Source organism: Streptomyces sp. NPDC051214 (genome assembly GCF_040682375.1).
Classification (GTDB): domain Bacteria; phylum Actinomycetota; class Actinomycetes; order Streptomycetales; family Streptomycetaceae; genus Streptomyces.
In genome coordinates this window covers 1-108,787 of sequence record NZ_JBFBAT010000012.1, presented here as the reverse complement: position 1 = coordinate 108,787, position 108,787 = coordinate 1, and the positions used below count along the sequence as shown (strand labels likewise).

Annotated in this window: 112 protein-coding genes, 4 pseudogenes and 1 riboswitch; of the genes and pseudogenes, 48 read left to right on the top strand and 68 right to left on the bottom strand. The window is 68.4% G+C overall.

The features are described 5' to 3' along the window. Positions 1–804: 804 nt before the first annotated feature. Positions 805–993 (bottom strand): hypothetical protein, encoded by a 189-nt coding sequence (locus AB0M70_RS29530; protein WP_365824523.1) that lies wholly within the window; start codon positions 991–993, stop codon positions 805–807. Positions 994–1,641: 648 nt separating this feature from the next. On the opposite strand from AB0M70_RS29530, the pseudogene AB0M70_RS29525 reads away from it, so the two are divergent. From AB0M70_RS29525 to AB0M70_RS29515, 3 genes and pseudogenes are all read left to right on the top strand, one after another. Further along, positions 1,642–1,919: pseudogene (locus AB0M70_RS29525) on the top strand (integrase); the annotation flags it as partial. 1,314 nt (positions 1,920–3,233) lie between these two features. Then, the gene (locus tag AB0M70_RS29520) at positions 3,234–4,133 is read left to right on the top strand and encodes a GNAT family N-acetyltransferase (RefSeq protein ID WP_365824521.1); all 900 of its coding nucleotides are present in this window, start codon (positions 3,234–3,236) and stop codon (positions 4,131–4,133) included. A gap of 605 nt (positions 4,134–4,738) precedes the next feature. Next, a complete protein-coding gene (locus AB0M70_RS29515) occupies positions 4,739–5,110 on the top strand; it encodes a DUF1653 domain-containing protein (protein WP_365824519.1) in 372 nt (123 codons plus the stop codon). Between the two features lie 313 nt (positions 5,111–5,423). Here the strand turns inward: AB0M70_RS29515 and AB0M70_RS29510 are convergent, their stop codons facing one another. The 3 genes from AB0M70_RS29510 to AB0M70_RS29500 all read right to left on the bottom strand — a co-directional run bounded on the left by AB0M70_RS29510 (position 5,424) and on the right by AB0M70_RS29500 (position 7,392). After that, positions 5,424–5,645: a helix-turn-helix transcriptional regulator gene (locus tag AB0M70_RS29510; protein WP_365824517.1), complete on the bottom strand. Its 222-nt coding sequence runs from the start codon at positions 5,643–5,645 to the stop codon at positions 5,424–5,426. Then, positions 5,646–6,281, bottom strand: a complete 636-nt coding sequence (locus AB0M70_RS29505) for a DUF2975 domain-containing protein (RefSeq protein ID WP_365824515.1) — start codon at positions 6,279–6,281, stop codon at positions 5,646–5,648. A gap of 517 nt (positions 6,282–6,798) precedes the next feature. Continuing rightward, positions 6,799–7,392, bottom strand: a complete 594-nt coding sequence (locus AB0M70_RS29500) for a dihydrofolate reductase family protein (protein ID WP_365824513.1) — start codon at positions 7,390–7,392, stop codon at positions 6,799–6,801. A gap of 313 nt (positions 7,393–7,705) precedes the next feature. Here AB0M70_RS29500 and AB0M70_RS29495 point away from each other — a divergent pair, with 313 nt between their 5' ends. Continuing rightward, positions 7,706–8,290, top strand: coding sequence for a TetR family transcriptional regulator (locus tag AB0M70_RS29495; protein ID WP_365824511.1), 585 nt, complete (start codon positions 7,706–7,708; stop codon positions 8,288–8,290). A 449-nt stretch (positions 8,291–8,739) separates the two neighbouring features. Here AB0M70_RS29495 and AB0M70_RS29490 read toward each other — a convergent pair whose 3' ends face one another. From AB0M70_RS29490 to AB0M70_RS29470, 5 genes and pseudogenes are all read right to left on the bottom strand, one after another. After that, complete coding sequence (locus AB0M70_RS29490) at positions 8,740–9,489, bottom strand: ANTAR domain-containing protein (protein ID WP_365824509.1); 750 nt, start codon at positions 9,487–9,489, stop codon at positions 8,740–8,742. Between the two features lie 52 nt (positions 9,490–9,541). Beyond that, complete coding sequence (locus tag AB0M70_RS29485) at positions 9,542–10,189, bottom strand: ANTAR domain-containing protein (protein WP_365824507.1); 648 nt, start codon at positions 10,187–10,189, stop codon at positions 9,542–9,544. Positions 10,190–10,420: 231 nt separating this feature from the next. After that, positions 10,421–10,768: an STAS domain-containing protein gene (locus AB0M70_RS29480; RefSeq protein ID WP_365824505.1), complete on the bottom strand. Its 348-nt coding sequence runs from the start codon at positions 10,766–10,768 to the stop codon at positions 10,421–10,423. Between the two features lie 203 nt (positions 10,769–10,971). Beyond that, positions 10,972–11,298 (bottom strand): STAS domain-containing protein, encoded by a 327-nt coding sequence (locus AB0M70_RS29475; RefSeq protein WP_365824503.1) that lies wholly within the window; start codon positions 11,296–11,298, stop codon positions 10,972–10,974. 469 nt (positions 11,299–11,767) lie between these two features. Next, positions 11,768–13,364: pseudogene (locus AB0M70_RS29470) on the bottom strand (IS1182 family transposase). A gap of 712 nt (positions 13,365–14,076) precedes the next feature. Here AB0M70_RS29470 and AB0M70_RS29465 point away from each other — a divergent pair. Then, positions 14,077–14,484, top strand: coding sequence for an ANTAR domain-containing protein (locus tag AB0M70_RS29465; RefSeq protein WP_365824501.1), 408 nt, complete (start codon positions 14,077–14,079; stop codon positions 14,482–14,484). A 507-nt stretch (positions 14,485–14,991) separates the two neighbouring features. Beyond that, a complete protein-coding gene (locus AB0M70_RS29460) occupies positions 14,992–16,209 on the top strand; it encodes an IS110 family transposase (RefSeq protein ID WP_365824499.1) in 1,218 nt (405 codons plus the stop codon). Positions 16,210–16,713: 504 nt separating this feature from the next. Here AB0M70_RS29460 and corA read toward each other — a convergent pair. The 4 genes from corA to AB0M70_RS29440 form a co-directional block, all read right to left on the bottom strand. Further along, positions 16,714–17,691, bottom strand: coding sequence for a magnesium/cobalt transporter CorA (gene corA, locus AB0M70_RS29455; RefSeq protein ID WP_365824497.1), 978 nt, complete (start codon positions 17,689–17,691; stop codon positions 16,714–16,716). Between the two features lie 352 nt (positions 17,692–18,043). After that, positions 18,044–18,454, bottom strand: a complete 411-nt coding sequence (locus AB0M70_RS29450) for a VOC family protein (protein ID WP_365824495.1) — start codon at positions 18,452–18,454, stop codon at positions 18,044–18,046. A gap of 328 nt (positions 18,455–18,782) precedes the next feature. Then, a complete protein-coding gene (locus tag AB0M70_RS29445) occupies positions 18,783–19,799 on the bottom strand; it encodes a sigma-70 family RNA polymerase sigma factor (protein ID WP_365824493.1) in 1,017 nt (338 codons plus the stop codon). A 19-nt stretch (positions 19,800–19,818) separates the two neighbouring features. Continuing rightward, positions 19,819–20,562, bottom strand: coding sequence for an SDR family oxidoreductase (locus AB0M70_RS29440; RefSeq protein WP_365824491.1), 744 nt, complete (start codon positions 20,560–20,562; stop codon positions 19,819–19,821). Positions 20,563–21,013: 451 nt separating this feature from the next. On the opposite strand from AB0M70_RS29440, the gene AB0M70_RS29435 reads away from it, so the two are divergent. Further along, the gene (locus AB0M70_RS29435; protein WP_365824489.1) at positions 21,014–22,135 is read left to right on the top strand and encodes a hypothetical protein; all 1,122 of its coding nucleotides are present in this window, start codon (positions 21,014–21,016) and stop codon (positions 22,133–22,135) included. A gap of 186 nt (positions 22,136–22,321) precedes the next feature. After that, positions 22,322–22,813 carry a hypothetical protein gene (locus AB0M70_RS29430; RefSeq protein ID WP_365824487.1) on the top strand — a complete coding sequence of 164 codons (492 nt, stop codon included), beginning with the start codon at positions 22,322–22,324 and terminating at the stop codon, positions 22,811–22,813. Between the two features lie 239 nt (positions 22,814–23,052). Here AB0M70_RS29430 and AB0M70_RS29425 read toward each other — a convergent pair whose 3' ends face one another. The 4 genes and pseudogenes from AB0M70_RS29425 to AB0M70_RS29410 form a co-directional block, all read right to left on the bottom strand. Next, entirely contained in the window at positions 23,053–24,063 is a 1,011-nt protein-coding gene (locus tag AB0M70_RS29425) for an aldo/keto reductase (RefSeq protein WP_365824485.1), read from the bottom strand. A gap of 122 nt (positions 24,064–24,185) precedes the next feature. Beyond that, positions 24,186–24,419, bottom strand: a pseudogene (locus AB0M70_RS29420) (hypothetical protein); the annotation flags it as partial. Between the two features lie 130 nt (positions 24,420–24,549). Continuing rightward, complete coding sequence (locus AB0M70_RS29415) at positions 24,550–25,674, bottom strand: acyl-CoA desaturase (RefSeq protein WP_365824483.1); 1,125 nt, start codon at positions 25,672–25,674, stop codon at positions 24,550–24,552. A 7-nt stretch (positions 25,675–25,681) separates the two neighbouring features. Next, positions 25,682–26,737, bottom strand: a complete 1,056-nt coding sequence (locus AB0M70_RS29410) for a ferredoxin reductase (protein WP_365824481.1) — start codon at positions 26,735–26,737, stop codon at positions 25,682–25,684. A gap of 87 nt (positions 26,738–26,824) precedes the next feature. Between AB0M70_RS29410 and AB0M70_RS29405 the strand changes: the two genes are divergently transcribed. Next, the gene (locus tag AB0M70_RS29405; protein WP_365824479.1) at positions 26,825–27,964 is read left to right on the top strand and encodes a helix-turn-helix domain-containing protein; all 1,140 of its coding nucleotides are present in this window, start codon (positions 26,825–26,827) and stop codon (positions 27,962–27,964) included. Between the two features lie 287 nt (positions 27,965–28,251). Next, positions 28,252–28,590, top strand: coding sequence for a thioredoxin domain-containing protein (locus tag AB0M70_RS29400; protein ID WP_365824477.1), 339 nt, complete (start codon positions 28,252–28,254; stop codon positions 28,588–28,590). A 276-nt stretch (positions 28,591–28,866) separates the two neighbouring features. Here the strand turns inward: AB0M70_RS29400 and AB0M70_RS29395 are convergent, their stop codons facing one another. The 3 genes from AB0M70_RS29395 to AB0M70_RS29385 form a co-directional block, all read right to left on the bottom strand. Continuing rightward, the gene (locus AB0M70_RS29395; RefSeq protein WP_365824475.1) at positions 28,867–29,349 is read right to left on the bottom strand and encodes an ATP-binding protein; all 483 of its coding nucleotides are present in this window, start codon (positions 29,347–29,349) and stop codon (positions 28,867–28,869) included. 264 nt (positions 29,350–29,613) lie between these two features. Next, complete coding sequence (locus AB0M70_RS29390) at positions 29,614–30,081, bottom strand: hypothetical protein (RefSeq protein ID WP_365824473.1); 468 nt, start codon at positions 30,079–30,081, stop codon at positions 29,614–29,616. Positions 30,082–30,483: 402 nt separating this feature from the next. Beyond that, positions 30,484–31,074: a TetR/AcrR family transcriptional regulator gene (locus AB0M70_RS29385; protein ID WP_365824471.1), complete on the bottom strand. Its 591-nt coding sequence runs from the start codon at positions 31,072–31,074 to the stop codon at positions 30,484–30,486. A gap of 86 nt (positions 31,075–31,160) precedes the next feature. Between AB0M70_RS29385 and AB0M70_RS29380 the strand changes: the two genes are divergently transcribed. Then, positions 31,161–32,183, top strand: a complete 1,023-nt coding sequence (locus tag AB0M70_RS29380) for a saccharopine dehydrogenase (RefSeq protein WP_365824469.1) — start codon at positions 31,161–31,163, stop codon at positions 32,181–32,183. A 460-nt stretch (positions 32,184–32,643) separates the two neighbouring features. Here the strand turns inward: AB0M70_RS29380 and AB0M70_RS29375 are convergent, their stop codons facing one another. After that, entirely contained in the window at positions 32,644–33,054 is a 411-nt protein-coding gene (locus AB0M70_RS29375) for an ASCH domain-containing protein (protein ID WP_365824467.1), read from the bottom strand. Positions 33,055–33,571: 517 nt separating this feature from the next. Here AB0M70_RS29375 and AB0M70_RS29370 point away from each other — a divergent pair. After that, positions 33,572–33,952: a hypothetical protein gene (locus tag AB0M70_RS29370; protein WP_365824465.1), complete on the top strand. Its 381-nt coding sequence runs from the start codon at positions 33,572–33,574 to the stop codon at positions 33,950–33,952. Positions 33,953–34,068: 116 nt separating this feature from the next. On the opposite strand, the gene AB0M70_RS29365 is transcribed toward AB0M70_RS29370, so the two are convergent. The 3 genes from AB0M70_RS29365 to AB0M70_RS29355 form a co-directional block, all read right to left on the bottom strand. Continuing rightward, entirely contained in the window at positions 34,069–34,845 is a 777-nt protein-coding gene (locus AB0M70_RS29365) for an SDR family oxidoreductase (protein WP_365824463.1), read from the bottom strand. Positions 34,846–34,997: 152 nt separating this feature from the next. Beyond that, entirely contained in the window at positions 34,998–35,756 is a 759-nt protein-coding gene (locus tag AB0M70_RS29360) for a glucose 1-dehydrogenase (protein ID WP_365824461.1), read from the bottom strand. Positions 35,757–35,876: 120 nt separating this feature from the next. Further along, a complete protein-coding gene (locus AB0M70_RS29355) occupies positions 35,877–36,143 on the bottom strand; it encodes an Atu4866 domain-containing protein (protein WP_365824459.1) in 267 nt (88 codons plus the stop codon). A 138-nt stretch (positions 36,144–36,281) separates the two neighbouring features. On the opposite strand from AB0M70_RS29355, the gene AB0M70_RS29350 reads away from it, so the two are divergent. Next, positions 36,282–37,130 (top strand): helix-turn-helix transcriptional regulator, encoded by an 849-nt coding sequence (locus AB0M70_RS29350; RefSeq protein ID WP_365824457.1) that lies wholly within the window; start codon positions 36,282–36,284, stop codon positions 37,128–37,130. Positions 37,131–37,161: 31 nt separating this feature from the next. Here AB0M70_RS29350 and AB0M70_RS29345 read toward each other — a convergent pair whose 3' ends face one another. Both AB0M70_RS29345 and AB0M70_RS29340 read right to left on the bottom strand, forming a co-directional pair. Then, the gene (locus AB0M70_RS29345) at positions 37,162–37,431 is read right to left on the bottom strand and encodes a hypothetical protein (protein WP_365824455.1); all 270 of its coding nucleotides are present in this window, start codon (positions 37,429–37,431) and stop codon (positions 37,162–37,164) included. Positions 37,432–37,551: 120 nt separating this feature from the next. Further along, entirely contained in the window at positions 37,552–38,112 is a 561-nt protein-coding gene (locus tag AB0M70_RS29340) for a CGNR zinc finger domain-containing protein (protein ID WP_365824453.1), read from the bottom strand. A gap of 100 nt (positions 38,113–38,212) precedes the next feature. On the opposite strand from AB0M70_RS29340, the gene AB0M70_RS29335 reads away from it, so the two are divergent. Then, positions 38,213–39,421, top strand: a complete 1,209-nt coding sequence (locus tag AB0M70_RS29335; RefSeq protein ID WP_365824451.1) for an MFS transporter — start codon at positions 38,213–38,215, stop codon at positions 39,419–39,421. Positions 39,422–39,426: 5 nt separating this feature from the next. On the opposite strand, the gene AB0M70_RS29330 is transcribed toward AB0M70_RS29335, so the two are convergent. The 8 genes from AB0M70_RS29330 to AB0M70_RS29295 all read right to left on the bottom strand — a co-directional run bounded on the left by AB0M70_RS29330 (position 39,427) and on the right by AB0M70_RS29295 (position 46,695). After that, complete coding sequence (locus tag AB0M70_RS29330) at positions 39,427–40,575, bottom strand: hypothetical protein (protein WP_365824449.1); 1,149 nt, start codon at positions 40,573–40,575, stop codon at positions 39,427–39,429. A 1,154-nt stretch (positions 40,576–41,729) separates the two neighbouring features. Further along, on the bottom strand, positions 41,730–42,056 hold the full coding sequence (locus AB0M70_RS29325) for a helix-turn-helix transcriptional regulator (RefSeq protein ID WP_365824447.1): 327 nt from the start codon (positions 42,054–42,056) through the stop codon (positions 41,730–41,732). Further along, on the bottom strand, positions 42,053–43,165 hold the full coding sequence (locus tag AB0M70_RS29320; protein WP_365824445.1) for a tyrosine-type recombinase/integrase: 1,113 nt from the start codon (positions 43,163–43,165) through the stop codon (positions 42,053–42,055). Before AB0M70_RS29320 ends, AB0M70_RS29325 begins: the two co-directional genes overlap by 4 nt. A gap of 139 nt (positions 43,166–43,304) precedes the next feature. Next, the gene (locus tag AB0M70_RS29315) at positions 43,305–43,901 is read right to left on the bottom strand and encodes an ATP-dependent DNA ligase (RefSeq protein ID WP_365824443.1); all 597 of its coding nucleotides are present in this window, start codon (positions 43,899–43,901) and stop codon (positions 43,305–43,307) included. A gap of 6 nt (positions 43,902–43,907) precedes the next feature. Beyond that, entirely contained in the window at positions 43,908–44,120 is a 213-nt protein-coding gene (locus tag AB0M70_RS29310) for a hypothetical protein (RefSeq protein ID WP_365824441.1), read from the bottom strand. Between the two features lie 147 nt (positions 44,121–44,267). Beyond that, complete coding sequence (locus tag AB0M70_RS29305; protein ID WP_365824439.1) at positions 44,268–44,561, bottom strand: DUF1330 domain-containing protein; 294 nt, start codon at positions 44,559–44,561, stop codon at positions 44,268–44,270. A 57-nt stretch (positions 44,562–44,618) separates the two neighbouring features. Beyond that, positions 44,619–45,296, bottom strand: a complete 678-nt coding sequence (locus AB0M70_RS29300; RefSeq protein ID WP_365824437.1) for a TetR family transcriptional regulator — start codon at positions 45,294–45,296, stop codon at positions 44,619–44,621. Beyond that, positions 45,178–46,695, bottom strand: coding sequence for an MFS transporter (locus AB0M70_RS29295; protein WP_365824806.1), 1,518 nt, complete (start codon positions 46,693–46,695; stop codon positions 45,178–45,180). Before AB0M70_RS29295 ends, AB0M70_RS29300 begins: the two co-directional genes overlap by 119 nt. Positions 46,696–47,213: 518 nt before the next feature. Further along, positions 47,214–47,339, top strand: a riboswitch (TPP riboswitch). A gap of 47 nt (positions 47,340–47,386) precedes the next feature. On the opposite strand from AB0M70_RS29295, the gene thiM reads away from it, so the two are divergent. From thiM to AB0M70_RS29265, 6 genes are all read left to right on the top strand, one after another. Further along, on the top strand, positions 47,387–48,166 hold the full coding sequence (gene thiM / locus AB0M70_RS29290) for a hydroxyethylthiazole kinase (RefSeq protein WP_365824435.1): 780 nt from the start codon (positions 47,387–47,389) through the stop codon (positions 48,164–48,166). Positions 48,167–48,400: 234 nt separating this feature from the next. Then, positions 48,401–49,039, top strand: coding sequence for a thiamine phosphate synthase (gene thiE, locus AB0M70_RS29285; protein ID WP_365824433.1), 639 nt, complete (start codon positions 48,401–48,403; stop codon positions 49,037–49,039). Beyond that, positions 49,036–49,869, top strand: a complete 834-nt coding sequence (thiD, locus tag AB0M70_RS29280) for a bifunctional hydroxymethylpyrimidine kinase/phosphomethylpyrimidine kinase (RefSeq protein WP_365824430.1) — start codon at positions 49,036–49,038, stop codon at positions 49,867–49,869. The genes thiE and thiD overlap by 4 nt, the downstream gene beginning before the upstream one ends. A gap of 5 nt (positions 49,870–49,874) precedes the next feature. Then, positions 49,875–50,564, top strand: a complete 690-nt coding sequence (gene tenA, locus AB0M70_RS29275) for a thiaminase II (RefSeq protein ID WP_365824428.1) — start codon at positions 49,875–49,877, stop codon at positions 50,562–50,564. Next, a complete protein-coding gene (locus tag AB0M70_RS29270) occupies positions 50,561–51,961 on the top strand; it encodes a cytosine permease (protein WP_365824426.1) in 1,401 nt (466 codons plus the stop codon). Before tenA ends, AB0M70_RS29270 begins: the two co-directional genes overlap by 4 nt. Before the next feature lie 505 nt (positions 51,962–52,466). Continuing rightward, positions 52,467–53,933 carry a cytosine permease gene (locus tag AB0M70_RS29265; protein WP_365824424.1) on the top strand — a complete coding sequence of 489 codons (1,467 nt, stop codon included), beginning with the start codon at positions 52,467–52,469 and terminating at the stop codon, positions 53,931–53,933. A gap of 36 nt (positions 53,934–53,969) precedes the next feature. On the opposite strand, the gene AB0M70_RS29260 is transcribed toward AB0M70_RS29265, so the two are convergent. From AB0M70_RS29260 to AB0M70_RS29240, 5 genes are all read right to left on the bottom strand, one after another. Then, a complete protein-coding gene (locus AB0M70_RS29260; RefSeq protein ID WP_365824422.1) occupies positions 53,970–54,578 on the bottom strand; it encodes an EF-hand domain-containing protein in 609 nt (202 codons plus the stop codon). Positions 54,579–54,637: 59 nt separating this feature from the next. Further along, positions 54,638–55,186 carry an EF-hand domain-containing protein gene (locus AB0M70_RS29255; RefSeq protein WP_365824420.1) on the bottom strand — a complete coding sequence of 183 codons (549 nt, stop codon included), beginning with the start codon at positions 55,184–55,186 and terminating at the stop codon, positions 54,638–54,640. 285 nt (positions 55,187–55,471) lie between these two features. Next, positions 55,472–56,167 (bottom strand): L,D-transpeptidase, encoded by a 696-nt coding sequence (locus AB0M70_RS29250; RefSeq protein ID WP_365824418.1) that lies wholly within the window; start codon positions 56,165–56,167, stop codon positions 55,472–55,474. A 377-nt stretch (positions 56,168–56,544) separates the two neighbouring features. Further along, a complete protein-coding gene (locus tag AB0M70_RS29245) occupies positions 56,545–56,916 on the bottom strand; it encodes a hypothetical protein (RefSeq protein ID WP_365824416.1) in 372 nt (123 codons plus the stop codon). Continuing rightward, on the bottom strand, positions 56,913–57,593 hold the full coding sequence (locus tag AB0M70_RS29240) for a TetR/AcrR family transcriptional regulator (RefSeq protein WP_365824413.1): 681 nt from the start codon (positions 57,591–57,593) through the stop codon (positions 56,913–56,915). The genes AB0M70_RS29245 and AB0M70_RS29240 overlap by 4 nt, the downstream gene beginning before the upstream one ends. A 70-nt stretch (positions 57,594–57,663) precedes the next feature. Here AB0M70_RS29240 and AB0M70_RS29235 point away from each other — a divergent pair, with 70 nt between their 5' ends. Further along, positions 57,664–58,326, top strand: coding sequence for a class I SAM-dependent methyltransferase (locus tag AB0M70_RS29235; protein WP_365824411.1), 663 nt, complete (start codon positions 57,664–57,666; stop codon positions 58,324–58,326). A 52-nt stretch (positions 58,327–58,378) separates the two neighbouring features. Continuing rightward, positions 58,379–58,675 (top strand): barstar family protein, encoded by a 297-nt coding sequence (locus AB0M70_RS29230; RefSeq protein ID WP_365824409.1) that lies wholly within the window; start codon positions 58,379–58,381, stop codon positions 58,673–58,675. Positions 58,676–58,813: 138 nt separating this feature from the next. Here the strand turns inward: AB0M70_RS29230 and AB0M70_RS29225 are convergent, their stop codons facing one another. Continuing rightward, entirely contained in the window at positions 58,814–59,518 is a 705-nt protein-coding gene (locus AB0M70_RS29225) for a DUF4232 domain-containing protein (protein WP_365824407.1), read from the bottom strand. A gap of 313 nt (positions 59,519–59,831) precedes the next feature. On the opposite strand from AB0M70_RS29225, the gene AB0M70_RS29220 reads away from it, so the two are divergent. Further along, positions 59,832–60,260 carry a hypothetical protein gene (locus AB0M70_RS29220; protein WP_365824405.1) on the top strand — a complete coding sequence of 143 codons (429 nt, stop codon included), beginning with the start codon at positions 59,832–59,834 and terminating at the stop codon, positions 60,258–60,260. A gap of 130 nt (positions 60,261–60,390) precedes the next feature. Continuing rightward, complete coding sequence (locus AB0M70_RS29215) at positions 60,391–60,723, top strand: hypothetical protein (RefSeq protein WP_365824403.1); 333 nt, start codon at positions 60,391–60,393, stop codon at positions 60,721–60,723. Positions 60,724–61,103: 380 nt separating this feature from the next. Here the strand turns inward: AB0M70_RS29215 and AB0M70_RS29210 are convergent, their stop codons facing one another. Beyond that, positions 61,104–62,525, bottom strand: coding sequence for an FG-GAP and VCBS repeat-containing protein (locus AB0M70_RS29210; protein WP_365824401.1), 1,422 nt, complete (start codon positions 62,523–62,525; stop codon positions 61,104–61,106). A gap of 387 nt (positions 62,526–62,912) precedes the next feature. Between AB0M70_RS29210 and AB0M70_RS29205 the strand changes: the two genes are divergently transcribed. The 3 genes from AB0M70_RS29205 to AB0M70_RS29195 all read left to right on the top strand — a co-directional run bounded on the left by AB0M70_RS29205 (position 62,913) and on the right by AB0M70_RS29195 (position 65,462). After that, a complete protein-coding gene (locus tag AB0M70_RS29205; protein ID WP_365824399.1) occupies positions 62,913–63,728 on the top strand; it encodes a sulfite exporter TauE/SafE family protein in 816 nt (271 codons plus the stop codon). Between the two features lie 286 nt (positions 63,729–64,014). Beyond that, on the top strand, positions 64,015–64,593 hold the full coding sequence (locus AB0M70_RS29200) for a carboxymuconolactone decarboxylase family protein (protein ID WP_365824397.1): 579 nt from the start codon (positions 64,015–64,017) through the stop codon (positions 64,591–64,593). After that, positions 64,590–65,462 (top strand): RNA polymerase sigma-70 factor, encoded by an 873-nt coding sequence (locus AB0M70_RS29195; protein ID WP_365824395.1) that lies wholly within the window; start codon positions 64,590–64,592, stop codon positions 65,460–65,462. Before AB0M70_RS29200 ends, AB0M70_RS29195 begins: the two co-directional genes overlap by 4 nt. 380 nt (positions 65,463–65,842) lie before the next feature. On the opposite strand, the gene AB0M70_RS29190 is transcribed toward AB0M70_RS29195, so the two are convergent. Continuing rightward, positions 65,843–66,724, bottom strand: a complete 882-nt coding sequence (locus AB0M70_RS29190) for a LysR family transcriptional regulator (protein ID WP_365824393.1) — start codon at positions 66,722–66,724, stop codon at positions 65,843–65,845. 60 nt (positions 66,725–66,784) lie between these two features. Here AB0M70_RS29190 and AB0M70_RS29185 point away from each other — a divergent pair, with 60 nt between their 5' ends. The 5 genes from AB0M70_RS29185 to AB0M70_RS29165 all read left to right on the top strand — a co-directional run bounded on the left by AB0M70_RS29185 (position 66,785) and on the right by AB0M70_RS29165 (position 69,851). Further along, positions 66,785–67,150 (top strand): DoxX family protein, encoded by a 366-nt coding sequence (locus AB0M70_RS29185; RefSeq protein ID WP_365824390.1) that lies wholly within the window; start codon positions 66,785–66,787, stop codon positions 67,148–67,150. A 463-nt stretch (positions 67,151–67,613) separates the two neighbouring features. Beyond that, positions 67,614–68,267, top strand: coding sequence for a hypothetical protein (locus AB0M70_RS29180; protein ID WP_365824388.1), 654 nt, complete (start codon positions 67,614–67,616; stop codon positions 68,265–68,267). An 82-nt stretch (positions 68,268–68,349) separates the two neighbouring features. Next, a complete protein-coding gene (locus tag AB0M70_RS29175) occupies positions 68,350–68,550 on the top strand; it encodes a hypothetical protein (RefSeq protein WP_365824386.1) in 201 nt (66 codons plus the stop codon). After that, entirely contained in the window at positions 68,547–68,774 is a 228-nt protein-coding gene (locus AB0M70_RS29170; RefSeq protein ID WP_365824384.1) for a hypothetical protein, read from the top strand. The genes AB0M70_RS29175 and AB0M70_RS29170 overlap by 4 nt, the downstream gene beginning before the upstream one ends. A 402-nt stretch (positions 68,775–69,176) precedes the next feature. After that, the gene (locus AB0M70_RS29165) at positions 69,177–69,851 is read left to right on the top strand and encodes a hypothetical protein (RefSeq protein WP_365824382.1); all 675 of its coding nucleotides are present in this window, start codon (positions 69,177–69,179) and stop codon (positions 69,849–69,851) included. A gap of 133 nt (positions 69,852–69,984) precedes the next feature. Here AB0M70_RS29165 and AB0M70_RS29160 read toward each other — a convergent pair whose 3' ends face one another. Beyond that, complete coding sequence (locus tag AB0M70_RS29160) at positions 69,985–70,527, bottom strand: EF-hand domain-containing protein (RefSeq protein WP_365824380.1); 543 nt, start codon at positions 70,525–70,527, stop codon at positions 69,985–69,987. A gap of 276 nt (positions 70,528–70,803) precedes the next feature. On the opposite strand from AB0M70_RS29160, the gene AB0M70_RS29155 reads away from it, so the two are divergent. Next, a complete protein-coding gene (locus AB0M70_RS29155) occupies positions 70,804–71,208 on the top strand; it encodes a hypothetical protein (RefSeq protein WP_365824378.1) in 405 nt (134 codons plus the stop codon). Between the two features lie 233 nt (positions 71,209–71,441). On the opposite strand, the gene AB0M70_RS29150 is transcribed toward AB0M70_RS29155, so the two are convergent. The 5 genes from AB0M70_RS29150 to AB0M70_RS29130 form a co-directional block, all read right to left on the bottom strand. Continuing rightward, complete coding sequence (locus tag AB0M70_RS29150) at positions 71,442–71,933, bottom strand: SRPBCC family protein (protein ID WP_365824376.1); 492 nt, start codon at positions 71,931–71,933, stop codon at positions 71,442–71,444. 215 nt (positions 71,934–72,148) lie between these two features. Beyond that, the gene (locus AB0M70_RS29145) at positions 72,149–72,322 is read right to left on the bottom strand and encodes a metalloregulator ArsR/SmtB family transcription factor (RefSeq protein WP_365824374.1); all 174 of its coding nucleotides are present in this window, start codon (positions 72,320–72,322) and stop codon (positions 72,149–72,151) included. Positions 72,323–72,587: 265 nt separating this feature from the next. Further along, the gene (locus AB0M70_RS29140) at positions 72,588–73,139 is read right to left on the bottom strand and encodes a GNAT family N-acetyltransferase (protein WP_365824372.1); all 552 of its coding nucleotides are present in this window, start codon (positions 73,137–73,139) and stop codon (positions 72,588–72,590) included. Between the two features lie 140 nt (positions 73,140–73,279). Further along, entirely contained in the window at positions 73,280–73,894 is a 615-nt protein-coding gene (locus AB0M70_RS29135) for a hypothetical protein (protein WP_365824370.1), read from the bottom strand. 191 nt (positions 73,895–74,085) lie between these two features. Beyond that, positions 74,086–74,532: a DUF1772 domain-containing protein gene (locus AB0M70_RS29130; RefSeq protein WP_365824368.1), complete on the bottom strand. Its 447-nt coding sequence runs from the start codon at positions 74,530–74,532 to the stop codon at positions 74,086–74,088. A gap of 91 nt (positions 74,533–74,623) precedes the next feature. Between AB0M70_RS29130 and AB0M70_RS29125 the strand changes: the two genes are divergently transcribed. Further along, positions 74,624–75,202 (top strand): TetR/AcrR family transcriptional regulator, encoded by a 579-nt coding sequence (locus tag AB0M70_RS29125; protein WP_365824366.1) that lies wholly within the window; start codon positions 74,624–74,626, stop codon positions 75,200–75,202. 12 nt (positions 75,203–75,214) lie between these two features. Here AB0M70_RS29125 and AB0M70_RS29120 read toward each other — a convergent pair whose 3' ends face one another. Further along, positions 75,215–75,622 (bottom strand): VOC family protein, encoded by a 408-nt coding sequence (locus AB0M70_RS29120; protein WP_365824364.1) that lies wholly within the window; start codon positions 75,620–75,622, stop codon positions 75,215–75,217. Between the two features lie 91 nt (positions 75,623–75,713). On the opposite strand from AB0M70_RS29120, the gene AB0M70_RS29115 reads away from it, so the two are divergent. Then, positions 75,714–76,721 carry a WYL domain-containing protein gene (locus AB0M70_RS29115; RefSeq protein ID WP_365824362.1) on the top strand — a complete coding sequence of 336 codons (1,008 nt, stop codon included), beginning with the start codon at positions 75,714–75,716 and terminating at the stop codon, positions 76,719–76,721. 22 nt (positions 76,722–76,743) lie between these two features. Here the strand turns inward: AB0M70_RS29115 and AB0M70_RS29110 are convergent, their stop codons facing one another. Further along, positions 76,744–77,583, bottom strand: coding sequence for an NAD(P)H-binding protein (locus tag AB0M70_RS29110; RefSeq protein WP_365824360.1), 840 nt, complete (start codon positions 77,581–77,583; stop codon positions 76,744–76,746). Positions 77,584–77,701: 118 nt separating this feature from the next. On the opposite strand from AB0M70_RS29110, the gene AB0M70_RS29105 reads away from it, so the two are divergent. Beyond that, positions 77,702–78,073 (top strand): helix-turn-helix domain-containing protein, encoded by a 372-nt coding sequence (locus tag AB0M70_RS29105; protein WP_365824358.1) that lies wholly within the window; start codon positions 77,702–77,704, stop codon positions 78,071–78,073. A 207-nt stretch (positions 78,074–78,280) separates the two neighbouring features. Continuing rightward, positions 78,281–78,724 carry a hypothetical protein gene (locus AB0M70_RS29100; RefSeq protein ID WP_365824356.1) on the top strand — a complete coding sequence of 148 codons (444 nt, stop codon included), beginning with the start codon at positions 78,281–78,283 and terminating at the stop codon, positions 78,722–78,724. A gap of 138 nt (positions 78,725–78,862) precedes the next feature. Here the strand turns inward: AB0M70_RS29100 and AB0M70_RS29095 are convergent, their stop codons facing one another. The 4 genes from AB0M70_RS29095 to AB0M70_RS29080 form a co-directional block, all read right to left on the bottom strand. Then, positions 78,863–79,177: a hypothetical protein gene (locus AB0M70_RS29095; RefSeq protein ID WP_365824804.1), complete on the bottom strand. Its 315-nt coding sequence runs from the start codon at positions 79,175–79,177 to the stop codon at positions 78,863–78,865. Positions 79,178–79,295: 118 nt separating this feature from the next. Continuing rightward, positions 79,296–80,042, bottom strand: a complete 747-nt coding sequence (locus tag AB0M70_RS29090) for an SDR family oxidoreductase (RefSeq protein ID WP_365824354.1) — start codon at positions 80,040–80,042, stop codon at positions 79,296–79,298. Next, positions 80,039–81,031, bottom strand: a complete 993-nt coding sequence (locus AB0M70_RS29085) for an alpha/beta fold hydrolase (protein WP_365824352.1) — start codon at positions 81,029–81,031, stop codon at positions 80,039–80,041. The genes AB0M70_RS29090 and AB0M70_RS29085 overlap by 4 nt, the downstream gene beginning before the upstream one ends. Then, on the bottom strand, positions 81,028–81,948 hold the full coding sequence (locus AB0M70_RS29080; RefSeq protein WP_365824350.1) for a zinc-binding dehydrogenase: 921 nt from the start codon (positions 81,946–81,948) through the stop codon (positions 81,028–81,030). The genes AB0M70_RS29085 and AB0M70_RS29080 overlap by 4 nt, the downstream gene beginning before the upstream one ends. 89 nt (positions 81,949–82,037) lie before the next feature. Here AB0M70_RS29080 and AB0M70_RS29075 point away from each other — a divergent pair. Continuing rightward, positions 82,038–82,979, top strand: a pseudogene (locus AB0M70_RS29075) (LysR family transcriptional regulator). A 102-nt stretch (positions 82,980–83,081) separates the two neighbouring features. Then, positions 83,082–83,660, top strand: a complete 579-nt coding sequence (locus AB0M70_RS29070; protein ID WP_365824348.1) for a hypothetical protein — start codon at positions 83,082–83,084, stop codon at positions 83,658–83,660. 65 nt (positions 83,661–83,725) lie between these two features. Here AB0M70_RS29070 and AB0M70_RS29065 read toward each other — a convergent pair whose 3' ends face one another. Then, positions 83,726–84,859, bottom strand: a complete 1,134-nt coding sequence (locus tag AB0M70_RS29065) for a serine hydrolase domain-containing protein (RefSeq protein WP_365824346.1) — start codon at positions 84,857–84,859, stop codon at positions 83,726–83,728. A 212-nt stretch (positions 84,860–85,071) separates the two neighbouring features. On the opposite strand from AB0M70_RS29065, the gene AB0M70_RS29060 reads away from it, so the two are divergent. After that, positions 85,072–85,506 carry a hypothetical protein gene (locus tag AB0M70_RS29060; protein WP_365824344.1) on the top strand — a complete coding sequence of 145 codons (435 nt, stop codon included), beginning with the start codon at positions 85,072–85,074 and terminating at the stop codon, positions 85,504–85,506. Between the two features lie 82 nt (positions 85,507–85,588). On the opposite strand, the gene AB0M70_RS29055 is transcribed toward AB0M70_RS29060, so the two are convergent. Both AB0M70_RS29055 and AB0M70_RS29050 read right to left on the bottom strand, forming a co-directional pair. Beyond that, a complete protein-coding gene (locus AB0M70_RS29055) occupies positions 85,589–86,542 on the bottom strand; it encodes a hypothetical protein (protein WP_365824342.1) in 954 nt (317 codons plus the stop codon). A gap of 10 nt (positions 86,543–86,552) precedes the next feature. Continuing rightward, positions 86,553–86,948, bottom strand: coding sequence for a hypothetical protein (locus tag AB0M70_RS29050; RefSeq protein ID WP_365824340.1), 396 nt, complete (start codon positions 86,946–86,948; stop codon positions 86,553–86,555). A gap of 81 nt (positions 86,949–87,029) precedes the next feature. Here AB0M70_RS29050 and AB0M70_RS29045 point away from each other — a divergent pair, with 81 nt between their 5' ends. After that, a complete protein-coding gene (locus AB0M70_RS29045; protein WP_365824338.1) occupies positions 87,030–90,803 on the top strand; it encodes a CHAT domain-containing protein in 3,774 nt (1,257 codons plus the stop codon). 228 nt (positions 90,804–91,031) lie between these two features. Here AB0M70_RS29045 and AB0M70_RS29040 read toward each other — a convergent pair whose 3' ends face one another. Beyond that, complete coding sequence (locus AB0M70_RS29040) at positions 91,032–91,721, bottom strand: 2-phosphosulfolactate phosphatase (protein ID WP_365824336.1); 690 nt, start codon at positions 91,719–91,721, stop codon at positions 91,032–91,034. A gap of 192 nt (positions 91,722–91,913) precedes the next feature. Continuing rightward, positions 91,914–92,711 carry a 2OG-Fe dioxygenase family protein gene (locus AB0M70_RS29035; protein ID WP_365824334.1) on the bottom strand — a complete coding sequence of 266 codons (798 nt, stop codon included), beginning with the start codon at positions 92,709–92,711 and terminating at the stop codon, positions 91,914–91,916. Between the two features lie 175 nt (positions 92,712–92,886). Between AB0M70_RS29035 and AB0M70_RS29030 the strand changes: the two genes are divergently transcribed. After that, positions 92,887–94,011 (top strand): TauD/TfdA family dioxygenase, encoded by a 1,125-nt coding sequence (locus tag AB0M70_RS29030; protein ID WP_365824332.1) that lies wholly within the window; start codon positions 92,887–92,889, stop codon positions 94,009–94,011. A 28-nt stretch (positions 94,012–94,039) separates the two neighbouring features. On the opposite strand, the gene AB0M70_RS29025 is transcribed toward AB0M70_RS29030, so the two are convergent. The 3 genes from AB0M70_RS29025 to AB0M70_RS29015 all read right to left on the bottom strand — a co-directional run bounded on the left by AB0M70_RS29025 (position 94,040) and on the right by AB0M70_RS29015 (position 97,261). Further along, on the bottom strand, positions 94,040–94,900 hold the full coding sequence (locus AB0M70_RS29025; protein WP_365824329.1) for a class I SAM-dependent methyltransferase: 861 nt from the start codon (positions 94,898–94,900) through the stop codon (positions 94,040–94,042). A gap of 268 nt (positions 94,901–95,168) precedes the next feature. After that, complete coding sequence (locus AB0M70_RS29020; RefSeq protein ID WP_365824327.1) at positions 95,169–95,981, bottom strand: phosphotransferase; 813 nt, start codon at positions 95,979–95,981, stop codon at positions 95,169–95,171. A 257-nt stretch (positions 95,982–96,238) separates the two neighbouring features. After that, positions 96,239–97,261 (bottom strand): cation diffusion facilitator family transporter, encoded by a 1,023-nt coding sequence (locus AB0M70_RS29015; protein WP_365824325.1) that lies wholly within the window; start codon positions 97,259–97,261, stop codon positions 96,239–96,241. Between the two features lie 293 nt (positions 97,262–97,554). Here AB0M70_RS29015 and AB0M70_RS29010 point away from each other — a divergent pair, with 293 nt between their 5' ends. Further along, positions 97,555–97,980 carry a DUF3592 domain-containing protein gene (locus AB0M70_RS29010; RefSeq protein WP_365824323.1) on the top strand — a complete coding sequence of 142 codons (426 nt, stop codon included), beginning with the start codon at positions 97,555–97,557 and terminating at the stop codon, positions 97,978–97,980. A gap of 156 nt (positions 97,981–98,136) precedes the next feature. Here the strand turns inward: AB0M70_RS29010 and AB0M70_RS29005 are convergent, their stop codons facing one another. Both AB0M70_RS29005 and AB0M70_RS29000 read right to left on the bottom strand, forming a co-directional pair. Then, entirely contained in the window at positions 98,137–98,760 is a 624-nt protein-coding gene (locus AB0M70_RS29005) for a hypothetical protein (protein WP_365824321.1), read from the bottom strand. A gap of 196 nt (positions 98,761–98,956) precedes the next feature. Further along, positions 98,957–99,535: an XRE family transcriptional regulator gene (locus AB0M70_RS29000; RefSeq protein ID WP_365824802.1), complete on the bottom strand. Its 579-nt coding sequence runs from the start codon at positions 99,533–99,535 to the stop codon at positions 98,957–98,959. 91 nt (positions 99,536–99,626) lie between these two features. On the opposite strand from AB0M70_RS29000, the gene AB0M70_RS28995 reads away from it, so the two are divergent. Next, complete coding sequence (locus AB0M70_RS28995; protein ID WP_365824319.1) at positions 99,627–100,880, top strand: MFS transporter; 1,254 nt, start codon at positions 99,627–99,629, stop codon at positions 100,878–100,880. A 43-nt stretch (positions 100,881–100,923) separates the two neighbouring features. Here AB0M70_RS28995 and AB0M70_RS28990 read toward each other — a convergent pair whose 3' ends face one another. Next, a complete protein-coding gene (locus tag AB0M70_RS28990) occupies positions 100,924–101,598 on the bottom strand; it encodes a LysE family translocator (protein ID WP_365824317.1) in 675 nt (224 codons plus the stop codon). A gap of 376 nt (positions 101,599–101,974) precedes the next feature. Then, on the bottom strand, positions 101,975–102,613 hold the full coding sequence (locus AB0M70_RS28985; protein ID WP_365824315.1) for a TetR/AcrR family transcriptional regulator: 639 nt from the start codon (positions 102,611–102,613) through the stop codon (positions 101,975–101,977). A gap of 156 nt (positions 102,614–102,769) precedes the next feature. Between AB0M70_RS28985 and AB0M70_RS28980 the strand changes: the two genes are divergently transcribed. Beyond that, entirely contained in the window at positions 102,770–103,528 is a 759-nt protein-coding gene (locus tag AB0M70_RS28980) for an SDR family oxidoreductase (protein WP_365824313.1), read from the top strand. A 224-nt stretch (positions 103,529–103,752) separates the two neighbouring features. Here the strand turns inward: AB0M70_RS28980 and AB0M70_RS28975 are convergent, their stop codons facing one another. Then, entirely contained in the window at positions 103,753–104,772 is a 1,020-nt protein-coding gene (locus AB0M70_RS28975) for a zinc-binding dehydrogenase (protein WP_365824311.1), read from the bottom strand. Between the two features lie 61 nt (positions 104,773–104,833). Here AB0M70_RS28975 and AB0M70_RS28970 point away from each other — a divergent pair, with 61 nt between their 5' ends. Both AB0M70_RS28970 and AB0M70_RS28965 read left to right on the top strand, forming a co-directional pair. Beyond that, the gene (locus tag AB0M70_RS28970) at positions 104,834–105,142 is read left to right on the top strand and encodes a metalloregulator ArsR/SmtB family transcription factor (RefSeq protein WP_365824308.1); all 309 of its coding nucleotides are present in this window, start codon (positions 104,834–104,836) and stop codon (positions 105,140–105,142) included. A gap of 68 nt (positions 105,143–105,210) precedes the next feature. Continuing rightward, positions 105,211–105,732, top strand: a complete 522-nt coding sequence (locus tag AB0M70_RS28965) for a hypothetical protein (protein WP_365824306.1) — start codon at positions 105,211–105,213, stop codon at positions 105,730–105,732. A gap of 71 nt (positions 105,733–105,803) precedes the next feature. On the opposite strand, the gene AB0M70_RS28960 is transcribed toward AB0M70_RS28965, so the two are convergent. Next, positions 105,804–107,678 (bottom strand): APC family permease, encoded by a 1,875-nt coding sequence (locus tag AB0M70_RS28960; protein WP_365824304.1) that lies wholly within the window; start codon positions 107,676–107,678, stop codon positions 105,804–105,806. A gap of 231 nt (positions 107,679–107,909) precedes the next feature. Here AB0M70_RS28960 and AB0M70_RS28955 point away from each other — a divergent pair, with 231 nt between their 5' ends. Continuing rightward, complete coding sequence (locus AB0M70_RS28955) at positions 107,910–108,455, top strand: hypothetical protein (RefSeq protein WP_365824302.1); 546 nt, start codon at positions 107,910–107,912, stop codon at positions 108,453–108,455. Positions 108,456–108,787: the final 332 nt, after the last annotated feature.

Below are 108,787 nucleotides of genomic sequence, written 5' to 3'. Positions count from 1 at the left end.
GACCTCGGCCTCTACTGGTGGCAGAGGCTGCTGTCGAGGTGAATGGTGCACTGAGGGCGTCGCCCGTACGTTCCCGGCTGAGGTAGCCGGCCTGGTCGAGGTTGGCGATGACGGCCTGGTCGGTGCGTTCGGTGATGTAATCGGCCGCGGCAATGTCACGGATGCGCGAGGTGGGGTCGCGGGCGACGGCCAAGAGCACGCGGGTGTGGTTGCTGAGGAAGGTCCACGAGGTCGCGTGTTCGTTCTCTTTGCGCCGGCCCCCTTCTTCGCACATCTGGAACACAGGCCCGCGCTCCTGTAGGTTCCAAGCCGCCGGGGGCGGGTGGGTTTGCCTCCCGCGCGCCTGAACGAGCGCCGGTGCGCTGGCCGTGCTGCGCTCCTCACGGCGTGGACGGTGGCCTTGCCCGCGGGGCTGTCTACTGTTTCAGGTAGAGGCTGCCCCCCGCCAACACCTCGCAGGAGGCCTGGCCTTCCGGCTCCCAGACCCCGGGCCAATCACCGGAGTCGGATGACGAAAGACGGCCGGCGCCCTTGAATCCTCCAGCGGACGCAAGGGGGGCCGGCATCCCGTCCTCCCAGCCGGCCCTTGGGGCGACTCCCGCTCGCTCCAAGGCGGGGGAGGACGAAGAGGCGCAGGGGCGCCCTGTGCAAGGGCGCCATGATGTCCCCGCGCCGTGCGGCCACCGCCGCCGATCGCCGACAAACGACGGTGGCCGCGCTCCCGCCGGCCACCTCACTCAGTACCTCACCGAGGGTTTCGCAGGCCTTCCAGCGAAGGTCAGAGACAGTAGGGGGCGGAAGACTCTAAGCCGACGGCCAGCCGACCGCCGCACCTTCCTCGGCGAGGGAGGTGCGCAGAGCCAGCAGACCTGCCAGATCCGCGTCCCGCACGAACCGCTCCATCAAGACGCCGGCCCGCCAATAGCTCACCTCATGGACGGCGTCCACGATCTCCGCGATCACCGCATACTGGTCAACCGATGACGCCTTCATCAGGACACCTCCTCGAGAGAGCAGCAGAACCCGGAAGGACCCCACCCCCACTCTCCTCCATTTGGCAGCCGATTACCGGAATGGGCTGCCCCAGTTCGCCCGTACGCCGCAAGGATCACGAGTAGTGCGAAATGGGCGTCAGCTGGCGGTGGTCCGCGGCTTCTTCGTCCAGCTCGGGGTGTGCCCTTTGTGGGTCAGGCGTCGGGTCATGAGGGCGGTAAAGGATCAGTTCAAGCGGGTTTCGGAAGGCTAGGGAAGGCGTTCGTAGTCTCTCGCGTCCCGGCGGAGCGTTCATGATCCAGCCGATGGAGCGTTCGACTTCCAGCGCCGCGCCAGGACTACGAAGCCGGGGTGCCCTTGGACCGCAGTGACGTCCAGAGGTGGCCTGCGGTCCAGGCCGGGCAGCAGGTCACGGGGGTTGATCTCGTCGTGGACATCCCCTGCCGTTACCGTGGTCATCACGGGCAGACCCAAGGTGTCTACCGAAGTGTCTCTTGCGTCCATTGGTCCCATTCCGGCGTCGTAGCCGCGGCTATCGCGGCCGACGGTGAAAGCTGCCTTCACGGACTGCGAGTCGACGATCCGGGGCACCGGAAACGGGCAGCAGCCCCCGGCCCGTGCGGATGTAGCGGCGAAGCTGGTCGCAACGCGGCGGTGCTCTGGCCGACGAAGGCGGTTGACGCTTCCACCCTCGTGGCCCGCAGCATCACACCGGAAATGATGCGTCCGGGCAGGTCAGAGCACTACACATGTCCCGGTCGGTGCTGCTGCATCGGCGGCTGCTGGCCTTGGACGAGCGGCTGCAGACTGCGGCAGCGAGGCCGGTGATCGTTCCGGAGACGGTGGACTGTGACCACCGCAAGGAGTTCATCTCACACAACTTCCGTGCCTCCTGCCGCTTCTTGGTCATCACGCTGCAACCGACACCGACCCGCTTGCCACCCCCAGCAGGCGCCCGTGCCCCTCTCCAAGCCAGCAGCCCTTCGCGTTGTCATGGGGGAAACCGACGCCGAGGCCAGCCAACAGTTGAACCCCCTGACCGGATGGCGCAAGTGCATCACCGGGCCGCCCCCGGCACTGGCGCACCCGAGCATTTGGCAGCGCCTGTCAGCGTCCGAGTAAGACCGCCACGACGAAGCCCGCGTCGACCATCAAGCTCGCATGTTCACGATCACCTCCTCGTTCGTCGAGAGGACAGCGACCTGCGGCCGCAGACTCGTCCTGCTCAACCGTCACGCGATCAGCGCCCGCCGTGGGTTGATCGTCGTCGGTACCGCAGGCACCGGAAAGGCCGTCGGCATCACCCAGTTGGGGCGCTCCCACGAACTCCCCGGCCGGGCCCGGCACCCACAGGACGGTGTCCTACCGTCCCAGCGCGCCGTGTACTTCCCTCAGCCCTGGGCCGCCAGGAGGCCCCAAGAGGCGGCGCGCAACGCCGTGCAGAACCACTGGTACCCGCTGGGCTCCCAAGGTGCCCGAAGGCCACATGGAGAGCGACGGCTCGCATCTGAGTACGTACCCGCGGCCCTGAGAGCACCGACCGGGCCAGAAGCCCTTACGCGCCTCGCGGGTGATGAGGAAGTCCCGGGCGGATAGGTTCTGCTGAACGACCACCTGCCCGACGTGGAAGACGGCGAGCAGGAGGCGCCAGTTGTCCTCGCGCCAGCCGCCGTGGGGCCAGCCCCACGGCGTGCGCCGCATCTGCGTCACCATCCGCTTCGTCGAAACGCAGCTTCCCCGGTACCGATGGGTCTTCCGCCCGTGCAGCTGCGCGACGCCCCGCGGGTGCGGCGCGCACTTCACAAGGCACACGGACGATTACCGCCCGGCGGGAGATCCCCGCGCGTGCAGAGATGGTCCCTCCTGAGAGCCAGATTCGACCGTCCCAGAGGGAGGCGACATCCAGGCCGCCGAGGCCGGTGTCCCACAAGCCGGTGATCGCCTCCAGCGCCGAAATGCGCTGGAGCGTGCGTGGTCCGGGAGCCCGGTTCAAGATGTGGCGCTCCAACTCGACCACCCACGGGGACGCTTGGTCACATCAGTCGTGGGTCAGGGCGTAAAGAAATCCGTGGACGGGCCCTCAGCAGACCACCTAGTGTGTGGCTCCACGCCCGATGGATGGAAGGAGGCGAGTGCCGTGCGGTTCACACCTTTCCAGCGCTCCCTCATTTCGCTGTCCCGGCGTGGTTCGTGAGTGGTGACCGGGAGCGCTCCAAGCAGCCTGTATCCCGGAGGATCCCATGACCAATGCGGTCATCCGCGCGCTCTCCGCGAGCGACGCACATCTCTTCGACGCACTCCCCGACCCCCTGGCCGCCCGTGAAGGCCATCGGCGTACCCAGTTCCGCCCCGACTGGAAGCGCGTCGCCCTGCGCGACGGAGAGGTCATCGCGCGCGGCGCCTGGTGGGGCGGCCCCAACGACTCGGAGCCCATCAACATCAACTGGTTCGACGTGGCCGAGGGCGAGGAGGAGGCGGGAGCCGCGCTTCTGCGCTCCGCTCCCTGGCAGGTCGAACTCGAGATCAACCTGCCAGGCGGCTGGCGGGAGAAGACCAACCTGCGTGCCAGCGCCGAGTCACGCTTCGCCGCCGCACGAGCCGCAGGGTACGAACTCCTGGTGGAACGCTTCTTGTACCGCTGGACCCCTGAGTGTGGTCTACCCGAGCGGCCCGGACGCCTGCGCTTCAGCGCCGAACCCGACGACACTGTGTTCTTCGACGCGTTGCGCCGTATCCACTCCGTCACCCTGGACGCCCACGCGCTCAGGGCCATCGGAGAAGGCGGCCTCGACCAAGCCGCCCAGCAGGAACTCGACTTCTTCCACTGGTGCCCCTCCCCGCGGGAGTGGTGGCAGATCGCACATACGTCGGAGGGCGATCTCGCCGGCATCCACATCCCAGCCCACAACTCCTCCGGCCCAACCATCGGCTTCATCGGAGTCGTCCCGGAACAGCGCGGTCGGGGATACGCCTACGACCTCCTCGCGGAGTGCACCCACCTACTCGTCCAGCAGGGCGCGGAGTTCGTCACCGCAGCAACGGACCAGGGCAACTTCCCCATGGCCGCCAACTTCGCCAAGGCCGGCTTCCCCGTCGTCAGGGAACGCATCAACTTCCACCCGGCGGGCCAAGTGGCCTAGCAAGGAGTAGCACGCGCTGAGAGGTCCGGTCCGAAGGCAGGTCCGGACCCCTTGGCGACGACATGCGCCGATCAGGCCCGGCGTCCTGGCGGGGCCGGTAGGGCAGCCGCGCGTTTACACAACTCGTGTAGCAGGCCAGGGCGGCCGCCGCTAAGCGGCAGCGCGAGCGATCCTGCACGCGGCCATAAGGGGGGCGCGGTGGGATCAGGCGCGGTTGGTCGGCGGCGTCATCGAGGATCCGGCTTCGTGACTGTGCTCGCCTCGCCCAGCGTGCACCGCTCGGCCGCCTCCAGCCGCAATTGCAGGCGGAGGGCCCGCCGTTCGTTGGTCAGTCCGCCGTGCGCTTACCTCGTGCAGTCGGCATACCGCAGGGATCGTGGGACGTTAGCCCTTACGCCGCCACGCCTTGCCGGGCAACAGAGGGGCTTGACCACTCACTACACGCTCACACGGAATGGTCATCTAGTCACAAACGGCTCTTTGATCATTAATCTGTCGCTACGGTAGCACGCACACCCGTCAGCATGCCTGGCCGGAATCAAGGGTAGCGATAGCCGCACAATAGGAGCGCCGCTCACCGGAGATCAGGAGGTACAAGCGATTTGATGTGGAAGGCAGATATGAACAGCGAAACCTACGCCGACGAGAGTACGGATAATTTTGCTCTCGGCATCTACCGACATTACAAAGGTGGCTACTATCGCGTACTCTATATCGCCCAGCACAGCGAGACCGATGAACGTCTGGTCGTGTATCGCCGACTGAACGAAGAGAGAGGAGATGTCTGGGTACGCCCCCTCGCAATGTTTCGGGAGACCGTGGCGATCGGCTCCCGCCGCACTCAGAGATTCTCTCTCATCGAAGAGGAGGCAGACATCGATGACGCACCTTCCGGTGAGAAAGGGTGGGCAGGCACTACGGGCCCACCACGCCCTCATCGAGTCGGCAGTACCGAAGGACGAGGCCGACTTTGGTGACCAGGTCCCCCCGGATCCAGGCATCGGCGATGGGTGACGCGCTCCTCCCCCGGAACGTTCGTCTACAGCCACCCGCTGGTGCTCTTCGGGACGGAGGCTCTTACTCCCGAATAAGGTCCGATCGAGATCCAGACGCGGCCTTGCGGCTACCCATGCAGGTCAAGGCTTGGGTGTGAGTTGGTCGCACCAAGCCGCCAGGAGTGCTGGGAGGAGGTCTCCTCCCAGCCCATTGTGAGCCCCGAGCCATGCCGCAGAGAAGGGGCCAGGCGGCGTACGCATCCCACGACCGAGCAGCCCTCGCGGGTGCGCTCGTTCAGCGGGGGCGGTAGTCGAGCAGGTCGCCGGGCTGGCAGTTGAGGACCTCGCAGATGCGGGTCAGGGTGGTGAAACGGATGGCCCGCGCCCGGCCGTTCTTCAGGATGGAGAGGTTCGCGTGGGTGACACCCACCCGGTCCGCCAGCTCCGTCAACGTCATCTCGCGTTCTTGGAGCAGCCGGTCGAGATGGACGACGATGGCGTGCTCTTCTTCGGACATTCAGACGGTCCCCTCGAGGTCTTCGCGCATGGTGCAGCCGATCCGCATGACCCGGGCGAAGGAGAGGATGCCGAGGCCGGTGATGATGGCCATGAAGGGAACATCCCACAACACCAGTCCCGACAGCGCCTGCATGCCGCTCTCGGCACTCAGGGAGGCGACCAGCGCCCGGTCCACCACGGACGTGAGGATCGCTGCTAGGACACTGCCGGCCAGCAGCCACCAGCCCAGCCCACGCAGCCGCCCGGCCGTTCGCGCGGTGTACAGGCCCTCGCGCTCAGCCCCCTTGATCAGCCGCAGCACAAGCAGCAACGCGGTGACCGTGACCACCAGGGGCACCAGCCGCGAGATGGTGTCGAGCATGTTCAAGACCATGCCGGCGTCCTGCGCGCAGTACCTGGGGTGAGCGTCCAAGATGAGTTCGGCCCCCGGCGCGGGCTTCAGTCCTGGGGGTGTTTCCCCGCCGCTCCCCGTGGTCGTGGTCGTGTCCGTGGCACACACGGAGGCGTCCCCGATCCCGAGAACGGACACGTTGTCCGCGAAGAGCATGCCGACCAGACCCGCCCCCAGGGGCACCGCCAGGAACGCCACCAGCGCCTTGGCCGTCGTCGACATCGGCTCCAGTGGATTACGCATCGTCGCCATCACAGACCCCCGGCCCTGCTCTATATCGTTTATCGATGTTATCGATAAACGATATAGAGCAGGGCCCGAACGGGCAACTCCCCTCGATACCGGTGGGAGGCCATGCCCGTGCAGACCCGGCACGGGCCGGGGGGGCTGGCGCCGACGGACCGCGACAGCCTGGACCTTGACCCCTCAGCGGCGGCCGAAGACGCCCACGCCCGGTGACCTGCTGCGCCGGCCGTAAGCCACGGCGTCAACACGGACTCTGTCCCTACGCCGGTGCCGGTTGAAGCTGCCGGATGCCCGCGCGGGCCCCCGGCAGCCGGGCCAACTTATGATCAGCCCGAGGCGCAGAGCGAGGAGCGCACGTGACGCCCTGCCCTCATCGCCACCGTCCATGCGTCGGCCACCAGGTCACCGGCGGTCAGTGCACCGGATGGCGCCCCCCCCTCGAGGTGTCGCACTTCCTCGCCGCTTCGTGGGCACTCCCTGCTCCCAGTGAGCGCCCACCATTGCGCGCGGGCCCCTACTTCTTGTCGTAGGTGAGGAAGATGGTCCCGCTGTCCATGATCTTGCTGTCGGCCAAGGTGAAGAACGTCGGGTCGAAGGGCCGCCGGTGCCCGAACAGGGGTGTCCCCGAGCCGATCGCCATCGGTGCCAGCTTGACGATGAGCTGGTCAATCTCCGCGAAGAGCACCCCGGCCAGCTCGCCGCCGCCGCACAGCCAGATGTCCTTGCCGTTCTCCTCCTTGAGCTCACGCACCCTGGCCACGGGGTCGCCACCGACGAGCTCGACGCCCGGGTCGGGGGCCTCGGTGAGGGAGCGGGAGAAGACGAGGTGCCTCAAGTGAGGCCAGGCGTTGGTGATTCCGGCGTCCACGCCGTTCTGATACGTCCTGCGGCCCTCGATGACGGTGTCGAAGCACGCGCCGTCGCCGCTGATCCCCATGGCGTCACGCGCCGGGCCCGGCAGCGTCTCGGGGTACTGGGCGATGAGGTGCTCGACGTAGTCCTGTCCGATCGGCCAGAAGGCGTTCGACCCCGAGGTGGGGTCGGAGCCGTCGGGGCCCGAGATGTATCCGTCGAGGCTGACAGCGATGAAGTAGATGAGCTTTCGCATGGGGGTCTCCTCGTGGTCGGATCCGGGGCGGCGGGCGGCTGCAGCGTGGTGATCTTCGGTGTGGTGCGTAAGGGCGTCTGTCATGGGGCCTTTCAGTGGCGGGAGCCCGGCTTGGGCAGCGGGCGGGGGCGGGGCAGCGAGCGAGGCTTGGACGGCACCGGGAACCGGGCGCTCTGCTGGGGCTTCATCTGGTTTCGCATTTCGCTCCTCTGGAAGCATCTTCGGCACATCGGGTGATGTACTCTGAGTGAAGTGGTTAGAACATAGTACTGCGCCCGCAGTGGTGTCAACGATTTTTCGAAAGGAACTTTGCATGCGTCAGAACCCCGCACGACGGGCCGCCCTCCTCGATGGCGCGATCGAGGTCCTGGCCCGTGAGGGCTCGCGTGGTCTCACCTTGCGTGCCGTCGACGCGCAGGCTGGGGTCCCCAAGGGCACCACCACCAACTACTTCGCCCACCGCGCCGAGTTGCTGGCCCAGGTCATGGCCCGCATTCAGGAGCGCTTGACGCCCGAGGAGTCCCAACTCGCCGACACCATGAGCGAAAAGCCGTCCGTCGAGCTGGTCGCCACCCTCCTCAAGCAGTTGCTGGGGCGCATGCGCGCGGACCGCAGCAGCTGGCTCGCCCTGATGGAACTGCGCCTGGAAGCCACCCGCCGCCCTGAACTGCACGCCGAGCTCACCCGGTTCTTCACCGCCCAGCTCGACGCCAACATCCACTTCCACCTGGACGGCGGCCTGCCGGGTGACCGGACCGGCGTCGTCCTGATGTATCTCGCCATGCTCGGCCTCATCGTGGACGACCTGACCGTGCCGGACCTGCTCGCCCCACACCGCGTCGACGAGCTGATCGACGAACTGGCGCGGCGCGTCGTCGGCCCGGGCGCCGACGGCTGAGGTCAGGCACCCAGGCACAGGGGCTCTCACGCCAGGGAGACGTCGTCCGCGCCGGGATGGGCCCCACCCGCCACACGCTGTTCACCTCCCCCGCGGGGCCACCCTGTGCCATTGAGGTGCTGAAGACTGTGCGGTTACGTCGCCGACGATGTGCTGCTCATCGTGCCCTCGCCCCACTGCCCTGAGGGTGTGCCTGTTCGGGGCGGTCCTCTACACGCACAAGAGCACGTTGGTCAGGGCGCTGACCGATCAGATGGCCACCACCCAGGAGAGCGCACTGGATCTGACCGGCGTGCACTCCCTCGCCAAAGTGCCCTGGAGACGCTGGTGGCCCTCGCCAACAACCTCCAGACACGCAGGCCTAGAAGCACACGGGGCATCGACAACGGCTGAGTGCCTCTGGTGATGCGGGCGTGCCCGTGGGTTGTCGGCAGGCGGGGCGGGGCGTGTTACTCGGTGTCCGAGGGGTGTGCTCGTGGCCGAGCGGGCGGGATTGAGGGGGTGAATTCGCGGTCGATGACATCTCGCGCCACGTTGCTGAGCAAGACCCGGTGATCGCGGGCGTGATGGCGCAGGGCGTCGAAGGCATGGTTGAGGGTGATGTTCTCGCGTGCGGCCAGGAGGCCTTTGGCCTGTTCGATGACGATGCGGCTGTACAGCGCGGTGTGGAGTTGCTCGTTAACGGTGTGCTGATGGGTGATGGTGCGGGCATGCAGCAGGCCGATGGTGGCGGCGCTGGCCAGGGCCTGGGCCAGGGCGAAGTCTTCGGGGTTCAGCGTGCGAGTGCCGGTGTGCAGGAGCAGGAGGCTGCCCAGGACGTCACGGCGCAGCCGCATGGGCACGGCGGTGGCCTGTGTATAGCCGGCTCGCTCAAGGTCGGAGGCGAACTGGGGCCAGCGTAGGGCCGCGTCGTTTCCGCTGTGCAGGGTGGTCGGCCGCTGGGTGGTGACGGCGTCCAGGGCGGGGCCCTGGTGGCAGGCCGTGTTCAGCAGGTCCTGCAGGGCGGGGCTAGGGTCGCAGGGTGCGGGGCTGTGCAGACGGGGTTCGGGGTGGGCCAGGAAGACGGCGGCGGCGGTGATGTCGAGGAGCTCCTGGCAGCGCACGGTCATCTGGTGCAGAAAGTCGATGACGTCGAAGTCCTCGACCAGGGTGTCGGCCAGCTCCAAGAAGGTGCGGGTGATGTGTTGTTCCCTGCTCATGGCAATACTCCTTGGCCTCCCACACGGTCGGTGGTCGGCGGGGTGCGCGGTCTCAGGGGAAGTCTTGGGGCAATTCCTGGGCGATGACGTCGCGGGCGGTCTGCGCCAGGGACTGGCCCGAGGCGTAGGCGCGGGCGCGCAGCCGGTCCAACGCCTCGGGCAGTGGGACGCCCTGGCGGTGGCTGAGGACCCCGGTGGCCTGGTGGAGCTCGGCCCGGTGCAGCTCCACTGCCCCCACGGTGCCCGCGCCATTGCTCGGGCCGGATGCACCCGGCCATCGGGCCAGGACCTCCTCGGCCAGGTGATCGGCGACCAGCCAGCCCTCCGTGAACTGCTGAGAGGTCAGCGAGCCGATCGTGCGCCGGTAGCCGGTCAGCGTGCCCACCTGCGCGGCACCGATACTCACGGGCCACACGAACAAAGCGACGACACCGAGTGCTTCTGCCTCCGCGGCGAACTGCGGCCATTGCTGGACCAGCAGTTGGCTGATGTCGGGGATCTGGAGGGCCCCGGCCGGATCCTCACCGTGCAAAGCGGGGCCCTGCCCCAACAGAAACTGCAGATCCTCCAGCCGTGCACTGGTCTGATCACTGAACCACACCAGTTCCTGATTCACCGTAAGGGCTATCCCGCCCAGCCCCAGACCGTGCGCACAAGTGATCGCCCACTGCCTGCGCTGTTCCTCGTCCGCCCCGGCCATCGCACTCAGCCTGCCCAGGAGATGCCTCACTGAGGAGCCCACAACTCACCGCCTTCCCGGGTGCCCGTCGTGTAGCGCGGCGGATGCTGACCACACCGTTTCAGCCTAGTAGCAGCTGCGGCGCATGGGGGCGAAGAACCTCATTTCCCCACCACGAGATCGGGTGAGGCAGCCTTTCATGAGCGACATCGCGGCGCTGGGTTCCTCTCGACGCACCGTAGATAAGTGCCTTCATCCAGCTGCTGCGGCGCAGGCCGCATCCACCGACGGATAGATCCGCAAAATCTGGTCCGCCCCTGACATCGAGAGCAGACTGAGAAGTTGGGATCGTGGAGCCGCGACATAGAGCCGGGTCGCCCGGTGAAGACGCAGCAGCAAGCTCAGCGCGGAAGAATCCGCGAACGTCACCGCGCCGAGATCCACAACGAGCGTGGAAAATCGTGCAGCCGCAGCCTCGGCCCTCGAACGAAATGGGCCAATGGAGCCAGCGTCCAACTCGCCTTGAGCGGCCAGAATCCAACTACCCCAGTGTGCATGCTCTTTCAGGACAACCTCGGGCCGACTCCCGCTTCTGGGCATAGGTTCACTCCTCGCGTGCGGGGCTAGGCACGCCACCAGTCTCCTGCCCCTGCACCCCCCTCGCTACACGGATCCGACCCACGCGAGCCGCCATGATACGCATCGCCGCGGCGTGGGGCAGAGCCGTGTCCAGCCGTGGCCCTGCCCCGACCCAAAACGGAGGTATCCCCTGTCCACGCCTGTAGATCAGTGGCTGGCGGGCTTCACACCGTTGCCGCTGCACAGGCTAGATCGGCCGATGGGTAGATCCGTAAGACCTGGTCCGCGCCCGTCAGCGCAAGTACACGCAGGAGCTGGGGTTGCGGAGCAGCGACGTGCAGCTCAGTGATGTCGTGGAGAAGCAGCAACAAGTTCAACGCGGAGGAGTCCGCGAACGTCACCGCGCCGAAGTCCAGTACAAGCGCGGGGAACATAGCGGCGGCAGCCTCGGCCGCCTGACGCAAGGGACGGATGGTCTGCGCGTCGAGCTCACCATGGGCCGCCAGAGACCAACTGCCGTGAACCGGGTGCTTTCTCATGATGATCTCCAAGTGGCTCTCGCTACCTGGCATGGATCAACTCCTAGCGTGCGGGGTCTGGGCACGACACCAGTCTGGCTCCCCCGCAACCGCCCCCGCTACACAATGTCAACCCCATGCCACCGCGTTGTCCGCGAAGCTTGACAGCAGACGGCAAAACGTCCAGCTCTGGCAAGAAGCGGTGCACCTCACCGCCATGGAGGCCCGCTCCGTCTACATCCGTAGCTCGGTGGCACGCCGGCATGCAGACGCCCGCCCGGCAGCCTCACCCTGGACCACGCGGTGCACCGCCGTGCCAGTCGCTGACCTCTCTCCCGCCACCCAGTGCACAACAGGACACCGCAGCACCTGCGATGTGGACTTGGCCCCGCCAGAACTTGCTGAGCAAGCGGACAGAGTGAGACGACGGTGGGACCCTGAGAATTGAAGGCCCCGCCATGGGGACACCGTTGGTATAAGGGCCTCAAGCGACCCGTCACCGTCAGGTGGCGGGTCGCAGTGCTTCGAAGCGGGAAGTTCTGGTTCCGGCTCGGGGGGTGCCGGTGAGCCAGGCGTCGAGGCGGGTGAGGTTCACGGCCGATGCGGTGAACAGGTGTTGCAGTGAGGTCTTGGCGTGTCCGTGGTAGCGGCAGTGGCGTAGGCCGAAGGCGCGGACTCCCTGGGCGATGGTGGCCTCGATCCCGGCGCGCAGGTCGTAGCGCTGCTTCCATTCCTGGGTGCGGCTGTGGATGCGGGCTTGCTGAAGCGCCTGGTGTTCCTCGCGCGGGCGGAGCATGAGGGTGCGTCCGGTGCGGGATGTCGTGCAGTTCTGGCGTTGCGGGCAGGCGGCGCAGTCCTTGGCGGCGAATCGCACGTAGATGACCGGGACGCGGTCGCCGTGGTGTTTATGGTTCTTGTCCTGCCACACGAGGTTCACCTGACCGTTCGGGCAGGTCATGGTCTTGTTGTCCCAGTCGACGGCGAAGTCGGCCAGGCCGTGGCCGGCAGGGGTGCGGGTGGTGTCGGGCCTCGGCGGGCCCAACAGCTCGATGCCCCGGCCGCGGGCGGCGACCAGGTTGTGGGCGTCGACATAGCCGGCGTCCACCAGGTGCACGGTGGGCAGTCGGTGCTGCGCGGCCAGATCGGTGTGGATGCGCTCGACCAGGTCAACGTCAGCGCGGGACGCCGCCGTAGTGGCCACATGCGTAATCAGGTTGGGTGCGTCAGGCTCGCAGGTTTCCGTCACATGCAGCAGATAGCCGGTCCACCGGACGTCGCGCTTGGCTCCGAAGCTCGCCTCGGGATCGTAGGGCGAGCCGGGGCAATCGGCCGACGGCGGCCGCTCCTTAGCCTCTCGCGAACGAACCACCCCGTTCACCACCTTGAAGCTCTGCACCCAGCTTCGCCGCAGCACCTCCACTGCCGGCAGCCGTGTCAGGCCCGGCGGCGCCGTGGGTGCGAAGACCGCTTGCAGCAGCCGCATGCCGTCGGTACCCGCCTGCTCCACCCAGGCCCGCCGGCCGGTCTTGGTCTTGGCCATCCTCGACTCCTCGACCCGGTGGCCATAGCGGTCGAACCACTCCAGCTCCACCTGCGCCGCGAGCCACCGCGGCGCCGCCTGGGCAAGCACGTTGAGCGCCGCTCGCAACGTCTCACCCAGCCGCTCCATCCAGCTCATCGCCCGCACCGCGGCCAGCACCCGGGTCGAATCCGTACGAGCCCGGTCGCTCGTCCGCACCAGCCCGCGCTCCTGGGCAGCGACCAGGATCTGGTCGAAAACCTCCGCCGCTTGATCGCTGCCCGACAACCGGGTCCTGAAGTCGCAAGCGCGTACTTCCAGTCGATCCGCGTGCGCACCGCCTCCGCTGCCTGCCGATCCGGCAGCCCCTCGGCGAACTGCAACACCGTGACCAGCGCCAACAACCCCGGCGGGATCACCGGACGCGATCCGGATACAGCAAGGCAAGCCCGGCAGCGGAGAAGACCTGCCCGAACTCATCACGCAACCGCATCGCCAGCGTGCCCCGCGGACACACAGCCCGCGCCACCCGCACCGTCTCCGCCGGGATCTCCCCGATCCCCAGCCGCTTCAACGACATCACCGCACCCCCAAACGCAAGACGTCGGTCTCAACCACTCAAAGCGAGTGATCAAGACCGACGTCAAGCTAGGGCCAAGGCTTATCCCAACGGTGTCCATGGGGAAGGGCCGCTCCACGGCCGCCGCCGCGATGCGACGACGGCCGTGTCACAGGGACGTGAGAGCTCCCCTCGCTCGCGCCCCTGCGGAGGACGCCCCCACGGCGACAGGGCGCGGGAGTGCCCAGACACACGTTGTGAGGACGGGGCTGGAGCCGGTTCGTCGGCGATTCGACTCCAGCCGTCTCTGAGGAGTTACCTCGACTCGGGGGCTAGGAGTCTGAGCCAAAGATCTTAAGGGCCAACTGCCCTACGCACAGGATGCCCGCAAAAGCCCTCGCCCATAGCCGTGTTGACGCCCTCTTTGCGTGATGGCCTCCATTGTCCGGAACTCGCCCCTTCGTTTTGCAGGAAGCCCAACCTTCTGCCCGCCCGTAGCTCGGTGGCCCCCCAGCATGCAGACGGCCTGGGCCCGTCAGGACATGCTCGAGCGGCACTTGGAGTCCCCACGGTCATCGGCTACGAGGCCATCAGGAACGTGGACGACTCTGCGTCCCGGTGTCATTGCATCATCACCGGCATGTGAGGCTGACGCGCTTGGGCCTTCCGCCGTCTCCCCAAATCAGGGACACTCGTCACTGTCAGTAGTTCACCCAGGGCAGAGGGAGCGGGCGTGACCCTTCCTGCTTTCGATCCCGATCGGTCTGACCGGCGGGACCAATGGGCCCATGAGTGCGCGCGGCAGCGCGAAAAGACTGCCGCCGTCCAGAACTGGGTTGCACGCAAGCAGGCCACGGCAGTTGAGATGCGTCTTCGGGCGGTCGCCATACGCCTGTTCGCACGAACCATGCGCGGCGAGAGCGCGGGATCTCCCCCGGCTGCGCCCTCGCCCAGCGGCACCCCCCTCGATCGACTTCTGAGGCAGGCCGTAGTGACCGAACAGGCGAAGGGCATCCTCGCCGCAAGGCTCCACTGCTCCGCCGATCAAGCGCTCACTCTCCTTCAGGAGTACAGCCGCAGGATGAACGAGCCAGTCCACCTCTTCGCCCGCGAGATCGTCGACGATAAGAATCGCCTCTGACCGCGAAGCGAGCTCCTGAAGAGTGCTGGTACATGGCGTTCTCTACCCCTGCCACTGTGACGGCCGCCCAACCGAGTCTGTACGTGCAGGCTCTGATGCCTGACATACAGGCGACCCGGGCCTGGGGCACCAACCGCACCGAGACGGATCGTGGCCGCCAGTGGGCAGGCCGGGGCTCCGGTTGCAGTTCGTAGCGTCCAAACCTCATCCGTCCGCCTGCAGAGATAGGGGCAAAAACCCCTGCCCCGTTATGTTTTCCGCGGCTCCGCAACGGGGCCGTTGGCCTCCGGGCCCGGCATGACTGTTGCCCCCTGTCGAAGGCATGACCTGGGGGGTGGTGTCACCGGGCCCGGGAGGTGTCTGTCGGAGACGCTGATCAGAGGTCCGGCCACCGCCTGGTCCGACGCAATGCCGGGCAGTTCGCGGGCGACAGGTCTGCATAACGTGGATGCGCGAGTACGACACCCGAGCCAAGGCCAGCACCGTCAACACCCGTGCAAGGGCGCGATGTTCGAGATCGAAGACGTGGGCGTGTTCCTCGGCCTGGACGTCGGCAAGACGGCCCATCACGGCCACGGGCTCACCCCGGCCGGGAAGAAGATCTTCGACAAGCCGCTGCCCAACAGCGAACCGAAACTGCGGGCCGTGTTCGAGAAGCTGACCGCGAAGTTCGGCTCCGTCCTGGTGATCGTGGACCAGCCCGCCTCCATCGGCGCCCTCCCGCTGACGGTCGCCCGCGACGCCGGCTGCCGCGTCGCCTACCTGCCAGGTCTGGCCATGCGCCGCATCGCCGACCTCTACCCCGGCGAGGCGAAAACGGACGCGAAGGATGCGGCCGTGATCGCGGATGCCGCTCGGACGATGCCGCACACCCTGCGCTCGCTGGAACTGACCGATGAGATCACCGCCGAACTCACCGTCCTGACCGGCTTTGACCAGGACCTGGCCGCCGAGGCCACCCGCACCTCCAACCGCATACGCGGCCTGCTCACCCAGTTCCACCCCTCCCTGGAACGCGTCCTGGGACCCCGCCTCGATCATGTCGCGGTGACCTGGCTGCTGGAGCGTCACGGCTCCCCAGCCGCCCTGCGCAAGGCCGGCCGCCGCAGACTCGTCGAGTTGATCCGCCCCAAGGCGCCACGCATGGCCCAAAGACTGATCGACGACATCTTCGACGCGCTTGACGAGCAGACCGTCATCGTCCCGGGCACCGGCACTCTCGACATCGTCATCCCCTCCCTGGCCGCGTCCCTGGCCGCCGTCCACACCCAGCGCCGGGCGATGGAAGCCCAGATCAACACCCTGCTGGAGGCTCACCCTCTTTCGCAGGTCCTGACGTCGATGCCCGGCGTCGGCGTCAGGACCGCCGCCGTCCTGCTGGTCACCGTCGGCGACGGCACCAGCTTCCCCACCGCCGGACACCTGGCCTCCTACGCCGGACTCGCGCCGACGACAAAGGCGTCGGGCACCTCGATCCACGGCGAACACGCTCCCCGAGGCGGCAACCGGCAGCTGAAGCGGGCCATGTTCCTGTCCGCCTTCGCCTGCATGAACGCCGATCCAGCCTCCCGCGCCTACTACGACAAGCAACGAGCCCGCGGCAAGACCCACACCCAGGCCCTCCTCCGCCTCGCCCGCCAACGCATCAGCGTCCTGTTCGCGATGCTCCGCGACGGCACCCTCTACGAATCGCGGACACCGAAGGACGTCGAGCTCGCCGCATAACCCCAGCAACCCCTAACCCGACAGGGATGCCTTGACGAAAGACATAGAGGCACCCCCCTCGACCGATGCTCCAGCGACTCGGGTTTACTCACGTGCCCCTCCCAGCGCCGCCGCCTGGGCACGACGTCAACCGGTAAAGCTCCTCGTCGGGGGCCGCGCAGTGGCCGGCGGGTCGGCAAGCACGCTCCGCCTCTCGGTCGGGAAGCGGGCGACGGGTTGCTCTTAAGGCCGGTGGCCCGAGGCTTCCGCGACAAGCTCACGCACCTCTTCGAACACACCGGCCTCCCCAAAGACCAGGCCACCGCGATCGCAGAGAGCCTGCTCTGCTCCCCGGCCTTCTGACGTACGACTACACCCGTGGCGAGGGATCCCCCAACGACCGCAACCTCACCGACGATGTCGTTGACGTGGGGTTCGCTTGGCTGAGCAACGGCGCCGTTCCCTAGGACGAGCTGAGGGGTGATGCGCCTGTATCGGGTCGGGAACCCAGCTGAGGGCAGGGAGTCACAGCCATCCGTTGCGGCGGAAGACCCGGTGGAGCAGGGTGCACGCCCCGGCCATCACGGCGACGGCAAGGGGGTAGCCGTAGACCCATTGCAGTTCGGGCATGTGCGTGAAGTTCATGCCGTAGATGCCGGCGATAAGGGTGGGCAGGGCAAAGATGGCCGCCCAGGCGGAGATGGTGCGCATGTCGTCGTTCTGCCGGGCACCTACCTGGGCCAGGTGGGCGTCGAGAACGGAGTTCAGCAGGTCGTCCAAGGACCGGACCTCGGTATCTGTGCGGTGTACGTGATCAGCGACATCCCGGAAGTACGGCAGCGCCTCCTGAGGCCAGCCGGAGAGCGGGCTCACGAAGTCCTGCACAACAGGCACCAGAGGCTGCACAGCGTCCCGGAATTCCAGCACCTCGCGCTTGAGGGAGTACACCTCTTCGATCACGTCTTCGCGTTCCGGGGAGAACACCCGGCGCTCCAAGTCGGTCAGATCGCCGCGCACTTCCTCCGCGATGGCGGTGTAGGTGTCCACCGTCACGTCCAGGACGGCGTGCAGCACCGCCACCGGCCCCATGGCCAGCATGGCAGGGGCACGATCGAGTCGGCGAGCGGCCTCCGCCGCGGGATCTGTCTGCCCGTGGCAGACAGTCAGGACAAAGTTCGGGCCGAGGAAAATCATGGCCTCGCCCGATTCGACCTGCGAGGTCTCCTTGACGTACCGCAACGTCTTCAGCGCGACGGACAGCACCTCGTCATAGCGCTCACGCTTGGGCCGCTGGTGCGCCTGGACGGCATCTTCGACCGCCAAAGGGTGCAGGCCCAGTTCCTCGGCCAGCGTCTCCACCTCCTGGGCGGAAGGATCAATCAGCCGAATCCAGGCGAACGTTTCCGGGGGCGCATCTCGCAGCCCCTTCAACGCGCATGCACCGTTTTTCCCTATGTTCGGTGTCTGTCGGGCGCCGTCGTTTCCATAGATCACACATTCCATGCCTAGCCACCTGCGCACCACACGCCGATCTATGCTTCCCCTCTGCCCGTAAGCCTCAAGACTCCGGGTAACCCGGCAGGGCAGGTGGCGACTCGGCGGTCGCGTTGTTCAACGGCCCATGGGCGCGAGCAAAGCTGTTGGACGTGGCGGTGAGTGACCTGACAGACAGCGGGATCGGGGAAGGTCTTACGGAGGTGTCGCGTCGTTCCCAGCGGATGCGCAGGCGGCCGACGTCCGACTCCGGAGGCACGTACTCCCACTCGATACCGGTAACGGCTCGATGAGCGAGAACACCCAATCATCGAGCCGACACGCCAACAGTCACACGATCAACCGCGCTGGTTAGAAGCAACTAGGCGCGCGTGGGCCAGATCGGGCCCTCGTCGGTCCAGGTGACGCCCTTGTTGTGGCACAGGCAGAAGGGGTGGCCCACCGGGTCGGTGTAGACCCGCCAGCCGTAGCCTTCGGGGCCGATGAAGTCCTGCACCCGCGTCGCGCCGAGTGCGACGATGCGGCGCTCCTCGGACTCGATGTCGTCCACTTCGAAGTCCAGGTGGAACTGCTTGGGGTGCGTGCGCTCGCCCCACTGCGGGGGGCTGTAGTCGTCCACCCGCTGGAAGGCGAGCTCGATCTCGCCGAACTTGATGCCGGCCCAGTTCTCGTCGCTGTCCTCCTTGATGGCACGTCCCGTCACCTCGGAGTAGAAGGCCGCCAGCTTCATCGGGTCCGGACAGTCGATGATGAAATCGGTGAGTCGCAACATTCCACGATCTTGACACAAGATCGACAACGTCGGACGTCCGCACGTTCTCCAGGCCGGGGGGCTCGCGTTATCCGGTATCCGAGTCGATGTTGATTACCTCAGCGTGCGGGCCGCTGCGCGCCACGGCCCGCGTCAAGGCGCCGGTGCCAGACGGGGAGAGTGGCACGAGTCGAAGCGGGCTTGGCCTGGCGCAGTGGTGGCTGCTCCCCTGCGATATGAGGGACAGTCCGGCACTGCGCCTACGCCATCGTGTGCGCTACTTGCCCCGCGCGACCCACAGGGGCGACGTGATCGGCGATCCCCCGGAAAGGGCGAGGATGTGCGGCGCCTACCGCTGCCCGTCGGTCATTCCGCGAACGAGGACGGGCGCCAGGCCGAACACCGGCACCAGGCTGGGGTCGTTGAACGCCGTGATGCGGGCGATCCGTCCCTGGCGCAGGGTCAGGACCTGCACTCCGTACGCCTCGTAGCGGCCTTCACCCACGCACGCGTAGGCGACGAGGGCGGGCTGGCCGTTGGCACGGGTGGGGACCAGGTGCCACCGGTTCCTGCGCAGGATCCGGTGGGCCAGAAATCCCACGACTGCCTCTTGGCCGGTGAACCATGTGGGGGTCGGCGGCATCTCCATCTCGACGTCCGCCCGCAGCAGCCGCAGCAGCGCGTCAGGGTCCGCCCTGGTGAACGCCTCGACGTAGCCGTCCAGGAGCGTGCGCCGCACCTCCTCGTCCGGCTCGGCCAGATCCTCTAACGCCCCATGGGCCTCAGCCAGGCGGGAGCGGGCGCGGCGCAGTGCACTGTCGACGGCTGCGGCCGTCGTGTCCAGCATGGCGGCGACCTCGGCCGTCCGAAACGCCAGCACGTCACGCAACGTCAGCACGGCCCGCTGCCGGGCGGACAGCAGTTGCAGCGCGGCGATGAAGGCCAGCCGTACGGTGCTCCTCGCGGTCACGACGGCCGCCGGGTCATCGGTGCCCACCAGCGCGTCGGGGACCGGCTGGAGCCAGGCCACCGCTGTTTCGCGCGCGCTCACGGCCACCCGGTGATCGTCCGAAGGCGCCCCCAGGCCCGAGGGCAGCGGCCGCCGGGAGCGTGTCTCCAGCGCGGTCAGGCAGGCCATGGTAGCGATCTTGTACAGCCACCGCCGCACCGAGGAGCGGCCCTCGAACCGGTCGAATGCGCGCCACGCCCGCAGGTAGGTCTCCTGTACGAGGTCCTCGGCGTCGTGGATCGAGCCGAGCATTCGGTAGCAGTGGGCGAGCAGTTCTGTCCTGAACGGCTCGGCCAGGGCGGAGAATTCGGCGTCCGAGGGCATGGCGGCCTCTCCCGGGGGTGCGGTGGCGTTCACGGTAACGGTCGTATGTGGCTCAGCCGACCGGGCGCAGTCCGGCCCCGCGCACCCGGTACTCCGCATCGCTTTCAGGGTCTTGGGCGACCGCGATGACGGATTTGGCGACCTGTTCCGCGGTGAGGACCGGCTGTTCCCGGCCCGCGACGAAGGTCTCGCGGTCCATGCCCTGGCGCGCGGCGTATCCGTCGGCCGCGACCAGGCCGACGCCGCCGGCCGGCGTCATGTCCGGCAGCAGCGTGTGGAAGCGGATGTCCAGGCCCGCCCGCTGCGCCTCTTGCTCGGCGTACTGCCGGAGGTAGCGGATGGAGGCCTTGGCGCTGGCGTATCCGCCGCTGAGCGGCGAACCGCCCAGGGCTGCTCCGCTGGACATCGATATGACGACGCTGCCCGCGGCCAGCGGTTCCAGCAGTGCCGCACGCGTCCAGGTGAACACGTGCCGGGTGTCGGTGTGCCAGTGACGGCTGAAGGTTTCCCAGGTCTGCTCCTGCACGGGTGCCATGTGCGGGGTGAGTCCGGCATTCAAGACGAGCAGATGGGGACGGTGTTCGCGGAGGACGTCCCCGGCGAGCGCTTCACTGGTGGCATCAGCGGCGATGGGCGTGAAGCCGGCGCCGAGTTCGGCCTGCACGGCGCGCAACTCCTGGTGGCTGCGGGCGATACCGATGACGCGGATACCGCTCGTGACGAGCGCGGCGGAGATCGCACGCCCGAAACCGCGGCCGGCTCCGGTCACCACAGCGCTCTGGAAGAGGTCAGACATCGAGGACTCCATAGGGTTGGTCGGGTTCGGTCGCCATCTAGACCAGCCGCCGCAGGAAATACCGTCGCCCCACCCCACCACCACAAGGGTGACGTGCGTCACAATCCATCGCCCCGCGCCCTCCCTGCTCCCCGACCGGCGGCCGAGGCGACAACGCCGCCGGCGGACCGTGACAGTCCGCGGGCCTGATCGTCCTCGCTCATCAGGAGGGTCATATGCGCGTGGCGTTGCCCTCACCGTCAGCCCGCGCACCCACCCGACGCCCACGCGACGACGCGGAGCCCGTTCCGTTTCGGATCATGGGATCGCCGGTTCGGACGGCCCGCTGCCTGACGCGCATCGGCCGCGGAACGATCCTTTCTTCCGGGTATGTCACGCGGCTTCAACGTTGCGTCGGCGATATCTTTGGGCACTTGCGAACGCGGGGACAGCCGACGAGAAGGGTCCAGCCATGCCGGAGTCGTCGCAGGGCGTTACGGTCGTGGCTCTCCTCGCGGACCCGGACACTCCCACGGAGATCGCGCAGCGCATCGCCCAGACACTTCCTGATCGGCTCGCCGACAAGGCAGGCCAGGGGCAACGCTTCGAGGTCGAGGTGGTCAGTGAACCCTTCACCGCAGGGACAGAAGACCCGTCCACCTTGATGCGCCGGATCATGGACCGTGCACGTGCGGAAAACTGGGACATCGTCGTGGCCCTCACCGACCTTCCGCTGTCCTCACACAGGCGCAAGCTCGTTGTGGATCTGAGTCACGAACACGGCTTGGCGCTGCTGTCCCTTCCTTCACTGGGAGGCTGGCGGCTGCAGACAAAGGCCCGGCGGGCCGTGGAAGAAGCCGTGCTCAGCCTCGCGGGCCCGCGGGCCACCGGGGCTGGGGGCGCTCGGCGAAGTCAGCCGCTGCTGGGGTCCCTCGTCGGTCGTCTCGCGCCCATCCATCCGGGCCCGGTCGATGAGGAGGAGACCGCCGACCTGCGGTACGTCGCGAGCGGGCCGCGCGGTTACCTCAGGGTCCTCGTCGGAATGGTCCGCGCCAACCGGCCGTGGCGGTTGGTGCCGGGCCTGTCCAAGGCCCTGGCGGCCGCACTCGCCACGGGAGCCATCGCCACCGTGAACTCCACCGTCTGGAGCCTGGCCGCGTCCCTGAGCGCGCCACGCCTCGTGATCGCCATGGTCGGGTCTGTCGCGCTCATGATCGGCTGGCTGATCGTGGACGCGAACCTGTGGCACCGCGCAGGAGAGGTCTTGCCGGAGGCCAGGAAGAGGGCGGCTCTCTACAACGCCTCGACCGTCGTCACCGTGGGTATCGGCGTGCTCGTCTGCTACGTGGGTTTGATGGGCATCAACTTGGTGTGGGCCTTGTTCATCCTCAACGACCGAGTGTTCGCCTCCATGACACGAACCCCGCTGCACGCCACGGAGTACTGGACGCTGTCCTGGTTCGTCGCTTCGATCGCCACGGTGGGCGGCGCCCTGGGATCGGGGTTGGAGAGCGACGAGGCGGTCCGGGCAGCCGCCTACTCCAAGCGCGAACAGGAACGGCGCAGCCTGCTGCAGGACGACCACGGTGACTAGGCAGTTTGTGTCAGCTCATCAAGCTGACCAACGGCAGATGCCGAGCACACCCTGGAGCCCCATCACCCACCGACGATATGCCGTCAGGGCTATGACGTCATGCTGATGTTGGTCTTGGACGCCTCAACTCGCCCGTCATAGCGTCAGGTTGCTCGCACACGCCGATCGCTATGAGGAGTTTCCACCATGAGGAACCACAGCAACCGGCCCCTGTTCAAGAGACTCGCCGCCCTCTCTCTGGTCACCGTGGCGGTCGGCGTCTCAGCCGCGGGGGGCGCGAATGCCGATGCCCCGAAGACGGGCCGGGCCGAGGTCATCGAACTCCAACTCAAGGACCTTGAGTACGAGTCCGTCGACCTCGGCAAGGCAGGGCCGAGCCTGGGCGACATGAGCGTCTACTGCGCCACCGCGGTGGAGAACGGCCGCGACGTCGGACGGGGGGCCGGAACGTCGCAAGTCGTGTACGTCGACGGTGGGAAAGTCACGTCGCAGGCCGTGATCACGATAGAGCTCCAGCGTGGCTCCCTGACGATGCAATCGCTGCGGCCGGACGAGGCGAGTTCGCTCGACATGGCCATCACCGGCGGCACGGGCGCATTCAAGGACGCCCGGGGCAGTGTGCGCTACTGGGACATCAACACACCAAAGGAGAGGCTGCGCGCCGAGATCCTGCACTGACGGAGGACGGGACCACCGTGCCCGCAGCCTCCGCCCAGCCAGTTCTAAAGACTCTGCGATGGCCGGGGCGCCCGTGACCCGCCCGAAGACCGGTCAGGTCTGGTGCGTCCAGTCAGCGCCCAGGTCCAGGAGGCCGGGGAGTTGAGGTCGTCGATGCGGACGTGGCTCCCGCTGCGCGCCCACCACAGGGCTGTGCAGGCCCAGGCCAAGGACTCGTCGAAGGCCGGCGGTAGCCCGGACTACCGGGAGCTGGCCACAGGCCGCGGCTTGTAGAAGGACTCCTCCAGGTAGGCGACCTCGTGCGGCTGATAGGGCTCCTCCAAGTAGGCGGCCTCGTCCTCGTCGAGTGCGACGTCCACGGCAGCCAGGGCGTCGGCCAGCTGGGCCGGCTTGGTGACCCCGACGATGGGCGAGGTCACCGCCGGGTTGCGCATGACCCAGGCCAGAGCGACCTGGGCCGGGGACAGACCCCGCTTGCCCGCGATCTCGTGGACGCGCTCGGCCACTGCCTGGTCCCCGTCGCGGTAGAGGATCTTGCCGCCCGGGTCGGTCTCGGCACGCGTCGTGGCGGTGTCCCGGACCCGAGTCAGCCTGCCTCGCGCCAGCGGGCTCCACGGGATCACGCCGATGCCCTGGTCGGCGCAGAGCGGGAGCATCTCCCGCTCTGCTTCTCGGTGGATGAGGTTGTAGTGGTCCTGCATCGACACGAACCGGGTCCAGCCGTTCAGGTCAGCCAGGTACAGGGCCTTGGCGAACTGCCAGGCGTACATGGAAGAGGCTCCGATGTAGCGGACCTTCCCGGACTTGACCGCGTCGTGCAGCGCCTCGAGGGTTTCCTCGATCGGGGTGTCGTAGTCCCAGCGGTGGATCTGGTACAGGTCGATGTAGTCGGTCCCCAGCCGCTTCAGGGAGGCGTCGAGTTCGGCGAAGATGGCCTTGCGGGACAGCCCGGCTCCATTCGGGCCGGGGCGCATCCGCATCCAGACCTTGGTGGAGAGGACGACCTCCTCGCGCCGGGTGAAGTCCTTGACCGCCTGGCCGACGATCTCCTCGCTGCTTCCGGCGCTGTACCCATTGGCCGTGTCGAGGAAGTTGACGCCGCCCTCCAGGGCCTGCTTGATGATGTCCCGGCTGGCGTCCGCTCCCAGCGACCAGGGCTCGCCACCCCGCTCCGGCTCGCCGAAGCTCATGCAACCGAGGGTGATGGCGGAGACTTCCAGTCCGGTCGTTCCGAGTTTGATGTATCGCATGCGCCGAAACTAGGAGTTGGTGTGCGCTCTAACGCAAACTCGGAGGCGTGGGGCATGCTCCGCCGGGCCGGGCGGCGGTATCGCAGCATTCGCGACCGCGCCCGCCCCTACCCGCCGAATCCCTAAGTGGTGGAGATCGTCTTGAGTGCGAGGGCCCGCAGCGGGGCGATCTTGGTGCGGGGGTTGCCGTGGTAGACGGCGTTGGTGCAGATCACCAGGTAGCGACCGGTCTCCGGGAGGTCTTCGAAGTCGCAGGTCGCGGCGGTGATGACGCCGGCCGCATGGGCGTGCCGACCTCCCTTGCTCAATGCGGTCCCCACCGGTAGCCGGGCCCCGTCCCGATCACGCGGGGAGAGCGCCGGTCGTCGACAGCGTGGTCCCGTGTCGTACGGTCCGAAGGCGCGATCGCCTGCGGTCCGCAACGGAACGGACCGTACCCGGCGGTCCCGCCGGGTAGGACCGAAAGATCTGAACCCATACCGGGGATCAGGCCGCCACAAGCTCCCGCTCCCGCTCCCGGCCCGGCGTTTTGGCCTTGGGCTTCTTGTTCGGCAGCGAGAGTCGGAAGACCTTGTGCCACGCGGAGAACACCTGCTTGGGCAGCGGGCCGGTGACGTACTCCAGCTCGTACTTCTCGAACAGTGCGCGCACCTTCACCGCGACCTCGGCGTACCGGTTGCTCGGCAGGTCCGGGAACAGGTGGTGCTCGATCTGGTGTGACAGGTTGCCGGTCATGAAGTGCATGGCCTTGCTGCCACTGATGTTCGCCGAGCCCATCATCTGGCGCAGGTACCACTGGCCGCGCGTCTCGCCGTTGATCGACCGGCGCTCGAAGACCTGTACGCCCTCGGGGAAGTGCCCGCACATGATCACCGAGTGGGTCCAGATGTTGCGGACCAGGTTCGCGGTGAACGTGGCGCCGAGCGTGGTGAGGAACGACGGGCCCGAAAGGAGCGGGTGGATCACGTAGTCCTTGAGCACCTGCTTGCGGATCTTGCGGCCCACGGCCTTGGCCTGCGCGCGGAACTCCGGGTTCTTGCGGCGGCGCTTGTCCAGGTTCTTGCCGAGCTCCAGGTCGTACGCTGCGATGCCGTACTCGAAGAAGCAGGCATTGAGGAAGTTCCACAGCGGCTGGCCGAGGTGGAAGGGGTGCCACTTCTGGTCCTCGTCGACGCGCATGATGCCGTAGCCGAGGTCGTTGTCCTTGCCGATCACGTTCGTGTACGTGTGGTGCAGCTCGTTGTGCGAGTGCTTCCACTGCTCGGACGGCGAGACGTGGTCCCACTCCCAGGTGGTGGAGTGGATCTTCGGGTCCCGCATCCAGTCCCACTGGCCGTGCAGGATGTTGTGGCCGATCTCCATGTTGTCCATGATCTTCGCCACGGACAGTCCGGCGGTGCCGAGCAGCCACGCGGGCGGGAACATCGAGAACAGCAGCACGCCCCTGCTGGCCAGCTCGAGCTTGCGCTGCACCGCGATGACCTTACGGATGTAGGCGGCGTCCTTCTCGCCGCGGCCGGCGATCACCTCGTCGCGGATCGCGTCCAGCTCGCGGCCGAGCTCCTCGATCTGCTCCGCGGTCAGGTGGGCGGTGGGGTCGATGGCGGTCACGGTGCTCCTACCGTTCGATGTCGCAGGGGCCCGCCGCGGCGGACACGCAGGTCTGGATGAGGACGCCGGGCTCGGCCTCGGTGATCTCTCCGGTGCGCAGGTCTCGGACGGCGCCGGCCTTGAGCGGCGTGACGCAGCCGAAGCAGATGCCCATGCGGCACCCGGAGGGCATGAGCACGCCGGCCTCTTCGCCGACGTCCAGCAACGGCGTGGCGCCGTCCGCGTCGACGGTCTTGCCGGTGGCGCTGAACGTGACCTCGCCGCCGTCGCCCGCGACGACGATGCTGGGGCGGAAGCGTTCGGTGTGCAGACGCTCTTGGATGCCGTGCGCGGTCCAGTGCTCTTCGGCGGCGTCGAGCAGGCCCGCGGGCCCGCATGCCCAGGTCTCGCGCTCGGTCCAGTCGGGCACGAGTTCGTCTAGACGGGCGATGTCGAGCATGCCGTCCGTGTCGGTGTGTACCTCGGTGAGCCGCAGCTTCGTGTCCGCGACCAGGTCGTGCAGTTCGTTGCGGAAGATCACGTCGTGCGGCTGTGGCGCGCAGTGGACCATGACGACGTCGTCGAACTCGGTGTCGCGCAGCATGCCCATCACGGGGGTGATGCCGCTGCCGGCCGTCAGGTAGAGCACCTTGGCGGGCGTGGCTTGTGGCAGCACGAAGTCGCCGGTCGGCTGGTCGAGTTCGATCAGCGTGCCTGGTTTCGCCCTGCGGACCAGGTGGTTGCTGACCTTGCCGTCCGGGATCGCCTTCACGGTGATGGTGACGCGGCCGTCCCGGCGGTTGGTCGGCGAGGTGATGGAGTAGGCACGCCACAGGCGCACCCCGTCGACGTCGACCCCGATCCGTACGTACTGACCGGCCGTGTGGCCGCGCCAGCCCCGCCCCGGTCTGATCACGATGGTCGCGGCGTCGCCCGTCTCGGGGTGCACGGCCTCGATGCGCCCCCGCAGGTCCGCGCCCGCCCGCAGCGGGCTGACCAGGTCGAGGTAGTCCGACGGCAGCAGCGGCGTCGTGACCATCTCCAGTAGTTTCCACGCCCTGCTGCGGAGGGCTGTACTCGTCATGGCTCCAGCTTGCTGCGCCTCAAGGCGTAAAGTCCTGACCGCAGGACGTAAATCTGGTCGCCTAGATTGTTCGCAGGGAACAAAAACATGAGCCATGCAACCCGGAGGGCCAGCGAACTGGCCTTGGACGAGACAACGGTCACCGCACTTCGGGCCGCGGTGAAGACGACCGCCGACGAGGTCGTCCAGGCGATCATCGACGAGGTACCGCCCTACGCCAACGCCCTTTCGGGCCGCATGGGCGCCACCATCCGCAGAGCCGTCCGCACCGCCCTGGGCCACTACCTGGACCTCGCGAGCGGGAAGGCCACCGGCGGCGACGCCGGCGACGCCGCCTACGAGCTGGGCCGCGGCGAGGTGCGCGACGGCCGTTCCATGGACGCCCTGCTCAGCGCCTATCGCGTCGGCGCCCGCGTGGCCTGGCGATGCCTGGCAGCGGGTGCCGTGCCCGCAGGTCTGCCCGCCGCCGAGGTCGCGAAGTTCGCCGAGCTGACCTTCGCCTACATCGACGAGCTCTCCGCCGCGAGCGCCGCGGGCCACGCCGACGAGCTGGCCGCCCGGGGCCGGGTCCACGAGCTTCACCTAGAACACCTGGCCCGCGACCTCCTCGCCGGCGCGAGCCCGGACGTGCTGCTGGCCTCTGCGCAGCGGGCCGGGTGGCAGCCTCCGGTGTCGCTGACCGCAGTCCTGCTGCCCGCCGCCCAGGCCCGGCCCGCCTACCGCGTACTCGACCCGAGCACCCTCGTCCTGGACGATCTGCCGGATGCCGCCGGTGTGCTGCTCGTCCCCGATGCCGACCGCGCACACCTCTTGCGCCAGCTGACCGACCGCACCGCCGTGGTCGGCCCGGCCCGGCCATGGACGCGTGCATCCGCCTCCTACGCACGAGCCGTACGCGCACGCACCCTCTCCTCGGATATACGCGACACCGAGGACCACCTGCCCGAGCTGGTCCTGAGCGCCGACGCGGACGCGTTCGCGGACCTGCGCGCCCGAGCCCTCGCACCGTTGCAGGCCTTGCCTGTCGCGACCGCGCGGCGCCTGGAGGAGACGCTGCGGGCGTGGCTGCTGCACCAGGGCAGGCGAGAGGAGGTGGCGGCGGCGTTGTTCGTCCATCCCCAGACTGTCCGGTACCGCATGGCGCAGCTGCGGGAGCTGTTTCCGGATCTCGCATCGCCGAACCGGGCCCTTGAACTGACGCTGGCGGTCGGTCTTCGGGTCACCTGACGCGTTCTTCGGCCGCGCACGACCGCGGACCGCGTCCGCGAGCGGTCCAGGAACCGGGCCTCGACCTTGGTGCCATCAGCGGGCCCACGCAGCCCGATAAAGAGCGGTATCAGCCAAGCGGAGGCTGGGGGCTGACGTGAAGAACAGACAAGGCCGCAACGGTGGCATGCGGCCAGGCCCCGTGCCTTCCCTCCGACAGGTCAGCCAGACGACCGACCGGACCGGCCTGGCGCACCGCGCGAGGGATGATGGGGAGGAAACGACGAAACGCGAGTTCAGGAGCTTGAATGGCGAAGCGGGTTCATCAACCCCGTGAGGACGCGGAGTTCGATTTCATCCTCGGGATGAGCGGAGTTCCGGTCCTCGCCTATTTCACCGGGACATGGCCCAAGGCCATCGAGCCCTGCCGGGTGATGGACCTCGTCGTGGGCGGCATCGCCGAGGACTACGCGGGCCGCCTGACAGTCGTCCGCACCGACATCACGCGTTGTCCGGCCGCAACCGAGCGATACGGGATCACCGGAGCCCCGTCCTACACCCTGCTGAAGGAGGGAGAGGCGGTGGCGCACGGCACGGGGCCAATGACCATCGCCGAGGTACAGAAGTTCCTGGACGGTCACCTCTGAGAGGCCGCTGCGGCACGTGGCCGCGACGCCCGGCACGTCGTATCTCGTCTACGGTAGGTGCGCCACCGGAGACGGCCTCGGGGCTGAGACACCCCACAGGTCCGTCCAGGAACACCGCCCCGGGTAGCGCACCATCGTCAGCTGGACGGCGAAATGGTTCTGCACCCGCGGGCCCCCTGCCGCCCCTCCACACCCTCCCCGCTCAAGATCACGCGCCGCACTGAGAACACCCAGCCAGCCTTGCGGACAACCCTGAGTACCTTCGTGATTGGGTGATCACGCGAGTTGGCGGCCGCCCGCGTCGCCGCCCGGGTCATCGGCCAGGACGACAGCCGTCTTGATACGTTTGCCGACCGGCTCGCGGTGCACCTCGAAGCTGCGGCACACCGCCATGACCAACTCCAGTCCGTGCTGACCGATCCGCGTCGGATCCGGTCCCAGGACCAACGGCAGTGTCGTGCTGCTGTCCCACACCGTCACCTCCACGGCCCCCTTGTCGACCTCCAGCGTCAGCAGACACGGTCCTGGGGCATAGCGATGGACGTTGGTCACCAGCTCGCTCACGACCAGCTGGACCACGCCCATGGCCCGCTTCGACACCGGCAGCCCGTGCTCGGCCTGCACCGACATCAAGAAGACACCGGCCAAGTCACGCGCCGCAGCGATCTCCTCACTGCCCTCGAACGCGGCGGAAACCGACAGCGAACGGCCCGTCAACAGCTGCGGACCCTCGCCTTGCCCTTGCCCAGCCAGCTCCATGGAGACCGCCTCACGTTCAAAAGCAGAGTCAAGTATCCACATCCGCTACCCCAAAACCCTCGCCACAGTCCTGGCATCTTCGACGCTGCGAGGTGATCACTTCAACCCGGCGCCCCAGGCCGGATCGGCGTGTGACAAAACCCCAACGCGCGGGACCTGGACTGCGCGTTCACAGTTTGCACGCCTGTCCATCGAGCGAGCCCCGCCCAACACAGCGCCTCTCCACGTCCAGGCAACTCAGCCGCCCGCGGAGGCCGCAGACAGTCACCGAGACTTCCGTGGCTCGGATTCAGAGGTGAGTTCCAGGAACGGGGCTTTGACTGACGCACGTACCGACGTGAAGGTCCGCTCGTGCATCTGCCGTAGCTTCCCGTCGGGTGATCTGTGCCAGAGCTTTCCAGAACCGTCCCGGAACTCCAGCTCTGGTGGCGGATCATCTGTCCTCGTCTCTCGCGTCACGGAGGCCTGCACAAGAAAGAGACTGACGGCCGCGGATGTGGCCCGGGACGTCTTGTTGGACGAGGGTGCTCTCGCCTCCAGAGTCGTCGTGGTCTTCGGGGGAAGCTCCCCGAGGCGCTCTTCCCTCATCCCTGGGATACGGACGGATACGTCGTAGACCGGAGCATCACTGGCATTGCTGATGCGTATGACCCGCTCCTGCGCAGCGTCCTTCTCCTCGACGCTGATCCACGCGCCCACGAGGCTGGCCTGGGAACGCTCCTTGTCACGCACGCTGCGCCGATACGAGACAGCTGCGATCGAGACCGACGTACTGGTCACCACGGCACTGACCCACGTCGGCACGTTGCCCCAATCCACTCCCTGCAATCCCGTTGGCATGTAGTTCCTCTCGTTACGGCAGCCGGCAGCCGGCAAGTCGAGACTTCGTCAGGGAGCGGGAGGGCAGCCAGCGGCTGCCCTGCCCATCGCGTCGTCCAAGAGGCCAAACGCTACCGAGAATCCTCCGCTGCCGAAGGATCAATGCGTTGAGACGATTAGCCTGCTTCCGGTCCAGTGCAGACCGAGCAGCCGGCACACGAGAAAGGCGCTGGCGGCCTGCGCCTTTCGCACAGCTGCCTGCCAACGTCGGGGCGTCGCGCTAGGAACGACCTCACTGCGGGCGAAGCCCTGGGGCTACCGGCCGGTCCGGGCGGTCAGGCCGCCCATGATGAGGTCGGTCAGCGCGGTGACCGCGTCGTCAGCCGATACCCGCCCTTGGTTGAGCTCGGTGGCCATTGCCTCGGCCGCGCCCAGCACTCCGACGCACCGTAGCCGCATGCCTTCGGGGGCCAGGCCCGAGTGCGGCAGCAGCGCGGCGACCATCAACTCCGTGTACTGGTCGAGCATCTCGCGCTGGACCGCCTCCATCTCCGGATTGCCTTTCAGCGCCGCGGAGATGGCGCCGAGTTCGGGCATGTCCGTGGCGCAGGCGAAGTATGCGGTGCTGATGACGCGGGCGATCTCCTCAGCGGTGGGTGCCGTCTCCTGCAACGCCTGTGCGATCGCGGCGCGGTGCCGTTCGTCGAGGCGGCGGTAGAGCGCGAGCAGCAGGCCGGGGCGCGTGCCGAAGTGGTCGTACACGATCGGCCTGCTCACCCCGGCTGCCTCCGCGAGGGTGACCAGAGTCAGGCCGTCTGTGCCCTGGGGTCGCACGATCGTGACGGCGGTGTCGAGCAGTTGCTCCCGCCTGGCCTGCTTGGTCAGGCGGGTCGAGGTGGTGGCCATGGTCCTCCGTTGTGTCGGCCTTCAGGCTATGTTACAAAACGTAGGCTACAAAATGTAGCTTCAGTTCTAGGGATGCGAGGACCGCCGTGACCGCAGTGGAACAGCCAAAACCGGTACTGATCCTGGGTGGTTCGGGGCAAGCGGGCTCGGGAACCGCCGCTCTCCTGCGCCAGTGGCACCCCACACTGCCGCTGACGATTGCGGGGCGCGACATCGACCGCGCACAAAGGGTGGCCGATGAACTCGGCACCGCCGCAGCCGTGACCATCGACCTGCGACGCAGCGATCTCGGCCTGCCGGCCGAGCACAACTACTCGGCCGTGGTCGCCGCCCTATGGGACGACCACCTGAACGGGCTGCACTACGCGCAGGACCACGAACTGCCCTACCTCAGCATCTCCAGCGGCCTGGTGGAGATCGCACCGGAAGTCGTCGCCGGCGCACAGCGGTTACACACGTCGCCGATCCTGGTGGCCAGCCACTTCTGCGCCGGCACCGTCGCCCTCGCCACGCTGTACATAGCCCGCCAGTTCCAACGGGTCGACACCATCCGGATCGGCGCCGTACTGGATGAGTCGGACACCGGCGGGCCCGCGGGAACCGCGGACCTTCAGCGGTGGGCCACAGCCACCACGGCGGGAATGGTGCGCCGCGACGGCGTCTTCACCTGGGTCAACGGCCCCGACACTCAGGCGAATGTGGCCCGTAGCGACGGCGTCGTCCTGCCCGGCCAGAGCATCGCCATCCTCGACGTGCCAAGCCTCGCCCTTGCCACAGGCGCACCCAACGTCCGCTTCGACATGGCCGTCGGGGAATCCGCGGCCCGGCACCGCGGCGACCCCCCGTCCGCCGAGATCCGCATCGACCTCGAAGGAGTAGACCCAACGGGCGCGCCGCTCAGCATCAGCCGCTACCTCATCCACCCGGCAGGACAACGCCCCCTGACCGCACTGGGCATCGCCCTCGGCATCGAGCGGCAGCTCGGCCTGCGCGGCGAACCTCTCTCACCGGGCATCCACACCCCAGAAACCCTCCACGACCCCGCCTACGCTGCCCAGCGGATGACGGAAATCGGCGCCACCCTCATCGACACACCCAGCCAGAGTTGACCGGCGACGCAGCGAACACCCCCAGAACAGACGTCGCTGCGCCGGCACCCACGGGTGATGTGCCTCAGCTCACCCGCAGACGCCAGGCCGGCCTGGAACATCCGAGTACGGCCCGTCGTTCATCTAGATGTGGCTGCGGAGGGGACAGTGTCCCCGGGCCTCACCTATAGCCCATGGGGACGATCGTTCGGCTGAAGCCCCATGGAGCCTTTCGCCGAGAGGCGACCGCCCTCCGCTTGTCACGCCCTACGGCCCCGACTGGTCTCCCCCGTCCAGTCGGGGTCGTTGTGGGCGCCACCGTCAGGCGGCTCCAGTCCGGGGCCGGGCCCATAGCAAGTCAGGGCCACCGATCGATGCTTCCGCCAAGCCGGGACCAGGCGTACGGGCCTTGGGAGACAAGAACACGAGCAACCGCGGGCACGACCGCGGGAGTGCCACGGCTCGGCGCGCCACGCCAAGCTCATGCCAGCGGGGAGGGGGGCTGATCGGCGAGTGGTGAAGAGCTGACGAGGCGAAAGGCAAGGCACACCAGGAGCGTATGGTCGTCGACCGGAGTGCCCATCTGGCTCCAGAAACCTTGGTGGCCGGCACGCCATTCCTCGAGTGAGGCATCACCCTCGCCTTCGGCCTGTGCGTGCGTCCAGGTCACCTCGCTGAAGGGCTTGACCTCTACCCTGGTGATCTCGATGGTCGCTATGGAGTTGCCTGAGTTGTCAAGGAGGGCCAGTTGCTCTCCCACGTATTCCAGACCCTCGGTCTCGGCACGGTACTCATCAAGTAGTCCTGTCGTGGCGACCTTTGATCCGGCCAGGACGAGTGAGTTCAACCGCTCGCGTACCCTCCCGGCGGATCCCAATTCCAGGGCGCGCATGCCGTTCACTCGCGGCCACACCGGCCCATCCCCTTCCCTGATATGTATGCAGCTCCCCGCCGTCCACGCTCCTTGGAGATACTAGAAATGCCGGTGGACGGCAGGCAACTCAGTTGCCGTCACGACGGCCCCGCACGACGCCCACATCTCACCGGAACAGGTCCTCTGCCATACCTACGGCTCTTTGCCGGTCAGTAGACAGTGCATCGATCCCACGCCGCGATACGTACGCTCACGCAAACCGGCCATGCCGGCACTCAAGTCCTGGCAGCGACCGCGCAAACTTCGTGCTCGACCCGCCGCATCACAGGCCTCGTCCAAGCCGTGTTGGTCCCGCACCTCGCCACCTCAACCGCAGTCCGCACGTGCCTGATCGGCGCGTACAGCTGGCGCCAAGTTGCCGCGCGTTGCGCGGGTTTGACGATGTGTAGCACAGGCTTGATCTTGTCTCGGCTCCGATGACAGAGTGATCCTGCACGTTGCATCCCGCACGTTTTTGCAGACAGGAACGTTTGTCATGAGCACTCTCAGTTTTGCCGGAAAGTCATCCGTCGCCGTCGCACTGGCCTGCGCGGCCACGCTGTTGATGCCGGCCACTCCGGCCGCCGCCTCGGACTGGGACCGGAACTGCTACAGCATCTCGGCCCCCTACAAGGGCATCAGCGAGATCATCGGCAAGGCCGGCAAGACCCGCAGCGGCTGCACGGACGCCACGATATCCCTGCAGCGTCACCGCTGGTACGGCTGGGAAGAGATGGACTGGACCCCGCTCGAAAGCGGCACCAAGTTGGCCTATTGGCACTGCACGGGTTCTGGCACCTACACCTACAAGACGGTCGTGGGCGTCGACTCCAACCTCGCCACCTACGAGAGCGCCGAACGCCGCCTGACCTGCTGAAGACGCCTGGCGGACCCGTGAGACGGTCGGCAGCGGTGCGAGGTGATCGAAGGTGTGGTGGGCCGCAGGACCTCCTTGCCGTCGGTGCCAACGCGGCGTACCTACGCGGTCCCAGCCTAGATCGCGGTGAAACCGCCGTCAGCGGCGACGACGGCTCCCGTGACGAAACTGGAGCGGGGCGAAGCGAGGAAGCACAAGACCTCGGCGATCTCCTCGGGCTGCGCCACACGTCCCAACGGCTGCGCGGCGGCGAAAGACGCCAGGTAGGCGCGGCTGTCGGGGCGGATGGTGTCGAGGAAGTCCGTCTCGATGACGCCCGCGGCCACGAGGTTGGCGCGGATGCCCAGCGGGCCGCCCTCGACGGCGAGCACCTTGGTCAGTTGGGCCAGAGCGCCCTTCGACGCACTGTAGGCGACGCCTTCGGGCAGGGCGACGGTGGAGGCGTACGAGCCGGTGCTGACGATGGTGCCGCCGCCGCGGCTCTTCATGGCCCGGAATGCCTCACGGGCGCAGAAGAAGGAGCCCCGGGCGTTGACCGCCATCACGGCGTCCCAGTCCTCGGCCGTGGTGTCGGTGACGGGCTTGTTCTGGGTGCGCCCGGCATTATTCACGAGGATGTCCAGTCCGCCGAAGGCGTCCAGGGCCGTGGCCACTGCGCGGTGGGCCGTCTCTTCCAGGGTGATGTCACCGCTGGTCGCGACGACGCCGGGAAACTCCTCCGCGAGGTTCGTGACGTCGGGGCGCAGGTCGAGGGCGACGACCCGGGCGCCGCGGGCGTGGAGGAGGGCCACGGTCTCTCGGCCCACGCCTCGCGCGGCTCCCGTGACCAGGGCGATCTTTCCGGCGAACTCGGTGGATTGCGATGGTGTGGCGGACGGGGTGTCAGGTGTCATGGTGCGGTTCCTGAAGATGGTTGGGTGAGTGCAGGCGCGCCGGTGCAGGGCAGCACCTGAAGTGCTGTGCACTGGTGCGGTATGCGGGCCGGGTGGGCCGCGTCGTTGACGCATTCGCGGCACGCCGCGTGGATGTCGTACGGCTGGGTTGTTCAGTGCGCTGTGAGTCCGCCGTCGATCACCAGCTCCGCGCCGGTGACGAACGAGGAGTCGTCGCAGGCCAGGAAGAGGATCGCGGGGGCGACCTCGTCGGCGCGGCCGGCTCGGAGCATGGGGGTGCGTTGGATGTCCGGCTGCTGGTCGCCTTGGTCGTCCAGGAGGTCTTGGATCATGGGTGTGGCGATCACCCCTGGGTGTATCGAGTTGACCCGTACTCCCTGCTGGGCGTACTCGACCGCGGCGGTCTTGCTCAACAGGCGCACGGCTCCCTTGGACGCCTGGTAGGCCGCAGCGGCACCGCTTCCCACCAGGCCGAGCACGGACGACGTATTGATCACCGACGCGTTGCCGCTCGCACGAAGGAGCGGCATCGCCGCTCTCATGCCGAGCCATGTGCCTTTCTGGTTCACGTCGATGACGCGGTCCCACGCCTCTTCCCGCGTGTCCTCGATACCCGGCCAGTCCACGATGCCGGCGAGGTTCACCAGCACGTCCAGCGTTCCGAACCGGTCGCTTACGACGGTGATCACTTCGTCCCACTCCCGCGCGGAGGAGACATCGAGGCGGGCAGCGACCACCTCCGCACCACGTTCCTCGATCCTGCGGGACAGCTCCCGCAGGGGGCCTTCGGCGACATCGGTGATCACCAGCCGGGCGCCTTCACTGGCGAAGAGCTCGGCGGTCGCTGCGCCGAGGCCGCCGGTCGCGCCCGTTATCAGCGCGACCTTGCCATCAAGTCGTTGCCCTGTCATGGATGTGGTCCTTGATTCTCGTCGGTGTTGAGTGGCTGACTCACTGTTGGGTCGGGACTTCCTGGTCCTTCGACGGCGCAGTCCCCGATATCAGGGGCGGTCACGGGCCCCCGGCCCTCTCTACGACCGCTTCGGCTCTCGGTAGAGCACGAGGTGCTCGTGGTAGAGCACTCCGTCCCGGATGTCGCCCGTGGCGGTGAAGCCGGTGTCATCGACGTAGTCCAGGTGGCTGCCGACCACCGTGTACCGGCCGGTGTACGCGCTGGCCCGCCGACCGCGGGCTTCGTCGTACCGTCCATCCGGCAGCAGCTCCTGCCGGATGTGGCCATCCGCAGTCACCCACATCCCGACCACGTCGACCTGGTCTCCCTCAACGGCCTGGGCCATGGCCCACTCCTCTCCTCGAACGGTGTGTTCTTCCCGCTCCACCGAGTCTGGGCAGGCCACCGGCCATCAACCAGGACGCGTGCTGCCTGGGCATGACACACCCAGGCAGCGCACCGAGCCCTCGCCTAGCCTGAACGCATGGACGACAACCACCTGGGAGACTTCCTGCGCGCACGCCGCGCCGCCCTGCGGCCGGAGGCCGTCGGCATGGCGAGCTACGGGCCCCGCAGAGTCGCAGGACTGCGCCGCGAAGAGGTCGCCGTCCTGGCCGGAGTCAACGCCGACTACTACACCCGCCTGGAACAAGGCCGCGAGCGCAACCCCTCACCCCAGGTGATCGACGCACTCAGCCGTGCACTGCACCTCGACACGGACGCCCGTGCGCACGTGTACCGGCTGGCCGGGGCCACACCGAACGGCCGGCCCTCCGCCCATGCCACCGAGCAGGTGAGCCCGGCGCTGCGCCAGCTGATGGACGGCTACCCGAACACTCCAGCGTTCGTCATGAACCGCACCCTGGATCTCCTCGCCGCCAACGCCCAGGCCGAGGCCCTCTACGCCCCGTTCGATCCGGCGGACAACTTGGCCCGCATGACCTTCCTCGACCCCGCAGGCCGCACCTTCTACACGGACTGGGACCGGGCAGCACAGGCCACCGTCGCCAACCTCCGCGAGGCAACCGGATTCGACCCCGACAACCCACGGCTGCGCGAACTCGTCCGCACCCTCGGCGAAGGCAGCGCGGACTTCAACCGTCTCTGGAACGCGCACACCGTGCGTGGAAAGACCCAGGACGCCAAACACCTCCTCCACCCGGACGTCGGCGCCCTCACCCTCACCTACCAGGCGTTCGACGTACGCGACGCCCCCGGCCAGCAGCTCGTCATCTACCACGCCGAACCAGGCAGCCCCAGTGCCCAGTCCCTCAACCTGCTCGGTTCCATCCACGCCACCCGACGCGGGCCCACCCCTCGGCCCCGCCGCTGATCAGCCGCACGGAGCTACGTCGGCACCCCGGTCAGCGGAGCCGCACCACCGCGACCGTCGCGTGCCGCGTCGTACCCGCCTCGACCTCCGCCACCAGGCCGCGGCCTGTCGTCGTGAAGGGCTCCCCGCCATCCGTGAGCGCTCTTCGCCCGGGGCCGGAGTCCGACACCAGCCGCGCCACCTCCGCAGCGATCGGCGCAGTCAGGGCCTGCGACAGCATCCGCCGCCCGTCGGCCAGTTGCACGGCCACGCGGTGCGGACGCCCGTCCGGGCCCACGTAGCCGATGACGTCGGCGTCCACGGTCTCGCTGTGCCACTGGCGAAGCGTCGGTATTCGTTCCGTGCACAATTCGGGGCGGTTAGCCCGTGCCACCGGCAGGTCAGCGCACTGAGTCGAGGCCCGGACTCGGACCGGTGTGACTCAGCTTTGTGGGTTGTTGCGGGCGCGGAAGGCTGCGGCTTTGACGCGGTTGCGGCACGCGTTGGAGCAGAAGTGGCGGACGGCGTTGCGGGAGTTGTCGACGTAGACGCGGTCGCAGTGCGGTGCCGTGCAGACACCGAGGCGACCGGCGAGGTTGCTGCCGATGGCCAGGGCCAGCGCGGTCGCGCATCCGGCGCTCCATCCCAAGGCGAGGGTGTCCGTGGTGCCGTGGAAGTGGACTTGCCAAGGTTCGCCGTCAACGTGGTCGAGTTGCGGGCGGGCCCCGGTGGTGCGCAGCAAGCCGTTGACGAGCTCTGCCGCGTTGTCGGTCCGGCCTGTGTCGACGGCGTCGAACACCTCCCTCAACTGCTGTGCCGTGCGCGCGAGGTAGGCCGCGTGATCCGGGTCAATGGCGGCGTCACGGGCGTCTGAGAGGGGCAGTGCCTCGTGGACGGCTTCGGGGAGTCGGTCGCCATGCGGGGCGGTGTAGGGGCGGCCCTGCCGCTCGCCGTCGGTCAGTGCATTCACGAGCGAGACAGCTGCATCGAGCAGCGTCAGCACGTGACCATCGAACATCACTTGACTGGTCACTCCCTTCGGGCCTAGCGTCCCAGGCGTCACCGACGATATCTGATTCGTCGGTCACGAATGAGGGGGCTGCATGCAGGGCAGCGGGCGGTTGCCGCGCGCGGTACGACTGCTGATCGTGGCACGGGCGGTCAACCGGCTCGGCGCGTTTTCGATGTCCTTCCTCACCGTGCTCCTCACTACAGGATTCGGGGCCAGCCCCGCTCTCGCCGGTAGCGTCAGCGCCGCTTTCGGCGTTGCCACGATCCCCTCCCGCCTGGTCGGTGGGCGCCTGGCCGACCGGATCGGCCGGCGCCGCACCATCGTGGCGGGCCTGAGCGGCTGCGCGATGGCGCAGCTGGGACTCGCCGCGGCGGACAGCCTGCCACTGGTTATCTGTTGCGCGTTTCTGCTGGGCCTAGTCTTCGAGCTCTACGAGCCACCCAGCCAGGCGATGATCGCCGACGTGGTGGCACCCGGTGAACAGGTGCGCGCCTATGGCCTATTGAACGCGGCCCTGGCTGCGGCGGGCATGGGCGCCGGGCTCCTCGCGGCGGGTCTGGGCCGCTGGGATCTGCGCTGGCTCTTTGTTGCGGATGCCCTCACGTGCTTGCTCTGCGCACTGACCGTGCACCTGGTCCTGCCCGCTGACCACCGCACCCCCCGGCGTGCCGCCCCAGAGCAGCCGGCCGCGATTACCCCGTGGCGCGATCCTGCCCTGCTGCTCCTGCTTGCGACAGGGACACTGTTCGCCGTGATCTACCTCCAGATCATGATCACGCTGCCGCTGGCCATGGACCATCAAGGACTACAGCCCGCCGACGCCGGTCTGCTGTTTACGGCCTCCGCACTCACCATCTGTGCAGGCCAACCACTGATGCGCCGGGTGCGTCTGGACGCGCTCTCGGCGCCCGTTGCCTTCGTCGCCGGGTATTTGCTGCTGTCAGTGGGGTTGGGCGGGTACGCACTCGCTCACGATCTGGCCGGATGCTTGGTGGCGACCGTGGTGTGGAGTACGGGCGACCTCCTCCTGGTGGGCCGCGTGTACGCGGTGGTCGCCGGGCTCGCCCCGGCGGGCGCCAAGGGACGCTACCTGGCCGTCTACGGCACCAGCTGGGGCATCGCGGGGATCGCAGCGCCGGTGATGGGGACGCAACTGCTCGAGCACGCCGGGCCGACCGGGCTGTGGAGCGTGATGGCACTCGCCTGCCTCCTGCTCGCGGTGCTGCAGCCAGCTCTGCTCCGCTATGTCACGCCCGCCGGTGATAGCACGGTCAACGCAGGGCAGGGTCCGCCGGACTGAGCAGTTCACCGGATGGTGACGTAGTCCGACCAGCGTCGCCCGGCGAAGGCGGCCCAGCGCTCCGCTGTCTTCGGGTCGATGCCGAAGAGGTCGGAGATCACCATTGGGGGCAGGTCGGCGAGCGCTTCCATCATGGCGCTGTTGCGTGCGGCCCTGACTGGCAGGCCGTAGCGGGTCAGTCTTTCGGACAGGCCAGCCGGGTTACGCATTCGGCCTGGGTTATGTCCCGGCAGGAGGTACCGGGTTGCGTCCGCGCCTCTGGGAGGTGACGCATCGCGCTCGAGCTGCTCCTCGATGAGGCGGGCGAGCTTGGGCGGGAGCACAACGGGGTGGCGGCTGACGGTCAGGTAGGTGTGACCGTCAGCGTGGTGGATCTTGTCGGCTGTGAGTTCGACGATCCGCGTCAGCGGGAGGGCGTAGAGACGAACCAGGGCTCCGGCGATGCGAACGTCCAGCGGGAGCGAGGCGTCGCCCAGACAGCGGCGTAGTTCGGCCTGGTGAACCTCCTCAACCTGGAAATGGCCAGGAAACTGGCTGGGCGGGTGCTCGATCGTCAGACCAGTGGTGGTCAGGCGCCGCGCGGTTGCCCAGTGGAGGAAGGGGATGGAGCGGGCCCGGAGCGTGGGATTGCCTGCCGCCCAAGTGTCCAGGGCCGACTGCCCAAGATCGGCCAAGGTGAGGTGCTGAGTATCGAGCCAGGCCAGGAACTTGATCGCAGCGCGGATGTTGGCGCAGTCGCCCTTGTGGGCGGCGTAGCTGTAGCGGCCGCGGGCCGAGCGGCGGCGGGCGTCGCGGATGATATGCCACTCGGCGAACGGGCGTATCGGCGTGGCGTGGTGGGGCGGCAGGCCGGCCAGCGTCCGGGCGGCCCAGTTGGTGAGGAGCGCGAGGTTCTCGTCGCGCTGCGGGAGGATTCCAGCGGTGACCAGCAGGCCGCGCACGTAGGCGGTGGCGTGCCGCTGGGGCAAGGCGTCCAGGGCTTCGTGATCGAGGTGGTCGGGCTGCCGGGCCAGGCGGCCGAGCAGGTGCGCGGCGGTGCTGCGGCGCAGCCAGGCCAGGACCGGATAGGGGTTGGTGGCGCCGGTCAACACGTGGGCGAGGGGTTCGAGAGGTCCGGGAATGGCCGCTGCCCCACCGCTGAGCAGGTCGCTCACACGGGCGGTAAGGGTGCAGCGCGGGCAGCGGCGGCCAGGCAGGAGGTCGGCGGGTTCGCCGCAGTCGGCGCACCGTTGGGGAGGGCCGTCGGGTAGTGCGCACGTCCGACACTGGAGATCTCCGCCGGCGGTCCGACCGATCAGGATGCGCGGTCGGTGGCAGGCAGCACAGGGTGCTGGCGTCGAGCGGGCTTTGGCGTAGCAGGGAGCGCAGACCGGTCCCATCGGCCAGAAGATCCCGACGGCCCGGGTGCGCGCACACAAACTGCACGGGCGGGGTTCGAGCTTGCGGACCTCGCCCGGAGCGCAGGAGGCGCAGGTGAATGCGCCGCGCCCGTAGTCGAGACGCTGGCCGCGGCCGAACTTCCCGCATCGGCTGCAGGTGTCCTCGTGGCCGCCCTTGGCGCACTTGTAGCAGGTGTCCGGGTTGGTCGCGGTGGCGCGAGTGTTGATCGGTGCGATTTGCCCGCAGATGCCGCACAGCCGCGGAGGGCTGGAGTAACAGCCGCCGCATAGCGGTCCGTCAGGTGTCAGGGAGGCGACTCGGCGCTCACGCCCGCAGCGGCAGCACGCCCGCAATGTGCGCGGGGCGCAGGTCTGGCAGAGACAGGTGCCGTCGGGCAGCTGCCGGTGCGGGACCATCATCCGGTGGCAGATCCCGCACTCCTTGCGGGCGTCCGGTTCCTTGTTCCGGCACGGTTTGCAGATGGTGCCCTCCGGTCGGCGGCAGGTGAGCCTCTTCACCGTTCCGCAGCGAGCGCACGGCTTCGCGCTGCGCTGTACCGCGCAGGGCTCGCACACCCGTCCTTCGGGGCTCGTGCGGCTGGGGATCTGGTCGGTTCTTCCGCAGGCCGCGCATGCGGCGGGGGTGACCCGGTCGCCGAATCCGGCGGCGGTCAGCAACAGCAGGAGGCGGGCCGCAGACAGCGGGCAGTCGGGATCCGGGGTGCGCAGCGCATCGGGGCGGCCGGACAGGTAGCGCAGGAGACGGAACGCGTTCGGACCGTTCCAGGCCCGGACCTCCTCGACCATCTCCTGCGCCTGCTCGGGGGCCAGGGAATCGCCGACCGCCGATCTCAGCAGGGTCACGATCTGCCCCCGGGCGGCGTCGAGTTCGGCGCGCAGCCGCACCTGGTCTGGTGAGAGGCGGTCCCTCACGGCTGGCCTGGCCGCCGGATCGTAGTGCGTCGTTCCTTCAGTGGAAGCGGCTCCGCGTCGCCGTCTGCGGTCTTCTTCACCTGCGCGTTCGCCACGACCGGCTTGATGAGGTCGTTCGGCGTGCACGCGAAGATGTCGCACAGCGCGACCAGGGTGTCCATGCTCATCCGCTGCGGCGGCTGCGTCACCAGGCGGTAGACCTGCTCACGCGACAAGGTCACGCCCCGTTCGGCCAGCAGCGGCACCAGGTCCGAGGTCTGGAACATCCCGTGCTCGGCCATCGTGGTGCGCAGCTGCCACTCGTAGCTCATCTTCTTGATCATTCGAGATCCCAGTCGTCGCCCAGCTGCCGTTTCAGGGAAGTCTCCAGCAACCGGTTGCGGTACTCGTCCGAGACGCCCATGTAGACGGCCGTCGTCGAGGCGTGGCTGTGTCCGACCTGCTCCTGGACGAAGCGGGCGGGATAGCCGAACTCCGTCAGGTGCGTGATGTAGCTGTGCCGCAGGCAGTGCAGGTCGAGATCCTCATCCAAACCGGCGTCCCTACGGGCCGTCACGAACGCCTCGTTGATCGACCGCGGGGACAGGCGGCCTACCCGTTCGGTCACCCACAACGCAGGATGCCGCTCCGGCGACAGCCGCGGGCGCACGTCGCTCACCCACTCACTCAGGACGTCGACCACCCAGTCCATCTCCGGGACCAGCAGCACCGAACGGCGCTTCGGCGGCGCGCCCTTGGAGGACTTCCCGTACCGAACAGCCACGCTGCCGAACTGCCCGAACTGCGGCGCCTTGCGGTGACGCCTCAAGTCCACCAGGTCCACTTGCGAGGACTCGGTGCGCCGCGTGCCGAAGGCATAGATCGTTTTCAGTACAGCGGCGTCACGAAGGGCGGTCAGAACGCCCTTGCGTCCCTGTCCGCGGATCCTGCCCGGACGGGCATCGGCTGCGTCGAACAGCGCCTGCACTTCGTCGTAGTTCAGAGGCCGGCGCCGCGGATCACCCTCGTACTCCACCGAGTGCAGAACAGAGTTGCCCTCGTGGAAGACCTCCTGCGGCGCGTGGCCGAACCTGGTCAGGCAGATCTCCGCCCACCCGTATCGTCGGTCGAGCAGGAACTCCATGAACAGAGCAATGATCACCTCGTAAGCCCTAGCAGTTGACAGCTGGACCGGCGTGGCCCCGCTACGAAGGTGCACGATGAACGCCTCGCCGTCAGCGGGAGACCACTGCCAGGGGTACAGGCCGGTGAACTGCCCGAACCGCTCAATCAAACGCAGTCGGGGCTGGATCGTTGTCGGCTGGAGGAAGCGGGCAGCCTGCTGCCGGGCCCACCCCTCCCGCATCGCAGAAAAGACCGCCGGCTCCGGGTCCAAGTGGACAACGTTCGGCGCCAGCACGAGACGCACCGAACCGGGTGCCTCAGCGACCATGCCGCTTGTTGTACCAAACGCATCAATGTTGCGTCTATGTGTGCCCCGGCCGGTCAGCCGCCTTCGACGTAGCCGCCCTCCGCCACAAGCGACCGCTGACCAGCGGAAACGAGACAGGGGAAAGCGACGAACTGTTGCATCAACTGCAATTCATCCTGTTTCGGATCTTCTTCCAGGCTCTCGTCGGCCGGTATGTGCTGGTCTCCGCTTTGGCCACGATCCCCTCGATGCCTTGCGCGGGAAGCGTCTCGTACCAAACGTGCGCCACGTCGACATCGTCGGTGGCGGGCACGGCCTGCAGCGGCGGCCCGAGCGATTCCAAGACTTCCAGTAGTGCGGCCCGACGGTCGAGATACGGCCTGCCTCGAAGGTCCCGCCCGTGCAGCATGAGGCAGTCGAAAGCCGCGAAGGTGGCCGGCCGCCGCTGGATCAGGTCGGCAAGCCGTCGGCCGCGCGCGGAGGCGCGGGACCGCACGGCCGCGAAATCGAGGCGACCGTCCCGCCAGATGACGAGCTCGCCGTCGAGCACGGTGTCGGGCGGGAGGTCCATGGCGGCAGCGGCGATGTCGTACCACTGCTCGGTGGCATCACGACCAGCCCGGGTCTGGATGCGGACGGTATCGCGCCTCCACACAACACCGCGGTCACCGTCAAACTTCGGTTCGTACCACCAACCAGAGCCGACGGGCAGCGCGGCGACCGCCTCGGCGAGCGCGACAGCAATGGGGTACTCCACAGCCCGCTACGCAGCCTCGTGGTGGTAGGCGCGTCTGCCACGCCCTTGCACCCACGCCGGATCGTCGAGCAGCCCCGCCGCGTCCGGCAGGCCGGCGCGACGCAGGAACTCGAGCACGTCGGCATCGGAGTGCACAGGACCCAGGATCGGCCCCCGGACTGTTACGCGCCGTCCGCCGGTACCCAGCGGCGGACGCACCACCATCGGATCGCTCGTCATGAGTCCAGCCTGCCTCTGCTGGAACAGGCATGCATCCGATACCGCGCGTCGGGCGGAAGGAGGTGCAGAGCCGTGCGCTCCACACACCTGGTCCTGCGTGCCCCCTTCGACCGCGGCGGCTCCGGCACAACGAGCGTCCCCCTTAGGTCAGTCGAGGCCTTCGATGATGCGAAAGTCGCGTTCCACGGCGTCGGAGAGGGCGGCCAGCGCCTTCTGGTAGGCCTCGCTCTCGCGTGCGGCGACGGCCCTCTCGAAGCTGTCGAACTCGATCAGGACCGTGCGTTCGGCGATACCGGCATCGTGGGCGACGGTCCGGCCGCCACGGGCGAGGACCCGTCCGCCCGCGGCCCGGACGGCCGGACCGGCCAGCTTGTTGTAGGCGGCCAGCTTTTCGGGGTCGGAGATGGTGCGGTAGACGCTGACCCAGTAGCCCTTGGCCATAAGAGCCTCCAATGTTGTGAAGTTCCGTGCTGACGCTCGCCGTTGGCAGGATGAGCTCTATTCGGATGCGAGGGCCGGGGAGTCGCCGCGGAGCAGGGGTTGCAGCAGCGGGACATAGAGGTCGGCGACCTCCTCGGGGTCGAGTCGGGTGAGCTGGTCGGCCTGGACGGTGGCGTAGAGGGCGCCGAGGCCGAGCAGTACGCCGATGGCCATCTCCGCCCGCAGCGGGGCGCCCGGTCCGGGGAGGCGGGCGGCGAGGGCGTCGATGACCTGGGTGCGGAAGTTGGCCCGTGCCTGCCCGCCGAGTTCCAAGTGGTGGCGGGAGAAGGCGATGCGCAGGATCGGGTCGCGGGTCTGGCCGCGCTGGGTGGCCAGCAGGTGCAGGACCATGTGCCGGGCGAGGCGGTCCAGGGGGGCGTCGAAGAGGGCGGAGGCGTCGGCGTCGAAGGTGAAGACCCGGGTGAACAGGTGCTCTTTGGTGCCGTAGTACTTCATCACCAGCGCCGGGCTGACGCCTGCGTCGGCGGCGATGGCGGCGATGGTGGTGTCGGCGTAGGCGTGGCGTGCGAAGGCCCGGCGGGCCGCGGCGAGGATGTCCGCGCGGCGCGCGTCGGCGTCACGCGGTCGTGCCGCCTGGCCCGGGTCTGAGCCGGCCGTCGGCGCTGGTGTCGGTTGCTTTTTGGAGGTCGTCCGCGGGCGGGAGCTGCGAGGGGAGGGGGAGTTCGGGTCGGGCATCTGGTTCAGTCTCCTGGAGGGGGGACAGCGGGGGCCGCGGCGGGCGCGGGATGAGGCAGGCCGCCGTACAGGCAAGCAGCGCGACGGCACCCGCTGCGACGAAGGCCGTGCGGTACCCGTCCAGGGTCGGCGCCGACACGGCCGCGCCCGCCGGGTCGGTGAACAGCCGGGTGTGCTGGGCCAGCACGGTGGCCACCACCGCACTGCACAGGGCCTGCCCGATGGTGCGCATGAGGACGTTGAGGCCGTTCGCTGCGGCGGTCTGCTCCAGCGGCACCGCCCGCATGATCAGCATGGGCAGTGCGGAGTAGGCGAGCGCGGTGCCGACCGAGACCACGGCCGCGCCCGCGATGACCGCCCACAGCTGCCGACTGTCGACAAAGCGCAGACCGTAGCCGGCCGCGATGACCACCGTGCCCAGGGCGAGGGTGGCCTTGGCCCCGCGGGCGGCGGACATGCGAGCGGACAGTGAGGCGCACAGCACCATGATCACACCGCTGGGCAGCAGACAGGCGCCCGCCGCCACCATCGAAAGCCCCAGCCCGTACCCGGTGGCTCGAGGCGCCTGGACCAGTTGCGCGGTGACCAGGGAGTTGGCATAGAAGGCGAACCCGGCCAGCAGCGCGGCAAGGTGCGGCAGCAGCACTGCCGGACGCGTCGCCAGCCGCACGTCCACCAACGGCCGCGGCGCACGGCGCTGATGCACGGTCCAACCGGTCAGGATCAGCAGCGCCGCCCCCGCCAGGCCCAGCGTCCGCCCACTGCCCCAGCCCCACTCCCCCGCCTTGGACAGCGCCAGCAACAAGAGCACAAGACCCGTACTCAGCCCGAACGCCCCCGGCAGGTCGAAACGCCCCGGCGACCGGACCGGCTCCTCCCGCAGCAGCCGCCAGGCCAGGGCGAGCACTCCCGTCGTGAGCACGGTCACGGCCCAGAACATCGCATGCCAGTCCGCGTACTGCACCAGCAGCGCGGCCAGCGGCAGCCCGAGCGCCGCACCGATGCCCACCGTCGAACTCATCAGCGCCACCGCCGAACCCGTCCGCTGCGGCGGCAGCACATCCCGCAGGAAACTGATCGCCAGCGGCACCACCGCCGCACCCACACCCTGCAGCGCCCGCCCCGCCAGCAGCCACGGAAGCGTGGAGGCGAACGCACACACCAGCGATCCGGCGGCGAGCGCCCCCAGTGCGAGCAGCAGCATCCGCCGCTTGCCGTACATGTCCCCGGCCCGCCCCAGCAGCGGCGTGGCGACCGCACCGGTCAGCAGCGTGATCGTGACCACCCACCCGACATCGACCGGGGCCGCACCGGTCAGCCGGGGCAGCTGCGGCAGCAGCGGCACGACCGCGGTCTGCACCAGCGTGGTGACGATGCCACCGGCCGCCAGCACGGCCATGACCGCCCGGTCCGCGGCCGGAGCCGTCGACGGATGCGATTCAGCGGGCACAGCAGGACCCCCTCGGAGGTGAATGGCGTTCACCAATGTAGGTGAACGCCATTCACCTCGCAAGAGGTGTGGGCCGACCGGCCCGCAGCCTGCACCCCGACGCGAATCACCCCGTATCCATCCGGCACCTCTCGATGGTCGGTCATGGCCGTGAACTGCACGCCACCGCGCAGAAGATGAGCAAGTGTCAGCCACGCCCCTGGGCCCGACGACCGATGAGCAGCGACGTGATGCGCTTTGAAGGCGGCCGCGGCGGCGGCCGCGGTGGTGGTAGACACCGACCACGCCCCCCCGGCACCACCCCGACCACCGGACCGGCAGGCCCGACCACGCAGGTCAGCGCGGTTGCATCGGCACTAGCCCCTATTGGCCAGATAAATCCCCAGTTGAATTCCTCTGACTGACCTGTGTCGCGCCCTGAGGTGTCCCGAGGGTGAACTCACGTTCCCAAGGGAGGTACATTGCCTAGTGACCACCGCGGGAGCTCGGGAGTAGCCGGGCTGAGAGGGCGGACGGGACTTGATCCCCTTTCCGCCGACCGCATGAACCTGGACCGGGTAATGCCGGCGTAGGAAGAGTGTTGACGATGGATGCTGCCTCCGTACCTGCCCAAGACGGCCCTGCCGTCTCCCGTGCTGCCGTGGCGGACGTGATCACGTCCGTGCGGGCCTCCGCACCTCTTGTCCACTGCCTGACCAACGTCGTGGTGTCGCAGTTCACCGCGAACGTGCTGCTCGCGGCGGGAGCCGCCCCCGCGATGGTGCACAGCGCGGAGGAGGCCGGAGCACTGGCACGTGTGGCCGGGGGTGTCCTGGTCAACCTGGGGACGGTGACGTCCGTGACGGCGCAGGCCATGCGCGTCGCGGTCAAGGAAGCGGCCGCGGCCGGGCGCCCGTGGGTGCTCGACCCGGTGGCAGTCGGTCCGCTGCCCTGGCGCACCGAGCTCGCCCACGAACTCCTGGAGAGCGCACCTCCAGCGGTGATTCGCGGCAATCCTTCCGAGATCCTGGCACTGGACGGCGGCGGCACGGGCGGGCGCGGCGTGGACAGCACGGACGCCCCCGTGGCAGCGCTGGCCGCGGCCGGCGCGCTGGCCCGGCGCTACGGCTGCACGGTCGCCGTGAGCGGTCCGGAGGACGTCCTCACCGACGGGACGCGCGTGGTGCGGGTGGCCAATGGGGACCCGCTGCTGCCCCTGGTGACGGGGACCGGCTGCTCACTGGGCGCCTTGGTGGCCGCCTGCACAGCCGTCACCGACGACGCGCTGCTGGCCGCCACCGCCGCGACGGGCCTGCTCACCGTGGCCGGGGAAATCGCCGCCAGCCGCTCGGCGGGACCCGGCACGTTCGCGGTCGCACTGATCGACGCGCTGTACGAGCTCAGCCCGGATCAGCTCGCCGAGGCTCTCAACCTGCGTTGAGGTTGCGGGTGTTGCGGGCTTCCGCGGTGAGCGGTCGGCCTGGCCGCCAGCCGCTGGACAGCGCCCGCCCGACCTGAGGGCGATCCCCGGCACCAAGTCGGCCAGCCCTCGCCGACACGGACCCCACCGTCGTCAGCATCCCAACGTTTCTGCACGTCAGAACCCTCCTCTTCCCTGCACCTCCCGATGCGTTTCCCACGGCCTTCCCGGCCGGGAGACCCCAAGGAGCAACCCATGCGACCCCCACTTGACCTGTCCCTCTACCTCGTCACCGACACCCGGCTCTGCCGTGACCGTGGTGTTGCGGCCACCGTGGCAGCCGCCGTCAGGGGTGGGGTCACTGCTGTGCAGTTGCGCGATCCGGATGCGGATGCCCGCACGCTGTTCGCGCTCGGCCGGGCGATCCAGGCCGAACTCGTCGGCACCGGCGTCCCGTTGATCGTCAATGATCGCCTGGATGTCGCGGTCTGGTTGGCCGCGGACGGCGTCCACCTGGGGCAGCGGGACGTCTCCCCCACCATCGCCCGGCGACAGCTCGGTCCCCATGCCTACGTCGGCCTGTCCGTCAGCCGTCCCGAGCAGCTGGCGCACGTACCGGATGCCGTCGACCACCTCGGTGTCGGTCCGGTCTTCGAGCAGTCCACCAAGCCGGACGCCGATACACCGCTGGGTCTGGACGGTCTGGCCCGGATCGTCCGCCAGAGCCCGCTGCCGTGCGTGGCCATCGGCGGGATCGGCGTATCCGAGGCCGCCGCGATCAGGGCAAGTGGGGCGGCCGGGATCGCTGTCGTCAGCGCCGTCTGCGGACAGCCCGACCCGGAAACCGCAGCCCGTTCCCTCATCCGCATCCTGCGACCGGAGGTCCCCGCATGACCAGCCCGCCCATCGCTCTCACCATCGCCGCCAGCGACCCCTCCGGCGGCGCCGGGATCCAAGCCGATCTGAAGGCGTTCTCCGCCAACGGCGCGTACGGGACAGCGGTTCTGACGGCCCTGACCGCACAGAACACTCAAGGCGTCACCGGAATCCATGCCATCCCTCCGGCGTTCGTCACCGAGCAGCTCGACACGCTGTTCGCCGATGTCGCGGTGGACGCCGTCAAGATCGGAATGCTGGCCGACGCCGCCATCGCCGCGGCCGTCGCGGACGCTTTGGAGCGCCACCGGCCTCGGTACGTGGTCCTCGACCCCGTCATGGTCTCGACCAGCGGTCATCGCCTTCTGGAGGCCGACGCGGTGACGGTGCTGCGCGACCGTCTCCTGCCGCTCGCCGATCTCATCACCCCCAACCTCCCCGAGGCCGGCGACCTCCTCGGCATCGCCGCCGCGCAGAACCGCACCGACGCCGTCGAACAGGCTCGGGCACTCGTCAGGACCGGCGCCAAGCGCGTCCTCCTCAAGGGCGGCCACCACACGCACGACGCCGAATCCGTCGACATCCTCGTCGAAGCCACTGACGCCACAGGTGCTCGTGGCACCAGCGTCACCGAGCTGTCCGCGCCGCGCGTGAACACGCGCAACACCCATGGCACCGGCTGCACCCTCTCCGCCGCGATCGCCGCCCTCCGCCCGCAGCGCGACGACTGGCCAACCGCAGTCCGCGCCGCCAAGAAGTACCTGACCGGGGCCCTGCGGGCAGCCGACACCCTGCACGTCGGCCACGGCCACGGTCCCGTCCACCACTTCCACCAGTACTGGAGCTGAGCACCATGACCACAACGTTCTGCGACGAGCTGTGGACGGCCACGACCGACATACGTTCGGCCATCGACAAGCTGCCGTTCGTCACCGGCCTCGGCGACGGCACCTTGGACCGGGAGAAGTTCGTCTACTACCTGGCCCAGGACGCCCACTACCTGCGCGGCTACGCCCGCGCGCTGGCCAGCGCCGCCGCGAAGGCGGACCGACCGCAGGACATCGCGTTCTTCGCGAAGTCCGCGCACGACGCCGTCGTCGTCGAAAGCTCCCTGCACGAGAGCAACGTCGTCGACGTCGATGCCTGGACCCCCTCCCCCACCTGCACCGGATACACCTCCTACCTGCTTTCCGTGGCCCACACCCAGGGCTATGCGGAGCTGGCTGCCGCGGTCCTGCCCTGCTTCTGGATCTACGCCGAGGTGGGCCGCGCGCTGCTGGAGCAGGCCGGCGACCTCGCGGCCCACCCGTACGGCGACTGGATCGGCACGTACGCCGACGAGGAGTTCGAGGCCGCCACCGAACACGCCCGCCAGATCGTCAACCGGCTCGCGGACCAAGCCGACCCGGCCACCCGCGCACGGATGCGTACGGCCTTCACTACCGCGTCCACCTGGGAATGGATGTTCTGGGACGCCGCCTGGCGCGTGGAGTCCTGGCCATTCGGCGCCGCTCCCGCCCAGGCTTCGGAGCCCGCCAAGTGACGATCACCAGCGAACCCGCCACCCCGACACCGGAACAGGTCCCGGCCGACGAGGCGCCACTCACCCTCGACCAGCCCACCCCCAAGGTCCTCAGCGGCCTGGACCAAGGCGCCTTCTGGGCCAACCTGGGCGTCAGCCTGCTCGGCTTCAGCGGCATGCTGGTCGTCCTCGACCCGCTGGGCACCGGCAGTCCGACCTTGTCGTTCGCCGCCGCCGTCACCGCCTCCGTCGTCGGCACCCTCATGGGCACCCTCGCCCTGGGCCTCGCCGCCATCACCGGGGCCCGCACCGGCGCGCCCTCGATGGTGCTGCTGCGCGGCCTGTTCGGCGCGAAGGCGTCCTACCTGCCCACCGTCCTCAACGTGCTGCAGATGGTCGGCTGGGCCGTCTTCGAGCTGGTGGTCATCTCCACCGGCTTGAAGATCCTGGCCCGCCAGGCCTTCGGCGAACCGGGCCCCGGCTGGCTGTACGTGCTCATCGCGGGCGCGGTGACGACCGCGCTCACGCTGCGCCCGCTGGGCGCCCTGCGCATCATCCGCCGCTACGTCACCATCGCCGTCGTCCTGGCCATCGCCTACCTGGGCTGGGACCTGGCCGGCCGGGGCATCCCGATGGAGGGCGGCTCCTGGAAGGACTTCTGGTTCGCCGCCGACAGCGTGATCGCCGTGTCGATCTCCTGGCTGCCGTTGGTCGCCGACTACTCGCGGCACTCCCGCAGCGAGAAGGCGGCGTTCGGCGGCCTGGTCATCGGCCAGACCCTTGCCGGCGTCGCGGGCTCTGTCCTCGGCGTGGCCGCCCTCGCGGTGATCGCGTTCGACAGCACCGACCCGTACAAGGTCTTCGACCCCTTCACCGCCACCAGCGTCGGCGTGATCTGCTTCGGTGTCCTGGTGCTGCGCGAGGTCGACCAGTCCTTCGCCAACGTCTACTCCACCGCCGTGTCCGCCCAGAACCTGCTCCCCCGGGCGGACCGCCGCATCCTGTGCCTGATCAGCGGCACCCTGGCCACCGCCCTGGCACTCCTGGTGAACATGGACAGCTACGCCAGCTTCCTCTACCTGATCGGCGCGGTCTTCATCCCGATGTTCGCCGTCCTCGTGGTGGACTTCTTCGTCCTCGGCGGCCACCGCACCTGGGACGTCTCCGAACAGGCCCCCACCCGCTGGGTCATGCTGGTGCCCTGGACCCTCGGCTTCGCCACCTACCAACTGATCGCCCCCACGAACATCGCCGGCTGGTCCGACTTCTGGGCCTGGCTACAAAACACCGTGGGCCTCACCGTCCAACCATGGATGAGCGCTTCCCTGCTCTCCTTCGCGGTAGCTGCCCTCGCCACCCTCGCAGTGGGTCGCAGGCGTCGGCACGTTCCCATGTCCCCCGCTGCTCCTGCCGAGTAGCGCCGGGCACCACGGGTGCTCACCGGCCTGGCCACCGCGCCCGCCTCCGCCCTGGCCAGCCTCGGCGACGTGGTGGCACAGCCCGGTCGGCCGGTCCGTCCACCGCGCGGATCTGACGGCCGACCGGGCCCGCTCCCGCAAGGCACGGCCTACGGCGGCGTGCAGGTGCAGGACACAAGCCGAGGGGGACGGCACCGCATCGCGCCCTACTCCTCGGCTGCCGCGTGCACCCGAACACCGCTAGCGTGCAGCCGTGATCGGTTCTACGCTCCCCCCGCCGACCGGCCCATCTATGAACTCCGGGTGGACTCAACGGAATTGGCGTGCGGTAGGGGAAGGCGGCATGGTCCCTGCCGCACCCCCTGCAAGAGAGAGACACGCCACATTTAGCGCCGTTGTCTGCGGAACGAATTCCGCAGTCCTGTTCTCGTGCCGGTGCTGTTGACGGTCTGTCGGCGTGTTGTTGGAATGTGCATCGGCTAGCTCGGGAAGGGGCGTCCGTGTCATGACCGAGCCGTCTGCCGAAGACCAGGAGACCGCTGGTGCCTCCTGTGCTGCACCGGGTAAGGGACTCGCGTCCACTTTTCCCGTCCCCGTCGGGGAGATCATCGAGCGGCGTACTGTCGATGTGGTGCCGGAGGATGAGCGCTACGGCCGTACCCGGAGCCTGTTCACCCTTTGGTTCGCGGGGAACCTTGGCCCGCTGACCGTGGTCACCGGTGCCCTCGCCCCTTCAGTCTTTGGCCTCTCGTTCTGGTGGAGCCTGGCTGCGCTGATGACCGGCCACCTGGGCGCCGGGTTCCTGATGGCACTGCACTCGGCACAGGGCCCCCGGCTGGGGGTGCCGCAAATGATCCAGAGCCGGGGCCAGTTCGGGACGGTGGGTGCACTGGCCGTCATCCTCGCGGTGATCCTGATGTACCAGGGGTTCTTCGCCTCGAATCTCGTCGTAGGTGCCCAGTCGCTGCGCGAGGTCGTGCCCGCGTTACCACTGAGCGGCGGGATCGTGGTCGGCGCCGTGGTCAGCTTCCTTCTCGCGTTTGTCGGCTACCGGCTGCTGCATCTGGTCGGCGCCTTCTACGCCTGGGCCTTCGGCGCGATCCAGCTCACCGGGATGGTATGGCTACTGACCACCGGGCTGCCGGAAGGCTTCCTGGAGCGGGGCGGCTTCAGCCTGAGCGGATTCCTCGCCACCATGTCGGTGGGCGCGCTGTGGCAAATTTCCTCCGCCCCGTACGTCTCGGACTACTCGCGCTACATGCCCGCATCCGCCGCGAGCATCCGCTCGACGCTGTGGTGCACGTATGCGGGCAATGTCCTGGGCAGCCTGCTGCCCATGGTCATCGGCGTCACGATCGGACTGGCGGCCCCCGGCACGGAACCGCCCGCGGCTCAGTCGCAGTTACTCGGCGCGCCGCTTGCCCAGCTCACTCTCTGGTCCTTCGCGCTGATCACGATGTTGACCAACTCCATGAACCTCTACGGTGCCGTGCTGTGCACGGTCACCGCCGTACAGACCTTCGCGACCGGGTGGCTGCCGGGGCGTCTGGGGCGGGCCATGCTGGGGGCCGGGGTGGGCGCGCTCTCCGTGCTGCTGGCCGCGGCCTTCGCCGACGACTTCCTGAACAGCTACGTCAACTTCCTCGCGGTGCTCCAGTACCTCCTCGTCCCGTGGACCGTCATCAACCTCATCGACTTCTACCTGGTGCGCCGGGGCGAGTACGCCGTGGCCGACTTCTTCGCCCCGGACGGCGGTCGCTACGGGCGCGTCAACACCCCCGCCCTGAGCGTGTATCTGCTCGGCATCGCCATGGAGGTCCCGTTCATGGCGCAGACGATGTACACGGGGCCGGCCGCCGCGGCCCTGGGCGGCCTCGACCTGGGCTGGCTGGCAGGGCTGCTCTTCACCGCCCCTGCCTACCTCCTCGCCGTACGGTGCACAGCACGCCCCCTGTTGCGAACTCATTTGTGAACTGACGGGCGGGGTATGGCGTTGCATCGGGACCGATCAGCCACGTGGCAGTGGCGATCCGAGCAGCCAGTTGCCGGGTGCCTCGGTGTCGGTGCTGAGGTAGAACTCCTCAATGGCGGTACGGAACTCGTCGTGGGTGATGGTGCCGCTGCCGTTGCGGTCCAGGCGCTGGAAGGCTGCGCCTGACGTGGATGGGTCGATACCGAGGGCGTCGTACATGCGCACGTACTCATCAGCGGTGAGCATGCCGCTCTTGTCGGTGTCCAGGGCGCGCATGAGGGCGTCGATGATGGGCATCACCAGACGTTCGACGGTCTTGGCATCGGCGGCGACGTGGGAGCGCATGGCGGTGATGAACTGTTGGCGCCCGATGCGGCCTTGAGTGTCCAGTGCGCCGGCTTCGCCCATGACGTCCCACCAGAGCATGAATGCATCGCGCAGCGCGTTCTTGTTGCTTTCGTCCGGGGCTACCGCGGCGAATACCTCGCCGATCTGCTGGAAGTCGTTGCGGGTGAGGTAGCCGTCCCCGGTGCGGTCGAACCAGGTGAACAGGGAGGTGAACTTCCGCTCGGTGCTGTCCTGCACCATGGTGGTCTCCTTGAACGCAGTGGTTGATCGGGATTCTCGGGGCTTGGAACCAGTCACCCGGGTTCCGTGGAGGTCTCAGGTTTCGAGGTGGGTGAGGGAGCCGGCCCCTTCATCCCTTACCGGAGGCGGCCGAATATGTGGTTGGCCGGTGAGTTGGGATCGTTGCCGTAGAAGAATTCGGAGACGGCTTTGTGGTACTCGCTCCGCGACAGGGCCCCGGAGGAGTCGAGGTCGAGTGCGTTGAACACCTCGGCGCACTCCGCGTCGGTGGCGCGTCCCGTGGATCCGAAGATGTGCGTGAACTCGCTGCGGCTGACGGCACCGTCGCCGTCGCCGTCGGCCAGGTCGAAGAAGCGGTCGGCGACCGGCGCGAGCTCCTCGGGGTAGTGAGCGCGATTGGTGAAGGCGGCGGCGAACGCCTGCGTGAGCTCGGCCGAGGTCACCCTGTCGTCCTTGTCGGCGTCGGCGGGGGCTATCACGGACTCCCAGAACTCGTTCATGGTGTCGTACATCTGCCGTGCCTGAGGTGAGTCGGGGGTGAGGCCCCTGGCCTGGATGTAGCGTTCGCTCATCATGACGACGTCCTGCCGCGTTATCGCGTTGTCGCCGTCGACGTTTGCGGCGCTGAACCACCGCTCGTACTTGCGTACACGGAGTTCATTCATAGGCGCACGGTAAGAGCGCCTCGGCGGCTCGACTAGGCCTATTCCCGGCCGTCGATGTGCGGACCGAAGGTCCACTCCTCGATGTCGGTGCCGTGGTCTCCGCGTGCCCCCCACCACCAGCCGCGGTTGGCCCGTGCAGACCTCCAGGTCTGGGGGTGCGGCCTTCGGGAACCACCTCACCCCCACCCGCAACTACGCTTCGCCGTGATCGGCTGCCTCGGTGTGCTTCGTGAACACCGAGGCCGTCCATACGCGATGGATGCTCGGATCGGCGAAGACAGCGGATCAGGTGCCCGGCTTGCGGCCGTAGACGAAGACGTCGTCGCCCTTGCGCAGCATGTTCCAGTACTGCACGGCGTCCTTCTTCGTCATGTTGACGCAGCCGTGGGAGCCCGGCGGGGACCAGACGCTGATGCCGACGGAGTGGAATGCCTGGCCTCCGTCGAAGAACTGGCTGTACGGCATCGGCACGTGGTAGATGCTCGACACGTGGTCGATGTTGCGCCAGTAGACCTTCTTCAGGCCCGTGCGGGTCTCGTGGCCGTTGCGGCCGGTGCGCACCGGGACGGGGCCGTACTTGAGGGTCGTGCCGTCCTGGATCCAGCTGAGCTGGAGCGTCAGGTCGACGCAGGCGATGCGCCCCTTGTTGGTCGGGCACTTGCCCGCCTTGTTGGGGGTGTTGCCCACCGCTTTCTGCTTGTTCATGAGGTTCATGACACCCCAGGTGACGCTGCCCGCGTACCCGGCGTTCGGGCTGATCTTGTGCTTGGTCTGGAAGGCCTTGATGGCCTTGCAGTCGGTTGCCGACTGTTTGCCGTCCACCGGGCGGCCGAGGAACTTCTCGACCTGCTTCTGGTAGGGGCCGGTCTGTGTCGAGCACGACGCTGCCTGGGCACTGCCCGTGCCGAGCGCCACCGTGAGCGGAGCCACCAGCGCGGTGATCCCCAGCACCACGGCTCCTCGTCTGCGTATGTCCCCCATTGCTGCCCACTCCTTGATCGTCCTTGGTCCGCAGGTCGAACCCACCTGCTAGACGACACGGGCCCGCCGTTCGTTGTAGGACAAACCGACACAGGTGTGTAACAGAGGACAGCCCCGTCGCCGGGGCGGCCGCCCGACCCGCTCCCCCACCGCGCTGACGACGGTTCCGCGGTGCACACGCAGTCGAGCATCGCCCAGGTCCGGAGGCCGGCTGCGCCACGCATGCCGAACGGTGACGCGCCGAGCCCACGCCTGGCCGCACGTCCCAGTCGGGAGACGGCCAGGAGACGGCCAGGAGGCGGCCGGGAGACGGCAGGGCTGCGGGGCCGTGAGCGTGAGCACTGCCGCCGGCCGCCGGGCGGCCCGGGATGCCCCCCTCAGGCAGGGACGAAGACGTCCTCGTGGGCCCCGTCGAGGATGAACCCGTTGTCGAAGCGGACCCGCACGCTCACGCGAGGCCCCCGTTCCTGGAAGGCGGTCCACGCAGGTTCCAGAGAGCCGACGTTCTCTTCGAGCTGCCTCCTGCTCTCCGCGGGCATCTCGGCCCCGAAAGCGTCGAGCAGCGACTTGAGCCGCTCGTACTCGCGCACCTCGTCACTCTCGTCCTGGTGGCCGACCACCTGCTCGACGGTCCCGCCGGTGCCCGCCGCCAACAACAGGAACCCGATGACGACCCCCGACACCTCGGCCGCATCGGTCAGCCTGGTGTCCGCTGCCAACACCACTCGCTGGCCTGCCTTCAGAGTCATCTGCTTTCCATCTCCCCTGCGTCGGCCTTGGTGTTGCCGTCGGCTACGTTCGCGCTGACGCGGCGCAGGAACGCCTCGACGAGGCGGTCGGTGAAAGCCTGGCCGACGGGTTCCGCCGTCACCAGGACGCGGTGGTAGAGCGGCCCCACGAGTTGGTCGATCTCCGCCGCCATGTCGAGTCCGGCGGCGAGCTGGCCGCGTTGGATCGCGCGTTCCAGCGGGAGTTGGTCGCGTCGGCGCTGCTCGTCGAGGTACCCGGACCGCAGGGCTGCGGCGAATGCGGGATCGTGCTGGGCGTGCCCGATGAGGGCCGTGAAGACGGCGCCCGCGTCGGACCGGGTGAGGAACAGGGCCAGTTGGCGCAGGTGGGCGCGCAGGTCGGCGGCCAGGTCGCCATGGTCCGGCGGGGTCAGAGCTTCGGCCGCGTCTTGGAGGAAGGCGTCCAGGAGAATGTCGGTCTTGGTCTTCCACCAGCGGTAGACAGTCTGTTTGGCGACGCCTGCCCGGGCGGCGATGCCCTCGATGGTGACGCCAGTGAAGCCCTTCTCGACCAAGAGGTCGTCGGCCGCCTCCAGCACCGCCTGCCGGGCCTGTTCGCTACGGCCGTGCCGGTTGCCGTGGTGGCGTGCCGCCGATTTTTGCCCGGCCGTCGCTGCGGCCGTACTTCCTCGTTCCATGTCTGCCTCCCGGGGCCAGAGTAGGCCAAAGTCCCTAGACGCTACGCAACGGTGCGTCTAGTCTAGCTCCATGACACCCACCAACACCCTCGAAGACCCCCGCGTCGCCTCCGCCCTCGACCGGATGTTCCGGCATGCCGAGCAGGACGAAGCGACCAGCAGGCGGATCCAGGCGGCGTGGCCCCAGGGTTCTGCGCCCGTCGGCCCACAGGAACAGGCCGACGCCAAAGCCGAGGTGTACATGCCGATTTCCGCCCAGGGCGGCCGCCTCCTCTACAACCTGATTCGGGCCACCCGCCCCGCCACCGTGATCGAGTTCGGCACGTCCTTCGGCATCTCCACGCTCCATCTCGCCGCCGCGGTGCGCGACAACGGGGCGGGGCGCGTGATCAGTACGGAACTGAGCGCCGCCAAGGCCGCAGCCGCCCGCCGGACATTCGCCGAGACGGGGCTGGACGACCTGATCACCGTCCTCGAAGGCGATGCCCGCACCACCCTCACCGAAGTCGCCGACGCCGCGGACTTCGTCCTCCTCGACGGCTGGAAGGACCTGTGCCTGCCCGTCCTGCGACTCCTCGAACCACGCCTCGCGCCCGGCACCCTCGTCATCGCCGACGACGTCGACCTGGAGGACCTCGCGCCCTACCTCGACTACGTCCGTGACCCCCGCAACGGCTACCAGAGCGTCACGTTCCCCGTGGAGGACGGAATGGAGATCAGCTGCCGCCTCTAGTTACTGTCTCTTGAACGACCATCGACGAGTGCTTGCTCGTTAGCCTGCTGCGGTGGCAGACAGAAAATTGGTCGTCGACCTGCGAGGGCACGTGATCGATACGCTCAGTGATTTCTGGGATGCGGTGGCTGAGCCGTGTGGGCTGCCGGAGTGGTTCGGCCGCAACCTGGACGCGTGGTCAGACACGATTCACGGTCGAGGCATCTCCGATGTCGTCGACAGCCACGACGTGCTGGTCGTGCACGTGGTTCAGCGGGGTCTGTTCAGCGAAGGCCGGCGAGACGGCCAAGCTCTCACCCGTATCTTCGATGGAGAGCAGAACGTCCTCGTCATCCATGCGGCGAGATAAGTGCCCCACGGGCCCACGCCCCTCCCGCCGGCGGCCAGCACATCCTCACCGGGCGCCCGCCGCTCCGCCCGGCGGAGGTGTAAGAGACGCAGGGTGTCGTGCTGGCCCTGGCCGCCGGGCCAGGGCCGGGCACGAGTCCTACTTCGCGGTGTGGGTGGGGAAGACCTGGACGTCGGTGTAGGAGCCCTTGATGGCTGCCGCGGTCGCGGGCCAATCCAGGGTCACGGTGTGGGTCTCGTTCGGGGGCGTCACCAGGATGTGGGTCGGGGACGTAAGGCTGCTGCCACTGCTGTCGATGGTGTAGGCGAGATTGAAGACAGCGGCGTCACCGGGCTTGAGCGTGGTGACGCGGGGCTGTGCGGAGCCGCGCTCGATGGGATTGGAGGTGTGGTCCGCGTCCTTGATGTCCACACCCGCGAATCCGGTCGCCGAACAGGTGACCGGCCCCCGGTTGATCATCGAGATGTTGATCCTGCCGGACGTCTCATCGGGCGCAGCGTCAACAGCGTTGATGGCCAGGTCCTCGCTCTTGCAGAAGGAAACCTTGCTGCTGGTCTGCGCCGCACTGTCCGGGGCTGCCTGGTTGGCGGCGTCCTTACCTGAGGCCTTCTGAGAGCCTGCTGCGGCGTTGCCGGCCGCCGCACTGTCGGAGCTCGAGCCGCTTTCCGTCTTCGTGCCGCCGTCGGAAGAGGAGGACGAGGAGCCCTTGGCGGACGCATCCGCCCCAGAGTCGCCGTTGCCGCAGGCGGCCAGGGACAGGCCCGCGGCCACGGTCAAAGCCGCGGCGGCCAGACGCAGTGTGCGACGACGGTTACCAGTAGAGGTGGCAGCGGGAGAGCGCATGGGGGGTCCTTTGGTAGGGCGTCAGGGGTGCTCCCTCCTCGGGAACAACACCTACGTTGTTGCAGGCCGCTACTGCCTCGGTGCCGTCCCGCTAACGTCCGCCTAATAAAGATCCCCCGCACGCTCCCGCTCTGTCCCCACACCGCACCGCGCCGCACCGCATCGCACGGCCGGGGATTCGGCTCTGCGCGGCAATCGTCGATCGACTCGCCTACAACGGCCCCATCAGTTGGGCCGGTACCGTCCCGGCAGCCTCACTCCCGTGCCTTCCGGTGCCCGGCCACTGTCAGTGCCTGCTGGCAGGATCACCGGCATGACACCTTTGCTTCTCACCGACATCGAGCGAGCCGTGCGCAGCAGTTGGAGTGCCGAGACGGCCACGCCTGAGTTTCGGTCGCAGTGGACCAAGGACAATCCGGCCCGGGACCAGTGCGGCGTAACTGCCATGGTGCTCAATGACTTGCTGGGAGGCGAGTTGATCCGCGGTGAGGTCCACGTCAACGGAGAGCGTGTGGACTACCACTGGTGGAACCGACTGGGCATGGGCATCGACATCGACCTCACCCGCGAGCAGTTCAGGCCGGAGGAGATCGTCACCGAAGGCATCGTGATCCCTCGCCCGCCGGTGACCGAGTGGCGCAGGCTCCGCGAGGAGTATGAGCTTCTGCGTGACCGTGTCTTGGAGAAGCTTCATCGCCAACAGGCAACAGCCAATGCGGCTGCATCGCGGCAGCTGAATTGACCTGTTCGGCGCGTGTGCGGATGGCGGCGAGGCGGTACACATCGCACGCACTCCACTCGTCCTAGCGGCTGAGTCGTGTCTGACAAATGATCTCTGAGAAGCTTCGTTGTCCGAGGTTGAAGGAGGGGTCATGGGGATTGAGCTGGAACTGCACTCGGGGCGACCCACGCGAAAGGGAGCGTCCCGGGACACCTTGCTGCGGGGCTCTTACGAGCACGGTGAGGCGTTGTCGAGGGTGCTGAGCACCCTCGACCGGCATGGCTCGGGCAAGCTCGGCTGGGTGGATCCGTACGGCGACACGCTGTTCAACGAACAGGAAGCTCAAGTCGCCCGCCAAGAAGTCACCACCCTGATACGGGGGTGCACTGACGACCAGGAGAAGGCGGCCCTGGGCGACCTTGCCGAGCTTCTCGAAGCGTGTGCGGCGACGCCGGGCAGCTACTTGTGGTTCATGGGTGACTAGTCATACCTGATCATTGATGTCGGAGGCGGATGCGGCTCCGGTGCGCGGATGTCCGTTCATCGATGCCGCAGCGGAGTTCCCCGGCCCGCAGAGTGCGGTGCACTCCTACGCTCGCGCGCAGAAACTGCACATGGTGGAACTGAGCGCCGCCTTGGTGACGGAGCTGGGCTGTGGCCAACCCCTGGTGCTCGACGAAGCGGACTACGGCCGTCACGCGTGGGCGGCTGCCGAAGTTCTCCTCGATCAAGCTCTGCCAAGACAGGGAGTTCTACTTCTCGTCGGCAGCGCCGCCACCGTCCTGCGCCATCGAAGGGCGATCGTGTGTCATCGGCGGTTCAGGGGCGCGGAGATGAAGGAGCAGATGAGGGAGCATCGCGGCGTCAACTCCGCGCGCCCATCCCCACCTTCGCGCCTTTGGTGAGTTTCGGTTTCTTGGCGGGGAACTCTGCTGTGCCTCCGAGGAAGAGGAGGAGGCCGCCCGGCGTCTCGGCCACCACGTCCGTGCACCTGTCGCCGTTGATATCCAGCAGAGGCATGGGGGCGCTGATCGATTCCCCGCCGTAGGTCGTCGCGTCGAAGGCGGTGGACCGGGACGGGTCGGGGCCGGAGCCGTCGGTTGCGCCGGGCAGCAGGGTGAAGCGGCCCGCCTTGTCCTCGCCCGGGGTGTTGACCACTAGGTCCGGGTGCCCGTCGTCGTTCACGTCGCCGGTGCCGGAGACGGCGCCGAACATGTCCTTGCCCTGGGAATCGCCGGGGATGCCCGGGGTCTCCTGGTCGTACGCCGTGTTGCGGCGACCCGTACCGGGGCCGCCCGGGGCGCCGTAGACGATGGTGAGCTGTCCTGGGTCGAGGCCTTCGGCCGGTGACGCGAGGCCGCCTCCTCCGATGAGGAGGTCGGTGATGCCGTCGCCGTTCACCTCGCCGGCCAGCGGCGTCAGGACTCCGTCCTCGATGCTGTTGTCCAGGCCCTGGGGCGGGTCGGCCCGGACAGGGCCGTCAGGGCTGCCGCGGAAGTAGGCGGCTGCCGGGATCGGGTCTGGACCCGGCTCCTCGTCTTCCGCATAGGGCGGGCTGCCGGTGAAGAGCAGGTCGTCGGAGCCGTCACCATCGAAGTCGCCCGAGGTAACCCCGCCTCCAGCGGCCTCCCAGTCCTGCTCCGCCAGCCGGGCCGGTGCGCCGTCCCGTTCGAACGGACCGTACGCGATTCGCCCCGGAATCCGCTTCGGGTCCTTCTCCTGCGCCCCCTTTCCGCGGTCGATCAGGTCGAGGGCCCCGTCACCGTTGACATCGGCAACGGCCATCGCAAGGAATTGGCGTGGGGCGGCCACCGGAACCGGCTTGCCGAGGCCGTTCGCCCCGCCGAACATGACCACGGCCTGGTAGGCGACGTCCGGCTCGGCCTTCTGTCCCGGTCGCGGTTCACGGGTGGCGATCAGATCCGTGAAGCCGTCGCCGTCGAGGTCGCCGCGGAGCAGCGGGCCGCTGTAGGCAGCGCGGTAACGCGTGGCGCGGGCTGCGTCCAGTCCGCTCCGCGAGCCCGGGACGACGACGATGACAGCCGTGCGCCCGGCCTCTGACCCGCCAGAGGCGCGGCTGGTTTCGACGGTCACGAAGTCGTCGTAGCCGTCCTTGTCGAAGTCTCCGGTGCCGGAGTCGCTGCGACCGTCGCGATCCCGGGGGGCCGGACGGTTCTCCCACGAACCGCTGGCTGTTCCTTCCCTACTCCCGCTATTGCCTGTGCACCCCGCGACCAGGAGGACCGCGCAGCCCAGCAGGGCGAAGGGGAACCTGGGTGCCACCACGTGGGCTCCTGACGCAGGAGGGTGCCGGAGGAATCTGACCTGCCACGTGTCACAGCGGAGCCAAGATCCGGGGCCACGTACCGCACCCGCCGGCTCCCTCACTGCCACCCCTGACGACCAGCGCCCCCGCGCGACTCGGATGTCGATGGCCCAAACCTAGTGATCATCAACCTGCGATGGCAATGCTCACGGTTCGATGGTCGGGGACAGCGACTGTGCCCGAGCGCCGTAGTGGCCAGGCTGAGCGCCGTTCGTTGGCCATACCCGCCACCGGTAGGCAGATCCTTCGAAGGACCGGACGAAGCTTGAGCGGTTGCCCGGTACGTTTCTCTGAAGCTGGGCTGTGCCGATAGCGGGCTGGGCCTGGCGCCAGAAAGTATGCCCACCGTGGCTACCGACCAGAACCTCATACCCCAGCGTTCGACGCACTCCATGCCCTTGGTGTTCGCTACAGGAGCGGCGGTCGGCATCCTGGGCGGGATGATCGGCTTGGGCGGCGCGGAGTTTCGTCTGCCCCTGCTGATCAGCCTCTTCGGGTTCGCCGCGTTGTCGGCGATCATCGTGAACAAGGCGATGAGCCTGGTCGTGGTCCTGGTCGCACTGCCCTCCCGTATGGCTGCGGTCCCAGCCTCTGAGGTGGCCGCGCACTGGCCTGTCGCGGTCAACCTGCTGACGGGAAGCCTGCTGGGCGCATGGGCCGGAGCGAGCTGGGCGGTGCGGATGCGCAGCTCCACTCTGTACAAAGTGCTCGCGGCGCTGATGGTCCTCATGGCCGCAGCCCTGGTGATCACTCACCAAGCCACCTTGGGGACCCTTTCGCTGCCGCTGTGGGCGCAGGTGCCCAGCGGGATCGTGGTCGGCTTCGGCATCGGAGTGGTCGCGGCAATCATGGGCGTAGCCGGGGGCGAGCTCCTGATCCCTACGATCGTTTTGCTGTTCGGGCAGGACATCAAGACCGCGGGAAGCCTGTCGCTGTTGGTGTCATTGCCGACCATGCTGGTGGCCTTCGCCCGCTACAGCCGTGACGGCAGCTTCGCCGTGCTCGGCACCAATCTCCGCTTCGCCATGGTCATGGCCGGAGGCTCGATCGCCGGTGCGGTGCTGGGCGGACTGATGGTCGGTGTGCTCGCGGAGGTCGTACTTATCCCCGCCCTGGCCGTGATCCTGCTTGTCTCCTCGATCAAGCTGGCCCGCCACCGCTGAGCCCGCGGACTTGCCCGGCCAACTGCGATGCGCGGAATGGCGATGTCCCGTCTCAGGTGATCGGTCTGGCTCCGCCGTCGGGTTTGACCGCGTCCAGGGGCGAGGCGGCCACTGTCCCGGACGCGCCTGGCAGGGAGGAATGACCTTCCGGTCACTGCTGTCTGAGCGCGGCCGAGGGTCGGTCTGTGCGCGCTGGCGATCCATGCGCAGTGGCGATGGTGGTTGTCACATTCGTGGGCACGGCGGTGTCTTCATGCCAAACAGGCAAACGTTTAAGGAGAACACCATGGCGCTACGCATCCCGAAGGCCGAGCTCCCCGCCGGGCTCCGCGAAAACCTGATCAAGCAGCTCGGTTCCGTGCCCGAGCCCAACGAGGTGCTGTGGAACAACCCCAAGCTCGCCGAGGCCAACCAGGAGTTCGCAGCCAAGGTGGCCACCTGGGACGCGGCCGACGCGAGCCTCAAGACGTTCGCGCACATGGCCGTCGCGGCACAGGTCGGCTGCAGCTGGTGCCTCGACATCAACTACTTCGCGGCGCTGAACCAGAACCTGGACCTGGCCAAGGCGAGCCAGGTGCCGCGCTGGCGGGAGTCGGAGGTGTTCACGCCGTTGGAGCGGGAGGTAATGGAGTACGCCGAGGCCATGACGAACACGCCGACGACCGTCACCGATGAGCTGTCGGCGAGTCTGCTCGACCGGCTCGGCCCGGCGGCGCTGGTCGAACTCACCGTGTTCATCGGCTTCGCCAACCTGGCGGCCAGGTGCAACACGGCGCATGGGATCACCTCGCAGGGCTACTCCGATGCCTGCGAGATCCCGCTGGCCGGGCGTCCTCAGAGGTCCGGCGTAGCGTCGGCATCATGACCGAGGACCCGTTCGTCGCCCATCGCAGCCTGCTGTTCACGGTCGCCTACGAGATGCTCGGTTCCGCGGCCGACGCGGAGGACGTGCTGCAGGATTCCTGGCTGCGGTGGGCCGACGTCGACCCGTCGCGGGTGAGCGACGCGCGGGCGTACCTCGTCAGGACCGTCACGCGGCAGGCGCTCAACCGGCTGCGGACGTTGGGGCGCAGCCGCGAGGACTATGTCGGCGAGTGGCTGCCGGACCCGCTGCTGACCACCCCTGATGTCGCCGAGGACGTAGAGCTCGCGGAGAGCGTCTCGATCGCGATGCTGACCGTCCTGGAAACGCTCGGGCCCACCGAGCGGGCGGTGTTCGTGCTCCGCGAGGTCTTCGAGCTGCCGTACGGCGAGATCGCCGAGGCCATCGGGAAGTCCGCGGCCGCGGTGCGGCAGATCGCGCGGCGAGCACGCAAGCATGTGGCGGCCCGGCAGCCGCGAGTGCGGGTGAGCCGGTCGGAGCAGCAGGCCGTGGTGGAGCGGTTCCTGCTCGCGTTGCGTACCGGGCAGTTGCAGCAGCTTGTGGAGGTGATGGCGCCGGACGTGGTCCTGATCGCCGATGGTGGCGGGCTTGCGGCCGCCGCTCTGGCTCCGATCCACGGGGTCGAGCTCGTGGCGAAGGTGCTCGCGCGCACGAACCGGACGGAAGCGACCCCGCTCGCGACGACGGCCGTGTGGCTCAACGGGGCACCTGCGGGCCGGATCGAGATCGACGGCGAGCTGGCCACAGCGGTGAGTCTCGTGGTGGAGAACGGGCAGATCACCCGGGTCTACTTGGTGAGAAACCCGCGGAAGCTGACGAGACTGGACGAACCGGTTGAACTCGCCAGGTAAGCCAACTGCCGCTCTGGCGTGGTGAGTGTTCCGGGTGAAACCGCCCGGAACACTCACCACTACAAACCGGGCCAGAACCCGCCGGCGGCCAGGACCGAGGATCCAGGACGGACGCGGGATGGGCCCACGATCCGACATGGGTGCAGCTCGTTCTGAGTGAGATCGCCGTCAGGCTGACCTGCAGCAGCGAAGGTTGAGTGTTCTCATCGAACATTGAGCGCAACCGGGGCGGCGCGGTTGGCGGTCATGGTCTATGCACATCCGGCCGAGGCGGTCGCTGCGGGTGTCCTCGTGCTGGGCGAGCCCGTTCAACACGGCTGCCGCCCGGGAGAGGCGCCGATCCGGCTGGGCGGCGTGCCGGCGGTCTGTCGGCCCCGTCGTCAGCTCCGGCTCAACCTCTGCGTGATGGCCTCCAGCAGCTCATCCAGCGCCCCGTCGCGTGTCCGGCCCTTTGGCCGGGCCAGCCCTACCCAGCTCGGTGAGATTCCGCGGACTGGACGGAACACCACGTCCGGGCGGGGGTAGAAACGGGCCGCCGACGCCGGGGCCAGCGCTACGCAGCCGGCAGCCACCGCTGCGAGCCACTCGTCGGGCCGGCTGGTGACGGCGCCGACCCGGACGGGGTGACCTTCCCGCTCCTCCGTCGCAAGCCAGTGCTCCCTCCAGGCTCCGGTCTCGACTCCAGTCACGGCGAAGGGCTCGTCCCACAGCTCCCGGAACTCCACCGTCTCGGTGTTCGCCAGCGGATGTCGGGCCGGCAGCAGCACTCCACGCTCCTCAACGAACAACTCCCGCACGTTCAGCCCCTCCTGCCCCGGAAACGGCAAACGCACCACTGCCGCATCCACTTCACCCCGAGCCAGGCCGGCACTCGGGTCCGACCAGTCGAACTGACGCAGTTCCGCCCGCCACTCCGGCTGCGCCTGGCGGAACCCGGCGATGACGTCATGGACGGCGCCCACAGCGCCCGCGTCCAAGAAGCCCAGGCGTAGCACCCGCGCCGCCCGGCCGGTTGCCTGTACCGCCTCGTCCCAGCCGTCCAGCAGCACGGGCACCCGCGCGGCAAGCTCTCGACCGGCCTCGGTCAACGCCATTCCGGACCGCGAACGCGCGAAGAGCGGTACCCCGAGATCGTCCTCCAAGCGCCGGATCTGCTTGGTCAGCGCGGGCTGCGAGACGAACAGTCTTTGCGCCGCCCCAGTCAGGCTGCCCTCCTCCGCCACTGCGGCAAAGTACCGAAGCAGGCGCGTGTCCACGTCCATGCCACCAGGTTATAGAAGCAGGTATTAGACGGTACCGAAGCGCCCGCAGACCCTGAAGACATGACCAGTACCCAGCTCGCATTCCTCGTCGTCACCTTGTTCACCGCCACTGTCAACGTCGGTATCGCCGCAGCCGACCTCGTCGGGGCGCGCTTCGTGCTGGCCAACTCGGCGCAGGTGGGTGTGCCCCGATCCTGGCTGCCTTGGCTGGCGGCCCTCAAGCTGGCTGGTGCGGCGGGCCTCCTCCTCGGCCTCTTCGACGCGGCACTGCGCCCCCTCGGTGCCGCCGCGGCCTGCGGCCTCGTCCTGCTCTACTTGGGCGCGCTCGCCTTCCATCTGCGCGCCCGTGTGCTCTCCAACCTCGCGTTTCCCGGTTTCTACTTCGCCACCGCCGTCGCCTCGTTGACCTTGATCGCGTCCTGCTGATGGCAGCACCGCTCAACGTTCGATGAGAACGCTCAACCTTCGCTGCGGCAGGTCAGCCTGACGACGATCTCACTCAGAACGAGCTGCACCCATCCGACATGGATGTTCCCTGACCCTCGAAAGGCCCTACCACCTGAGATGCGTGAGACCCCGCCGGGCCAGGCCAGACCGGACGCACGAGTCCTGAGGGACCAGATCATCCGAGACGCCAGCCGAGTCGGCCTAGATCACGTGAGACGGGGACCACGTCGCCTGAGACGGGACAGGCGAACCGGCGTGCGGAGTCCCAGCGACTGGCGTCCTGTCTCACTGAAGGTTCACCGGCTCTCACTGACCTTTGACCAGCAGCGCAACTCGATGACGCTTCCCCTGCCACCTGGCTGATCCGCGACACTTTGGTCCCTAGACGATGTGTGGCAGTGGATGCTGTCCAGTGACTTGTCTCCTGCGGCGAGGAGGAACCGTGGAGCGACACGACGGGATCATCGACATCGATTACGGCCACTTCTACGCCATCGAGCGGGTGGAGGGCGGCTTCGAGGGCCTCGACGAGGAACCCGACTTCACCAGCGGCCGTCCCGTACTGCTTACCCCCGGACTGTTGACGGTGTGCAGCTGCGCGCAGTCCCACTACGCGCCGGTGGCACTGATCAGCACCGGACCGGACGAGAGTCTCCCCGAGCTCGGGGAGGGCTGGGCCCTGCTGGACACAGTGGAGTACCGGCCTGTGTACGGCGGGCGGATGGAGCTCTGGGGGTGCACCACCGGGCCCTCCAATCCAGCCGTCCATCTGAATGTGTTGACCTCGCGCACCCACACGGTTCGGGTGTACGCCAAGGGCCGCAAGGACGCCAACCAGCGGTTCGTGGAGGGCCTCGGCAGGGACGAAGTCGTCCACGAAGGGCTGGAGGAGTACGTGATCGTCTTCACGCCCGCCGGGTGGCAGGCGCCGCCACAGCCGGACGAGGAATTGCTGCGCGATCCGTTCCTGCTGGACCCCAGTACTGGACGGCGCAGGGTACTCCATCCAAAGGAGCAGGCGGCCCGGGAGGCCGCCAGGCGGTCGGCGGCAACCGAGCGCCAGGCAGACAAACCCGATGCAAGCGCTGGCCCCTAGCCGCCCCTGCACCCAGGCCAGCCAAACTTCCCAGGCGCCCTCTGACTCGCACTAAAAATCGAACACATGCTCTACTGGGGGCATGGTGCACACAGATCACTCCCCCGGCATCGTGCAGACCCAGCGCGACTGGACTCGCACCTACAACGCTCTCGCCCAGGCCCCCGACGCCGGCAACACCGCCCTGCGTCGACGCCTTATCGGCCTGTCGCGTCGCCTCGTCCAAGAGGTGCCGCGAGCCCAGCTTGCCGACCTGCGCCGCCGCGCAGCGGAGCAATCATGACCCGGCGCTCGTGCGGCATCACCGAGCGGCAACAGTCGGTCTTGTCCTGCATCCGCGCTCACATCACCGACCGAGGGGAGGCCCACAGCACCCGTGAGATCGGTCGCGCTGTCGGCCTGTCCAGCCCCTCCTCCGTGCTCTATCAACTGCGCCGCTTTGAACAGGCCGGGGTCGTCGTACGCGTTCAGGGCGCCGGCAGCTGGCGGGGCTATCGGCTCGGCTGATGGTTGGAGAGATGCGGCGCATAGATGTAGTGCGTTCCCTCGCCACGCGGATAGCCCTCGGCACCCGCCGGACGACAGCGCCCTCAATGATCGGCAGTGGTCTGTCGTAGCTGAGCCAGGCCGCCTGCCGCCGCGTCAGGCGCGGGCGCAGGACAGGTCCGCCCCTTCGCGGTTCTTCACGGCGCACAGCAGCTCAGCACCGGGCCCACTGACGTCTCTGCCTCCCCCGGCGCCACTCACAGAGCCCTCGAACTGCGCGCCGGCAGGCACACGCGCGAAGGGTTACGGCGCACAGGGCAGCAAGGCGTGCTCCGATACGCCGGATGTGCTCGCTGGCCCCGATCGGGCTCCGCCAGAAAGGTGGGAGCAGGAGCTCAACGCCGCCCCCTGTGAAGGAGAGCCGTGATCCACATCAGCGAGACCCTCGTCCTGCAGACTGTCGAAGACTTCCTGACCTCGGAGGAGTTATCTCAACTCCGCAAGATCATGGACGACGAGCAGCACGCCACCGGCTGGACCCCCCACTTCCAGGCGGAAGTCGTCCCCGCCCCCTCACCCGCCCAGGAGCTGCTCAAGCACGCCACCGAACGCGCCCTGCCCGCCATCCGGCGGGCCATGCCGTCCATCGGCACCTGTGCCGAGTGGGGTTACACCGAACTGACCCACGACGGCCGCGTGCCCACGCACATCGACGGCATCCCTGACGTCAGCGCTGTCCCCTGCCGGCTCGGCCGCATCGGCGTCGTCCTCGAAGCAGCGGAGACAGGTGGGGACTTCTACGTCGAGACCACCTCCCACGACGGCATTTGGAGCGGAGCGGTAGCCGGCGAGGCAGACGGCTTTCAGCCCGGCAGTGCTCTCACCCACAGCCTGCCGCACTCACCGGGTCCGGACGTCCACCGGCACGAGGGCGAACCCGCGTGGCTGCGCAACGCACCGCGAACGCGCTGGATCACCGAGGCCGGGCCGGGCGTGGCCGTGGCCTACGGCGCTCAGGTCATCCACGGCGTGCTGCCTGTCCATGCGGGCCGCCTGCGTAAATTCGTCACCGACCTACTCAGCTCGACGGAGGCCTGACCCGCAGATCGCGGGGCGAGATCCAGAACGGTGGGTGTGTCACGTCGTGTTCGTGGCTGTGGCCCCACAGGAAGTGGGGGCACAGCGGTGTGACGGGCGCGCGAACGAGAGTCTCAGAAATCGTCTTCTGCCATCACCGCAAACCCATCACCAAGTTGCCGGGCGCAGACGGGTCCGTGGTGGTGTAGAACTCGAGCACCGCCTGCTGCCACTCCTCGACCGTCAGGTTGCCGTCTCCGTTGCGGTCCAGGGCGTCGAAGGCGGCGCTCGCTTCGTCCTCCGACATGCCGACCGCCTGCTGGGCGCGCACGAACTCCTCAAGGCTCACCGTGCCGTCCCCGTCAGTGTCCACCAGCGTGACGTGCGCCTCCACCGACGGCCGAAGCAGATCGGCGATCGTACCGAGTTCGTTGGCGCGCACCAGTGCTTCGACGAACTCGCCCTCGGTCAGGCGCCCCTCCTCAGCGATACCGGCGAGCTTCGCAACGCCCTGCCAGTAAGCAGTGGCACCATCGATCACCGAAGCCCCGCGCGCGGAGTCGGCCTGCTCGCCCAGGCCCGCCAGCAGCATCTCGGCTCGGGCAGCAACATCCTGGCGGTCGACGAATCCGTCACCGTCGGTGTCCTGGGTGTGGAAGCGGTGCGTGTATTTGGCTCGCAGCTCTGAACCGATCACGGTTGATTTACCTCCAAATGCGACGAATGGGATCTGCCCACAGAGTAGGCGAGCCCCGTGAGACACCCCGGGACCCAGCGGCCTGCCGCGCCGTAGACAAGAGCCCATCCGTGATCCGCTCATGACATGACGTCAGCGGCGTTACGCGTCGACGGATTCGCCTCGTTCGAGGGGCGCGGGGTTCGTCCACGGGGGTGGGGCAGATGAGTCTCCATAGGTACGGGCACAGGCTGCGCATGGTGTGGGCTACGGATTGGTGCTGCTGGCCGTGGCGTCGTGCACGGCGGCACCACCACCGGCATCCGCGCCGCCGAACTCGCAACGGGCGCAGACCTCATCCACTGCGTCACACACGCCGCCCACGTCGGCCTCCTCGGCCCCCTGCCGGAGAGCCGACCGCACGAGGGTGTCCTGAAGGCGATGAAGGGCGCGCCGTACCGGGAGAAGCCCGGCGACCAGCCCAGCTCGTTCCTTTTCCTTGCCATCGTCGAGGGCGGGCACGGCCCCTACGGCTACAAGTGGGCGACGCCCAAGGCGGCAGACCCCGTCCACGACGTCGTCGTGTCCTTCACCTCGGGCCGAAAGCTGGGCCTGATCTCCTACGGGAAGCACGCGCGCCAGATCCCGAAGACCGAGATCTGCGGCGCGGACGGCGCCGTGTGCTTCCCGGCCTACACCTGAACCGCACGGTCCTGTCCCGCCGATTTCAGTGCCTACGTGACAACTCCTGAGCAGAGAGCTCGCTCCGTACAACGCGGCGCCGATGCGACTTCACAGAACCTCTCCCTCACGAAGCTGGTGTCGCCGAGGGTCCTGGCGCTGCCCGGAAGGGCCGCGGGCGCAGCTTCGGCCGCCGGTGCATCGCGCCGGCGCAGGACGACGCGCTGTTCGACCTCGGAGACGAGAGGACACGCTCAGGCCAGGGACTCGAAGTAGGCCTTCTGCTCGGGGTAGTAGTCCTCGAAGTCAGGCCGTGGCCCGCCCGTGCGGGCGGCGGTGAGCATGTCCAGGTAATACTCCCAGCCCGGGCCGGTCTGACCCAGGTGCTCTGTGGAGGCGAGATGCTGGATCAGCCGTAGTTCGGTGGTACCTCCGTTCTCGGCCAACAGCAGTTCCATCGACCAGGATCCGGCCTCGTCCTCCATCGAGACGGCGAGTCGGCGCGGCGGTTCACAGGCTTCGATGCGCAGGGGGCACCAGGGGGCCGACTCCTCGAACACCATCTGCACCTCGATAGTGGAGCCAACCGCGCCCTGGCCGCGCCAAGGTCCGAACCAGCGGGCCGTGCGCTCCGCCTCGGTGACACTCGCCCAGACGTCGTCGGCGGAGGCGCGGTAGCTGCGGGTGAGGACCAGGTCGTGCCCCGTCGGCGTGGGGATCAGTCGTCCGGTGGGCTCGAGGGTCATGCCGTGTCCTCCTTGGAGTGGCGCGCGGTGGGCTGATCGGTGGCGGGCTCAGCCCGCTGACGGTCCCGTCGGGTGCGGTGGACTTCGGTCTCCAACGCCGCCAGGCGCGGTGCCCAGTCGACACGCGGGGTGTCGAACTGGGCAATCCAGTCGGCGAGGTCGCCCAGCCGGGAACGGACCAGGGTGTAGCGCCGATGGCGGCCGATCTGCTGGTCCTAGACCAGGCCGTTCTCCCGCAGGACGCGCAGGTGACGGCTGATCGCGGGGCGGCTGATGGAGAACCGGGCAGCTATGTCGCCAACTGTCAGCGAGGTGGGGCGCAACATCATCAAGATCTCCCGGCGCACCGGGTCGGCGATGGCGTCGGCCACTTTGCTCAGGTCGTCCACATGCAAAAGCGTAACCGGTAGGTTACGCGTCTAGAAGATAGAAGAGCCAATCCCGGATCGACTGTGCGCACCAAGCGGTGCCGGACGCCGTGGTGACCCATACCGCCTGCCTGCACAGCGACAGCGCCGCGGCCGCTCCCTCGCCCTCGCCCTCGCTGGCTGGATCCTCCAGCTGAATAGCAACGCCGCTTGGTCGAAGGGGCTCGCTCTCACTCCTCGCCGGCACACACCCCTACCGTTGGCGCCAGTGGGACTTTGGGCTGGCTCAACCGTGCGGTGAGGCCGAGGTCCACGCGCCGAACCATTGCTCGGCGCCCCACTCCTCGAACCGCTCCACCTCGCTGAACCCCAGCTTCGCCGCGAGGCGCATCGAGCGGTCGTTGGCGAGCTGGGTGCAGAGCACCACCGGCTCGCCGGGGAGCGCGTTGGCGAACCAGTCGAGTGCCGCTGCGCATGCCTCCGCGGCGTACCCGCTCCCCCACGCTTCGGGCAGGAACATGTAGCCGAGCTCGGCTTCCCCGCCCTGCGGGCGAATGTGCCCCGGACGCTTGGCGTCGCGCCGGTCGAGAAGCGTGATGGTGCCGATCATCTGTCCCTCGAGAGCGATGACGAAGAGGCCAGGGCGACGCCCGGGCACCTCGGGCACCGAGCGTTCGAGCTCATCACGCGGCCGGGGGCCACCGAGATGGGCGCGTACGTCGGACGAGGCGAACAGCTCGATGAACGACGCACGGTCGCGGGCCTCGGACTCACGCAGCACGAGCCGTTGGGTGGTGATTGGAGCAGGTGGCCAGGCGACGGGTCCGAGCTCAGTCATGGCGGGCAACCTACCGCACCCTTGTGAGGTGATCCCAAGAGGCAAACGCCGGAACGGAGTTCGCCTCTCGCCCGGCGTTCACCACGGTCGGGGCGGCCGGCGCCTACAAGCGGAGCCGCGGTGCTGCGCGGGAGCGATTGTCAGCATTTGAGGCTGATGATGCCCCACCCGCGCCCCGCGGCCTCGGTGACCACCTCGCCCCATTCGGTGACGAGGGCAGCAAACGACCTGAAGTCGCTGACCCGTCCCGTGAGTTCGCCGAGGTGCTGTTCGAAGGGTTCACGCAGGGACGGCAGGCCGGGCTCGACTCGGGCCCAGCAGTGGTGGAGGGCTGTCACGTCCTCGGGGAGGAGCCACAGCATGGTCTGCGGGCACCAGCGGTTCTCCCGCCCCACGACGGCGGGGATGAAGGGAGGGTCGGCGAACTCCCAGTTGTATTCGCCCCAGAAGAGCGGAGCACTGAACTCATCCAGCGCCGTGCGCAGTTCGGGCAGGACGAACGCTCGCATCTTGTCCCAGCGTTCACCGGCCCAGAAGTGCGGCTTGTAGGAGGTGAGGGTATTGCGGAACTCGTAGCGCGCATACCAGGTCCCGTCCTCGGCATCAGGCCAGGTCCATCCCTCCGGCTGGTCGGCCTCCCAGATGTCGTCGTCACTGCCGAACGCAGCGGTCTCCACCAGGTCGGCTCGCGATTCGGCCGGCACCGCGTCTATGTACGCGCAGTCGACGATGAGAAGTTCCATGCACAGGCCCACGCGGCGAGCGTAGACGAGGCTCTGCGGAACCCGGCTGCAGGCATGCCCTCTACCCCTGAGCTGCGCGAACATCGGCGTGCGTGGGTCGAGAATCTGCACATGCGCCATCTTTGGTAGGTCCTCTCACGGTCGGTCGGCGGCATTCGCCAGCGGTGCGAGCAACCAAGCACTGCGCGTCTGATCCCGCGGGCTCAGGCGAGGGCGGTGACGAGCAGGGTGAAGGCGGCGATGATGACGGCGATGCGGATGTAGTGGAAGCGGTCCCAGCGCTTCAGCTGCTGCTTCCAGTCGGCGGGGCGGTTTTCCGGGGTCCACTGCTTGTTCCTGTTGTTGATCGGGACGAGCAGCAGGAGCGACATGATCACGCTCAGGAGCAGCAGCGCCCCGGCGGTGACGACGAGGCCGGCGCCGTGGCTGTCCCCTCCGGCGACGGCCCAGAGCGCGACGAGGATGAGCGAGCCGATGTACCAAAAGGGCATCAGGGCTCCGAGCATCCGGCCCCCATGGGCACGGCCGAGCTGGCCGCTGTCCTCGGGCAGGGCGTCCAGGATCCGGTTGATGACGAAGGCGACGGAGAACTCCACCCCCACCATCAGACCGACGACCACGGTGGTGAAGACCTCGAGTGTGGTGAGCATGGCGGTTCCTCCAGAAATCTAGCGTCGCTAGCTATTGAGGCAACGCTAGTACTACTGCCGCTCGATTGTCTAGCAGTGCTAGGATCGGGTTATGTCGGTACAGGAACGCAAGCAACGAGAACGGGCGGACCGCGAGCGCCTCATCGTGGCGACAGCGCGCGAACTCGCCGAGCAGCAGGGCTGGGACGCGGTCACCACGCGCCGGCTCGCCGAGCGCATCGAGTACAGCCAGCCCGTCCTCTACAGCCACTTCCGCGGCAAACGGGAGATCATCGGCGCCGTCGCCCTCCAGGGCGCCACCGAGATGGCCGCGGCGCTGCGGGCCGCGACCTCCGCCGCCGACGGCCCTCGCGCCCGGGTCCTCGCCCTCACCCGCACCTACCTCGACTTCGCCGAGCGCCAACCGGCGGTGTACGACGCCATGTTCCAGCTCGACGGCGGCCTGGCATTCGCACAGGAAGACACCCCCGAACCCCTGAAAGACGCCTTCGCCGCCCTGATGGAAAGCCTCGGCGAAGTGGCTGGGGACGGCGTCCACCCGGGGGTATTCACCGAGACGTTCTGGGCAGCCCTGCACGGCCTGGCCACCCTGACCCGAGCGGGGCGGCTGCCACCGGAGTACACCGAGCAGAGGGTGGAGCTCCTGGTGAACAGACTCGCCGTGCTCTGACACAGGCGAGTCTCAGCGGCCGAACTTCTCGATGGCCGCCGGTGTGACGGGGGTGAAGAAATTGACCAGGTTGCCGTCGGGATCGCGGAACAGCAGCGAGCGGTTGCCCCAGGGCAGCGTGGTGGGCTTGTTCACGAAGTCCTCCACGAAGCCGGTCAGGTTCTGGTGCACCGCGTCCACGTCGTCGACGAGGAATTCGAGGATGACGCTGTGGTTGTCGGCCGGGCGGGCTGATCCGGGCGCGAACAGCGGGACCGTACGCGTGCTGCCGATGGCGAGGGTGGCCGAGGCGACCCTGAGCTCGGCGAAGTCCTCGTTGGCCCAGTCGGCGGCCACGCCGGTGGCGCGCTCGTAGAAGTCGACGAGGCGGGCGACGTCGCTCGTGATGATGCGGACAGAGACGAAGTTGACGTAGTTCATGGTTCTTCTCCTGGTCGTTCCGTGCTTCTGACCTGAGGCTATGACCAATACCGGGCGAAACCCGCCCGGTATATGGGGCAGACTTGTGCGCATGCCTCGCCCCATCGCCCGCGTACTCACCCTCCTAGAACTCCTGCAGTCGGGCGGCATCAGGACCGCGTCCGAACTCGCCGACCGTCTCGACGTCGACGAACGCACGGTGCGGCACTACGTCAGCCACCTCGTCGACCTCGATGTGCCCGTCGAAGCGGTCCGTGGCCGCTACGGCGGCTACCGGCTCTCCCCCGGTCACCGCCTGCCTCCGCTGATGCTCGGCGACGACGAGGCCCTGGCCGTACTGCTCGGCCTGGTCGCGGGACGGCGCGCCGGCCTGACGGCCGCCACCGGGACGGCGGGTGAGACGGCGACGGCCAAGATCCGCCGCGTGCTGCCCGAGCGCCTGCGGCTGCGACTCGACGCCGTGCTCGCCTCCCTTGCCTTCACCACGACGCCCGGCGAGACCGTCGCACCGGACTCGGGGGTCCTGCTGCCGGTCGCCGACGCGGTGAACCACCACCGGCCGATCTCCCTCAAGTACACCGACACGCACGGCCGTTCCAGCGAACGCACACTGCACCCCTACGGGCTCGTCGCCCACGCCGGCAAGTGGTACGTGACGGGGGCGGACCTCTCGGCCGACGGCCAGGACCGCACCTTGCGGCTGGACCGCGTCACCGACGTGCGGACCCTGCCCGGCTCGTTCGAGCCGCCCGCCGGACTCGACCCGGCCGAGCGCGTCCTGACAAGCCTCGCCACCGCTCCGTACCGGCATGCGGTGACCCTGCGCGTCCAGGGCACCGCCGAGCACATTCACACCCGGCTTCCGCCGAGTGTCGCGCTCGTGGAGGAGCTGCCGGCCCAAGAGACCACGGACCGCACGGATTCGCCGGATGAGCCGTGGTCCCGCGTGGAGATGCGCGTGGACCGGCTCGACTGGCTGCCGGCCGTACTGGCCTCGCTGGACCGGTGCTTCGTCATCGAGCGGCCCAATGAGCTCCGCGACCTCGTCGAAGCCTTCGCCGCACGGCTCGTGCACTCCGCGCGGGCCGAGCGTTCCTAGCGACCCGACTCATCGAGGCGTCTCAGCGAAAAGCGGCGACGTTACGGGCGACCCAGGCGTCGAAGGAACGCGGGGCACGGCCGAGTACACGTTCCACGTCCGGGCTGATGCGAAGTTCGGCCGCGTTCGGGGCGGAGATGATGTCCAGGGTGTCGTCGGCGAGTTCGGCGGGCACGAACCGCGTCATCGCCTTCTTGGCTTCGTCGCGAGTGAGTTCGTCGAACCGCACGGGCGAACCGAGCGCGACGGCGATCGCCTCCGCCTGCTGACGTGGTGTGATCACCTCCGGCCCGGTCAGCTCGTACACCCCACCGGTGTGCCGCTCCTCCAGCAGGCAGGCCGCCGCGACCTCGGCGATGTCCGCCGGGTCGATGACCGGCACCCCAACGTCGCCGAACGGTGCGGCGACCGTTCCTTGCGTACGGACGGACTCCGCCCAGGCCAGGGCGTTGGAGGCGAAGCCGCCCGGGCGCAGGACGGACCAGTCCAGGCCGGAGGCCCCCAACGCGTCCTCCAGCGCGCGCATTGCCACCCGCGTCGCACCAAGGGGTCTGGTCGCCACGCCCTGCGAGGACAGCAGAACGACCCGGCCGACCCCGCAGGACGCGGCCAGCTCGATGATGTCAGCGGGCCTGGCTTCGGGGGCGTGCAGATCGCCCGACAACAGGAGAAACAGCGCCTTCGCCCCCTCCAGCACCGGCTTGAGGCTGGCCGGTTCGGCCAGGTCGGCCGTCGCGTGCCGCACCCCGTCCGGCACAACCGCCGCGCGCCGCGACACCGCCGTCACCTGCTCGCCCGCTGCGGCCAGAGCCTGCGTCAGAGGCCGGCCCACGTTCCCGGTAGCCCCGGTCACCACGATCATGTTCAGCTCCTAGTTCGTTGTGCGCTGCGGCCGTGCACGCTGGTGGTGCACGGCCGGAGTTGACGCTAGGAGCCGGGCTTACTTTCCGTAAGAACATACCCAGAGGTAAGCTCCGGACATGAAGGAAGGCGCGCAGCTGACACCGGCCGAAGCGGGCCCCCGGTATGAGGTGTTTCACACCGACTGCGCGGCGCGCGACATGGTCGACCACGTCACCAGCAGGTGGGGCATCTGGGTGCTGATCGCTCTGCGGAGCAACGACCTTCGGTTCTACGAGCTGCGTGACAGCATCCAGGGCATCAGCGAGAAGATGCTCGCTCAGACCCTGCGCGCGCTGGTCAAGGACGGTCTGATCTGGCGGGCGGTGCAGCCGACGACGCCACCCCAAGTCACCTACGGGCTGAGCGAGTTCGGGACGTACGTCAGTGAACCACTGACGGACTTGTTCGACCGGATCACCGAGCGGCTGCCCCCGCCTAATCCGACGTAGCGCAATCACCCATCACTGCCCGATCGTTGGTGTCAGCTGCCTTGGCTTGAGCCGGATGATGGCAGCCGATGACGCCAAGTTCGTGCTGGACCTGGTGCGGCGAGCCGATGCGAGGCAGCGCAGTTCGCCGCTTCGCCTCCTCACCCATCTGTGCGCGCGACGTCCCCCGGTGCAAAACAGCTGGTCATCAGAGGGCATCATGCGCGGATGAGTAAGTTGAGATGCGGCCTGCCGCTGGTGATGGCAGCCATCCTCGTCGTTCCCTCGTGCGGCTATGGCGAGAAGACGGCGAAGGTCAGCGTGGCTGACGTCGTCGGCGAATGGGCCGAGCCCGGCGGAGCGAGTTTCGCCCTGTCCGACGACCGGACTTTCAAAGCGTCCGGCCTCAAGGCAGATTTTTTCGCCGACAGCCAATGCCCGCCGGGCAAAGTGTCGGGCAGCTGGGGCTTCTGGGTCGACAAGAGCGACGCGCTGTCGGTGGTCTCGGAGAAAGCGGCATCGGGATCCTGGATCGGGCTGTCGTTCAACGGTGTGGCCCAGGGAGATTGCAACATCGACCTCGCCGCGGTCGACGGCGGTAGAAGACTCTGCGCCTCCATCGACCCGGACAACCCGTGCGACTTCGACGCCAAGTTCTCCCGCGAACCGTGACGCCGAGCGCACCGGGGAAGCAAGCAGTCCAGTTATCGCGGCAGGGTCAGTGACGGGTGGCTTGCGGGCAAGCCATCACCGTGGTCAGCCGGGTTGAGCGCAGAGACACGCCGCCAGCTCCTCAGGGCGTGCACACCTTCAGGTCGCCCGGTTCTCGGCTGGGCATCCCCCGTAGACGTACGGATCGATGTCGTTGCCCTTCCTGTCACTGAGGTGAAAGCAGTGACCGTTGGCCCACACCGTGACCGAATCGCTCCGATGCTCCACCTCGAACGGCTCGTCCCCCAGCCGCGTCCCAGGCCACGAGTCGTCCCCCGAAGAGGAATGAGTGACAACGACGCACCTGTCCTCCGGCAAGATCCGGTGAACATCACCCCACGGCTCCAGCACCAGATCCAGTGGCACCTCGCCATCGTTGCCGACCACCAGCCGCGCCGTTCTCCCCGCGAACATTTCCCTCACCCCTCCTTGGCCGTTCGGGCAGCCGCGCGCACCTGCTTCCGCGGTGCCCAGGCGGCACGATCCTCACACGCAGGATCACGCGAACCAAGCGTCTACGTTCGGTCGAGCGTCAGGCGGGTACCGCGCCGACCAGGCCGCCGTCGATGACGAGGTCCTGGCCGTTGATGTAGGACGCGTCCGAAGAGGCGAGGAACGCCACGGCCGCGGCGACCTCGTCCGGACGTCCGAAGCGGCCGGCGACGATCTGGCCGGTGACCGCTTTTGCCTCCGCTTCGGTCAGGGCGTCGGCGGGGTACATCGGGGTGTCGATATAGCCGGGGCTGACGGAGTTGACGCGGATGCCGCGCGGGGCGAGTGCGGCAGCCAGGGTTCGGGCCAGGTTGTGCACGGCGGCTTTGGATGCCGAGTAAAGGGTCAGGATGCTGTTGCCTCGGTGGAGCGTCCACGAGGCGTTGATGACGATGGAGCCTCCGTCCGCCAGCAGCGGCAGGGCCTTTTGCACGGTGAAGAACACACCCTTGACGTTGACGTCGATGCCGTGGTCGAAGTCCGCTTCGGTGATGTTCTCGAAGGGCAGGAACGTGCCGGTGCCCGCGTTGGCGAAGAGGCCGTCCAGCTGGCCGTGGCGCTCCCGGACGGTCGCCATCAGCGCGTCGACCGCGCCGAGGTCGCTGACATCGGTGACGATTCCCGAGGCGCCGGGGCCGAGTTCCTGGACGGCGGCGTCCACGCGGGCGCGGGTGCGGCCGGTGACGATGGTGTGGGCGCCTTCGGCGATGAGGCGGTGTGCGGTAGCCAGGCCCATGCCGCTGGTGCCGCCGGTGATGAGGACGGTCTTGTCGGTGAAGCGGTTCATGCCGGTGTTCCCGTCAGCGTGTGCGTGAGGTGGTCACTGAGGTGGGGCAGCCAGTCGGGCCGCGCGTTGCCAAGGAGATGGTCGCCGTGCGGGACGGACAGGTAGGTGCCGTGCGGCGCCAGTCGGGCCAGAAGCTCCCCTTTCGCCACCCCGGGGATGACGTCCTGGCCTCCGTCCACGACCAGCAGTGGAGCTGTGATGCGGGGCGCCAGGGCGGCAAGGTCCACGTGGCCTACGAACCGGCGGGCGGCGTCGACTCCTCCGGTGCGCCGGGCCACGATGTCCCGTACCGGCGGGGGCAGTTGCTCCCAGTCGAGGCGGCAGGGACCGCTGACGGTGGCGACAGCCGCCACGCGCGACTCCAGCGCCGCGGCCCGGGCCGCGAAGTATCCGCCCAGACTCAGGCCGACGAGCCCGATGCGTGCGACACCGAGGGCGTCGATGACCCGGCCCACGACCCGCTCGTAGTCCGGTACGAACGTCGAGGTGGCGGCGAGCACGCCCTGTCCGGGGCCGTCCATCGCGAACACCGCGAGCCCCCTGGCCAACAGCGCGGACACCAGGTCGAGGAATTCCACCTTGGCCGAGTCCAGGCCGGGAACGACGACCACGGTCCCCGGCGCGTCGACAGGACCGCGCAGCCATCCGTCGAATCCCTCGCCGCTCACCCGCCGCGCACCGGGATCCAGCACGCTGAGCGCCCGGCCCAAGGCGTGATCAGCCTCCACGGCGGCCCGTGGTGCTTCCGCGTACGGCGCCAGGGTGGCCAGGTGGAACCACCGGGCCGCCATCAGCCAGAACTCACCCGCCGAGTGAGGTGATCTCGCGTCCTCCGCTCGTTGCAGGTAGCTGTTCGCGGTCCGCACGAAGGAGGGCCCCCAGTCGCCGAGGGAGGTGAGGCCCTCGGTGACGCGCCGGTACTCGTGCGGGTCCACGCCCGCACCGGTGGCGCGTGTCCACTGGGCGGCGGCGAAGTCGGCGGCGTTCATCGTGTTCCTCCGGTCAGCAGGACGGCCTTGCCGCGTATCCGGCGCTCTCGCAGGTCGACCAGGGTGTCGGCGGTCTGCGTCCAGTCGGCGATGCGGCCGATCTCCGGGTGCAGTCGGCCGTGTTCCACGAGGCGTACCAGTGCCGCGAGATCGGAGCCGTAGGGGGCGTCGGCGTAGTGGAAATGCTGGATCGTGACGCCCTCGGGCCCGCCAAGGAGCTCGAAGAAGTCGAGGGTCACCGGGGTGCGGCCGGCCTGGCCGAACCAGACGAGCGTGCCGCCCGGTCGTACCTTGGTCAGGGCCAGGGGCAGTGCGGGCCCGCCGGTGGACTCCAGCACGACGTCGAACGGCCCGTGGGCTGCCGCGACTTCGTGTACCACCTTCGCGCCCAGCTCCACGAGCCGCTCGCCCCGCGCGGGCGTGGCCGTCACCGCGGTCAGCTCGGCTCCCGCGCCGACGGCCAGCTCGGTGACGAAGTGGCCGACGCCCCCTGAGGCGCCGGTCAGCAGCACCCGTCGGCCCGCCAGGGCGCCGACCGTACGCAGCAGCCGCAGGGCGGTGATCCCGGCCAGGGGCAGGGCCGCCGCCCGCGCGCTGTCGATGCTGTCCGGGAGGACCGCGAGCGAGTGCGTGGGCACGGCGACGTACTCGGCCCAGCCGCCCTGCGCCGGATGCCCGACCACACGGGCGCCGACGCCGGGACCGGAGCCGTCCGCTGCCGCCTGCACGACGAGCCCTGCGATGTCCTTGCCGGGCAGCGCCCCCGGCCGGGGTTCTTCGAGAAGGAAGGTCTCGCCCCGGTTCAGGGCGAACGCCTCGACCTTGACCAGCGCCTCCTCGGGGCCCGGCACGGGCTGGGGGCCCTCAGCGAAGGCGACCGGGCGCGCCGCTTCCCCGGTGGGAATCAGTCTTTGCATGCAGAGGATGCAACCCTGGAGGCCGCCCCGCGATCCAACAACGAACAAGCAACACTGACAACTTCTGGTTGTCGCCTATGGTGGGAGCCATGGATCTCGACGTGGCGCAGGTACGTGCCTTCGTGCGCACCGCCGAGGAACTGCACTTCGGGCGGGCGGCCAGGACGCTCGCCATCTCCCAGCAGGCGCTGTCCAAGAGAATCGCGCGGCTGGAGTCTTTGCTCGGCACCGAGCTGTTCCAGCGCGGCGGCAACGGCGTACGTCTCACCACGGCCGGCCAGCGATTCCTCCCACCAGCCCGACAGACCCTCGCCGCCGCCGATGCCGCCGTCGCCGCGGCCGTCGGCACAGACCGTCCATTGCGCGTAGACGTCTGGGGGCACCTCTACGCGCCGACGCGCACACTGGCCCAAGTGACCGGACAGGCGGGATAGTTGACGTTGGGGCACGGCCGCGATCTGCCGGCGGTCACGACAGCACTGCTGCACGGCGACATCGACGCGGCCTTCGGCCGTGTCCACCCCCCGCTGCCCGCAGGACTGGCACACCGCCTGGTCCGCCTCGAACCGGTGGACGCCGTACTGAGCGCCGACAACCCGCTCGCAGCCGAACCGGCGCTGCGGCCCGACCAGTTGCGCGGCAGCGTGCTGTGGGCACCCGCCGCCTTGGACCGGCTCGACTTCCTCCACCGGTTCGCCGACCGATTCGACATCCACGACACGGCCACGACCGTCAACCTCGGGCTCACCCACTTCCTCACCGAGATAGCAAAAGAACCGCGACGCTTCTCACTGCTGCCCGCCGACGTGCCGCTGCCGGAGATCCCCGGACTGCGCACCGTCCCCCTGATCGAGCCCGCGCCGTTGTACGCCTGGTCACTGCTGTGGCGGACCGGCAACGGGCACCCGGGGCTGAACAGCCTCATCGCCGCCTGCGCGGCAGAAGCCGGGCGAAGCCGATGGCTGGAGTACCACCCGGCTCGTGACTGGCTGCCCGAACCACCCACGAACCACCCCCTGATGCCGGGATAAGCAGCATCAGCGAGGGCCTGCGACGCCAGAAGGCGCCCCCCCCGGCGACCGGGCCGGCTATGTCGCCGCCGACAGCAACCGCACGCGAAAGGCACCGTACGCGTGACCTACCAGGATGATCTCCGCACGCGTGCCATGCGAGCGCTCAACTCGATCACGGCCGCCGAGGCGACCGACATCTACGCGCTCTCGTTCCTTGTCGACAACGAGGACGACGACCCACGACAGCCCGTCCTGACCATCGGATACAACACCGAAAAGCAGTTCCGGCGCAGCATCGCGGATGCCTCCGACGAAGCGGAAGCGCGCTGGAACTACGCCTTCTGGCTCCAGAACGAGCTGACGGTGATCGGTGACCGCGCCCGGGACCCCGGCGGAGCGGCAGCACGCCACCGGTGGATCAGCGAACTCGGACTCTGGTACGACGAGCCTGCTGACTCCGCGGACTGGACGGCGACCGTCGGACCGCTCGCCGCGCAGATCGAGGCGCACTTCCACCAGACGTGCGTCCAGCTCGCTCAGCACCTCCACGACAGCGGTGTCCTTGAGGGCGCTATCGGAAGGCACAAACCGGTGATCGTCCACGAGCTGGAGTACCACGAGGCCATCGCCCGCCGCACCGAAGCCGCCAACCCGCCCGGACTCGCCGACGGCTTCACGACATGGGTTCGCGCGGGTTGAGACAGGCGGCCGCGCAGGCGCGGTGCGGGCCGGTGCCCACAAGCCCGCACCGACGGCCCGTGGCGTCAGGCGCGGTGTCGAAGCCGCTCAGCAATGCCATGGGTCAGCTTCATCTGGACGTCCTCAAGGTTCCATTTCCCTTGCTGGTAGGCCTGGTTGCTCACCCAGAACACCATGATTTCGCCGCGGCGGAACTTGGCGACGGTCGCCAGCGACCAGTCGTTGCCCCCGTCGTGCCAGGCGACCCGGCCGTCATCGGAATCAACGACGACCCAGCCGTAGCCGTAGGCCCCGTCCAGCTCCGGCACCCGTACCTGCGGCGCGAACAGCTTCCGCTTCGCGGTCGCGGACAGGGCGCTGTCGCCGGTAAGAGCGCGATGCCAGCGGAACATGTCCCGGGCCGTGGAGAGCATTCCGCCGTTGCCGCGCAGATTCCAGGACGGGCCGTCGGGCGCCCACGGATGGTCCATCGGCCGCCCCTGCGCGCGCCCGTGCCGGTCATACTCGACGGCGACCTGCTCGCGTTTGAACGCGGGCAGCACATAGCCGGTACGGGTCATCCCGGCGGGCCTGAACAGGCTCTTGGCCAAGTAGCGTTCGTAGCTGAGGCCCGAGACCTTCTCGACGATCGCGGCGAGCACGCTGTAGCCGACATTCGAGTAGCGGAACTCCTTGCCGGGAGCCGACCGCAGCGGGGCCTTCAGCGCCCCATCCAGCAACTCCGCGCGCGACAGCGGGTCGTAGTCGTCGCCGAGTGAGTCGGGCAGGCCCGCCGTGTGCGTGAGGAGCTGGTGGAGGGTGATGGTGCGCTTGTCCTCGGGCACGGAGCCGAGATGCGCACCGATCCGGTCGCTCACCCGGAGCTTGCCGCTCATCTCCAGCTTCAGGATCGCGGCAGCGGTGAACTGTTTCGTGATGGACATGACGTCGTACACGGTGTCGCAGGTCGCGGGAGTCTTCGCCGCACGGTCGGCGAGGCCGCGGCCCGCGCAGTGCTGGAGTTCGCCCCCTCTGGCGGCGGCCACGGTGATGCCCGGCCCCTGCGGGAGTACGCGGTCGAGGTAGCGGTCGATGTCCGGATCCGCCGGGTCACGGCTCGTCGAGGTCTCCCCCGCCTTCCTGCCACCGGAGCCTGTTCCGGCCGCGGTATGCGCATCCGAGCACCCGACGAGTGCGAGTACGAGTACGAGTAACAGCACGAGGGAACCGAGGCGGCCCACGTATGCCTCCAAGACAACGACGACAGGTGTGAGCCCAAGGCTGATCGCCGCGTGCGAGCTCGTTCAACCGATGAGCCGTTCGAGCTTGTGCGAGTCTGCCTCTACGCAGGTCAGCGACGCACACCGGAACCGAAGGGACCCGCATGACGCCACCGCCCAGGCCACCCCGCCCCGCCGAAATTCCCGCGTTCATGGCTGAGTTGCGTCGCCTCAAGGCCTGGTCGGGCCTCAGCTACCGGGGGTTGGAGCGCGCGGCTGCCGCGGCCGGTGAGGTGCTGCCGTATTCGACGGCCGCGACCATGCTGCGCCGAGAGAGCCTGCCCCGTGAGACCGTCCTGGTCGCCTTCGTCATCGCGTGCGGCCTCGACGCCGACGACACCCGGCGGTGGGCAGCCGCCCGCCGGGACCTCGCGATGGGCGCACCGCCGTCTGCCAAACCCGCCACACCTGCCGTGCCCGCTGCCCCGGCTGCATCGCCGTCCGTGCGGCGACGTCGGCCGCGCTTGCGGCTGGCGGTCGTCGGCGTGGCGACGGCCGTTACCGTCCTCGTCGGCGCGGGCGCGGCGGGCATCGGCACCACGACCGTGCAGGACGAGCGCGTGGAAGTGAGTACTCAGCAGCCCTAAGAATTCCACTTCCGATTCGCGCATTGACTGCGCCGGACCGGAGTTACGCGAGGACTTTCCCGAACCAGTTGCCGGGGTGACGTCAATCTGCCTTCCTGAACAGTTCTGACATCCGGTCTCCCGTCTCGTGGCCGAGCAGCCCCACCGAGTCCGTCCCGACGAGACCGACCCGCCCGGCCAGTTCTCGCCCATGGACGTCCACGGCGGCCTCGATGAGCCCGGCGAGCGCCTCCAGTGCGCTGTGGGCACGGGAGCGGGCCACCGCTGCGCAGCCGACGGCGACCAGCCCGGCCGGCCACCACCAGCAGGCGAGCAGGGCGTAGCCCACGGCCCAGGCGGCGAGGCGGGCGGCGGCGCTGAAGGAGTCGTGGGCCGACTGGATGTGGCGTACGGCGGGTTCGGGCAGGATCAGCCACAGGCGCGGCCAGAGGGCGGCAAGGTCCACGCCGTAAGCAGCCTCTACGCGGTCTGCCGTCGCCTGCATGCGATCGCCGTACCAGGTGGGGCGGGTGGGTTCGCGCAGTGCCACGCGGTTGCGGGCCTCGGTGAGAGCCTGGATCTGCGCAAGGGACCGGCCCGAAATCGCCACAGCGCCCGCCTCACCGTCTTCGGCGATGTCATCGGCATCTGCACAGGCATTGGTGCGTGCGATGGGATAGGCCGCATCAAGCTCCTGCTCCCGGCGCCCCCACCTGCGTCTACGCCAGTCAACGAGGGCGTGCGACAACGCATCGCGGGCGAAGCGCAGCCAGTACTGCTCGATCACGCCGCCGAGGAACTGCGCGGCGAGTGAGGCCGCGGTCGCGGCGAGCAGGACGAGGGCGATGAGGAGTGCGGCAGTCCCGGTGCGCTCGAGGGCGGGGCGGGCGGCGAGGTCGTCCAGGGTGGTGCGCAGCGCGTCGAGGTCGTTCCAGTGGCGGTGGCCCAAGGTGGTGCCGATGGCGGTGGCGGCGAGGAAGAGGGCGCCGGGCAGGACCAGCAGGTTCAGCCAGCGTTCGGTGAGTTTGCCGCCCAGGGTGGCGAGGAGAGGGTTCATGCGGGCGGGGTCACCGTGCGGGGCCCAGTCGGCCCTTGCGCATGCGGGTGTCGTTGACGGCGCAGTGCGGGGCGGGGAGCAGGTCACGGGCCCGCGCGACGCGACTGCACTGGGCCGGTCCAGGGCACAAGGCCACCTTGATGTGGGGCGTGATGCCGGGGGCTGTCCCGCCCCGGGACTCGTTGACCAGGCCGCGTGCGTCTCCACTCTGGCGCAGCAGCCTGTCCAGGGCACGGAGGTGATCGGCGAGTTCATCGGAGTTGGCGCCTGAGCGCAGCAAGTCCCGTGCCTGTTCGGCCGTTTCCCGGATCCCGGGCTGGCGCAGGTCTTCCGGTGAGCCGAGCAGCGCACAGAGCGCCGCTGCCGCCCTGCGGTCGGGTCGCGGGGAGTCGGGAGATGCGGTCATGGTCCAAGTGTGCCGTAAATCAGGCAGAGTTACGGGGGACTTGACGTGCCGTCGCAGGTGACGGCTGGGGGGAGTGAAGCCGTGAGGTACGACCGGGAGTGGTTCTTTCAAGCGGTCGGCGTGCGCCTCGACCGCGCCTTTACCGCGGCGGGAGCTGTGGACGCGGACGTGGTGTTCGGTCCCCTCGCTGATGCCGAACTGCGGGGACTGCTGCGGACCTGCGACCTGGGCACCGACATGGAGGCCCGGCACGCGGCCGGCTGGCTCTGCGCCGCCCGTGCGATGGCCGACCCGGGGGCCGGCGGCACTGTCCACGGGTGCATGGCCGGGACCTTGCTCTACCCGGTGTGGGTCGCCGACCCGGGCCTGGTGCCGCCGGGGTTGGCGGCGGGCTACGCGGCCAACGATCCCGCCACGCACCCCGACCCGGCGGATGCGGACGGTCCCGACGAGTGGGCGGCCCAGGTCGCCGCATTCAAGATCGTCGTGGAGGGGCGGCAGCACAACCCGCCGCCCGACGCCACCGAAGCCGTGCGCCGACTTCACGCGATGGCCATAGCCCTTGCCGCCCTGCCCCTCTCGCGCGAGGCCCGCCTCGCCAGCGTGATCGGCCTCGGCGCCCTCGCCGTCCTCGCGACACCGGAGTACGACCCCTGGTTTCCCGGTCGGCTCAGAGGCGTGGCCGACATCGTGACCCTCACTGGGGCCACCTGGCCCTTCGGGGACCTGGCGGACGCGGATCCGGTCCGGTTCGTCCACGGTGCCCTGAAGCAGATCCCGGCCGACTCCCCCGAACGGCTTCGCGTACTCACCGGTTTGGGCCGCCGGCTCCTGGACCGCTACCTGGACTCGCACGACGGCGAGGACCTGCACGAGGCGGCGGGCATCGCACGCGACGTCCTGGCCCAACTGCCGCCCGGTGACCCGTATCTGCCTCACTCCCTCAGCGCCCTGGGGGCAGCCCTGGTGCTGTTGCGGCAGGTGGAGGGAGCGACGCCCGAGGAGTGCGACGAGGCGGTGGACGTGTGCCGCCGGGCCGTCGCTGGCCATCCGAGGGGACACGCGGCGGCGGGACACGACCTGGGCATGGCACTCATCCTCAGGGCGCACCACACCGGCCACACGGCGGATCTGGACGAGGCGATCACCGTGTTCACGCAGTCCCTGCGGGTGGCAGGGGACTCGGGTGAGACCGCCGCCCTGCGCAACGCACTGGGCAACGCTCTGCGCGCCCGCTCCGTCGCGACCGGCTCGCGGGCCGATCTGGACGCGGCGCTCGATCTCACCGACCGCCCCTCGGCCGCATCCGCGGAGTCGGCGGGACCGCAACTGCCGCTCCTCGCTCCCGCGATGGCCCTGTACAACCGCTATCTCCTGGACCCGAAGGCGAACGGGGCAGACCTGGACGAGGCACTGCGCCAACTGCGGCACGCCGAGGGGCTGATGCCGCCGGGCCACCCGGACCGTCCCGTAGCGCTCAACGACCTGGGTCTGGTGCTGATCGCCTGCTACCAACGCTCAGGAAAGCCAGAGGAGTTGAACGAAGCCGTGTCGGCACACCGGGAGTCGGTGGTGCTCACCCGGCAGGGACACGGGTCGCTCGGTCTGCGGCTGATGAACCTTGGTGCCGCGCTGAATGTGCGGCACCTGCTGACCGGGGACGGCGACGACCTGCGGGAGTCGCGGGAGTGCCGGCAACGGGCGTTCGACCTGCCCGGCATGGGCCCGGCGCACCGGGCGGCGCTGCTGAGCTCGACCGGGCTCAGCCTCATGACGGGCTTCGAGCGTGTTCCCGATCCCGTGGCTGTACTCGATGAGGCGATAGGGCTCCTGCGGGAGGCGCTCGCACTCACCCCGCAGGATGATCCGAAGCTGCCCCGCCGCCGCCACAACCTCGCTGTCGCCCTGATGCTCCGCATCTCGAAGACGTTGCGGATCGACGAGGCCCGCGAGGTCCGCGACCTGGCCGACGCGGTGATCGCGGCGCTGCCCCCGAACTCGCCCGACCTGCCCAGTGCCCTCACCATTGCCGCGGGCGCACGACTGATCAGCCCCTTTGCCCTGCTGTCGTCCGGCGCCCGGGACGAGGCGGTCGCGCTGTATCGCCGGGCGGTCGAGGCCACAGCGCCCGGTCACCCCACCCGCACGCAGCGCCTGTTGAATCTCGGGGGTGCACTGCGCACCCAAGGGCTCCGCCGCCGTCGCCGTCCAGCCCATCTGGCCGAGGCGGCCGAGCGGTTCCAGCAGGCGGCCCTGGAGCAGCAGTGCGCGCCCGTCCAGCGCCTGGACGCGGCCCGGTCCTGGGGCGAGGTCCGAGCGGAGCTGGGTGACTGGGGCGGCGCCCTGGACGGCTACGTCATGGCGGTCGACCTGCTGCACTCGGTAGCGCCCCGCCATCTCGTCCGCGACGACCAGGAGTTCCTGCTCAGCCGTACCGTCGGCCTGGGCGCCGCCGCCGCTGCCTGCGCGGTGCGCTGCGGCCGGCCCGGCCTCGCGCTCAAACTGCTCGAACACGCCAGGGGCGTGATCCTCTCCCACGCTTTCGACGCCGACAGCGATCTCACGCGGCTGCGAGAGAGCGCCCCTGGCCTCGCCGACCGCTTCGAGGAGCTCCGCCACGCCCTCGACACGGCGACCGCCAACCAGGAGTTGCTCGCCGAGGAATCATCCGGATCCCTCGACGCGCGCGCCGACATGCGCCAGCAACTGGCTGCCGACTGGCGAGACCTCACCGCCCGGATCCGCGCCGAGCACCCCGAACTGGGCCTGCTGCGCCCGGTGCGGGAGTGGGACGAGGACGAACTGCGCGCCACGGCCGCGGCGGGCCCCGTGATCCTGGTCAACGTCTCCCCCTACGGCAGCGACGCTCTGATCGTCACCGAGCACGACATCAAGGCCGTTCCGCTACCGGGCCTCGACCCGCGGACGACAGCAACACGCCGACAGACCTTCCAGGACGCGCTGATCCGCTTCGAGACACCCGGCACCTCGCGCAAGCAGTCGCAGCGCGCGCAGCAGGACGTACGGGAAACCCTCGCCTGGCTGTGGCAGACAGTCACCGGACCGGTCCTCGACCATCTCCCTGCGGCAACCCGCGTGTGGTGGTCTCCCGGCGGCCTCCTGGGCACGTTGCCGCTGCACGCGGCAGCGCCCCCAGACGCCGCTCCAGGCGCCCTGGACCGGGTGGTCTCCTCCTACACCCCGACCCTGCGCGCCCTGCACCACGCCCGTCGGCGCGCCGCGGGCCCGACGGGCACCGGAACCCTCGTCGTCAGCGCCGCCCAGGCCAGTGGACAGGCACCGCTGCCCGGCGCCCGCCGCGAGGCCGATCACCTGGCCTCCGTGCTGCCCGGGGCCACACTCCTTGCGGACGCCTCCGCGACACACTCCGCGATCCTCTCGGCCCTGCCCCGTCACGCCTACGCCCACTTCGCGTGCCACGCTCTGGGCGACCTGGAACGCGCCTCCGGCAGCCGACTCGTCCTGCACGACCACACCGAACGCCCGCTGACCGTACGCGACCTGGCCCGACTGCGCCTGCCGTCGGTCCGGCTCGCCTACTTGTCCGCCTGTGACACCCTGCGCACCAGCCCCGAACTCGCCGACGAGGCCGTCCACATCGTCAGTGCCTTCCAGATGGCCGGTTTCCCCCATGTCGTCGGCTCCCTGTGGCACGTCGACGACGAGATCGGGGCGGACGTCGCGCTCAGCGTGTACGACACCCTGAACAAAGGCGATGGCACTCTCGACGTCGCCTGCACGGCCGAGGCCCTGCACCACGCCGTACTCGGCCTGCGCGACACCTATCCCCACACACCCAGCCTGTGGGCGTGCCAGGTACACGCGGGGCCCTGATGACTCGCGTGGGGAAGATCCGGTTGCCCGCCCTGGCAGGGGCCTGCTGATGCTCAGGGTCCTCGACACCCGCGAAGCGCCACTTCCGCACGGCAGGTGCGTGCCATGGCCAGGCCTGGCCTGGCCTGGCCCGCACGGCGAGCGTGCCTCTAGCGGGGCGCTGGCGCCAGGCGCCCGCGCACCCGGTCAGCGGTCAGCGGTCAGCGGTCAGCGGTCAGCGGTCAGCGGTCAGCGGTCAGCGGAGGGTATGGCGCGCGGGCGGAGGACCATGAGTGAATCTTCCAGATTCGCCACCATGGCAAAGGAGAAGCGGTCCAGCTCGAGACAGAGTGCGACGTCATCAGGATGGACTCCTTGACGCACACCCTGCGCCAATTCGGCGGCGGCGCGCGACTCGCCGGCGCGGCGTACAAACTCAGCAGCATCCGTCCCAGCCTCGGTGGCCCTCCGGGCGATGTATTGAGCGCACGCCAGATCTTCATCGGCCTGCCCACCCTCGCCAGTGACCACGAACGTGACACCGTCACTCTTGCGTGTCCGCAGGAGCCGAGCCGTTGCCTCCGCCACCACAAAGCTGGCGCACAGCACCAGCGACGCGTCCTTCACTGCCAGGGCGCCGACCGTCCCTGCCGTGGTTTTTTGCACAACGGTCCGTCCGCCAAGGTCCATGGACCGCAGCAGACCAGGCGAGTTGACGGCGTCGAAACCGGGCGCGGGCGGCCCGTCCTTGAGCGCCACCCAATCCTGGTGGCGAGCCTTGAGCGCCAGGGCTTCGTCCAGTGACTCAGCAAGAACGATCTTTTCCGCCCCCTGGGCAAAGGCCCAAGCGGCAACCGTGAAAGCACGCATGACGTCGACCACGACCGCCACGGACGGGACTTCGACCAACTCAGGAATGCCAAGGAAGCGAGGGTTCATTCTCGTCATGATCGCGCATGCCCGGCCCCGCTCCAACAACATGGGCCGAACCAACGTGCCCTACGCCAAGGCGATTTCACGGATTGAGGCGGCGGAGCCAGAGCGTGCCCACGAGCCGCAGGCAGGAGCGGCGGGGGCCTTGCGCACGCCGGCGGCGGCCTGAGCCCCGGTGCCCGGGTGCCCCCGACAGCCTCAGCCCGGCGCGAGGGCAGTGACCAACACGTCACGGTGAGCGGGGCGGCCGGCGTCCAGTGCCCGGATGGGAGAGACGGCGTGCAAAGTGGCCCGGTCATCCCCCAGAAGAAGAGTGCCGGGTTCGATCAAGGTGGTGCTCAGCAGCTCGGCGCCCCCCGCGGTGTACACCGTGCTCTTGCCGCCCACTGCGTTGTCCCGGTCGACCAGGAGCGAGGCCACGAGTGTGCCGCCGTCACGGTGACGCCCCTCCGGCGTGGGCAAGCCTTCGCCGCCGGCCTCCGCCACGACGCGGAAGGGATGCACCCGTACCGTCCACACCTGCGTGTCCTCCAGGCCCCAGGCCAGCTGGCCCAGCATACGGATCAGCGCCCCCAGCAGCGGGTCCGCAGCGAAGGCACCCGTCAGCGGCTCGAAATCACGGCGCATGTCCCCGTACAGGTCATTGCTCTGTTCCGGCTGCACGAAGGCGTCATGGGCGAGCGGCGTGAGCCCGCCTCCGTTGCGGGCCAGAGAAAAGCACCCGTAGCGCCGCCACCGCCGCGTGCCGCGCCGCGCCTCGTACGCATCAAGCGCCAGATCTTCCCAATGGGCGGCAAATCGACGCCACACTTCATCGTCCGCGCCCAGACACTGCCGGACCGTGGCGGGCGCCATCACGTGGTAGCCGTGCACGGCCAGAGCCGTACCCGTCTCCTCCACCAGGTCCCGAGCGAGCTGCGCCGAACGATGGACGCTCCCCGGCTGACCGCGGCCGTCACGCAGATACGCCCGCGCGCCGTCTCGTCCTTCATGCATACGTCCATACTGTGATCCGCTCCCCGGCCACGCATCCGCTGACCAGCGAACGGGCAAACCCTGATCTCCGACCCCACTGCCGCGGGTGCCCGCTCAAGCTCGGCGTTGCTGCCCGAGCCGGCAGTCAGCCGATGCGGAAGGCTTTGGCGCGGATGCGCACGGAAAGACGTGCCTCATGACATCGATAACGGCCGATGACGGCCTTCTCACCCTGAACGGGACCCAGTTTGCTCTCCCATGGCTGCGGTTCAGCTGCCCGTGCGCAACCTGCCGCCATCCCGCCTCGCTCCAGAAGATTGCAGACCTCAGCCCGCAGCCCGAAGCCCTACCGCAGGCGGCCAGGATCGAACTGAGCCAGGACGGCCGGCTCCTGCACATCACCTGGCAGGAACAGCCCGTGCACTACAGCAGCTACCGCCTGGACTGGCTCTTCACCCACACCTGGGACCATCCCGCAGACGCGCACTTACCCGCCCCGGTCCCCTGGGACGCCGCCACGCTCGACAGCGAGGCACTGAAATGGCACGAGGCAGCCGAGTGCCATGCCGGGCTCGGCGCCTGGACCGAGGACCTCTTCACCCACGGCTTCGCTCTCCTGCGCCGGACCACCGTCCCCGAGCTTCGGCGCCTGCTGGACGAACTCGATCCCGTCCACCACACCGAGTACGGACGCTACGCCGATGTCAGCGCGGTGCCCGATGCCGAGGACCTCTCGGAGATGTCCCTGACCCTGACCGCACACACCGACTACCCCTACCGCACCGCGGGCCCGCTCCTGGAGTTCTGCTACTTCGTCGAAAACCAGGCCCAAGGCGGAGAGTTCTTCTTCCTGGACGGGGTGAAGGCGGCCGAAGACTTCCGTACCCGGCACCCGGCCTGGTGCGCCCTCTTGGTCGAAACTCCGGTGGAGTTCGAGCAGGTCTACTCCAGCCACCGCTACCTGTACCGGCTGCGCCGCCCGATCATCACCCTCGGCCCCGATCAGCAGATCCAGGCACTGCACTTCGGCCACTCGCACGCGTGGACCTGGCACATCCCACCGGCAGGCGCCGCCGACTTCTACTCCGCCTACCACGCCTTTCTCCAACACCTGCAGTCCGAGCGCTACCGGATCACCCGCCGTTTCGCGGCCGGCGAATGCCTGGCCTTTCGCAACACACGCATCCTGCACGGACGGCATGCCTTCGACCCGGCCACTGGGCCCCGCCGCCTGATCACCGCGTACATCCCCTGGGACCAACTGGAAGCGCGCACCCGCTACCACCACGAAAGCCACACCTACCTTCCGCCGGCCACATGACTGACCCGGCATGACGCGGCTCCGCCGGTCAGTTCGTACAGTGAAATAGGCCCCAGCGGAGCAGCCGCCTATGGGTGATATCCACCCACAGAGGCAAATTGGCCAGCAACCCGTCGCAGTAGGCCGGGCTCATGACGCTGCGCAGCTCGTCGGCGCGGTGGGTCACCTCGTGTTCCAAGCGGGCGTAGTGGGTGGCCAGGTGTTCGGTGAGGTCGTCAAAACCCGTACTGAGGCCCAGCTCTGACAGGCGGGAACGGTAGTACGAGGGCGTGGCCAGGTTGCGCACCCCGAGCCTGGACAGCGCGGGCCGAAGGGCCGGGAGCGGAGTGGACTCAGCGGCCATGATGTCCGAGAAGATCATCGCTCCTCCCTGCCGAAGCACGCGGGCCGCTTCCTGCAGTGCGCGGTCGCGATCAGCTACGTGGCACAAGACCTCCAGCGACCAGACCGCGTCGAAGCGCCCGGAATCGTAGGGGAGGTCATTGAGGGAACCGGTCTCCACCTCGATCAGGTGGTCCAGACCCCGGCGGGCGTTGACCGCGCGATGTCGCTGGTTGTGCTCCTCGCTGAGGTCAAGTGCCACCACCCGGCAGCCGAACCGCTCGGCCAGCGCTCGAGATGAGCCGCCGTATCCCGAACCGAGGTCCAGCACCGTGGAACGCGGGCCAAGCAGATCCGCGATACGGTCCCCAGCCTGTTGCACCGTGCGGTGCGAGGCATCGGCGATCGCCTCCTGGTCGTGGTGGTACACCCCGACATGGATGTCCTCGCCGCCCCACACGGCGTCATAGAAGGCATCGACGTCGCGGCTTTCATAGTAGTGGCGCGTGGACTCCTCATGAGCGGATGAATCGGATGCGTCACCGGCAGCTGGCACGTTTTGCGTCATAGCCAGTCATTTCCCCTCTGCCGGGCACCTGGCACCTGATGGGCCGCAGAAAGTGCAGGTGCCCGACCCCTTTGCGGCGAGGGGCGCGCAGAGGGCGGGCGCCCTGCGGCAGTGCGTGAAGATGCAGATCGCGGGCGGGGGCGGTGAGTGCTCGCGGGTGGGACTGAGGGGGATGCTGCTTGCCCTGAGGTACATGACGGCGCAAGCCACGGTCAGGCTCGACGCTTCCAGCCAGCGGCAGCGTCCCAGGGTGTCCACGAGTGATGCGTCAGGCGAGCAGGTTCATCAGACGGTCAGCCTGCCGTTCCACCGTGCCGAACGGGTTCCTTGCGTTGTCGAAGTTGAGGAGGAACAGCCAGACCAAGGCGAGGAGTCGACGGCAGTGCTCAAGCCGTGTGGCTTCAGATGGGGTCAGGTCGAAGTGGCTCAAGAACGACGGGACATCGAGCGGGTGCTCCACCCAACTCCCCACGTGCTCGGTGATTTCCGCAAGCTCGAATGCGCGGTCGCTGCGACCTGAATCCTCGAAGTCGACCACCCGGACGCTGGAGCCATCCCAGAGGTAGTTGGCAAGGTTGCCGTCTCCTGGACCGAATGCCGGTGGAACACCCACCACTCCGTCCGGGTCCAAACCTGAGTGGGCGAGCCAGTCCAGCCCGCAGTCCATGGCCCATGCCACTGGGCCATCTAAAACCGTAGGACGGGCCGTCACCGCCCAGCCATTGAGGTGGGCGATGAGATCGCTTTGCTGTCCGGGCCTGATCGGCACCTCACGAAGCGTGTCGGCCGGCACTGCGGCATACATCCTGCGTGCTGCCGCAGCCAATGCCGTGACCTGCTCATCTCTCATGGCCCAGCCCCGTAAGGGCACACCGGCAAGTCGGGACATCACCACGGTTGACCCGGCCGCGGTGATGTCCGCCTCCCGGGGCTCAGGTGCCAACCCTGGTGCATGAGCGGACAGGAGTCTCAGGGCGCGCCATTCGCGCTCAGCACGCCCGCCGTCCCCTCCGGGGAACCGTTTGACCACATGGTCGGCAGTCATCTCCACCGCGTGCGTACTCCATGCGCCAGAACTCATAGGAGGGGATCATGCCAGGCACGTCATGCTCCTGAGCCGGAGTCCGAGACAAAGGCCCTGCCGTGCCTGGCTCGTGATCGGCTACTTGGCTGCCGTCCCGTGCTAAGCGATCGCTGAGTTCAGGTACAGCTGCTTACTGCCCGGCGGATCTGACTCCGTCAACTCGCCGTGGCACGGCGCCTGCACGACCGGGGAGAGGGCGCCGCGGCTGTGGTCAGTGGCGGACCAGGGTGTCGATGCGCGCCCGGCAGAGTCTTCTACCGAGCCGTAAGGTCCGGGTCGACCTCGGTGCCCGGCAGGGGTGGCGCCTCGGTGACGTCGAGGAAGACCTGGTCTGCCTGCGGCCAGCGTTCGGCCACGCCGGACTTGATGCGCTCCATGACGAGTTCCACCACCTCGCTGTCCCGGCCGGGCGCGAGGTCGATGCGCGCGGCGACGAGCGTGGAGTCCATGCCGAGCCGCATCGTGAGCAGGCTCGCGACACGGTCGATCTCGGGCTGCTCGGCGAGGAAGTGCGCTATCTCCTCGCGCAGTTCGGGGTCGACGGACTCGCCGATGAGCTGCTCCCTGGCCTCCTTGCCCAGGCGGTAGGCGACCGCGACGAGCAACAGGCCGATCGCTATGGAGGCAGCCGCCTCGTAGACGACCTCGCCGGTCGCCATGTGCAGGCCCATGCCGATCATCGCGAGGGTCACGCCGAGCACGGCGGTACCGTCCTCGGCGATGACGGTGCGCAAGGCCGGGTCGGAGCCGATGCCGCCCTCCTGGCGCCGCACCTGCCACAGCGCACGGACCAGGGAAGCGCCCTCGGCGAGGAAGGCGACCCCGAGTACGACGAGACCAATGATGTAGCCGGTCGTGGTTTCGGAGCTTTCGGAGCGCAGTGCCTCGATGCCCTGGAAGACGGAGAAGCATCCACCGGTGACGAAGATGCCCACGGCGGCGAGCAGCGACCAGAAGAAGCGTTCCTTGCCGTAGCCGAAGGGGTGTTGAGGGTCGGCCGGTTTACGGCTGCGGCGCAGCGCGGCCAGCAGAAAGACCTCATTCATGCTGTCGGCGATCGAGTGGGCCGCCTCCGAGAGAAGCGCGGGTGAGCCCGCGAACAGTCCGCCCGCGACCTTGGCCACGGCGATGACCAGGTTCGCGGCAAGCGCCACCCACACGGTGGTCTTCGTCTCCTGGTCCTTCGACGACGTGCTCTTTGCGGCTTGCTCGCTGGGCGCTTGCTCGGCCGACGCCGGTACGCTCGACGCTTGCTCGGTCGACGGCTTGGCGGTCATCAGGCCTCGCATTTCTGGGGGTCTCAAGGGTGCATGCAGTAGACAACACGCCGTCGTGTACCCCGGGGGTGTGGCTCCAGACGTGCAGGATTCGTCGTCACGCACGCGGGCTGATGGGGCCGCCGTCGCGCAAGCGCAGCGCGCGAGCCTTCCTTCTACTCAGACGTCATCGTGTGACCCACGCCCAGGTGTCATGCCCCTGATGAACTTGGAAAGGGTCCGCGAGCACCCTGATCGACCGGCAACCGGCGAGCGCATCGTTCGCACTTCTCACGTACGGGAGTACATACGGGATGGATTTCGTCTTCCACATATTCTTCCCGCTGTTCATCGTGTTGATGTTCTGGGCCGCCTACGCGATCGTGCGCCGAACGCGGCAGCGACGCACGGCGTGGGAGAGCGGACTCACCGCGCCGGCGCGGGTGGTGCGCGCCTGGGTCACTGTCCAGATGGTCAACAACGTAGCGCGGCGCATTCAGTGGCACGAGTACGACTTCACGACGGCGGACGGTCGGGCTGTCCGCTTCAAGGAATCAGGTGGTCCGGCGAGCCGGGAGCCGGGCGATGAAGCGTTGGTGTACTACGCAGGTGACGAACCGGACGAGGCCACTGCCAGCGAGCCTCAGCCAGGTAAGGACATGTTCGGGATGGTTTTTGGTCTCAGTGTCCTCGGCGTGGGGGTCGTCGTCCTCACCAAGGTGATGATCCAGTACTGGTGACGGCGCCTTCACTCGCGGGCAGAGGGCCTGGGACGGGGCGGCGGCAGAGCAGCCGGTGGCAGCCAGTTGCTCTCCACACCACCCGCGTCCTGGACCCGCGCAAGCACAGCCGATACCGCGTCGGTGCAGGTGCCCTGAGCGTCGAGCTAAGCGGTGTTACTTAACGCTCCACTTCAAAGGCTCGTTGTAGTAACCCTGGGAGTAGGTGACCTTTTCCACCTTCTCCCCTTCGGGGACGAGGTACGGGTCGCAGACAGAGCGCTTCTCGCCCTTCTTCCACACGTCCTCGGTCCCGAGTTCTTTGACCCCGTTGAGAAGGCTGCAGTCCTTCGGGGTGCTGCTGAGCGCACCGATGAGGATGAACTTCGTGCCCGGCCCCGAAGCGGTCTCGACATTGACATCACTCATCACCGGCGGCGGCTCTTTCAGCGCGTCGCCTCCGACGTGGCGGGCGTCCACGTAGACCCACACGACCTTCTTGCCTGCGTACTTGTCGGGCTCATCGAGCTCGTCAAGATCCTCCGGCTTGCCCTCAACGACCTTCGTCGGCGTGAACACGAACTTGGCGGTCTTCTTGTAACTGGAAACTTCCTGCTCCGGGCTCGGCTGACCGATCCGCAACTTCTTCGGAGCCTCAGAAGCTTTGGCGGTGTCGCCCTTCGACGACTCAGCCTCGGAGGGGTAGCACGCACTGACGGCGCAAACCGTGATCGCGCCGACGGCTATCAGCGCAAAGCGCCGACCGAGACGGGCGGCGTGCTGACTCTGTGGGTTAGACATGGACGACACCTTATGTTGATCAATCCCATCTGCAGGAACAGTGCGCAACAGATGGTGGGACACGGGACCGCTGGGCGGCAGAAAGGTAACTTCTCGGGCGCCCGGCTCACACGTGCGCGCCTCTGCCCTGTTGCCCTGTCCGGGACGGACGGTATACGGACGCAACGGCCGCGCTCCGGCCATGGGCCGGGCCGCATCACCGCCTCGCGGTATGGAAGTGGATGCGCTCGCCCTGCTTGCCGAAAAGGCTCAGCACTTCGACGCTGCCGCGCCCGGCGGCACCGAACCAGTGCGGAATGCGGCACTCGAACTCGGCGGCCTCCCCTGCCCCGACGATGAAGTCGCGGTCGCCCAGCTGCACGCGCAACCGTCCGCGGAGTACGTAGAGCCACTCGTGGCCCGCATGGGTGCGCAGATGGGGTTCCGTGTCGTGGCCCGGGATCGTCAGCTTGTACGCACGTGGCTCCGCCTGCTGCCGGGACAGCGGGACCAGTACCCGGCCGTTCTTCCTGGAGGGTTCCTGTTGTACCCGCGGGTCGAGGATCCGCGGCGCGGCAACGATCTCGTCCAGGGGTATGCCCAACGCCGCGGTGACCGGCAGAAGGAGCTCCAGGCTCGGCTTGCGCTGCGCGGATTCCAGCCGGGACAAGGTGCTGGTCGAAATGCCGGTGGCGCGGGCGAGTTCGGCCAGGCTCAGGTCCTTCTTCTCGCGGGCGCGCCGCAGCCGGGGGGCGATCTGCTCGATCACCGCATCAATACTCGGTTGATCGTCCATGAGCAGCAGGCAACCATTCCGTCCCGGAAACGGCAACGCTTTTTGCCGGTGGCTGCCGGGGCTGCGGATCCTGTCGGCGGAGGTGATCCGGATGGACACAATCGGGACGGAATCGGCCGGGACGGATGCGGCCGGGATGGAATCAACGGCCATGGCGGCCAAGCGGCGTGGGGGCGGACGCACCGACCGCCTGCCCGCGGGGGTGTACCTGCTGGGCTTCAGTTTGTTCGCCATGGGAAGCGCGGAGTTCCTGCTGGCAGGCGTGCTGCCGTCGGTCGCCGCCGATCTGAACGTCACGCTGTCTTCCGCCGGGCTGCTCATCACGGCGTTCGCGGTCGGCGTCGTACTCGGCGGGCCCCCGTTCGCCGTGCTCAGTCTGCGCTGGCCGCGGCGCACCACGCTCGTGGCCACCCAGGCCGTGTTCGCCGCGAGTGTGGCGGCGGGGCTGCTGGGCAACTACCAGGTCCTGCTGCTGAGCAGGGCGATATCAGGCATCGCCTACGCCGGATTCTTCGCGGTCGCCTCGGTGACCGCGCTGCGGCTGGTGACGCCGGACCTCACCGCGCGGGCCTCCGCCGTCGTGGTCAGCGGTCTGAGCGTGGCGATGGTCGCGGGCGGACCGGCGGGCACGTTGCTGAGCCACTTCACGAACTGGCGTGGCGGCTTCTGGGCAGTCGTGGCCCTGACCGTCGCCGGGATGATCGGCTGCCTGCTGGGTCTCCCCGCCGCCCGCCCCGGTGACGCGCCTGCCGCGCGGCCGAGGGTGGGGGCGGAGCTGGCCACGATGCGTCAGCCGTCGCTGTGGGGCATCTACGCGATCACGGTCCTGACCACCGCGGCATACATGATCACGTTCAACTACCTGGCGGCGATGCTCGACGAGATCACGAGGTTGCCCGAAAGCTGGATTCCGGCGGTCCTCGCACTGTTCGGCGCCGGGGCCTTCGCCGGGCTCTCCGTCGGCGGCCGGATCGCCGACCGGCGCCCCCACTTCGCGCTGCTCACCGGCGCCCTGGCAACGGCGCTGCTGTCGCTCCTGATGGTGGCGGCCATCCACCGGGCCTGGGCCGTGCTGCCCACCGTGTTCCTGCTCGGTGTCGCCGCATTCGTGCTGAACCCGGCGTTGTACGGACGGGTCTTCGCCATCGCCGCCGATGCCCCGACCCTCGCCGGCGCCACCACCGTCTCGGCCTTCCAACTGGGCATCAGCATCACCCCTGTACTGGCCGCAGCCGTACTCACTCATGGCGCCGCGCTCACCTCGGTCAGCTGGATCGGAGCCGCCCTGGCTACGGCCGCCGTACCCCTCATCCTCCTGGACCGGGCACGTCGAGCCCGAAATTGAGCGGCAGCGTCCTTGGCCGGTCCGGACCTCGACGGTTCTGCGGTCAGGCTGCTGTGGCGACGCCGATGCCCATGGCGATGAACAGCCAGCCGGTGGTCAGTTCCCAGCGGTGGCGGATCTTCGGCCGGGCCAGCAAGGTGCGTAGCCGCACAGCGACCGCGACCAGGGCGAACCAGAAGCCGACCCCGATGAGGACATCCAGAATCCCCAGCAGGAAAATCTGCTGGGTCCTGGAGCCGCCTCCGTTGACGAACTGCGGCAGGATGCTGAGGAAGAACAGCGCCGCCTTGGGGTTGAGTACGTTGGTGAAAAATCCCTGGGTGAAGCTGGAGCGCCAGCGTGCGGCGGCCAACTGCGGTTGCCCCGGGGTGCTTTGGGCGGCGGCGCGGGGCCTCTTACGCTGTTCGGCGCCCGCGGCGGCGCGCTCTCGGGCGCTGCGCCGCGCGGCGAGCACCGCCCGTACGCCCAGGTAGACGAGGTAGGCGGCGCCCAGGAGCTTGATGGAGTCGTAGACCACGGGTGTGTGGGCAGCGATCACGGACAGGCCGACGGCGGCGGCGAGCATGTGCACGCACAGTCCCGCCTGGGCTCCCAGCGCTGCCGCCCGGCCTCGGGAGGGGTGCTCGGCTGCTGAGCGGAGTACCACCAAAAAGTCCGGCCCCGGGACCACATAGGCAACCAGCACCACGCCCAGGAAGCCGAAGAGGTCGACTGACATGCGTTCTCCGTCCATCAGCCCGGCAGCCTGGTGGCCGTCGGCGCGGGGGTGTCTCCGGTCCGGGTTTCCGGCTGCTGGTGTGCGGGCGCTGGCAGCATGGGCGAGGGACGCGTCGGGTCACGCCTGGCGCTGTTCGTGCGGTCGCTGCGCCACGGTCACCGCGCGTGCACCAGCGTGACCACCTCGTCTCGGAGGCCGGCGGCCTCGAGGCAGTGCCCCGCCCGGTACCTGGCGCCGCACACCTCACCTGCGTGGCGCATCAAGGTGAGGGCCATGGGGCCCCTGTACCCGCTGATGCATGGGTACACGCAAACGAGGCATGGCAGATGCGGCTGTCGAGACCTGGACACTCTCTACATGCCCGGCGTCAGGAGTGCTACGAGTCGTCGGCGCTGCACCCGTAACGGGCGAGCATCGTCGTGACCGCCTCGTCGACCGCGTGGCCTACGTCGGCAGGTGCAGGGCTCCAATCCGCGAGCAACATCCGCGGCCACAGGACGTAGTTGGCGATCATTCCGAGGAACTGGTTGGTGGCGCTCTCCGCGTCAGGTACCACCGCAGTGCCCGCGGTGTGCTGGGCCTCCAGGTAGTGCTGGACGGAGATGAAGTAGGGCAGCTTGCCCAGCTCGAACTGAGCCCGTCCCAGTTCCGGGAAGCGCGGCAGTTCGGCGATGACGATGCGAAAGAGGGCGGCCATCGCGGGCCGGCCGATCAGGTCAGCGTACTGGCGGCCGATCGCACTCAGGCCGGCGCCCAGGTCGCCGGGCTGCGTCGCGGGCGCCGCCGGGTCCGGCCCGCCCTTCCAGTACTCGGTGACGATGGCCTCGAAGAGCGCCGCCTTGGTGGGGAACTGCTTGAACAGCGTGGACTTCGAGACGACCGCTTCCTGCGCGATCTTCGCCAACGAGGTCCCGTCATAGCCCCGTTCCAGGAACAGCTTCGTGGCCGCTGCGGTGATCGCCTGGCGCTTGCGCTGAGCGAGTCGTTGATGGTGTGCCGAGAGTCCTGCGGTCATGGGATCAGTATGACTCATTGCGAGGCGAGTCACTTGACTCGCCACTGCGTAGATGTTTACGTGGCCAGGAAGGCGAGTCGCACGACTCGCATCCGGTCGACGAGAGCACCACCGGCCGGCGTCGTTCCCGTCCAAGTTCCTGAAAGAGACGCACTCATGGAGTCAGGCAAGATCGCATTGGTGACCGGCGGCAATCGCGGGCTGGGCCGGGCTACGGCTCAGGCGCTGGCCCGGCACGGGCTGCGCGTCATAGTGACCTACCGCGGCGACGCGCAGGAGGCCGAGGAGACGGTCAAGACCGTTCAGGACACCGGCGCCACGGCTGCCGCGCTGCGGCTGGACATCAGCGACGTGGCCTCCTTTCCCGCCTTCGTCTCCCACTTGGCCGCGCAACTGGAGCGCTGGGAGGCGGCCCGGCTGGATGTCCTGGTCAACAATGCCGGGATCGGGCTGTTCGGACCGCTGGAAGCGGTCACGGTCGACGACTTTGACGCGGTGATGGACACCAACGTGCGTGGCACGTTCTTCCTCATCCAAGCGCTCGCACCCGTGCTGGCCGACGGGGGGCGGATCATCAACGTCTCCTCCTCCCTCAGCCGCCACACCAGTGCCGGCACCTCGGTCTACTCGGCCTCCAAGGCGGCGGTCGAGGTCCTCAGCCGCACATTGGCCGTGGAGCTGGGGGCGCGCAAGATCCGCGTAAACGCCATCGCGCCGGGGCCGACCGCCACCGACTTCAACGGCGGAGCCATGCGGGACGACGCGCAGATGCGCGAAGGCTTGGGCGCGCAGACCGCGCTCGGCCGCGTCGGCGAACCGCAGGAGATCGGCGACGCCATCGCCGCGCTCGCCTCCGACGACCTGCGTTGGGTCACCGCCCAGCGCCTCGAGGTGTCCGGCGGCGCCCTGTTGTAGCGGCCCCCGCCCACACGGTGTGCCCCGCCCCTTGCCTGACAGAACCAGGGGATGTAGTCAGACGCGGTCCGCCCCACGGGCCCGGTGGGCGGCATAGCGGGCCTCGTCGCCGCCCCTCTCGGCAATCCAGTTCGCGCTGGTCTGCTCGCACCAACCGAGCAGACGACTGACGCCCTCCGCCGAGCCCTGGCTGATGACGTTGCCTGCGCGGATCGGGCAACAAGCTACGGCACAGACGTTGTCCGGCTCGGTGGCTCGTCCATGGGGTGCACTGCGACGGCGATTTTGCCGCGTGGGCGTCGGTGGCCTTGGACGGCAGAGCCGCCTTCCAACAGGGTGTGCGCCTGTGCGATGTCGGTCAGCGGGAGCACGGTGCCGATCACCGGCCGGAGTTTGCCCTGGTCGACCAGTCGGCCCAGGGCCGTGAGCTTGGCCCGGCCGGGGCTGACGAAGAGGAAGTGGTAGGTCGCGTTCACGCCCCACGCGGCGAGCAGGTTCTGAGGTTCGGGGATGTCCACGATGGACACCAGCCGTCCGCGGTCGGTGAGGATCTCGGGGCTGCGGGCCAGGGTGTCCCCGCCCACCGTGTCCAGCACGACGTCCACCCCGCCCAGCGCGCGGACCTGGGGAACGTAGTCACCGGCCGAGAAGTCGATCGCTACGTCGGCTCCCAGTTCGGTGACGAACTCATGGTCCCGTGCGCGCGCGGTGGTTACCACCTCGGCTCCCAGCGCGCTGGCGACCTGGATCGCGGCCGAGCCGACTCCGCCCGCTCCGCCGTGCACCAAGACCCGCTCCCCCACCCGTACCCCGGCGCGTTCGACCAGCGCCTCCCAGACCGTCACGCCCACGAGTGCGAGAGCGGCGGCCTCGACGTGTGACAACCGTGCGGGCTTGCGGGCGACCAGAGCCTGATCGACCACGTGGAACTCGGCGTAGGTCCCCTGTCCGGCGAACATCGGCGCCAGGTACCAGACTTCGTCGCCCGGCAGGAAGTCACCCGCCCCAGGCCCCGTCTCGACCACTACGCCGGACACGTCATTGCCGATCACCGCGGGTAGCGCCAGCTGGTCGCGGTAGTCGCCGCGCCGGGTCTGCAGGTCCAGAGGGTTCACGGACGTGGCCAGCACGCGCACCAGCACCTGACCGGGCCCGGGAGCAGGCCGTGGCACTTCTCGGGTGGCGAACGCGGTGTCCGCGTCGCCGAAGCGGACCAGTTCCATCACACGCATTGAGGTCGACATGCGATGACCTTAGATCGACACATCGCGAATTATCAATATGTACTTGCGTTACGATCACCACGTGTTTTCCGAGGAGGAGTTGCTGGCCGTGTTCCGGGCCCTGTCCAACCCGGCCCGTCGGCAGATACTGGTGTGGCTCAAGGAGCCGATGAGTTTTCCCGGCCAGGAGCCCGACGACGTCGAGATCGGCGTCTGCGTGAGCGACATCCAACAGCGCGCAGGTCTGGGACAGTCCACCACCTCGCAGTACCTCGCGATGCTGCGCCAGGCAGGGCTGGTGATCGCCACCCGGCGGGGCAAGTGGACCTACTACCGCCGCGACGAGGCGAACATCGCCCGCCTTCTGAAAACCTTGCGCGACGTGTTCTAGATCCCATGCCCTCCAGTAGATCCCATGCCCTCCAGCTCAGCCCCGCCCTGAGATCTACGATGCCCACCATGGAATCAGTCTCCGCCGTAGTCCACCTGGACAGCCCTTTCATCAACTTCCGAGACTTCGACTTCGGCGAGGGCTCCCACGGCTACCGATGGGTCAACGTCAAGCGTTTCCAGTTGTCGTCCGCGGCATTGAACGACCGTGACGTACTGGCTGCCTTGATCGCGCATCCTCAGTTTCGGGACACCTACGACGGAGCCGGCGTTCAAGACTGGCCTCGGCACGGTCAGTGGTGGCTCGACCGCATCACTCCTGATAACTACAAGTTGGTCGATGCCGCGACAGCCGTCGACACCATTCGCTCCTGGGCTGACCAGCATGGGGCCGTCCCAGAATCACTCGCGTCTCGCCTGCGGCAGGAGATCTGCAGCCCGATCCGCAGGGCGACCAGCAGGTACTTGCTGGGGCAGCTTCCGGAGGACGCATTGCACGACTACGGCCCTCTCCACGTCGACTTTCACGAACTCGTCCTTGTCGACCGTCCGGCTGCGACGCTTACTCTCCTCGTCGCAGCTGACGACTGAGGCTGCCGCGATCAGCCAGTTGTGCCTCAGCTCGCTGCCCGCCACCACGGACGACTGCGTCGCGCGCATGCTCAGTTCAGGGCTCGACCGGGGAGACGGAACCGCAGTCGGCAGATGACCGCGGGTGTGTCGCGGCGCACCGCGTGGGCGACGACCGCGCCGCGCTGGTTCTGCAACAGGCGCTGCCAGAGCCGGGGGGGCTCGACCTCGGGGATCAGGACCGTGACGCGGGTGCCCGGGTGGTAGTCGTAGATCTTCCGGACGTACGCCGCGACCGGGCGGCCGACCGTACGGTGCTCGGATTTGAGTTCCACCAACTCGACGCCGGGGTTCCACAGCTCCCAGTCGCGGTGCAGAGCGGTGGCGGCCTCGCGGTCCTCGGGTTCGAGGTGGGTGACGGTGACGGCGCGTACCTCGTCGCCGAGGGAGACGGCGGCGTTGAGCGCCTCGCTGGTGAGGTTGGAAAGGCCGGAGACCGGGACGATCACCAACGAGCGGGTGCGGTGCGGGGCTTCGGGTACGCGGCCGATGCCGAGGCGGTCCCCGATTCCGGCGTACGCGCGCTGGACCGCTTCGAAGGCGGCGACCAGCAGAGGCAGGGCGATCACGATGAGCCAGGCACCGTCGTGGAACTTGGTGGCCGTGACGACGATGGCGGAGACACCCGTGAGGAGCCCTCCCAGACCGTTGAGGACGGCTTTGCCCCGCCATCTCGGCCCACGTACCTGGCGCCAGTGCAGGACCATGCCGGTCTGCGCGATCGTGAAGCCGACGAAGACGCCGATCGCGAAGAGCGGGACGAGGGTGTTGGTGTCGCCGCGGGAGAAGAGCAGCAGCGCGGCCGATACGGCGGCCAGGGTCAGCACGCCATGGCGGTGCACCTGACGGTCCGCCTTGAGTGCGAAGACGTGCGGCAGATAGTTGTCGCGCGCGAGCAGCTTGAGCAGGACGGGCAGGCCCCCGAAAGAGGTGTTCGCGGACAGCGCCAGCAGGAGCATGGTCGCGAACTGGATGACGTAGAAGGCCCAGTTGTGGCCGAGCGAGGCGTCCGCGAGCTGCGCGAGTACGGTGACGCCCTCGACGGGCTGCAGGCCGAAGCGGGAGATGAGGACCGCGAGGCCGATCAGCATGACACCGAGGATGGCGCCGAGCGCGACCTCGGCGTGCTGGGCACGGCGCGCCCGCGGGCTACGGAAGGAGGGCACGGCGTTCGCGATGGCCTCGACGCCGGTCAGTGCGGAGCAGCCGGAGGCGAACGCCTTCAGCAGGAGCAGGGCGCCGACCGTGGTCGCGTTGTCCGCGACGACCGAGGCGTGCCCGTCGGCCGTGGCCGTGGAGACCGGACTGTCGCGGAACAGGCCCGCGGCGATCAGGACCAGGATCGAGATGACGAAGACCGCGGTCGGCACGATGAAGGCCTTGGCCGATTCGACGATGCCCCGCAGATTGACCGCCGTGATCAGTACCAGGACACCCAGGCACAGGGGCAACCGCTCGGCGTAGAGCCCCGGGAAGGCGGAGGTGAGCGCGGCGACGCCCGCCGTGACGGCCACCGCGACGTTGAGCACGTAGTCCAGGACCAGGGAAGCCGCGGCCACCAGGCTGGTGCGTCGCCCCAGATGTGTCTTGGCCACCGCGTACGATCCGCCGCCGTTCGGGAACGCCGCGATGACCTGACGGTAGGAGGCGACCAGGACCGCGAGCAGACCGGCGATCGCCAGGGTCACGGGAAGCGTGAACCCGAGGCCGAAGCCGCCGGCGGCAGCAAGGACCAGCACGATCGCCTCCGGGCCGTACGCCACCGACGCCATCGCGTCGAGCGAGAGCGCAGCCAGGCCGGTGAGGGCGGTGAGGCGGTGACGCTCCCCGGTATCCGCGGGCGCCCCGGTATCCGGGGACTCCCCGGCTGCGGCGGCGGTACCGGAATCGGCGGACAGGACGGACATGCACATACTCCTTCGGGCGCGACCTGGTCAGGTCCCGTCAGGTTCGGTCCACTCCCGACTGATCTCCTACCGTCCTTGCGCGTTCTTCGCGCCGAAAGCCCCGGTCTTCACGCACCCTTGACACCCGAAGGTCGACCGGCCGGTCCAAGCCGTCAAAGTTCACTCGCCACGGCGTCAGGGGCTCGTCAACGGGCGTGCCGCAAGGCTGCCTCGCTCCGTAACTTCGGTCGCATGAGACCCCGTACCGCATCAGTAGAAGCTGCCGCGCCCCCGCCCGAACGCGTGGCGCGTGACCGCCACTGGTCTGCCGACCTGCGCGACACCATTTTTTGCGCCGGCGTACTGCTCGCGCTCCTGATCGTGCTCGACGCAGCCCGCGGCGAGCTCACGCTGCCGCGGACCGCGCTGTGGTGCGCGCTCGCGGTCTTGCTCTTCGCGGTTCTGCTTCCGCCCAAGGTCAGCGCAGGCCAAGGCTGGCTGGCCTCGCGGGGGTTGCTGCGCACCAAGCGCGTGCGCACCGACCGTCTGATCTCTGTGCGCTGGATCGACGGTGTCTCTCAGCGTCTCGTGCTGCGCGATCTGTACGGCACCAGGGTCGAGATCGATCCCACTGTGCTCACCGCCAACCCCGACCTGTGGGCCCTTCTCGAGCACGGCGCACACATCTCCTGCCAGACGGGTCTGATGACCTGCGGCGCGACCGCGCTGCGCCAGCTGTCCCGGCGTGTCGACAGCGAGACCGCGCACCTGCTGTTCAAGATCTCCGGAATGAGATAGCCGTCGACTGAGGGCGCGCGGCAAGAGGTCGGCGTTCTGCCAAGCGACGACCTCGCGGAGCGGTCGCCGAAGACGGCGAGGCTCGTCGGGCCGCGGCTGCTGCGGAGGGCGTCTTCCGTGCCGGCGCGTGTGCGACAGACAGCATGTACGGCTCGACCAAAGGCTCGGACCGGGTGAAGCGCTCGCGGGACAGACCCAGTGCCCGTGCTCGAAGCCCCGAGCCCTCGGCCCATGTCCGGGGGGTGCCTCTATGTCGTTCGTCAAGGCACCCCTGTCGGGTTTGGGGTGGTTCGGTATTGCTGGGGTCACGCGGCGAGCTCGACGCTTCTCGG

What these genes read in the sequence shown, in the direction of transcription:
- AB0M70_RS29520 (WP_365824521.1), top strand. Translation starts at nt 3,234, where the DNA reads ATGACCAATGCGGTCATCCGCGCGCTCTCCGCGAGCGACGCACATCTC.
- AB0M70_RS29050 (WP_365824340.1), bottom strand. Translation starts at nt 86,948, where the DNA reads ATGACCGCATCTCCCGACTCCCCGCGACCCGACCGCAGGGCGGCAGCG.
- AB0M70_RS29035 (WP_365824334.1), bottom strand. Translation starts at nt 92,711, where the DNA reads ATGCATGAAGGACGAGACGGCGCGCGGGCGTATCTGCGTGACGGCCGC.
- AB0M70_RS29190 (WP_365824393.1), bottom strand. Translation starts at nt 66,724, where the DNA reads ATGGACGTGGACACGCGCCTGCTTCGGTACTTTGCCGCAGTGGCGGAG.
- AB0M70_RS29255 (WP_365824420.1), bottom strand. Translation starts at nt 55,186, where the DNA reads ATGAATGAACTCCGTGTACGCAAGTACGAGCGGTGGTTCAGCGCCGCA.
- AB0M70_RS29320 (WP_365824445.1), bottom strand. Translation starts at nt 43,165, where the DNA reads ATGGTCGCTGAGGCACCCGGTTCGGTGCGTCTCGTGCTGGCGCCGAAC.
- AB0M70_RS29005 (WP_365824321.1), bottom strand. Translation starts at nt 98,760, where the DNA reads ATGTCTAACCCACAGAGTCAGCACGCCGCCCGTCTCGGTCGGCGCTTT.
- AB0M70_RS29405 (WP_365824479.1), top strand. Translation starts at nt 26,825, where the DNA reads ATGAGCCATGCAACCCGGAGGGCCAGCGAACTGGCCTTGGACGAGACA.
- AB0M70_RS28955 (WP_365824302.1), top strand. Translation starts at nt 107,910, where the DNA reads ATGAGACCCCGTACCGCATCAGTAGAAGCTGCCGCGCCCCCGCCCGAA.
- AB0M70_RS29375 (WP_365824467.1), bottom strand. Translation starts at nt 33,054, where the DNA reads ATGCGCGCCCTGGAATTGGGATCCGCCGGGAGGGTACGCGAGCGGTTG.
- AB0M70_RS28990 (WP_365824317.1), bottom strand. Translation starts at nt 101,598, where the DNA reads ATGTCAGTCGACCTCTTCGGCTTCCTGGGCGTGGTGCTGGTTGCCTAT.
- AB0M70_RS29125 (WP_365824366.1), top strand. Translation starts at nt 74,624, where the DNA reads ATGTCGGTACAGGAACGCAAGCAACGAGAACGGGCGGACCGCGAGCGC.
- AB0M70_RS29530 (WP_365824523.1), bottom strand. Translation starts at nt 993, where the DNA reads ATGAAGGCGTCATCGGTTGACCAGTATGCGGTGATCGCGGAGATCGTG.
- AB0M70_RS29220 (WP_365824405.1), top strand. Translation starts at nt 59,832, where the DNA reads ATGACACCTTTGCTTCTCACCGACATCGAGCGAGCCGTGCGCAGCAGT.
- AB0M70_RS29425 (WP_365824485.1), bottom strand. Translation starts at nt 24,063, where the DNA reads ATGCGATACATCAAACTCGGAACGACCGGACTGGAAGTCTCCGCCATC.
- AB0M70_RS29460 (WP_365824499.1), top strand. Translation starts at nt 14,992, where the DNA reads ATGTTCGAGATCGAAGACGTGGGCGTGTTCCTCGGCCTGGACGTCGGC.
- AB0M70_RS29370 (WP_365824465.1), top strand. Translation starts at nt 33,572, where the DNA reads ATGAGCACTCTCAGTTTTGCCGGAAAGTCATCCGTCGCCGTCGCACTG.
- corA (WP_365824497.1), bottom strand. Translation starts at nt 17,691, where the DNA reads ATGGAATGTGTGATCTATGGAAACGACGGCGCCCGACAGACACCGAAC.
- AB0M70_RS29440 (WP_365824491.1), bottom strand. Translation starts at nt 20,562, where the DNA reads ATGTCTGACCTCTTCCAGAGCGCTGTGGTGACCGGAGCCGGCCGCGGT.
- AB0M70_RS29140 (WP_365824372.1), bottom strand. Translation starts at nt 73,139, where the DNA reads ATGACTGAGCTCGGACCCGTCGCCTGGCCACCTGCTCCAATCACCACC.
- AB0M70_RS29335 (WP_365824451.1), top strand. Translation starts at nt 38,213, where the DNA reads ATGCAGGGCAGCGGGCGGTTGCCGCGCGCGGTACGACTGCTGATCGTG.
- AB0M70_RS29010 (WP_365824323.1), top strand. Translation starts at nt 97,555, where the DNA reads ATGGATTTCGTCTTCCACATATTCTTCCCGCTGTTCATCGTGTTGATG.
- AB0M70_RS29305 (WP_365824439.1), bottom strand. Translation starts at nt 44,561, where the DNA reads ATGGCCAAGGGCTACTGGGTCAGCGTCTACCGCACCATCTCCGACCCC.
- AB0M70_RS29225 (WP_365824407.1), bottom strand. Translation starts at nt 59,518, where the DNA reads ATGCGCTCTCCCGCTGCCACCTCTACTGGTAACCGTCGTCGCACACTG.
- AB0M70_RS29000 (WP_365824802.1), bottom strand. Translation starts at nt 99,535, where the DNA reads ATGGACGATCAACCGAGTATTGATGCGGTGATCGAGCAGATCGCCCCC.
- AB0M70_RS29195 (WP_365824395.1), top strand. Translation starts at nt 64,590, where the DNA reads ATGACCGAGGACCCGTTCGTCGCCCATCGCAGCCTGCTGTTCACGGTC.
- AB0M70_RS29150 (WP_365824376.1), bottom strand. Translation starts at nt 71,933, where the DNA reads ATGACCCTCGAGCCCACCGGACGACTGATCCCCACGCCGACGGGGCAC.
- AB0M70_RS29400 (WP_365824477.1), top strand. Translation starts at nt 28,252, where the DNA reads ATGGCGAAGCGGGTTCATCAACCCCGTGAGGACGCGGAGTTCGATTTC.
- AB0M70_RS29300 (WP_365824437.1), bottom strand. Translation starts at nt 45,296, where the DNA reads ATGCCCGACCCGAACTCCCCCTCCCCTCGCAGCTCCCGCCCGCGGACG.
- AB0M70_RS29130 (WP_365824368.1), bottom strand. Translation starts at nt 74,532, where the DNA reads ATGCTCACCACACTCGAGGTCTTCACCACCGTGGTCGTCGGTCTGATG.
- AB0M70_RS29175 (WP_365824386.1), top strand. Translation starts at nt 68,350, where the DNA reads ATGGTGCACACAGATCACTCCCCCGGCATCGTGCAGACCCAGCGCGAC.
- AB0M70_RS29365 (WP_365824463.1), bottom strand. Translation starts at nt 34,845, where the DNA reads ATGACACCTGACACCCCGTCCGCCACACCATCGCAATCCACCGAGTTC.
- AB0M70_RS28980 (WP_365824313.1), top strand. Translation starts at nt 102,770, where the DNA reads ATGGAGTCAGGCAAGATCGCATTGGTGACCGGCGGCAATCGCGGGCTG.
- AB0M70_RS29450 (WP_365824495.1), bottom strand. Translation starts at nt 18,454, where the DNA reads ATGTTGCGACTCACCGATTTCATCATCGACTGTCCGGACCCGATGAAG.
- AB0M70_RS29490 (WP_365824509.1), bottom strand. Translation starts at nt 9,489, where the DNA reads ATGAGCAGGGAACAACACATCACCCGCACCTTCTTGGAGCTGGCCGAC.
- AB0M70_RS29515 (WP_365824519.1), top strand. Translation starts at nt 4,739, where the DNA reads ATGTGGAAGGCAGATATGAACAGCGAAACCTACGCCGACGAGAGTACG.
- AB0M70_RS29100 (WP_365824356.1), top strand. Translation starts at nt 78,281, where the DNA reads ATGAGTAAGTTGAGATGCGGCCTGCCGCTGGTGATGGCAGCCATCCTC.
- AB0M70_RS29185 (WP_365824390.1), top strand. Translation starts at nt 66,785, where the DNA reads ATGACCAGTACCCAGCTCGCATTCCTCGTCGTCACCTTGTTCACCGCC.
- AB0M70_RS29235 (WP_365824411.1), top strand. Translation starts at nt 57,664, where the DNA reads ATGACACCCACCAACACCCTCGAAGACCCCCGCGTCGCCTCCGCCCTC.
- AB0M70_RS29385 (WP_365824471.1), bottom strand. Translation starts at nt 31,074, where the DNA reads ATGGCCACCACCTCGACCCGCCTGACCAAGCAGGCCAGGCGGGAGCAA.
- AB0M70_RS29110 (WP_365824360.1), bottom strand. Translation starts at nt 77,583, where the DNA reads ATGATCGTGGTGACCGGGGCTACCGGGAACGTGGGCCGGCCTCTGACG.
- AB0M70_RS29025 (WP_365824329.1), bottom strand. Translation starts at nt 94,900, where the DNA reads ATGACGCAAAACGTGCCAGCTGCCGGTGACGCATCCGATTCATCCGCT.
- AB0M70_RS28960 (WP_365824304.1), bottom strand. Translation starts at nt 107,678, where the DNA reads ATGTCCGTCCTGTCCGCCGATTCCGGTACCGCCGCCGCAGCCGGGGAG.
- AB0M70_RS28975 (WP_365824311.1), bottom strand. Translation starts at nt 104,772, where the DNA reads ATGTCGACCTCAATGCGTGTGATGGAACTGGTCCGCTTCGGCGACGCG.
- AB0M70_RS29265 (WP_365824424.1), top strand. Translation starts at nt 52,467, where the DNA reads ATGACCGAGCCGTCTGCCGAAGACCAGGAGACCGCTGGTGCCTCCTGT.
- AB0M70_RS29500 (WP_365824513.1), bottom strand. Translation starts at nt 7,392, where the DNA reads ATGCGAAAGCTCATCTACTTCATCGCTGTCAGCCTCGACGGATACATC.
- AB0M70_RS29510 (WP_365824517.1), bottom strand. Translation starts at nt 5,645, where the DNA reads ATGTCCGAAGAAGAGCACGCCATCGTCGTCCATCTCGACCGGCTGCTC.
- AB0M70_RS29115 (WP_365824362.1), top strand. Translation starts at nt 75,714, where the DNA reads ATGCCTCGCCCCATCGCCCGCGTACTCACCCTCCTAGAACTCCTGCAG.
- AB0M70_RS29170 (WP_365824384.1), top strand. Translation starts at nt 68,547, where the DNA reads ATGACCCGGCGCTCGTGCGGCATCACCGAGCGGCAACAGTCGGTCTTG.
- AB0M70_RS29120 (WP_365824364.1), bottom strand. Translation starts at nt 75,622, where the DNA reads ATGAACTACGTCAACTTCGTCTCTGTCCGCATCATCACGAGCGACGTC.
- AB0M70_RS29105 (WP_365824358.1), top strand. Translation starts at nt 77,702, where the DNA reads ATGAAGGAAGGCGCGCAGCTGACACCGGCCGAAGCGGGCCCCCGGTAT.
- AB0M70_RS29325 (WP_365824447.1), bottom strand. Translation starts at nt 42,056, where the DNA reads ATGATCAAGAAGATGAGCTACGAGTGGCAGCTGCGCACCACGATGGCC.
- AB0M70_RS29250 (WP_365824418.1), bottom strand. Translation starts at nt 56,167, where the DNA reads ATGGGGGACATACGCAGACGAGGAGCCGTGGTGCTGGGGATCACCGCG.
- AB0M70_RS28995 (WP_365824319.1), top strand. Translation starts at nt 99,627, where the DNA reads ATGGACACAATCGGGACGGAATCGGCCGGGACGGATGCGGCCGGGATG.
- AB0M70_RS29085 (WP_365824352.1), bottom strand. Translation starts at nt 81,031, where the DNA reads ATGAACGCCGCCGACTTCGCCGCCGCCCAGTGGACACGCGCCACCGGT.
- AB0M70_RS29040 (WP_365824336.1), bottom strand. Translation starts at nt 91,721, where the DNA reads ATGAACCCTCGCTTCCTTGGCATTCCTGAGTTGGTCGAAGTCCCGTCC.
- AB0M70_RS29055 (WP_365824342.1), bottom strand. Translation starts at nt 86,542, where the DNA reads ATGAACCCTCTCCTCGCCACCCTGGGCGGCAAACTCACCGAACGCTGG.
- AB0M70_RS29060 (WP_365824344.1), top strand. Translation starts at nt 85,072, where the DNA reads ATGGCTGAGTTGCGTCGCCTCAAGGCCTGGTCGGGCCTCAGCTACCGG.
- AB0M70_RS28965 (WP_365824306.1), top strand. Translation starts at nt 105,211, where the DNA reads ATGGAATCAGTCTCCGCCGTAGTCCACCTGGACAGCCCTTTCATCAAC.
- AB0M70_RS29480 (WP_365824505.1), bottom strand. Translation starts at nt 10,768, where the DNA reads ATGCCCAGAAGCGGGAGTCGGCCCGAGGTTGTCCTGAAAGAGCATGCA.
- AB0M70_RS29245 (WP_365824416.1), bottom strand. Translation starts at nt 56,916, where the DNA reads ATGACTCTGAAGGCAGGCCAGCGAGTGGTGTTGGCAGCGGACACCAGG.
- AB0M70_RS29360 (WP_365824461.1), bottom strand. Translation starts at nt 35,756, where the DNA reads ATGACAGGGCAACGACTTGATGGCAAGGTCGCGCTGATAACGGGCGCG.
- AB0M70_RS29015 (WP_365824325.1), bottom strand. Translation starts at nt 97,261, where the DNA reads ATGACCGCCAAGCCGTCGACCGAGCAAGCGTCGAGCGTACCGGCGTCG.
- AB0M70_RS29200 (WP_365824397.1), top strand. Translation starts at nt 64,015, where the DNA reads ATGGCGCTACGCATCCCGAAGGCCGAGCTCCCCGCCGGGCTCCGCGAA.
- AB0M70_RS29215 (WP_365824403.1), top strand. Translation starts at nt 60,391, where the DNA reads ATGGGGATTGAGCTGGAACTGCACTCGGGGCGACCCACGCGAAAGGGA.
- AB0M70_RS29350 (WP_365824457.1), top strand. Translation starts at nt 36,282, where the DNA reads ATGGACGACAACCACCTGGGAGACTTCCTGCGCGCACGCCGCGCCGCC.
- AB0M70_RS29355 (WP_365824459.1), bottom strand. Translation starts at nt 36,143, where the DNA reads ATGGCCCAGGCCGTTGAGGGAGACCAGGTCGACGTGGTCGGGATGTGG.
- AB0M70_RS29310 (WP_365824441.1), bottom strand. Translation starts at nt 44,120, where the DNA reads ATGACGAGCGATCCGATGGTGGTGCGTCCGCCGCTGGGTACCGGCGGA.
- AB0M70_RS29495 (WP_365824511.1), top strand. Translation starts at nt 7,706, where the DNA reads ATGCGTCAGAACCCCGCACGACGGGCCGCCCTCCTCGATGGCGCGATC.
- thiE (WP_365824433.1), top strand. Translation starts at nt 48,401, where the DNA reads ATGCGACCCCCACTTGACCTGTCCCTCTACCTCGTCACCGACACCCGG.
- AB0M70_RS29505 (WP_365824515.1), bottom strand. Translation starts at nt 6,281, where the DNA reads ATGCGTAATCCACTGGAGCCGATGTCGACGACGGCCAAGGCGCTGGTG.
- tenA (WP_365824428.1), top strand. Translation starts at nt 49,875, where the DNA reads ATGACCACAACGTTCTGCGACGAGCTGTGGACGGCCACGACCGACATA.
- AB0M70_RS29030 (WP_365824332.1), top strand. Translation starts at nt 92,887, where the DNA reads ATGACATCGATAACGGCCGATGACGGCCTTCTCACCCTGAACGGGACC.
- AB0M70_RS29410 (WP_365824481.1), bottom strand. Translation starts at nt 26,737, where the DNA reads ATGACGAGTACAGCCCTCCGCAGCAGGGCGTGGAAACTACTGGAGATG.
- AB0M70_RS29020 (WP_365824327.1), bottom strand. Translation starts at nt 95,981, where the DNA reads ATGAGTTCTGGCGCATGGAGTACGCACGCGGTGGAGATGACTGCCGAC.
- AB0M70_RS29430 (WP_365824487.1), top strand. Translation starts at nt 22,322, where the DNA reads ATGAGGAACCACAGCAACCGGCCCCTGTTCAAGAGACTCGCCGCCCTC.
- AB0M70_RS29435 (WP_365824489.1), top strand. Translation starts at nt 21,014, where the DNA reads ATGCCGGAGTCGTCGCAGGGCGTTACGGTCGTGGCTCTCCTCGCGGAC.
- thiD (WP_365824430.1), top strand. Translation starts at nt 49,036, where the DNA reads ATGACCAGCCCGCCCATCGCTCTCACCATCGCCGCCAGCGACCCCTCC.
- AB0M70_RS28985 (WP_365824315.1), bottom strand. Translation starts at nt 102,613, where the DNA reads ATGACCGCAGGACTCTCGGCACACCATCAACGACTCGCTCAGCGCAAG.
- AB0M70_RS29485 (WP_365824507.1), bottom strand. Translation starts at nt 10,189, where the DNA reads ATGGCCGGGGCGGACGAGGAACAGCGCAGGCAGTGGGCGATCACTTGT.
- AB0M70_RS29090 (WP_365824354.1), bottom strand. Translation starts at nt 80,042, where the DNA reads ATGAACCGCTTCACCGACAAGACCGTCCTCATCACCGGCGGCACCAGC.
- AB0M70_RS29095 (WP_365824804.1), bottom strand. Translation starts at nt 79,177, where the DNA reads ATGTTCGCGGGGAGAACGGCGCGGCTGGTGGTCGGCAACGATGGCGAG.
- AB0M70_RS29295 (WP_365824806.1), bottom strand. Translation starts at nt 46,695, where the DNA reads ATGGCCGTGCTGGCGGCCGGTGGCATCGTCACCACGCTGGTGCAGACC.
- AB0M70_RS29080 (WP_365824350.1), bottom strand. Translation starts at nt 81,948, where the DNA reads ATGCAAAGACTGATTCCCACCGGGGAAGCGGCGCGCCCGGTCGCCTTC.
- AB0M70_RS29240 (WP_365824413.1), bottom strand. Translation starts at nt 57,593, where the DNA reads ATGGAACGAGGAAGTACGGCCGCAGCGACGGCCGGGCAAAAATCGGCG.
- AB0M70_RS29395 (WP_365824475.1), bottom strand. Translation starts at nt 29,349, where the DNA reads ATGGAGCTGGCTGGGCAAGGGCAAGGCGAGGGTCCGCAGCTGTTGACG.